Below are 101,356 nucleotides of genomic sequence, written 5' to 3'. Positions count from 1 at the left end.
GGCTTGCTCTTGTTCAGGTTGCATGGCTTTGTCTGCGAAGTAGATAGCTCTGATTTTCGCTGATACAACCTAACTTTTCCAGCACTTCAGTTCCTCTTAGGCATTTCTACTCATCGCAAAGGTGACATGCTCCCATCGCCCTGTACCTCAATTTCTCCGCCGTGAGATTTCACATCAATCACGAAACCTTTCCCCTTGGGAGAAAGGCCAATAATATCAGCATCGCCTAATCCTTTACCTAGCATCAAGCCATATTCAAATTGCCAGCCTTCCTGAGCTAATGGGAGAAGGGTTTGGGCGATCGCTTCTTCTCCCTCGGCTCCCTGTTCAGCATGTTGAGCCCGTTTCCATAAAAATAGCCCCTGGGATACGAAGCCAGTAGCAACCAGGAAACCTACTATATAGAACAAATAGGAAAAATCAGGTTGTTGAACCGTGGTCGCCGTTGAAGTGGAGGTAATCGTTAAAAGCTGGGTTGTTAGCCCTTTGAGGGCATTGCTTAAATAAATCGAGCCAACCAAGGAAAAAATAGCAGCAGAAAAAGCAATCACAGCCTTGAGCTTACGTTTAGCAGCGAGCTTGCGAATGTTTTCTCCAGCCTTCCGATGAGATTTCGCCATAGCGTTGGTTTCAGTCTGCCTATGCGCCTGGTCACAGGCTATACCTCTAGCATTCCGAAAAACCATTGACGCTTTAACAGGGAGTGTTATTCATTCAGCAATAACTACACCCGTAGCCATCCGTTGCTAAATAGAGCTATAAAACGGGCCGTGAAACTGCAGTTTCACGGCCCGTTTTATCCCATTAATGACTTCTCTTAGACCGCTTTTGGGTGGGTGGATACAACCAGGTATTTAATAGTTTGGTTAGCCATGGCATAACTGGATACGTTAATAAGGTAGAGACAAATATTACTGAAATGAGCAGCCCCAGGAGTGGATGTAAACCGTTCAACCATGGGCCGAGCACTGCGTTGGCTAGCAGAATTAAGGGATAGACCGCTAGAACACCAACAATAACTTGTTTGTAAAAGGGAGGCTGCGATCGCTGTTGCGTCGGTTGCGGTAATGTAAACCACAGCTCCAAGCCGTTGGGAAGTTCTTGTTGCGATCGCACGGAAATAAATTTATGGGCCTCTGCCATCCAGGCTTGGTAGGTAGATGACGTCAGCCACTGGCGCAGATGTTGGTAATGATCAAATTTGACAATGACAACATACTCTGGGTAATCGTGGTCACGAGGCCGAATTACGTCAACCCCTAGAAACCCCTCAGCTTGTTGAACCGCCTGATTAATTCCTTTTGCCCAGACTTCATATTCCTGAAGGCGATCGGGTTCAACGACCTCTGAAATCACCAGCGTAATTGCATCAGTGCGTTGTTGAATCTCTTTCATGCTAAAACCATCCCAAGCGATCGCCCCGTTTAGGAATTATAGGCAAGGAAACTCGAAACCCAGATTCGGAATTTTTTAACTAACTTTATTAGAGGTTCCACGCCCGATTCGCCCTACACAATCTCAGCCGTATTGTTATAAGACAGGTTCTAAGTAACCTCAGTTCGGGTTAAGGGCCTTTTCGAGTGCCGCGCTTCGCGCGGCACTCGAAAAGGCCCATTATTGCGTGCGCGTCGCGCACGCAATAATGGGCGGTTCGGCTTATCCCGAGCTGACGTTAAGTACGTAGTTCGATGTATCTGGTTAATGGATTGCGATCGCCATTTCATTTGTACAAATAAAGAGCAGGTAAGGTCAGACCTCACCTGCTCTTTAACTCTTTCGTGCGCTATGCCGACGAAAAAGTAGTTTTTTAGATGGATACTCAGGAACCTTCCCGCAGTTTGTCAAGAACGGAACGATCCTCCAGGGTGGAGGTGTCACCCGAGATCTCCTGACCGGCCGCTAGATTGCGCAGGAGACGACGCATGATCTTGCCCGACCGAGTCTTAGGTAAGGCATCGCTAAAACGGATATCACCAGGGCGAGCCAGCGCCCCGATTTCCTGAACAACGTGTTTCTTTAGCTCCTTGCTGAGGTCTTCGCTGGGTTCATAGCCACCTTCGAGCATCACGAAGGCAACAATGTCTTCCCCCTTAATCTCATCAGGCTTACCGACTACAGCGGCCTCTGCAACTGCAGGGTGCGACACCAGAGCCGACTCAATTTCCATCGTGCCCAGACGGTGACCCGACACGCTGATAACGTCATCGACCCGGCCCATCACCCAGTAGTAACCATCGTTATCACGGCGGGCACCATCCCCCGCGAAGTAGAGGTATTGTCCATCACGGGGCGCGATGTGCTCCCAGTAGGTGCGGCGGAAGCGATCGGGGTCGCCGTAAACCGTTCGCATCATACCGGGCCAGGGATGCCGCATAACCAGATAACCACCTTCGTTATCAGGGACGGGGTTACCATCCAGGTCCACGACATCGGCCAGAACGCCGGGGAAGGGCAGGGTGGCAGAGCCGGGTTTGGCAGGAATCGCCCCCGGTAGCGGCGTGATCATAATTCCGCCCGTCTCTGTTTGCCACCAGGTATCCACAATGGGGCAACGCTCCTGGCCGATAACCCGGTAGTACCACATCCAGGCTTCCGGGTTGATGGGCTCGCCCACTGTACCCAGCAAGCGCAAGGAGGAGAGGTTACGAGCTTTGGGCAGCTGCTCGCCCATCTTGATAAAGGCACGGATGGCGGTGGGAGCGGTATAGAAAATAGTGACGCCATATTTTTCAATTACATCCCAGAAGCAACCGGGGTTAGAAGGGCGAGGCGCGCCTTCATACATGACGGTGGTGGCACCATTGGAAAGGGGCCCGTAGACAATGTAGCTGTGGCCCGTAATCCAACCCACATCAGCAGTACACCAATACACATCGGTGTCTTGCAGGTCAAAGATCCACTTGGTGGTGATGTGGGTGTAAAGATTGTAGCCAGCGGTCGTATGGACAACTCCTTTAGGTTTGCCCGTGCTGCCAGAGGTGTAAAGAATGAACAGCATATCTTCGCTGTTCATGGGTTCGGCGGGACAATCCGCAGAAACAGTTTTGCGGAGATCGTGCCACCAGTGATCTCGGCCCGGCTCCATGTGAATTTGCTGCTTGGTACGCTCGACCACCAGCACGTTGTCTACGGTGGTGACCCCTTCGCTCAGGGCTTTATCCACCTGATCTTTGAGGGGCACGATAGAATCTTTGCGCCAGCCGCCATCGGCTGTAATCACCAATTTGGCTTTACCGTCGGCGAGGCGATCGCGCAATGCCTCTGCACTAAAGCCACCGAACACCACCGTATGAGCAGCTCCAATGCGAGCACAGGCCAGCATGGCGATCGCGGCCTCAGGAATCATCGGCATGTAGATCCCGACGACATCTCCTTTCTGAATACCCAGGCCTTTTAGCGCATTGGCAAACTGACAGACTTCCCGGTGCAGCTGGCCATAGGTAAGAGTGCGCGAATCACCCGGTTCTCCTTCCCAGATGAGAGCGGCTTTGTTTTTGCGCCAGGTGCTGACATGGCGATCAAGGCAGTTGTAGGAGATGTTGGTTTTGCCGCCGTCGAACCATTTCACGAAAGGAGGCTGCCAGTCGAGGGCGGTATGCCATTTTTCAAACCAGTGCAGTTCTTTTTGGGCTAGCTCTTCCCAAAACTTGACGGGGTCAGCTTTGGCTCGTTCGTAAATCTGCTCGTAGTCTTCCAGGCTTTTGATATAGGCTTGCTGGGCGAACGCAGCAGGAGGTGCAAAAGAGCGATTTTCTTGAAGGATAGATTCAATGGTGGGTTGCGACATAGCCAAAATGTGGTGATGGAATCAAGCCCGAATGGCAGATTACTTATCATTCAAAACCATACGGTTTTTTGGGATGTTGTGGGCTAGACGTAAAGGTTCCTTAATAGGTATTGGAAAGCAGAATGCGCTCCCGGCAATACATTCCGGAAACGTCATATAAACGTTTCCCACCCAAAAACTATACTAAAAACCCATGACAATAGAGGGTCTGATACAGCATGCTAGACGATTTATAAGAGTCCTTATTTTCATAGGGGGAGAGGCCGTGCTATGCACGGCCTCTCCCCCTATGAAACGAGTACAACGATGGGTTTTACGAATATGAATTACCCCTGATAAGCCATCTGCCAAAAATCTTTCTCCAGTCGAGAAACTTCCAAAAAAACAGTTTCAGCACGGGGATAGAGGGAGGGATCCGCACTGGCTAATGCTTCGTCTGCCTGTCGGCCCAGTTCGGTGACATAAGCACTGAAGCCTGCATTGCCCCAGCGATCGCCAAACTCGGTATAGGGCTCAGGCATAGGACTGTGCCCTTGCCAGGCCTGGTTGTAAGCGGCTTCGATGGCCCAGAAACCGACCGCTTGCAGGGCATAGGGTTGGGAACCCAAGTCATGCATGTACTGGCAGTATTCTGCACAGATCGCCTGTGGGGAGGCCGAGAGGTCAAGCTGGCGCTTGGTGGCATTGTCCTGGAACCAAACGATCTCAGTTTTCAATGCCCCCAGCCCTCCCAAAATCACATCAAAATGCACGGGAGGAGCGGCACTGAGGAGACGCGCTGCCATGCGGGTGCATTCCAGCACAAAGATATAGTCTTGCACCAACCAGGTGTTGAATTGAGCGGGCTGAATGGTGCCCTGTTGGCAATCTTGAAGGAAGGGATGCACCGTGGCATCGTGCCAGAGTTGCGGATGTTTATCAAGAAGACTTTGACAGGTGAGTCTCATACAAAGTTCAGTGGGGTGATATGGAGCGTGAAGTGCCTCACACCACCGTACTAATCAACGTCACATTGCGCTATACCTAGGCCACCCACCTGAATGAATAACCCCCATGTGTTCTCATGCCAAGTGCATATTCCTAGCTGGAAGCACTGGTGTAAAACCGTAGAGCAAAGCGCCAGAAAAGCCGGGAGGCAATGAAGAGGGCGATCGCTAACCCCCCTGCTGCAAAAATCCACCCGCCGCTACCGCGACCTAAGATGGCCTCCGCCGGAACGGTCGTTAGGAAGGCGACTGGGATCACGAAGGTAAAAAAGAAACGGTAAGCCACGGGGTAAGCCACCATCGGGTAACGCCCCGCCTCCAGCAATCCCCGCAGTACTTCCGTTACGTTATAGATTTTGACAAACCAGATGCTTGTAGCTCCTAAGATAAACCACAGGCTATAGAGGCTAAACAGCCCAAAAGCCAGAGGAAGCAGGCCCCACAAATAACCCTGAAGCGGAAGATACAAGCGGTTTCCCGCATAACCCAGAATTATCAGGCCAAACAGAATGTCGGGCATTCCCCACGGAGATACCGTTCGTAGAGAGAGCCAGAATTGAGAATCAATCGGCTTGAGCAGGACGAAGTCCAGAGTGCCGCTCTGCACTTGTTCCACAATCTTGCTGAGGTTAGGACTTAGTAGGGTTCCAGCAAATCCCTGCAAGATTGTGAATATGCCCAGAATAATCAGAGCTTCGTCCCAACTCCATCCCTCAAAGGTGTAATTGTTTCGGTAGAACAAGAAGAGCCCGAATAGGCTACCCGAGAGACTGCCCAAGCTACTGAGGCTGGCGATCGCAAAGTTAGCTCGATATTCCAGTTCGGCAGCGATCGCTGTTTCCCAGAAGCGCTTTAGCAGAGAGACGTAGCGTTGCATGGGAAGCCTCGAGATGAAGTGTAAAGATTTCGCCACATAACCGCATTTTTCTAGGTCAATATATCCGTATTTACCGTATTGCAGCTAGAAGCATCAACCCGTGCTCTAGTTGTAATCCGTAATAAAACAATGGTAGAACGTAAAAAATCTATTCCTTCAGATAGGGCGAAATCGTGTTCATGAAGGCTTTACTGAAAGAATTATGCTGTTGCATTCAGATCTCTCCCCTTCGGTCCATGATTTCCTCAGGAAACTTTGACTTATTCCAGGAACCTGGAGTGTTGATTGGGAGTCTGCTATCTCGAAATTAGGGGCATTAAGGAAGTTCGCTCTTATGGCAGATGTCTGAATGAAATGTTCGTCTTGATCACGCTATTTATCAAGGCAAATTAATTGTTTGAATAGGGTTTTTGAAGGAATTCAGGAAATTTATGGAAAACCTGAAACCTTTACAGGAAAAAGATTCTGAATTTTGCACCTCTGAAGTTTATGTTGACTTCATACGAACTTTAAGAGCTTTATTCAAGCTTCATTGGAAGATCCGTAAAATCCGAATATCTTGAGGATGTTCTCCGGGTATTCCGGGTTCTAGTAGGGTTCGGTTCGGATACAAACCATTTGTAGACGCATGTCAGTCTGAGGCATTGTTATGGAAGCGAAGCAATACTATCCCGACGAACTGGACTTACAGAAGTTCTGGTCACTTATCCGGCGGCGGTGGCTGCCTGCAACGGCCGTCTTTGGCTTGGTGGTTGCCCTGTCAGCGTTTGCGGCAACCCGCAAAGATCCGGAGTACGAAGCAGTCGGACGATTGCTGCTTAAAGTGGACCGTCAGACCGCGTTAGTTGGTCTCTTGCAAGCAGAAGATAACCGCAACCAATCGGTCGACCGGGAAAGTAGCGTTCTGACAACCCAGGCCGAAGTATTGCGTTCTGCCCCCGTGGCCCAGAAGGTGATCGATGAGTTGCAACTGAAAGATGACGAGGGCCAGCCTTTACAGCCCGGCGCATTGCTCAGTTCACTCACCGCGAAGCCTATCGGCGGTACTGACATTCTACAAATCACGTATAAGTCTGATGATCCGGAAGAGGCAGCGGCGATCGTCAATGCCGTTGCAACAGCCTACTCCCAACAAAGCATTGATATTAAGCGGCAAGATGCAGCGGAAGCCCGTAAGTTTATCGCTGAGCAACTGCCTAAGACAGAAGCAGCCGTAAGAGAAGCTGAAGCAACTCTACGGGAGTTTAAAGAAAGCAATGGCGTCGTTGCCCTGGAGCAAGAGGCGACCTCAGCCGTTGACGTAATCTCGAACTTGCAGCAACAGCTCACCACGGCTCAGGCTCAGTTGACGGATGCATCTGCTCGGGCATCGATTTTACAGGGACAGTTGGGCCTCACTCCAGAACAAGCTTTGGTGGTTGCATCGGTTAGCCAGGCCCCTGGTATTCAGGAAGTTTTTACCCAGCTACAAACGGCCCAGAGCAACCTGGAGGTGCAGCGCACACGGTACCGGGATAACCACCCGGCGATCGCCAGTGCCCAGCGCGAGGTAGACGCTCTGACCAGCGAGCTCAACCGCCGGGTCGGTGAAGTGGCGGGTAGCACCCAGGGCATCTCGCAGGGTGATCTGCAAGCGGGCAGCGTTGAACAGGATCTCATTGCCAATCTGATCCAGGCCGAAGCACAACGAGCCGGGTTAGAAAATCAGGTGCGTACCCTGAGCAGCGCACAGCAAAGCTACCGGGAACGGATGGGTGTCTTGCCTCGTCTGGAGCAGACCCAGCGGGAGTTGGAGCGACGGCTTCAGGCCGCACAGGCGACCTATGAAACTCTGCTGACTCGTCTTCAAGAAATTCAAGTTTCAGAAAACCAGAACACTGGAAACGCCCGTCTAATTTCTCCGGCAGAGCCGCCTGCTTCACCCAGTAGCCCTGGCAAAGGCGTCTATCTATTGCTTGGGGGTGTCGTGGGTCTCCTGGCAGGTCTGGCAACAGCCCTCATGCTCGATCTGGTCGATCGTTCGCTGAAAACGGTCAAAGAAGCTCGGGAGCTATTTGGCTACACCCTGCTAGGGATCATTCCCTCCTTTAGCCGAGATGGACGCTTGCGCTCCAACGGTGACATGGAGCGCTCCATTCCTCGTATCATCGCTCAAGATTGCCCGCATTCTCCTGTGGCAGAAGCCTATCAGATGCTTCAGGCGAATCTGAAATTCCTCAGCTCCGATCGCGAAATTAAGTCTCTGGTCATTACGAGTTCGGCTCCCCGGGAAGGGAAATCAGAGGTATCGGCAAACCTGGCGGTGGCGATCGCCCAGGTAGGGCACCGAGTCCTGCTGGTGGATGCCGATATGCGCCATCCCTCTCAACACCATGCCTGGGATTTAACGAACGGTATGGGTCTGAGCAACGCCCTGGTTGATCAACTCGACTTCCGTACGCTGGTGCAGCGAGTCATGCCCAATCTGGATGTACTGACTGCTGGGGTTATTCCACCAAACCCTGTAGCACTGCTTGACTCAAACCGGATGTCGGCCCTCATTCGAGAATTCTCGGACGAGTACGACTACGTGCTGTTTGACACACCACCCCTGTCAGGAACCGCTGATGCTTCAGTGCTCGGGAAGATGGTCGATGGCATGCTGCTGATGGTACGGCCTGGTGTGGTCAATTCTCGCAGCGCCAAAGCCACCAAGGACTTCCTGGAGCAATCGGGTCAAGACGTGCTGGGGATTGTGGTCAATGGCGTCGATGTGCGCAACGAGCCCGACAGCTACTTCTACTACTCCCGCGAGTATCAGGGCCAACGCAGTCTGCCTGCTTCGCTAGGCCAGTCTATTGAGCGGACTTTGACGGCAGCGCGCGATCGCTCCGGTGACTTCCGAGGTTAATGGGCAACCGAAACCCTGGATTCAGGGTTTCGGCCCGCTCTCCCAATAGCACTCACAACTCTTACGAAATAACCAGATTGGGCAACCGTTCCTTCGGGCGTGGTTCCCCAGTCTCCCTTACCCTTCAGAATTTATCGATACACGGTGGCTGAACATGGCACAAACAACCTGGCTCTGGCGGTTTTCGAGTTCGTTGCTGGCCCCATCGCTCGTGAGCTTGATGCTGGCAGTTCCAGCTCTAGCACAGACGGCACCGGAATCCCCAAGCATCACTCAGACCATACAAGGAACCCGCTCCGGTGGGCAGGTAGTGGCTCCCAATTACATTCTGGGGCCAGGTGATGAGATTGGGATTACCGTCTACGGCTACGACGAAATGACGGTCCAGAAAGTAGTTTTGTCAGATGGCACCATTCTGTTGCCGCTGCTCAACTCTGTTCAGGTAGCCGGAATGACGCCTGACCAGTTAGCGCTGCAACTGGAACGTGACCTGAACAACTATCTGGTAGAACCCGATGTTGCCGTCACCTTAGTAACGCTCCGTCCAGTAGAAGTAAACGTAACAGGGGAAGTGCAACGACCCGGTCCTGTGCGGCTGCGTGGTCTGATTAACACCCAGGGCGGGAACCAGGCAGAAGAAGTTACCCCCAGCCTTTCAACCGCACTGGTGCGGGCAGGCGGGATTACCCGATATGCCGACCTTCGTGGTATTGAGCTCCGCCGCTTTGACAATAGCGGTAGCTCTGAACCGACTGTCATTAACCTGTGGGATGCTATTTCGTCGGGCACACTCGCTCCCGATCTGATCCTGCAGGATGGAGATTCTATCTACGTGCCCCGACTTGCCAGTGGCGAGGTTGATCAGCGGCTCATTTCCCGGTCTAGCCTGGCTCCAGAAACGGTGCGGGTCCGGGTCGTGGGTGAGGTGGTTAACCCTGGTGAAGTGGCGGTTCCTCCAAACAGTTCAGTTTCCAGTGCAGTGGCGATCGCCGGAGGCCCCACAACCGATGCCGAGTTGGATGACGTCGTCTTCGTGCGGATGAACGAGCAGGGCCAGGTTGAACGCCATGATATGGATCTGAGAAATTTGATGGACGATTTCCAGGTACAGGAAGGAGATGTGGTCATCGTGCCGAAAGACGAGAACCTGAATTTCCTTGATGTCGCCCTTCGGGCCTTGACACCCTTCGGTCGGGCTGTGGACATCATTGATAGCATCTTCGGAAACTAAGGCTTGCTTGAGAAGTTTTTTCGTACCCTTTGTGTAAAAAAACCTCTCCAACGAGCTCTAAAGCGTGCCCTAGCAAGCAGAGAGCAAAAGACAGCCGGACTTGCGCATTTTTCAAAGCTCTCGCCCGTCTTGATACACCTCGACTTAGCGCCCGAATATACAGCCATAAACGCTGTATATTCGGGTTTTGTGCTGATTGGGAAGGGTAGATATGGCCCCTGAGGGTAATGATGAAGCCGAGCACCAGGAAGGAAAAGCCCGGTTTCGCATAGGAGGTGCCTTCTACCGTCACCCAAGCTACCGGGCCCGAGATCTGGGAGTGTTGGCGGCTGCAGTTTATCGCGCCGAAGTCGGACGGCTGAGGGTGTTGGACAGCATGGCAGCCTGTGGAGTGCGATCGCTCCGTTACGCCCTGGAAAGTGAGGCTGATTGGGTCTGGGCCAATGATGGCAATCCCGAGGTCGGCTCCATTCTCAGGAGAAACTTAGAGCAGGCGCTTCCTACAACGCGCTACCAAGTGACCGATCTGGATGCCAATCAAGTCTTTTTTGAATGCTATCGCCAGCGAGATTTTTACGATCTGGTAGATGTAGATGGCTTTGGCAGCGCTGCCCCTCATCTAAGTTCTGCTCTATGGGCGGTGGCGCTAGGAGGGCTACTTTATATTACGAGCACCGATGGACGAGCCATAGGAGGGCGATCGCCCCACTCCTCCCTCGCTGCCTACGGAGCCTATGCCCGCTCTCACCCCGCTGTGCATGAGCAGGGGTTGCGGTTGCTCATCGGTAGCGCCGCACAACTTGCCGCCTCCCGAGGGTTGGGTATCGTCCCCATTTTCTCCTGGTTTTGCGGTCAAACCTGGCGGGTAATGCTGCGACTGCAATCCCAAACAACCCTTTCAGAGACCACTTACGGCTTTCTTGGTTACTGCCATACCTGCGGCAATTACCAGACAATTTCCTGGCAGAAGTTAGGAAAGGCACGCTGTCCCAACGACAGCCACCCCTTTAGCCTCAGCGGGCCCATGTGGTTAGGGGCGCTGCATAGCGATCGTTACCTCACCGCCATGCAAACCCAGGCAGATACCTGGAACTGGACAACCACCCGCGAATTGCTCACAGTCATGCAGGATGAATCCGAGATGCCTCCCTACTTTTTTCCCCTGGGGGAAATCGGACGCCGGGGGAAATGTGATGTGGGAGAGCGATCGCACCTGATTCAAACCCTACAATCCTGGGGTTATCGCGCCTGCCGCACCCACCTCAACCCCCAAGCCATCAAAACAGACGCCCCCCTAGAAGTTTGCATCAAAGCAAACAACACCACCCAAACCTGATCAAAAACCCCACAGATGCGAAGCGGCCTAACACCACCCCTGCAAAACCTCCTTGTCTAACGTCAGTTCGGGATAAGCCGAACCGCCCATTATTGCGTGCGCGACGCGCACGCAATAATGGGCTTTTTCGAGTGCCGCGCGAAGCGCGGCACTCGAAAAAGCCCTTAACCCGAACTGAGGTTGTAGGGGGTCTGGGGGACGGGCTGTCCCTCCCCCAGTCGGGAGGTTTGGAGGGCGACGCGCCTCCAAGCAGGGTCCTTGCAACTTCTCCACTGAATAGTCAGGACATGAGAAGGGAGTGAGTGCTTCGCACTCACTCCCTTCTCATGTCCTGACTAAAATTCTCACGCTTTTATTGCATCCATGCCCCGCTCATACAAAGCCCGCGCATAATCCGTCCAGACACCCTGGCCCCAATAGCGGAAGCAACTCGTTTGCAACAAAAGGTTATAGAGCAGAGCTCTCTGATATTCGGGAGTTTGGGCAACGCCAGCATCCGCTGCTAACGGCTCGTCAAATCGTTGATGAAAAGCAGCACTGAGCTGATTCATAGGTTCCAAAACGTTTTCGTAACCACGCACCCAGCTCAAATTATCCGTCCACGATGCCCCATCCATATGAAAATGAGGATCGCTTTGCTGAAGGTCTTGAATAGTTCGGGCGATCGCCTCCGGACTCGCCTGCTCCGGTTCCACTCGCTGCCAGATCTTATGCTGCTGCACCGCCTGACAGACCGGATAATCCTCAGGCTTCGCCCCAGCCGCTTCAATTAACTCCAGATACTCTGTACCATTCATCGGCACCGTACCGTGAAGGCCGCCCCCCTGCTCGCGAATCTCATAGTGGATACGGAAAAAGTCGCGGGGAAACTCATTCATCATGACGCCGCCGTTTTCTCCATCCGCAATCTGGCTCACCAATGAGGGAACTTCCACAGATCCAACCGTCTGCCGCCCCCGGCCCTTCGCCTCAAAGTAGGGCTGCATCTGCGCCACCAGCTTAGTATCCGAGCCCTGAGTTTTAATGAGAGCCGTAATACTGATAACTTCCCCGTGAGAATTGCGGGCAACCAGGCGATTGGGAATGTACTTCTGGTCATGGGGCAAACCATGCCCCTCCAGCGTCTCAACCGAATGCTCCTGCACCAGAAGCCACTGATAGCCACATTCCTTCAGAGCTTTGATGTACTCGTAAAGCGTGTCGGGGTGGTTGGGAAGATGCATCTCTGGCGGAGAGAAACCACGAACTCGGGCTAAAGCCTCGTAACCGAAGAGTGCCGCGAAGTAATGCTGCCACGCCTGAATATGTAGCTTGAGATCGGGGATCGGGGTGGAAGGAACGACGGCATGGCTCCACATCGTGCCCAGCCACTCCACATAGGGCTGGTATTGGCGATCGCACGTAATCCGCCTCAATTTTCCCAAAATGTCGTCCCGGTTCATCTGCCGTAGCCCCCACAGCAGGTTACCCGAATAGTCCAGCATGATGCGTGGATTGCAGCCCTCATGCACCATCTGAGGAATAAAATCCCCCATGCGACCATAGCACTCGGCAAATACCCCCGCGTTGTGGTTATCCCCCTCGCCGGAATGCTCAAACATATACTGCAAATGACTGATCAGACTGCCCTCCCAACCCGCGGGGATCGTGGGTTGGTGCATGTGCAGAGCGCAGGCAAACCCAGCGGTGACGTTCTCCAATCGCTGATTCGTTATGGAGAGGAAGACGGGATCACAGGAATGGGTGACGGAGCGAATCCGCGCTTCCTCCCCGCAGATATTGGGCAGGCCGAATCGAGTGTCCTCAAGAGGGGGAAGCGTAGTGGCAATCATGGTAGCTCTGACATAAAGGGGCTGAAGAAGCGCCGCCCCCATTGAGGATGCTTGTTACGGCTATTTGTATGGGCAAACCCAGAAAATAAGCGTTTCAAATGCACCCGCAGGGAGAGTAGTTGAGGGGGCGATCGCAGGGGATCGGCAACACCGACCTCCTAGCTGTGACTGTACCTGCAAGATCCTCAGATTGGGGAAGAGCTTAAGAATTTTTCCCGTTCGTTCCTCTGGAATTTTTGATTTTGCGTATGCTTCGTGCATGCAAAATCAAAAAATGTAGGATTTATGTGTTGTGGGTGGGGTGCTTCGCACCCCACCCACAACACGCTAGTGCTGAAATGCTTATGGATGAGATTGGCTGTCAAGAAAGCAACAGCCTGACAAAATAGAAAGCAGTCTTGCTCATTTCCGCTGGTTGCCATGACCGTGTTTCCGAACTCCGGCCCCGCATTTCAACGCTTACGCACTGTTCGCCTGGCGCTCCTTGATCTCCACAAGGCGCTGCTTAACTCTGAGCGCGCTACCTATGAGCAGTACTATGGCCGCATCCAAAACAACGCCCAATTCTTCAATCTCGTCATTGAGCATGAGTGGTTCGAGTGGCTGCGGCCCATGTCCCAATTCATCGTGCAGATGGACGACGTGCTGATGTCAAAAGAAGTGGTGCCTGCCGAGCAGGCAATCTCCCTCCTGGAACAGGCCCGTATGATGTTCCGCCCTGCGGAATTTGGCACGCCCCTCGAAAAAGGATATTTTCAAGCTATTCAGCGAGATCCTAATATCGCCTTGAAACACGCCTCTATTACTGAATTGCTGGCAGCGGGATCGGAACCATTACCCGAAGCTTAAGCCGCGACACTCTTGTCAGTAATTCCGTAAACCTATAGTTTTTGTAAAGATAACAAAATGTTGCACCATCGCTAGGTAGGGAATCGCAATGTATATCGTGCAAATTGCTTCCGAATGCGCCCCCGTCATTAAAGCGGGTGGACTAGGCGATGTCGTGTATGGCTTGAGCCGAGAACTCGAAGTGCGGGGCCATTGTGTCGAACTGATCCTGCCCATGTACGACAATATGCGCTACGACCACATCTGGGGGCTGCACGAAGCCTACCGGGATTTGTGGGTGCCCTGGTACGGTAGCACAGTGCACTGCTCTGTCTTCTGTGGCTGGGTGCACGGTCGCTTGTGCTTCTTCATCCGGCCTCACTCTGCCGACAATTACTTCGATCGCGGTTGCTACTACGGCTGCAAAGACGACAACATGCGCTTTGCCTTCTTCAGCAAAGCTGCTCTGGAATTTTTACAACAAGCTAATAAAAAACCTGACGTTATCCATTGCCATGACTGGCAGACGGGTCTTGTTCCCGTGATGCTGTTTGAGATCTACAAGTGGAATGGCATGTGGCATCAGCGCGTGTGCTACACCATCCACAACTTTAAGCATCAAGGCTTTGGCGGCGTTGAGGTACTTTGGGCCACAGGCCTGAACCAGGAAGGCTATTACTTCCAGCCCGATCGCCTACAAGACAACTTCAACCCCTTCATTATCAACTACATGAAGGGCGGCATCGTTTACTCCAACCACGTCAACACCGTGTCGCCTCACCATGCCTGGGAAGCTCGTTTCTCGGAAGAGGGATGCGGCTTGCAAAGCACTCTGGAGCAACACCACTATAAGTTTGGCGGCATCCTGAACGGAATTGATTACAACATCTGGAATCCCGAACTCGATACCTATATCCCCTATCCTTACGGCCCTGAAACGTTTGAGGTCAAACAACTCAACAAGAAGGCGCTACGAGAACGGTTGGGGCTGCCTGATGACCCCAGCAAGCCAATCGTTTGCTACATCGGCCGCCTGGATGGGCAAAAAGGGGTGCATCTGGTGCATCACTCTATGTACTATGCCCTGAGTCGAGGGGCACAATTTGTGCTTCTGGGCTCGGGAACGGAAGCCAGTATTAATGACTGGTTCGGCCATGAAAAAGAATTTCTCAGCACCAACCCCAATATTCATTTAGAACTGGGCTTCAACGAAGAGCTGTCGCATTTAATCTATGCGGGAGCTGACATGATTGTCGTTCCTAGCAATTACGAGCCCTGCGGCTTAACCCAAATTATCAGCCTAAAATATGGCACTGTACCCGTTGTTCGGGGTGTGGGCGGTTTAGTCAACACCGTGTTTGACTGGGATTACGACCAGCAACACTCACCCGAGGAACGCAATGGTTTTGTGTTCTATCAATCGGATAATGTAGCGTTGGAATCGGCTCTGGGTCGTGCTATTGACCTCTGGTACAATGCCCCCGACTACTTCCAGAAGTTAGCGTTGCAAGGCATGGCCTACGACTACTCCTGGCGGGATCCCGGTGAGAAATATGTGGGGATCTACGAATTTATTCGCGATAAGTTTGAATTCCCGGCTCCCGAACCCGAACCTGAAGCGACTGACGCGGATGGGGCGATCGCTGACCCAGATGCTACAACTTCCAGCGCAGAACTCCCGATTGCTGAGTTAGATGCAACAGATTCTGACGCAGAACCGGCGATCGCTGAAGAGTAACAGATTCAATCTGTGTAGACACAATCACACCCTGGAAGCCCGTTTCCTTCAAGAAAATGGGTCTCCAGGGTGTGTCCGATCCAGTAGTAAAATATATCGGTTGTTTTCAGTGACTGAGCCTTGATTGAGCGCTATACTCTGCCCGAAATGGGCGACTTGTGGACAGACGAATACAAATTTAAGACATGGCTCCAGGTGGAGATTGCAGTCTGCGAGGCGCAGGCAGAGTTAGGCTACATCCCCCAGGAAGCTGTCGACATTATCAAAGAAAAAGCAGCCTTTGATGTCAAACGCATTTTGGAAATCGAGGCCGAAGTGCGCCATGACGTGATCGCGTTCCTCACCAATGTGAACGAGTACGTGGGCGAACCCGGACGCTACATCCACCTGGGCATGACCAGCTCCGATGTGCTGGATACGGCTCTCTCGCTGCAAATGGTGGCCAGCCTGGATGTGATTGTAAATCATGTGGAAGCCCTAATTCAGGCCATCCGTTACCAGGCTCAACAGCACCGCGACACCGTAATGGTGGGGCGTTCCCATGGGATTCATGCAGAGCCGATCACCTTTGGCTTCAAGCTGGCGGGTTGGTTGGCAGAAATGCTGCGGCATCGCGATCGCCTCTGCCGCCTCCACAAAGAAATTGCAGTGGGCCAGATCTCCGGTGCTGTGGGCACCTACGCCAACATTGACCCCAAAATCGAAGCATTGACCTGCCAGAAGCTTGGGCTAGAGCCCGATCCTGCTTCAACTCAGGTGATTTCGCGCGATCGCCACGCCGAATTCCTGCAAACCCTGGCTCTAGTAGGCGCATCCATCGAGCGTTTCGCCGTTGAGATCCGCAACCTCCAACGCACCGACGTGCTGGAAGTAGAAGAGTTCTTCTCTAAAGGTCAGAAGGGCTCCTCCGCCATGCCCCACAAGCGCAACCCTATTCGCTCTGAGCGATTGACAGGAATGGCGCGGATTCTGCGAGGCCATGCCATGGCCTCGTTGGAAAACGTTGCCCTCTGGCACGAGCGGGATATTTCCCACAGCTCGGTTGAGCGTGTTGCTCTGCCCGACTGCTGCATTCTGCTGCACTTCATGTTGGTGGAAACTACCGACCTGATCAAGAATCTGCTGGTCTACCCCGAAAACATGCAGCGCAATATGTACGTGTATGGCGGAGTAATCTTTAGCCAGAAAGTGCTGTTGGCTCTTGTGGGCAAAGGGCTCAGCCGAGAGGAAGCCTACAGCATCGTGCAATCCAACGCCCATGCGGCATGGAACCGCCCCGAAGGCGACTTCCGCGCCCTGATCTCGAAGGATGAGCGAGTTACGGCCAACCTCTCCCCCGAAGAGATCGCCCATTGCTTCGATCCTGCCGAGCAACTGAAAAACCTGGATGTCATCTATCAACGACTCAACATCTAAGTTTTTGGGGTCTACAAGTCATTACCTCTGGTTGAGTCCGGTAGCTTATCGCCCTGCCTCTTCCCCATGAGCCCCCCAGACCTGTTACGCTGGTAACCTATCTGCCCTATGGCATAGGGTCAAGGCAAACAATCGTGTTATGACTCTCCACCTTTCCGCGGCTCAGTTTCAGCAAATTCGGCGCCACGCTGAGGGAACGTATCCAGAGGAATGCTGTGGACTGCTACTCGGCACATTGCAGCCCGACCTAAAAACGATGGTGTCTGAGGTTTGGCCGGTGCAAAATGCCTGGGATGCCAGTTTGGTCAGTGAGTATGGGTTGCCTGATCCCTCTACGGCACCTCATAGTCGGGGCGATCGCTATTGGGTTGACCCCAAAGACTTGCTAAAGGCTCAACGCTATGGTCGTGAACAGCAGATCGATGTCGTTGGGATATATCACTCCCACCCCGATCATCCGCCTAAGCCGTCGGAATGCGATCGCCAAATGGCCTGGCCCCGGTATAGCTATTTAATCCTTTCTGTACAGAAGGGCGATGTTTGTGATTTTTCATCCTGGACCCTTGACGAGCAGCATCAATTTCAACTAGATCCGCTTATTATCCAGGATGGAATTGACATACCAGAGCCTTTCGAAATACCCCTGGCTTAATCCGTCTCCTTCCCTGTTCTCTTGCCCCCGAATGTCCCTATCGTTTTCCTCAACGGTTCTATGCTGAATCCAAATTTAGACGAGATCCAGCTTACAAAAGACGATTACGAACGCTATTCGCGTCACCTCATTCTGCCCGAGGTCGGCGTTGATGGGCAAAAGCGTCTTAAAGCTGCTAGCGTACTGTGCATTGGTACAGGCGGTTTAGGTTCTCCCTTGCTGCTGTATTTGGCGGCTGCAGGGATTGGTCGTATTGGAATTGTGGACTTTGATGTAGTCGATAATTCCAACCTGCAACGTCAGGTCATCCACGCCACCTCCTGGGTCGGCAAACCCAAGATTGCCTCCGCGAAAAACCGCATTCTAGAGATCAATCCCCATTGTCAGGTTGATCTCTACGAAACGATGCTCAGCTCTGAGAATGCACTGGATATTGTCGAACCTTACGATATCGTCGTTGATGGCACCGACAACTTTCCCACCCGCTATCTGGTAAACGATGCCTGTGTTCTGCTAAACAAGCCTAACGTTTACGGTTCGATCTTCCGCTTCGAAGGGCAGGCCAGCGTCTTCAACTACCAGGATGGCCCGAACTATCGCGACCTTTACCCCGAACCCCCGCCACCCGGAATGGTTCCCTCCTGCGCCGAAGGTGGCGTGTTAGGAGTGCTGCCCGGTGTAATTGGCACCATTCAGGCAACGGAAACGGTAAAGATCATTCTGGGAACAGGCAGTACTCTGAGCGGTCGCCTGTTGCTATACGATGCCTTGAACATGAAGTTCCGTGAGTTGAAGCTGCGGCCCAACCCGGTCCGTCCCGTGATCGAAAAGCTGATCGATTACCAGGAGTTCTGTGGTATTCCTCAAGCGAAAGCAGCGGAAGAGGCCGCAGCGGCTGAGACCTCCGAAATGAGCGTCACGGAACTGAAGCAACTGCTCGACAGTGGTGTTGATGACTTCCTGCTGCTGGACGTACGGAACCCTAACGAGTACGAGATTGCTCAAATTCCTGGTGCTGTGCTGGTGCCCCTGCCCGACATTGAAAACGGCGATGGGGTTGCTAAGGTTCAGGAAATGCTCAACGGCCATCGACTTGTCGTTCACTGCAAGAGTGGTATGCGATCGGCGAAGGCGTTGTCCATCCTGAAGGAAAAGGCCAACATCGAAGGCACCAACGTCAAAGGCGGTATCCTGGCCTGGAGCCGTGAAGTTGATTCTTCAGTTCCCGAATATTAAGTCTGTTAATAGCTGAATAATTCAGCTTTATCTTTGGGCTACTCCATGGAGTAGCCTTTTTTTGTGGGTGAGGGCGATCGCCTCCCTCACTGCTTCGCGTATCGTGCAAGCACTGGTCGGTAAGGCAAGTTTTACCAACTGCTTATAAGCCTATAGGAAGCTAAAAAGCCCAGTGTTTTCAGAAACACTGGGTTTCTTGAATGCAAATCAAGGTGATCCAAATAGACAAGAAGTGGTGGGCTCAGTCAATAGCTCAACCTGAAGGAGACATAACAAGACACCATGCTGATACACATCCTTGGCAAACTCCCTCTGATGGGTACGTTAACATATTGCTATAGAACATAAGAACTAATTTCTAAACCTATCGTTTCCATATTTAGTGTTCTCCATAAACAAAGAGAAGCTTACTCAAAATTCTCAGGAATGCTGTCCATAGCGTTTTAGTAGTGCTAAACTTCCTACCTATGGTGTTAAGTATTAATCTCGCTCAAAATAGCAAACGCTCTATATTTACGATTTCCTACCTTCCCTTCACCCGCTGTCGCTGAGAGTGTTGTATGGTTCAAAACATCGATCGCCCAAGTCAAACCAGTCCGTTTCCGGCCTCTGCCCCAGCGGCCAACCCGGTGTTCTATCGCACGTATAGCCGTTTAGGAGAAGTCGCCGCAAACCGTCGTGAAACCTGGGACGATGTGTGCGATCGCACCCTCAGCGGCATCATCAAGCTGGGCAAACTCACCGAAAGCGAAGCCGATCTGCTCAAGCGGATGCAGCGCAACCTCTACAGCCTGCCATCCGGTCGCTGGCTTTGGGTGGGTGGTACCGAGTGGGCCGAGCGCCCCGAAAACTTTTCGGGAGCCTATAACTGTACCAGTACCAACGTGGTGGACTGGCGCGCCTTCGGCTTGATGATGGATCTCGCCATGATGGGCTGTGGCACGGGGGCTGTTCTGGAGCCGAAGTACATCAACCAGTTGCCTGCCATTCGGAACCCTCTCGTTGTAAAGATTGTGGGTGAGATCGGAACTGTTCCTCCCGATCAGCGGCAAGACCGCACAGAAGTTATCTTTGAGGGTAACCGTGTTCTTATCAAGGTCGGTGACAGTCGCCAGGGTTGGGTGACCTCTTACCAAACGCTGTTGGAACTTTCCACCGATGAGCGTTTCTCGGGTGAAGTTGGCGTCGAAGTCGATTTAGGTTCCGTGCGTCCTGCCGGAGAGCGGTTGAAGGGCTTTGGAGGGATGGCAAATCCCATCCGCCTACCCGGTCTGTATGAGCGATGCGCGCGGATTTTGAATAAGGCGATCGGGCGTCAGTTGAATTCCGTGGAATGCTGCCTGTTGATTGACGAAGCCGCTGCTTGCGTCGTCGCCGGAAACATCCGGAGGAGCGCGGGGATGCGTCAGTTCGACAGCGAAGATACCCTCGCCGCCGCCGCCAAAGACAACCTGTGGATGCAGGATGCCAACGGCAACTGGCGCATTGATCCTGAACGGGATTCCCTACGGATGGCGAACCACACCCGCGTCTTCCATCGCAAACCGACTCTAGAAGAATGCGTTGATGCAGTTCGCAAGCAATTCTACTCAGGAGAAGGCGCGATCCAGTGGGCTGGGGAAGCTGAGCGTCGTGCCCAGGGCGAAGGTCGCTATGGGTTAAATCCTTGTGTAACCGCCGATACCTGGGTTCATACCGAGCATGGACCACGACAAGTAAAAGATTTGCTAGGCAAACAGCACAGCACCTATATCAACGGGGAATTGTTTAGCACAACTCCAGAAGGGTTCTTCTATTCTGGCACAAAGCCTGTATTGAAGCTGACGACCCGTGAAGGATACGAGCTTCGCCTCACAGGCAATCATAAGGTCTTAAAGGTAACAGCCCAGACTCAGAAGGCCCAGTACACCGATTGGGTCGCAACAGAAGAGTTGCAACCGGGCGATCGCATTCTTCTTCATAACCATCGCGACATTACTCCCTGGGATGGGGACGGTACTCAAGAAGAAGGATGGCTTTTGGGCAATCTACTAGGTGACGGTAGCCTTGCAAAAACTCCGTGGAATGATACGGCAGTTTTACGGTACTGGGAGGAATCTCAAAATGAGATGAGCCATCATGCAGTCAGCTTATTGCAGTTAGCTGTAGGGTATGAGCCGACGACTGCTGAAGCGTGTTACCACACGCAACTTAAGCATCGCGTCATTGCCTCGACTGGATTAGCTAAATTGGCTGCACAATTTGGTATAGTGCCTGGCCAAAAGCGCATTACTTCTGTCATAGAAGAAGCCAGCTACGGCTTCTATCAAGGCTTTCTACAGGGATTCTTCGATGCCGATGGAAGCGTTCAAGGCACCCAGAATAAAGGTATAAGTGTCAGGCTGGCCCAAAGTAATTTAGATTCTCTAAAGGCTGTGCAACGGATGCTTGCCCGTATGGGAATTGTTTCAACGATTTACCAAGGGCGGCGTCCTGCGGGGTATCGACTGATGCCGGATAGCGATCGCAAATTGGCTCCTTACTATTGCCAAGCACAGCATGAGCTTGTGATCGCGAATGACAATCTTTACTGGTTCCAGCAAATCATTGGGTTCCGTGAGCCCCATAAGGCCGAGAAGCTAAACAGAGTGTTAGAGGGCTACAAACGCAAACTGAATCGTGAACGTTTTGCGGTGACCGTGGCGTCTATTGACGCAGATGGGATTGAAGCCGTTTACGATTGTACGGTGCCTGGCCCTGCTTGTTTTGATGCAAACGGTCTTGTCGCTCATAACTGCGGCGAAATTTTGGGGCAAAACTTCCACTGCAACCTGGCGGAGGTTCACCTTAACCAGATTGATCCAAAGGATCTGAAGGCCCAGGAAGAAGCCTTTACAGCGGCAGCCTTGTCCGTGGCTTCACTCCTGAACCACCAATTTATGGAGCCGCGTTACCAACAATCACGGTTGGAAGACCCGATTGTGGGAGTTTCCTTCACCGGCCTGTTCGACTTCTTTGTGAAAGCCTTTGGCGTCGAATGGCTGCACTGGTGGGCGGAAGGGCGGCCTGACACCATGAAGGGGCTGGAATTCAAACAGAAGGAGCAGCAATACCTGAGCCGCTGGAAAGAGATCGTGCATCAGGCGGTGTGGGAGTATTGCGATCGCCATCAACTCAATCGCCCCAACCGTTGCACGACCGTCCAGCCTGCGGGTACCAAATCTCTGCTGACCAACGCCAGCCCCGGTTGGCATCCACCCAAGGCGCAGCGCTTCATCCGTCGCATTACCTTCCGCAAGAATGATCCCGTCGCTTTGGCCTGTATGGAGTATGGCTACAACATTGTGCCATCTCAATCTGACAAGGACGAAGAGGGCAACCTGCTGAATGATCCCTTCGATCCCCGTTGTACCGAGTGGTTGGTGGAAATTCCGGTGCGGGTACCCTGGGCAGATATGCCGGGGGCTGATGAAATCATCATTGAGAATTTCTCGGCTCTGGCCCAGTTTGACTTCTACATGCAGGTGCAGAAGTATTACACGGCCCACAACACCAGCGCCACCATCGAGCTCAATGAGCATGAGGTGGAGCCATTGGCCCAGGCAATTTATGGGGCGATCGCCAACGATGAAGGCTATATTAGCGCCGCACTCCTGGCCCGCTTCAACGCTCCTTTCCCACGCCTGCCGTTCGAGAAGATCGACAGAGAAACGTTTGATCGACTGGAAGCCGAGGTGAAGCAACGGCAACGCACCACGGATTTCTATGCGGCATTGTCTCGCTATGATTCCGGTGATCTGTTTGAGGCTGGCCCTGCGGGATGTGATAGCGACAAATGTATGTTCCCTGAGCAGAAATAACGGCTCGCTACAACTGATTTGACTACCCTCTGCTAATGGGCGAAAAACTTGAGTTTTCGCCCATTTTTTTGCATGGACAGAACTTACGCGAGTTTATTATCTGTAGTGTATTTGTGTTGTGGGTAGGGTGCGAAGCACCCCACCCACAACACAAATGCGTACGTCCTGATGAAACTGTAGAGGCAGGTTTTGCCGAGAGATTGAATAGGGGAGCCAGGGTTGTCTGCTAAACCTGCCCCTACTTTTGAGCGGGTTTTGATCAATTAGATGCCAAATAAAAAGAGAGTGGGCTTTGCTCCACTCTCTCTTCGGATGTGATGGGCGATCGCCCATAACCAGTAGTCAAATAAGCTCTTCGCTTATTCCTCAGGGCTTTCCACTTCAGTGCTTGCTCCTTCAATGGCGCTCTCTTCCTCTTCGGCTCCTTCTGCCACAGGAGGAACCAGAGCTACAGCGGCGATCGCATCCTCTTCATCCAGCCGTTGCAATTTCACCCCAGTAGCCGAACGTGACTGTTTGGAGATAGCATCTGTGGCCTGACGAATAATGATGCCTCGGCTCGTTACCAGCATCATTTCATCCCCTTCATTCACGATCAGCAGCGCGGCCAGTCGATCGTTAGGGCGACGGAACTTAATGGCTCGAAGTCCCATACCTGCCCGGTTTTGCAGACGGAATTGGGAAATCGGTACCCGCTTACCCAGGCCTCCCGTAGTAACAATCAACACCCAGGGACCCTGGCTCACTTCCGTCGTTTCTTCGGCATCTTCTGCCACATCTTCTACATCCTCCGCTTCTGCTTCTGCCGCACTGGCAAGCAGGTTTGCGTACTGGCTGGAGATGATGTCAATGCTGATCAACTCATCTCCCTTACGCAGGCTCATGGCCTTCACCCCACGGGTGGGACGCCCTAGAGGACGTAGCTGCTCATGACTTGCCTGAAAGTGGATGGTCATTCCCTGGCGGCTGCCGATGATAATGCTATCTTCCACCCGAGCCAGCCGAACCCAACGCAGTTGGTCACCTTCCTCCAGGGAAATGGCGATCAGGCCGTTGGTACGGATGTTGCTGAAGGCGGAGAGAGCCGTTTTCTTAATGAAACCTTTGGTGGTCAGCATCACCAAGTAATCCTCTTCCGTGAACTCCACAACGGGAATAATGGAAGTGATTTTTTCCTCATGGGAGATAGGAAGGAGCTGCACGATGGGCACGCCTCGGGCCGTGCGGGAGCTGGTGGGAATTTGATAAGCCCGCAGGGAGTAGGAGATGCCGCGATCGCTAAAGAACAGAATATTGTCGTGATCATTGCAGGTGAGGAAGTGGTTCACCCCATCCTCTTCCTTCATCCGAGCACCCGCTTTGCCCCGGGTAGCGCGACTCTGTACCTCAAAGGCACTGACGGGCATCCGCTTAATGTAGCCCTGCTCGGTAATCAGGATTACCGCCTGTTCATTGGCAATCAGGTCAATGTCGCCCAGATCGCCATCCATGTGTTCAATGACGGTGCGGCGAGGGGTAACATGAGCTTCCCGTAGTGCGACCGCTTCATCCTGGATGATGGTGAGAATCCGCTCACGGCGAGCCAGAATGTCTTGCAGGTCAGCAATTTTCTCCTGCAACTGATCATGTTCCTGGTTGATCTTTTCCGCTTCTAGAGCGGTTAGACGACGCAGTTGCATTTGCAGAATGGCGTCGGCCTGAACTTCTGAAAGGGAGTACGTTTCCATCAACTCCTGCTTGGCCGTGGGAGTATCTGCAGAATGACGAATCAGCGCAATGATCGCATCCAGGTTTGCCAGGGCAATTAACAAACCCTGCAACAAGTGATCCCGCTCCTCTGCCTTCCGCAGTTCGTAGCGAGTCCGGCGGGTGATGGTTTCAATCCGGAAATCTAAGAATACCTGGAGCGACTGCTTCAGGCTGAGGATTTGCGGTTCCCCATTCACCAGAGCCAGCATATTCACCCCAAAGTTGGCTTGCAGTGGGGTAGCTTTGTAAAGGTTATTCAGCACCACCCGGGGATAGGCGTCGCGTCGCAGTTCAATGACGATACGCATCCCGTCGCGATCGCTCTCATCCCGAATATCAGAAATACCCTCCAGCCGGCGATCGTTCACCATCTCGGCAATTTTTTCAATTAGAGCCGCTTTGTTGGTCTGGAAGGGCAACTCGGTGATGATGATGGCTTCCCGTTCCGGTGCCCCCCGGCGCTCAATCGTTTCGATATTGGCCACGCCACGCATGGTGATGCTGCCGCGCCCGCTCATGTAGGCTTCCCGGATCCCACTGGTGCCCAGGATTTGTCCCCCCGTTGGGAAGTCTGGGCCGGGGATGTAGCGCATCAATTCCGTGTCCGTCAGGTCAGGATTCTCGATCAGCGCTACGACCCCACTCAGCAACTCGCCCAGATTGTGGGGGGGAATATTAGTCGCCATTCCCACAGCGATCCCCGAGGAGCCATTTAACAGCAGCTGGGGAATGCGGGCGGGCATCACCAGGGGTTCTTGCTGCGACCCATCATAGTTAGGGGCGAAATCGACAGTTTCCGATTCGATGTCTTGCAGCATCCCGTAGGTGGTGATGGGGCGCAGGCGACATTCGGTGTATCGCATCGCCGCTGGAGGATCGTTATCGACGGAACCGAAGTTACCGTGACCATCCACCAGAGGCGATCGCATGGAAAAGTCTTGAGCCATCCGCACCAGGGCATCGTAAACCGACTGGTCCCCATGCGGGTGGTATTTACCGATTACGTCCCCCACCACACGGGCGCATTTCCGGAACGGGCGATCGGGGGCTAACCCCAATTCGTGCATGGCGTAGAGAATGCGGCGGTGTACAGGCTTAAGCCCATCTCGCGCATCGGGAAGCGCCCGTCCCACAATCACGCTCATGGCGTATTCCAGGTAGGACCGGGACATCTCCATGCGTAAATCGGTGGGGATAATCCGATCCTGAGACGGCGGTTCCTGGGAAAAGGTCATAGGATGATTTACTCCAACAGTCGGGTGAGAGAAGTCTGATTACGAGAGCCCTGTGGGGCGTAGCAGCCAAGTTGTGCGCTCAACAAAAACATGCTCAAAACGGAGCGCCGACAGTATCGAAAATGCACCGGGTTCTGGCTGAAAGCTCCGGTGGTAAAGGGGTTCTGCATCAACCGGGGTGAATGGGCTGAAAATGCTGCCCTGTAAGGATTTCAGCCTTTGAAATTATAGCACAGAATGGATAGGTTCGGGGGGATCAGGAATGGGGTGGGAGAAGGGGTACTTTGGAACTCTGTCTCCACACCTTCTCCAAATTTTTTACCCTCAAAACCACCCTTTCAAAAATTCATTAAAATCGGAGCAATTCCCCACACAGAGGCTAACGCGCCTATGTTGCCTGTTTTTTACTCGGACCTGTTTTTGGAGCATGACACCGGACGCTATCACCCTGAGAATTCGGGGCGGTTAAAGGCAGTAACCACGCTCCTACGCTCGGTGGGCTGGGCTGAACAGTTGGATTGGCGATCGCCTACTCCTCCCGAAGCCCAGGGTCGTCTCACCGATGCTCTCTACGCGATTCACCCCGAGAAATATGTGGCAGCGGTTGAATACCTGGCCAAGCAAGGGGGGGGCCACGTCGATCCGGATACGGTGCTATCGAAGCATAGCTATGAAGCGGCAATTCTAGCGGTGAGTGCCTGGCTCGATGGAGTGGATGTGGTGCTGGACACAGGGAAGCCGGCCTTTGTATTGGCCCGACCACCGGGGCACCATGCCTTACCGACTCAGGGGATGGGGTTTTGTATTTTCTCAAATGTGGCGATCGCCGCTCACTACGCCCTCAAGCAACCCGGCATTCAGCGGGTCGCCATTCTTGATTGGGATGTGCATCACGGGAATGGAACACAGGCGATCGTCGAGAGCAATCCTCAGATTGCTTTTTGTTCCCTGCATGAGTCACCTCAATACCCTGGTACGGGAGCATCGGGTGAAACGGGTGTGCACAATAATGTGCTGAATCTTCCCATGCGGGCAGGTAGCACAGTGGCAGATTACAAGACCCGTTTTGAAGAGCGTATTATTCCCTTCTTCCAGGCGTTTCAGCCTGACCTGTTGCTGGTGAGTGCGGGCTATGACGCCAACGCTGCGGATCCCCTGGCTAACATTTCGTTGCAACCGGGTGACTACGGCATCTTCACCGACTACTGTTTGCAACTCACATCTAAAGTTTTGTTTGGATTAGAGGGCGGATACGACTACGATGCGTTGGCAAAATCCGTTGCCGCCACCATCGAACGATGCCTTGTCCTAAGCTGAAGATTGGGCCATCAAACCCCCAAATCTGTGGTGTTCTGAAGAGGCCGCCGGTGATGCACTCCAACATAAAACCGTGAGAAAGTCCGATGCTTGAAAAGATTCGAACCGTAGTTAACGTCATGATTACGTTCATTCTGGTGGCATTTATTGCCACCAGCGTGTATCGACTGGCAGTGTATTTTCTGCAATCCTATGGGTTGTCCTCGTAAATAACCGAACTCAGCTATTCATTTCATGGAGCACTATGGCCGATCCCTTAACCCCTGAAATTAGCGATCGCATCTGCAAACACATGAACGATGATCATGCAGATGCCGTACTCCTCTATGCCAAAGCCTATGGAGCGGTATCCGATGCGATCGCCGCCCAAATGCTCAGCATTGACTCCGAAGGGATGAACTTGCAGATACAGCGTGAAAGTGGCCCTGACTCCGTGCGAGTCACCTTTGACCACAACCTGCAGGATTCTGAGGATGCGCATCAAACCCTGATCGCGATGGTACGTCAAGCCCGTACCCCCTCGTAATTTCTAATACCTGACTCCTGATTTCAAGCCAAATAACTCATTTTATGTCGGGTTAAATGCTGACGATAAAAAGTGGCGCGGCGCAAAGCACCGCGCCACTTTTTATCGTCAGCATCTAACTTTACTTGTTATCAGGATGTGAAAGGGCCTTTGTAGGTGTCTCACTCTCTTTTTGATTGCGCTTAACAGCTACTACTTTTTTTAGATTTGTAAGCGGCTTTTACAAACTGAATAATACCTTCATAGGTCAGGTTCTCCTTAAGGGGGAACCTTTTTTATTCACGCGGTGAGACGCATCCTCCTCGCGGAGTCCCTCTCTTGGGTGAAGGAATTTCCTTTAAGACATGGCAATTTAATGAGTAGTTAAAGATGGCCAGGCAGCGATCGCGCCCACCCGGTAATAGGGATCTGCCAGCTAGTCAGTTTTAGCTCGATGGTTCTGAGGCGAGCGGTTTCATAACCGTCTCTGGTTTCTTAACGTTGATTAGTCCTGCCTGTCCTCCTAGGTTCTAAGAGCACATTACACAATGAAACGACGTCAGCTTTTTTCTGTTGCTTTTGTGGGTACGATTGCGGCAATTGGTCTGCTGAACGCCTGTACTTCGTCTGGTGGTGACAGCAACACTGCTGCGCAAAGCAAAACACTCACCATGGCGACCTCCGCAGATTACCCTCCCTACGAATTTATCCAAACATCTGGGGGGCGAGAGGAGATTGTTGGGTTTGACGTAGATATTGCAAAGGCGATCGCGGAAGAATTAGGCTACGAAGTCCAGATTCAAAACATTGACTTTAATGGTCTGATCCCTGCGCTACAAGCAGATCGGGCTGACTTCGTAATGGCTGGTATGACCCCTACCGAAGAACGGAAACAAAACGCTGATTTCTCCATTGTCTATTACGAAGCGAAGAACACTATTGTGTCTCGTAAAGATAGCGGCTTAACCGATGCCGCTAGCCTGAATGGCAAGAAGGTCGGTGTTCAACTTGGATCCATTCAAGAAGGAGCGGCGAAGGAAATTCAGGGAGCCAATGTGGTTCAGCTGAACCGTATCAATGAAATTATTCAAGAATTAAAAGCGGGCCGCATTGACGCTGCCATTGTAGAAGATACCGTGGCAAAAGGCTTTATCGACGCCAATCCTGACCTGGAATTTAATGTCATTCCAAATGAAGGAGAATCGGGTTCAGCGATCGCTTTTCCCAAAGGTTCTCCTTTAAAAGCAGAATTTGACCCTGTGCTTCAAAGAATGGTTGATAGCGGAAAGATTACCGAATTGGTTAATAAGTGGTTTGGTGATCAGCAACCGGCTAAATAGGCATTGCTGAAAGTTTATCTGTTGATGGGATAAATCATCAAGCCAGGGTCACTCTACCCTGGCTTTTTTTCAACCCATGGCGTCTTTAAACTGCAAGCTTATGCCATCAGAGTAAGGGTTACCACAATATTCTTATAGCTTTTGGTTGTTTTTAGCGCTAACACAAAATTCCGAGTAAGCTAAACCACAAAAAGCCAGTCATAAAACCGAAATAATCAATTGACTCCCTGTTCACCTGTACGACGTTCATCCGATGGCAACTCATTGTTTACCTGTTACCCAACTTGGCTTCATGCCCGAAGTATGGAGCCTCATCAGCACTGCGTCAGCCACGACGGACTTTGCTCTAGATTTCAGTAAAATTTCTGAAAATATTCCGTTTATCCTTTGGGGCATTCCCATTACCCTTGCATTCAGTGTTACTTCTGCCTTATTGGGGTTTACCTGGGGTACGGTTCTGTCTATTTTCAAAATTAGCAATATCAAACCACTGAAGTGGTTTGCAGATGCTTATACCTCTGTTTTTAGAGGTACGCCGCTGATTTTGCAACTGGCCATTATTTACTTTGCAACTCCTCAGTTACTTGGATTCACCCCCACAGGTTTCCAGGCCGGGGTTGCAACCTTTGCCCTTAACTCAGCCGCCTATAGTTCCGAAACCATTCGGGGTGGCATTATGGCTGTAGATAAAGGGCAGCGAGAAGCTGCAATGACGTTGGGGGTCAAGTATCCCCAAATGATGTGGGATATTATCCTACCTCAGGCATTCAAAAATATTCTTCCGGCTCTGGTTAATGAAACGATTGCTCTACTTAAAGACTCTGCTCTGGTATCCACGGTAGGCGCTTTAGACCTGATGCGACGAGGGCAGGTAGTAGCTGCTGAGAAATTCATTTATTTCGAACCGCTGATTTTTGTTGCTGCGATTTATTACGTAATGGTGATGGGGCTAACACTACTGGCACGACGTTTAGAAAGAAGGATGCGGAAAAGTGATTAAGACTGAATACCTATGTAAATCGTTTGGGCCGCTTCAGGTTTTGAAGGATGTTTCAACAGAGATTAGAAGAGGTGAAGTAGTCGCCATATTAGGACCATCGGGCTGTGGGAAGTCCACCTTTTTACGCTGCTTAAATCTTTTGGAAATTCCTACAAAAGGGCGAATTTATATCAATGACATTGAAGTGACCAGCCCCAAAGCAGACATCAACAAAGTTCGCCAAAACATGGGGATGGTATTCCAGCACTTCAACCTGTTTCCCCATATGACGGTGATGCAAAACGTTACCTACGGCCCTATCAAGGTGAAGGGGATGACGCGGGGCCAAGCTGAAGAGCTGGCAATGTCTAAGTTACAGATGGTGGGCTTAGCCGAAAAGGCCCAGGTGTACCCATCGCGGTTGTCAGGGGGGCAAAAACAACGGGTGGCGATCGCCCGCTCCCTCGCCATGCAACCCGAGGTGATGCTGTTTGACGAACCCACCTCTGCCCTTGACCCCGAAATGGTGAAAGAGGTACTGGATGTCATCAAATCTCTGGCCAAGACCGGGATTACGATGGCGATCGTGACTCACGAAATGGGCTTCGCGCGCGAAGTGGCCGATCGCATCATCTTTCTGGATGCCGGTATCGTTGCAGAGGATGCGCCACCCGATATTTTCTTCTCCAGCCCCAAGAGTGAACGGGCCAACCAGTTCCTACAGAAGGTACTGTAGCCTTCATCGACCCAACAAAAGAGGGGCGCGACGCGCCCCTCTTTTGTTCTGGTCTGCGAATCTAATCTTCAGAACCGCCCCATTTTTCCTCGGTCAAATGATCCGAAAAGTCAGGCCTTGGGTTCTGGTGAATGGCCTCAATAATTTGCACATTCGCAGCCGGAAAGGGATATTGCTCCAGATCTTCTGGGCGCACCCAGCGAACTTCGTCACACTCCAAGGGCTGCGGCTCCCCGGAAAGATAGTGACAATGGTGGACGTTCAGGGTCACTCGGAAATGGGAGTAGGCATGGTCAATCGTAATTAACGAATCTCCCACAACCACTTCAATGCCCAACTCCTCACGGATTTCACGGCGAATACAGTCTTGAATGGTTTCACCCGGCTCAATTTTGCCACCGGGGAACTCCCACAGCCCCCCCAGCAATCCTTCCTGGCGCCGGCGATCGATCAAAATCTGTCCATCTGCATCCCAGATCACTGCAACACCGATGGCCTTGTGGGGGACGGGCGCTTTCTCTTCACGTACAGGCAGTTCGTTTTGCATGGCTCGTTCATAAGCGCGACAGTGCATGGCCCACGGGCAGCTTCCACAACTGGGTTGACGAGGTGTACACACCGTCGCCCCTAGATCCATCAACGCCTGATTAAAATCTCGGGGATGGACGGGATCCAGCAATTGATCAGAACACTGCCACAACAGCCGCAGAACGCGGTTCGGCGGGCGCTCTAATGCTAACAGGCGTGTCAACACACGCTTCACATTACCATCCAGGATAGAGACTGGTTGGTTAAATGCGGCACTGAGAATTCCTCCGGCAGTACTCTGTCCAATTCCGGGTAAAGCTAAGGCTGCCTCTAAATTTTTTGGAAATTGCCCATTGTGCTGAGTATGGATCACCTGGGCAGCTTTGTGCAGGTTACGGGCGCGGGCGTAGTAGCCCAACCCTTGCCAGAGCTTTAGCACCTGCTCCTGAGGGGCGATCGCCAACGCTTCCACCGTCGGAAACACTGCCAACCACCGCTCGTAGTAAGGCAACACCGTCTTCACCTGGGTCTGTTGCAGCATGATCTCTGAGATCCAAATCGCATAGGGATCTCGGGTCTCGCGCCAGGGGAGGGATCGCCCCGTTTGCCCATACCAATCCAGCAATCGCTGCCGCAGGTCAGCTACAACAAAACTCGGCAGATCTAAATGATCTACCGAGTAGGAGGAGTTAGCTGTATCGCTTCCCGCAACGGGTGACCGTCTTCCACCCATTACGAATCTTGATCAGAGCTAGAGTCGGCAGTTTGGAGCGATCGCTCAAAGGCCAAACGCTGCTCTGCATTCCGCAGGAAGTATCCGCTGATGATGGCAGACGCCAACAATCGACCCAAATGTTCCCGGTTGGTGGTGACCGTGACGTCAAACTGCTCAGAGGGCAACCCACCTAACAAGCCAATAATGTTGCGCTCCATCACCTGAAACACTTCCATCGAATCGGGACGGGAGAGCTGAGCAATGGTTTCAGGGCTCATGGACTGAACGTATTGAAACAAGGGGCTACCATTCTCGCCATGGCCACCAAAGAATCCTGAAATCTGTTTAGATGCGTCGTTCACGATGGGAACCTCTCTCACGCAGGACTTACTAATTAACTGACTGACTTGTTTACTAATGTATCAATCCCTAACTCGGCTGTCGGTGGGAGAAGCCGAACCTATCCGAGAGGGGTTTACCGTCCTACCCAACACCACCTCTGCAGGTAACCAGCGTTGTCCATATAACATTAGTTCGGACAGTTTTTCTGAAACCCTTGATTTTGCGTGCGCGAAGCGCACGCAAAATCAAGGGTTTCAGAAAAACTGTCCAGAGTATTGATATAAATGACCTGGACTTAGACCTTTCAGCAAACGCCAGAACCCCTGATTTCACTGCAAATCAATGAAATCAGAGGTTCTGGCGTTTGGAAGGGTAAAAGATGTGAGTAGAACTCTTGTGAAGTAGGCATTCTGTCCGCCTGAGGTTGGACAGGCAAGATTATCCCACCCGGAGCCCTGGGGCCATGCTAGGAGTTCACCACAGCAATACAGTCGATTTCAACTCGAACATCCTTGGGCAGGCGAGCGACTTCCACGGTGGCTCGGGCAGGAGCCGTTTCTTCGTTGAAAGCTGTGGCATAAACGGCATTCATCGCCGCAAAATCATTCATGTCTGCCAGGAATACGGTAGTTTTGACCACATCCGCAAAGCTGGCTCCGGCGGCCTTTAAAACGGCATCCAGGTTGGCGAGCACCTGTTGGGTTTGGGCCGCGACATCATCACCACCCATCAGAGAGCCTGTCTTTGGGTCCAGGGGGATCTGACCCGAGACGAAAACCATCCGGCCTTGAGCGGCGATCGCCTGACTATAAGGCCCTACAGGAGCCGGGGCCGATGTTGTTTGAATCACCTCGCGCATGAAACCTTACCTTGAATGAGGAATATCTTGAATGAGGAAATGGGGATATAAGGTATAGAGAATTGCCATTAAACCCATCAGAGCAGTTTGGGCCGCAACCCGTGCTCTCGATAATAGCGATAGTCCCGAATAATCCGCTCGTGGTCGAAGCAGAGGTTGGTGGGAATGTTCCAGAGTTCGAAGAAGCTCAGGTTTTTGGCATCATCCCCAGCAGAAGGTTCGCCTCGAGCCATTGCCAGAAACACAATGCTGATGGTGTGCTGTCGTGGGTCACGGCTGGGATCTGAATAGACCTGAAATTGCTCCGTCAGCTTAACGTGCAGCCCCGTCTCTTCAGCAGCCTCTCGAACGGCGGCGCTCTCTACCGACTCGCCATAGTCCACAAAGCCCCCCGGCAAAGCCCAGCCATAGGGAGGGTTGAGGCGTTCGATCAGCACGACAGGCCGATAGGGCCTATCCATCAGCTCAATGATGATATCGACAGTAGGGACAGGATTGCGATAGTTCACCGTGGCTCTGGCAGATGACGATTAAGCTGATAGCAGCATAACCTCATCTGTTACATCTATCGCGATTAAATTGGGCGCATTCAAAGAAAATATCTAACGTGATTGAAACCGGGTGCATCCCACTTTTGCAAATTTGGAAACCCACTTTTGTCAGTGAAGCGGGCTTCGCCCGCTTCACTGACAAAAGTGGGATGCACCCCTTGAAACCCTTGTAATAAAAGCTTTGCATACAAAGCTTTTATTACAAGGGTTTCAAGCACGTTAGGGCCGTAAGACAAAAAGTTGGAGTACTGCGATCGCTCAAACCAGACTATGGGATGAACGTTCTGCAACTCCTATAGTCCAGCTTTTGCGATCGCCTTCAATCATCCCCTGAGTAAACGCTTTACAGTTTTTAGCAATTCGGGCGGATGAAACGGCTTCGTAATATAAGCATCTGCTCCCTGCTTCATACCCCAATAGCGGTCAAATTCCTCGCTCTTGGTTGAGCAGATCATGACCGGAATTGTCTTGGTAGTCGGGTCGTTCTTAATCCAGCGACACAATTCGTAACCATTCATCTCAGGCATAATCAGATCCGTAATCACGAGGTCTGGAGTATGCTCCCGGATCTTATTTTTTGCCTCAACCCCATTGGTGGCTTCTACAACGTCTATACCCGTTGCCTCGAGCAGCTCGGATAGCATTTGTCTAAGCGTTTGGCTATCATCCACGATTAAAACTTTTGTCATACTCCCCATCCTTCCATGGATCCTAGCTTCCGGTACTGCCGGGTCCTTCCTGCCCACTATTAAGTGGCAAGTTTCAAAAGCACTCTTGTAAACATAGAGACGACTTTATCGAAATCGCCCTGGCGATCGCCCTGTCTCTTATCATTTCACAAACCCCTATCTCCTTAGAGTATGCCCATATCCACGATAGTATCGGGCAGCGGTTCGGTGATCTTTGAGGTATCTGGATAGGCAGAGCCTCAATCCTTCACCTTTCACCCAAACGTCACGTTCAAGTCTTTACTCTCATTTCCCCTCCCCTCTCTCGTTTCCGGATCGCCTGACCACGCATTTGCTCAGGCCAGGGCAAATTTTGCCCATTCCCCCTTTGGCACTAGCGTCCATTACATTTGCCTAACTCAACTGCTGAAATTGGCGTAGTTGAACGTTTGGGATGCCCCCGTTCGATGGCATGATATTCAGATGAGAAGCTTTTCGGTTTCTCGGAGGCCGCGTCCTCACTGATCCCAGTATTTCTGCTCAGGATCATGCGTGGTCATAGTCACGGGGGATGGGGTAGGGGTAGAGTTTGCCGCTGGGCTGGTTAGTCCGTCGATGACTCTACGGCTACGGGCAAAGCCAGTGCGTTGCCGTCCACACGTGTGACCCATGCCGAATCATGTCGTTCTTTTGTGCTGTGTTGAACGGCTGTTCGCAAGTCCTTATATTTTTGATGTCTTTAAGGAAGGAGAACCATTTCAGTGCTTAAGAGATACGTCTGGTTGGTTGCGATCGCCCTGTTGATGGTCGTTCAATTTGTCGCTGGGCCAGCGATCGCCCTCGAATTGGATGCTGCAACCCGCACGGTACCGTTAGACGCTTCGGGAAAAACCTATACCCTGTCCCTTAAAGAAGTGGCACTCGGTAAGCAGCAGTTTAACTACGCCTGTGGGCAATGCCACGTGGGTGGCATCACCAAGACCGATCCTAACGTCGGTCTCGATCCCGAAACCCTCGCCCTCGCCACCCCTCCCCGCGACAACATTGAAGCTCTGGTGGATTACATGAACGACCCCACCACCTATGACGGTCTGGAGGATATTTCCGAGCGTCACCCCAGCACCAAGAGTACCGACATCTTCCCCAAGATGCGGAACCTCACCAAGGATGACCTCAAGGTTATTGCAGGCCACATTCTGCTTCAGCCCAAGGTTGTGGGTGCCAAGTGGGGCGGCGGCAAGATCTACTACTAAACCCATGTTTCGGGCGCTGGCCGCCTCAAACATAGACAGTTCTTCTGGTCTGTCGTGAGACCCTCTTGTGTTCTCCTTTCGGGACAGGCCAGATCAGCCCATCAAATAAACTGGGAATCAGAGACGTCGTTATGATCAGGCTCTGGTTCCTATTTTTTTGCAATTTTAGGATTGGATATGCTTAATTCCCGGATGTGCCGAATCCTGCTGGGGGCGCTGGGCGGGGTGTTAGTGGGAGCGATCGCCCTCTTTCCCAATGCAGCCTGGGCTGCAGGCATTGACCCTTATGTAGCCCGTTACTTTGATGCGAGAGAACCTGTCGCCCTACCTTATACCGCCAACGAAACCCGCAGCTACACAGCTCAGGATCTATCCCAGGGAAAACAGTTATTCGAAGCTAACTGCCTCAATTGCCACGTCGGCGGCATTACTCTGCCCGATCCGACCGTTACCCTCTCGCTCGAATCCTTACAACAAGCCACCCCATCCCGCGACACGGTACAAAGCCTTGTCAACTTCTCGCGCCAACCAATGACGTATGACGGTTCCGAGGAAAGTATTTGGTGCCGCCAGGTTAGCTCCGATTGGATGGACGACAAGACCCTCGAAAATCTTGCAGCATTCCTACTACGAGCAGCAGAAAAAGCACCGGGATGGGGAAGCCGCGATCCCTTCCAATAGCTCAAATTCTGTAAGTAACCTCAGTTCGGGTTAAGGGCTTTTTCGAGTGCCGCGCTTCGCGCGGCACTCGAAAAAGCCCATTATTGCGTGCGCGTCGCACACGCAATAATGGGCAGTTCGGCTTCTCCCGAACTGACGTTAAGTAAATCAGCTTAGTCAACCATATAGCGCTGTGTTGATTAGATATGGCGGTGTGGGGCACGAAGTACCCTACACCACCGCTGTTGTACTTAACGCGCTTGCACATTGCTATCAACCGTTCCGCTCGTTAAACGGGTGGAACGCTTTATGGTTGGTTATGCCCGCCTACTAGAAGTTCTCCTGGAGCGAGTAAACTGCCGAAAACAGCACTAAAATCTTGGCGATCGCCTCTGAAGGGGAAACTTTCAAGATAAAATGCTACGTGGGTTCAATAAGCTAACTTAAACCTTCCGAGGTAATCATGAAATTGATCGCACGTGTTTCACGGAGTTTAAGTCTGGCCCTATTTACAGTTGTGTTGGTGGTTGCTAGCTTCGTTGCAGTGGTTTCTCCCGCTGCCGCAGAAACCATCACCATCAAGATGGGGTCTGACAGCGGTCTGCTCGCCTTCGATCCGGCTAACGTTACCGTCAAGGCTGGCGACACCGTTAAATTCGTTAATAACAAACTCCCTCCCCACAACGTCGTATTTAGCAGCGGCGCTGTGACCTCTCACAAAGCTCTGATGCTGGCTCCTGGTGAGTCCTTCGATGTTTCCTTCGACGGCGTAGACCCCGGCACCTATGACTACTACTGCGAACCCCACCGGGGCGCAGGCATGGTTGGCAAAATCACCGTTGAATAATTCTCATCGTTAAGTTTGTCCCCATCGCTAGTCGATGTTTTTGGGCCATTCTTCTCCCATAAGTAAGGTAAGGAATTCCACTGGATAGAGCGTAATCGTTCTCCAGGATGTATTCCTTACCTTTATTTTTTGCTATTGTCCTGTTGTGCTTAGCCGGGGGAGAACACCGTGGTTCCAATTCGTGATGACAACCCGACCCAGACAACGCCTTATGTTACTTACGTTCTAATTCTGATCAATATTCTGGTTTTTATCTATGAACTCTCGCTTTCCGGTCCAACGCTAGAAAGCTTCTTCCGTACGTGGGCCGTGGTTCCCCGTGAACTAACAGCCAGTTTTGAAGGGGGCGGCGCTGCTACGGTTGGGGGCTACCCTGAGTGGATTACCCTCATTACCTCTCAATTTCTCCATGGGGGTTTTCTTCATGTCGCCGGGAATATGCTCTACCTCTGGATCTTTGGCAACAATGTCGAAGACAAAATGGGCCATTCCCGCTTCCTCATCTTCTATTTACTGTGTGGCATGCTCGCGGCTTTGGCCCAGTGGTTCTTCTCGTCAGGGTCTTCCATTCCATCCCTGGGAGCGAGTGGAGCGATCGCCGGGGTCATGGGCGCTTACATTCTCCGCTTCCCCAACGCCAAGGTACTAACTCTCGTTCCTTTGGGCTTTATTCTCTTTCCCTTCCGCATCCCAGCTCTCTTCTTCCTGGGCTTCTGGTTTGTCATGCAAGCCCTCTATGGCGTTGCCAGCCTCAATGCCCCTGCCAACATCGGCATGGAATCGGGCGGTGTGGCCTACTGGGCTCATGCGGGAGGCTTCGCCTTCGGAGCCCTGCTCGGCCCCGTATTCGGCTTATTCAGTGACAAACGCCGGGTTTAGAAGCCGTAACCAACGGGAGGGGCGGGTTTTGGCCTTATCTCAATAACCCAACCGGGGGTATCGTTCAAACCTGCCCTAAGGAGATTTCTGAGAAACAATATCCCCATTATTTGGAAAAAAGGCGCGGCTTCGCCGCGCCTTTTTTCCAAATAATGGGGAAGTTCTTATCTGGAAATCTCCTAACATCAGGTAGCGATCGCTACTGAGGGCCAGTTTTGCCCTTAATCTTAATGCCCCACCATATTTATTAAACCCGCCCTCGCCATAAGCAGCGAGGGCGGGTTTTGGCGTTATAGTGCTTTTCAAGCGCTTAAAATCGGGTTGTTTTTGTGAGAGCCGCGCGAAGCGTGGCTCTCACAAAAACAACCGTGGCTGATTCAAGCACAAAGCGTTGTAAGTTGAAGACACAGATTAGGGTTACCTGCTAAACCCACCCCTACAATTCTCTGCAAATCATTCTTCCTTAATTTGCTACGGCATTCGCTCAAAGTCTTGAATTTAAAGGGGAAAAACTCCTTCAATTCATTATTTAAACTTGCCTAAGTACAACTCGTAGCCCTATCATAAAAGACTGTGTCTATTTTCGTTTTTGGCCAGTCCCATGCCCAAACTCAAAACTCGTAAAGCGGCCGCGAAGCGATTTCGCAAAAGTGGTAGCGGTAAGCTCATCCGCCGCAAAGCCTTCAAGAATCACATGTTGGAGCACAAGACCACAAATCGCAAGAGCCGTCTGTCCAAACTCTCCCTCGTGCATGAGCGCGATGCTGAGAACGTAGAGCTGATGCTGCCCTATCTCTAGGGTCAACATTCGCTGATATGGGATGTCCGGTGTGAAGCTCCCATGGATTCATCTAACCGATTAGCGTAGATAACGAAGGAAACTTGACCAATGGCACGGGTAAAGCGCGGCAACGTAGCTCGTAAGCGCCGCAATAAAATTCTCAAACTGGCAAAGGGGTTCCGCGGATCCCACTCCAAATTGTTCCGAACTGCTAACCAGCAGGTTATGAAGGCATTGCGGAATGCTTACCGCGATCGCCGCAAGAAGAAGCGTGACTTCCGTCGTCTGTGGATCACTCGTATCAATGCGGCCTCTCGCCAGCATGGTATGAGCTACAGCCAACTGATCGGCAACCTCAACAAAGCCAACATTCTGATCAACCGCAAGATGCTGGCACAAATGGCTGTATTAGACCCCAACAGCTTTGGCAAAGTCGTCGAAGCGGCGTCTCAAGCAAAAGGCTAAAGCGGGAGCATGGTGCGATTGCTGACGGTACGGGCGTTCGGTGTTTCCGTTGCGACAGCACTAGCACTCCTTGGCATGGGTTTCGTGCTTTCTAACTCAGTGACCTCAGCGGCCGATCTGGAAACAGTTCAAAGCCGGGGTCACTTTGTCATAGCCGTTAAAGAAAATATTCCACCCCTGGGTTTTCGTACCGATTCCGGCGAATTAGAGGGGTTCGAAATCGACATTGCTCGGCGGCTGGCACAGGAAATCCTGGGGAGTTCCGATGCCGTTGTTCTCCAACCCGTCGCCAATCAAGACCGCATTTCCGCTCTCACTTCAGGCGATGTGGATCTGGTGGTGGCTCGGATGACCCTGACAGCAGGACGATCGCGACTCGTCGACTTCAGCATCCCCTATTACCTGGACGGCACCACGTTTATCACTCGAGATCCAAGCATTCTCTCCAGTCGAGACATCCGACGGCGACGGATAGCGGTACTGGAAGGAGCCAATACAGCGGTTGTGGTGCGATCGCGCTTTCCCTATGCCCGCCTTATCGATGTTCCCTCCTATGAAGCCGCCCGTGAGGCAATGGAAAGAGACGAGGCGGATGTTTTCGCGGCGGATGCCAGTGTTCTGACGGGCTGGGTGCAACAGTATCCGGAGTATCGCTTACTGCCCGGTTTCTGGTCTGGGGAGGCATTGGCAATCGCCATGCCCCGAGGCCAGGAATATCAAGAATTGCGTGAGGCGGTAAATGGAGCGATCGCCCGCTGGCGCGAAGAAGGTTGGCTGGAGGAGCGGGCTCGTCATTGGGGCTTGCCGATCCAGGTGCCTGCGACAGAGAGCCCCAACCTTCCTCAGAATACGCCCTAGAAATTATCGCCAAAGCAGAAGAGATTGGGAGCCCCCAATCTCTTTTGCTCTTATCAGCCCTTTTTGCTTACACCAAGCTGACCTCACCGGTGTCGAGATCGTAATAGGCACCAACGACCTTCAATTTGCCCTCCTGAACAGCGGCAGCAATCACAGAGGAGTGTTGCAACCGCTCAACTTGTAGGCGCACATTGGCTTTGATGGCGTTGGTGAGGCGATCGCCTGCTTGCCCTTCTGAGGCTTTAACGGCAGGCTGGAGTGCAAGAACAAGGGACTCAATAACTCCCGGAAATTCACCTCCCTTTACAGCAGCATCCACAGCACCACACCGCTCATGCCCCAAAACCACAAGCAATGGTGTTTTCAAGACGGCAACGGCATACTCTTCACTAGCAATTTCTTCGGTGATGGCAACATTGCCAGCAACCCGGACAACGAAAAGATCGCCAAGTCCTTGGTCAAAGGCAATTTCAGGCACAACCCGTGAGTCGGCACAGCTCAAAATCGCGGCAAAGGGAGCCTGTCCAGCAGCAACCTCAACCACACGCGCTCCATTCTGGTTGGGGTTGAGCTGCTGGCTGGAAACAAATCGCTGGTTTCCTTCCATCAGCTTTGCCAATGCTTGATCGGGAGTCAAACTACCTTCGGTAGATCCAGCCTGGGTTGCGACCACAACTTGGTTCTGGCTATTCTGAGCCGTCCGGCTTTCAACTGTTCTCGCAAGGGCACCCGTTCCTAACCACGCCGTTAGGGAGCTTGCACCAACAATACCGGCACCGTATTGCAGAACATTTCTACGGGAAAGTTTTTGCTGGCGTGAAGTTTTATTCATGTTCCTCTGACCCAGAAAGATAACAACGATTCCAATGATTCAGCCCTACAATTTCTGATTAAGTACGTAGATGCGATGAGAAATACCCGCCACAACCTATCAATTTGGTACTTAGAACAGATGTAGATATTTGATGACCTGACATTTTTCTCCCAATGCTATTGAAGCCAATGCCATAGAAAACATCGTCCTCTGTTATTCACAAAGAACGTTCAGCAAAATTTACTCCTTAGCTTGTTTAAAGGCCAAAGAAATCAGCTATTTTTTCGTATAGCCAAAGCTTCTTTTTGACAGCTTGCCACCAGTAAAACAGCAATTAGATAAGACAGTTGCTGCCGTCGGAGCGACAGGAAAGATCAAGGACAAAAACTTATCCTAACCCTCAGTTATCAATTGCATCTTTGTTCTGGCATAGGGTTCTTGTCAGCCCATCGGAAAATACACAAGAGAAGGTTTTCTTTTCTCTTAATATAGATTCTCCGCTGAAAAGCATCATAAAAATCAATTGTTAAGAAAGTTCTTAAAGATTGCAGCCTATAGCTTCAAGAAGTAAGACAAAATTCAATAGTAATCATTCAAAAGCCTTTTATCACAATAGGTTCAACTAAGCAAGAAAATATTTTTATTATCACAAAGTTACTTTTTTCAACATCGTTTCGATCGCCTTTACCCCTCACAATCTCAATCTTTTCCATAGGACTTATTGATGATGTCGTTAGGAATAGACCCCTTTGCTTTCGCTGAGCATACATATTAATGCCTTAGCTCGAGTCGTTAGGATCAAAAACAAAATAACCTGTAATTCTTTTTGTGGGAGGGGCGGCTTCGCCGCCCCTCCCACAAAAAGAATTACAGGTTATCTAATACACAATCTTTAGTATCAACTGTGCAACGGCGCAATACAGGGGAACCATACCGCAATACTGACGTGGTTGCAGTTGAAATTGAACAAGGGTAATTTTTTCTACTTGCGAATATAACAATCTCCTGGTCTTTGAAGAAACTCTTAAGATTCCTTTAAAGGACACTGCCAACCGTTTCACAACCCAAATTTAAGGGTTCATAATAGAGAGGGAAGTAGTACTTCGTGCTACCGTCTCTCTGTTTTTGAACTAAGCGAATGTATTGATTTTGTAGTTCCTCTGTTCCTTAAAGATCAATGCATTGCGAGAACGGATTCGATCGTGAGCCTTATGCAATACATGCAATAACCTATGAATCTTTTGAATGAATAATGCTCAGCGAAGTGAGCAGTTTAAAAGACTCAAATATTGGTTGCATTTTGTTCGCAATCCTTAAGCCCCAATTGGGCAATAAAACAGAACAATGGAAAGAGGAGCCAATGAATTGCCTCCTCACATTTTTGACGCTATCAACTTTTTTTGGAGTAAGAACCTGTGGTTAGCCAGATTGCGAACTCGCCCTACGAGGCGGATACTCAGGCGATCGCCCGCGAACTGCTGAGCGCAACGCGCGAGAATCGCTCATTCTTCGCCCAGATGCGAGACCAGATGCGGTGGGATGACAAAATGCTGGGCTGGGCCATGAGCAATCCGGGGTTGCGGGTACAGTTGTTTCGCTTTATTGACTGCTTACCTTCTCTGCAAAGCAAAGCTGAGATTGCTCGCCATTTACAGGAATACTTAGGCCAGGAAGAGGTGGAATTGCCTGCAGCTCTGAAAGGCATGCTGGGGTTTGCCAATACCGACTCTATGCCAGGCCAGGTGGCGGCTACAACCGTTTCCACGGCTGTGGAAACCCTGGCCCATAAGTACATTTCTGGCGAAACCCTGAGACAGGTCATTAAAACTCTAGAAGGGCTCCGGAAAGACAAAATGGCCTTCACCGTAGACCTGCTGGGGGAAGCGGTGATCACCGAAGAGGAAGCCCAATCCTATCTGGATCGCTATATCGAACTGCTGGAAGAACTTTCTGCCGCCGCCAAATCCTGGCCGAAAGTTCCACAGATTGATGAGGCTGATGGGGAAACCCTGCCGAAGGTACAGGTTTCTGTGAAGCTGACAGCCTTCTACTCGCAGTTTGACCCACTCGATGCGAAAGGCAGCCAGGAAAAGGTATGCGATCGCGCCCGTACTCTCCTCCGTCGTGCCAAGGAACTGGGTGCTGCCATCCACTTTGACATGGAGCAGTACGCCTATAAAGACCTCACCATCGCCATCCTGAAGGAAGTGCTGATGGAGGAGGAATTCCGCACCCGCAGCGACATTGGAGTGACTCTCCAAGCCTATTTGAAGGAAACCGAAGAAGACCTGAAAGGACTGATTGCCTGGGCAAAAGAGCGGGGCACTCCTATCACGATTCGACTCGTGAAGGGGGCCTATTGGGATCAGGAAACCATCAAGTCTCAGCAGCACAACTGGGATCTACCTGTCTTCCAGCGGAAGGAATCCACGGATGCCAATTTTGAGACACTAACCCGGTTGCTGCTGGAAAATCACCCATATTTGTATGCAGCGATTGGCAGCCACAACGTGCGATCGCAAGCCTACGCGATCGCCATTGCTCGCCAGCTCAACATCCCCCGTCGCCGCTTTGAACTCCAAGTGCTCTATGGCATGGCAGACAAGCTTGCCAAAGCTCTTGTGCAACAAGGCTATCGGGTACGGGTCTACTGTCCCTACGGAGAACTGATTCCGGGGATGTCTTACCTGATCCGTCGCTTATTAGAGAACACCGCCAACACGTCCTTCTTGCGGCAAAACCTGGAGGAGCGACCTATTGAAGAATTACTGGCTCCACCGCAGCATCAGGAAAATGGACACAAAGCAGCTCAGAATGGAGCTTTTCACAACGCGCCAGATTCAGATTATTCGCAGCAGGAGAAGCGCGATCGCGGCCTCACTGCCATTGAAGCTGTGCGCCAACAGATGGGCCAATCCTATCAGCCGTTGGTGAATGGTCAGCGGGTGAATACCCTGGATAGCTTTGAGTCGCTGAACCCATCTAATCCCGATGAAGTGGTGGGTCGTGTGGGTCTGTTGAGTGTTCAGCAGGCGGATGAGGCGATCGCTGCGGCAAAAGCTGCTTTCCCGCAATGGAAAGCGACCCCAGCGAAGGAGCGAGCGGCGATTCTACGTCGTGCCGCTGACATTATGGAAGAACGTCGGGCTGAACTGGCTGCCTGGATGGTGTTGGAAACAGGCAAAGTGCTGGGTCAGGCTGACCCTGAGATTTCTGAGGCGATCGACTTCTGTCGTTACTATGCTGACGAGATGGAGCAGCTAGACCAGGGCCATAACTACGACGTTGCTGGGGAAACCAACCATTATCACTATCAGCCGCGTGGCGTTTCGCTGATTATCTCTCCCTGGAACTTCCCTCTGGCAATTCCTACAGGGATGACGGTGGCTTCCCTGGTAACAGGCAACTGTACTCTGTTGAAGCCCGCAGAAACCTCTTCTGTCATTGCGGCCAAGCTGGCAGAAATCCTGGTAGAAGCAGGCATTCCCGATGGAGTATTCCAGTACGTACCCTGTAAGGGTTCTACGGTGGGCTCTCACATGGTGAAGCACCCAGACGTGCACATGATTACGTTCACCGGATCTCAGGAAGTCGGCTGTCGGATTTATGCTGATGCCGCCATTCTGCAACCGGGGCAGCGACACCTGAAGCGAGTGATCGCGGAGATGGGTGGCAAGAATGCCATCATCGTGGACGAAAGCGCTGACCTCGATCAGGCTGTCGCTGGCGTGGTCTACTCTGCCTTTGGCTACAGCGGACAGAAATGCTCCGCCTGCTCTCGCGTGATTGTGTTGGAGCCGATCTACGATGCATTCCTGCATCGCCTGGTAGAAGCGACCAAATCGCTCAATGTAGGTCTGGCAGAACAGCCCAGTACAAAGGTTGGCCCAGTGATTGACGCCGCCGCCCAGAATCGCATCAAAGCCTACATCGAAAAAGGCAAAGAGGAAGCCACCCTGGCGCTGGAGCTACCGGCTCCCGATCAAGGCTACTTTGTTGGCCCCACCATCTTTGTAGATGTGCCGCCCACCGCTAAGATTGCCCAGGAGGAAATCTTTGGTCCCGTATTAGCCGTTATCCGGGTGAAAACCTTTGAGGAGGCACTGGACATCGCCAACGGCACACTCTATGCCTTGACCGGAGGAATCTATTCTCGGACGCCTTCCCATATCGAGCGTGCTCGGGCTGATTTTGAAGTAGGCAACCTCTATATCAATCGGCACATCACCGGGGCAATTGTCGCCCGGCACCCCTTCGGTGGATTCAAGCTATCTGGTGTCGGTTCTAAAGCGGGTGGCCCCGACTACTTGCTGCAATTCTTGGAACCCCGCCATATCAGCGAAAATATCCAGCGGCAGGGCTTTGCTCCCATTGAAGGGGCAGAACAGTAGATAAAATGGGATGTTTCGTGGGTTTAACTCACGAAACATCCCACTCAAAAACAAACGCACGGATGACCGAACGTTTACAAAAAATTCTTTCACAATGGGGCATTGCGTCCCGCCGACAGGCGGAACAGATGATTGTGGATGGACGAGTGCAGGTGAATGGCGATCGCGCGACCTTAGGCCAAAAGGTTGATCCGGAGCGCGATCACATTGAAGTCGATGGTCAACCCCTCCAGACTGAAGCCCGTCCTGAACCGCTATACTTGCTGCTGAATAAACCTGCTGGGATTGTTACGACCTGCCGCGACTCCCATCAGCGACGCACCGTGTTGGATTTAATACCCGAGCAATGGCGATCGCACAGCGGCCTCCATCCGGTCGGCCGTCTCGATGCAGAGTCAACCGGAGCCTTACTTCTAACCAATGATGGAGAGTTAACCTTTGCCCTCACCCATCCCTCTCATGAGGTGGCTAAAACCTACCTGGTGTGGGTCAAAGGGCACCCCTCGGAACGGATACTGGAGCAATGGCGGCGGGGCATTCTATTGGATGGCCGAAAAACTCTTCCAGCTCAAGTCAAACGGTTACGTACAAGCCCTCAAAGTACACAATTGGAAATAGTGTTGAGGGAAGGAAGAAACCGTCAAATCCGTAGAGTCGCAGAGCAGCTGGGGTATCCCGTGCAGAAGTTGCATCGAGTTGCCATTGGCTCTATTCAAATTGGTGATTTAGCTAAGGGAAACGTGCGATCGCTACATCCCTCCGAGGTTAGGTATTTGCAGGATCAGGCAAAAGTTTTAGTAACAAAATCATCGGATCTGACTGGTTGAGTACCCAGTATTACGGTAATGTAAGTGCTGAGGGCCGTACTGTTGCATCTCGATACAGGCTCAACAGACAGGAAGCGGTTTCATTTCCAAGGAGTGTATGGTGACGAAGGCCATGAGTGAGGCAACTTCCCCTTTAGAACAGCAGCAAGCCGAAAAGCTCGCCCAAATCGGCAACTATCTGCAACAAGTCCGGGAAGAGCAATCGCTTTCCATCGAACAGATTGCCACCACTACTATGGTTCAAGCCCGCTTACTGCGGGCCATTGAGAATGGCAATCTCAAACAGTTACCTGAACCTGTTTACATTCGAGGTTTCTTAAAGCGCTATGCAATGACCCTGGGTCTAGATGGTGATACTGTTGCCGAAGCCTTTCCTATCAAGACTGATTCCAGCTTCCAAACCAACACGAAGGGTTGGCAGCAATCCTCTGCCGCACAACTGCGCCCCATGCACCTGTATGCAGCTTACTTGGCGTTGATTGTGGCGGCGATCGCCGGGCTTTCCTATGTATTGACTCGCGGCCCTGTTCGCACAGCTACCCCCATTCCTTCCCCTGTCACCCCCTCCCCCGAGCTGCTCAGCCCATCTCCCAGCCCGAGTGCTACCCCGGTTAGCTCTCCAAGAGCCCTTAGCAAGCCAGTTGAGGTAGATGTCACGCTAAAGGAGCAATCCTGGATGCGGGTTCAGATAGATGGCAAGACAGAGTTTGAAGGAATGCTGAATGCAGATACTCAGCGCACCTTTACCGCTGAGCGAGAAATCAAGATTCGGGCAGGCAATGCAGGTGGCGTTGTTGTGGCTTACAACAATCAACCCGCAAAACCGTTGGGAGCTCGGGGTACCGTTGAAGAAGTCACGTTTACTCCTAAAGGTAATAACGCCAGTACTGCTACGAACGCAGGCACGAATACCAGTGCCAGCACTGATGCCGACGCTAGCGACACTTCACCCAGTAACACTTCACCCATCAACCAGTAAGGCAATTTCCAGTAACGAAATTACCTCCGTAATCTAGGCGGTTTGCCCGCAAAGCAGGCAAACCGCCTAGATTATGGGAAGTTCTACGTAAGTTTTGTTGAAGAGGGGGTCAGGAGTTTCGCTCCTACCCCCCTCTTCAAAATAGGTTGTGCCCATAAATGTTAGCCATGATGATGCCCACTATGCTGCTCAGCTTCCTGGCGATGGTGACGTTGGCTTGGTTGTTGGGGGAGACGGCCATAGATTTGTGTCATGAAGCGAAGGCGATCGCTCACCTCCCGCGTTAATGCTTCCTGAGGGTAACGCCATTGCCAGTTACCTTCCGCCTTACCTGGAAAGTTCATACGAGCTTCGGTCCCCAATCCCAGAGTGTCTTGTAAGGGAAAAACAGCCTGGTTTGCCACTGATCCCATTGCCAACCGGATCAAATCCCAATGAATACCAGAATCGCTGGTACAGCCCAGGTAATTACGGAAAGCCTCACGCTCCCAATCAGGTAGGGTCTGAAACCATCCCTGGGTCGTGTCATTGTCGTGAGTGCCCGTGTAAACCACAAAGTTGCGATCGTGGTTGAACGGCAGGAAATGGTTATCCGGCCCACTGCCAAAGGCAAATTGCAGAATTTTCATTCCCGGAAACTGGAATTGCTCCCGTAGGGCCACCACGTCTGGGGTAATAACCCCCAAATCCTCAGCAATGATGGGTAGCGTTCCCATTTTTTCCTGTAAAGTCTTAAAAAAGATTTCGCCTGGAGCTTCTAACCATTCCCCATTAATGGCAGTCTCCTCACCCTGAGCTACAGCCCAGAAGGCACAGAATCCCCGAAAATGGTCAATCCGCACCATATCGACTAATTGAAAAGTTGCCCGGAAACGCTCAACCCACCACTCAAAGTCCGTTTCCTGAAGGCGATCCCAACGATAGATAGGGTTGCCCCAGAGTTGCCCGGTGGCACTAAAGTAATCGGGCGGAACCCCGGCCATTAGCTTGGGTGCTCCCGTCTCAGGGTCTAGATGGAACAGCTCTGGAAAAGCCCACACATCAACACTGTCATGGGCAACATAGATCGGAATATCTCCCATAATTTGAATGCCTGCATCATTGGCATAGGCTCGCAGATCACCCCATTGTTGGAAGAATTCAAACTGCAAAAACTTCTGGAAGAAGGTGTCATTCAATAACTCCACCCGCCAATGTTCCAAAGCTTCGGGGTGACGTTGGGCGATCGCCTCATCCCACTGGTGCCAGCTTTTGCCGCCAAACACCCCCTTGAGCGCCATAAACAGGGCATAGTCATTCAGCCAGAAGTGGTTATGGGCACAAAATTTGTCAAACTCACGCCGCTGGCCTAACTCTGCATGATCGTGAAACCGCTGCGATGCCTGCTTCAGCAGAGGTAACTTGCTCTGAATGACGTGATCATAGTCCACCCAATGAGCGGCATATTCCGGCAGGCTATTCAGCTCATCCTCTGTCAGCAATCCCTTCTCCTGTAAGCGCTCTAGACTAATAAGCGAAGGGTTTCCCGCCATAGCGCTGTAGCACATGTAGGGGGAGTTGCCATGACCTGTTGGCCCCAAGGGCAAAACTTGCCAGATTTGCTGACCATTCTCAAATAAAAAATCAACAAATTGGTAAGCGGCAGGCCCAAGATCGCCAATACCAAAGCGACTGGGAAGCGAGGTGGGATGGAGAAGAATACCACTGGAGCGAGGAAATGCCATGGGGATATTTTCGCGACGAACAAGGCTATTCTCCTTCACAGAAGCGGGAGCTGGCAGTATCGCTCATAATAAATTCGCTATTGGGTAACTTCTTCCTATAGCTGAAGGGAGCTATGAAATGAGTTCTGGAACTGCGGTTCCACATCCCATTGCAAGCCCTATTCCGCAACACTGCTTTTCTAACAGGACTATCCAAACTCATACCTGTAGAAGCCTTCAGGTTTCACATACCCCTCGATAGGCTTAGGGAGTTTATTAATTTGCTAGTGCTTAAGATGCGATCGCCCTGTTCATGTTACGATCTGCTTCAATTATGAAAACTGTGTTGGAGAGGTCAATTTACTGATGGAAGCGGCACTTTTGCTGGCCAAGCTGCCTGAAGCTTACGCCATTTTCGATCCTCTGGTAGACGTTCTGCCTTTGATCCCCGTGTTCTTCTTCCTGCTCGCCTTTGTGTGGCAGGCCGCCGTGGGTTTTCGCTAAATTCCGGCCTCAACGGTTCCAAACGCTAACTAAGACAAAGGGGTGCTCCAAAAGAGTGCCCCTTTGTCTTATAGCAATATGTAAATGCGTTAAGTACAGTTAACGGTGGTGTAGGGAACTTCGTGCCCTACACCACCGTACTTAATCGACGTGCACAGCGCTACAAATGATGCACAGCTTAGGCTGGAATAGGAATGGCAATTCCCTTCTGATAGGCCGGACGCTCAGATAAGCGCTTTACATAAGCAGCAACATTGGGATAACCACTAAACTCCATCTTCAGCATCAGGGTCATGTAAGCTACCATGGAGCCTACAGCCACATCTGCTGCACTGAACAAGTCTCCCAGCAGAAATGTTCGGCCTTCTAGCGCCTGGTTTAATCCGCCCAGCAGTCGTGGAGCTTCTTTTTCACGGGTTGCTTCTATAAATAACCCAGGACCTAAGGTCGCGTTTGCGAATAGAACCCATTGGGCGACAGTCCCCCGTTGTTCCGGAGTCAACGGCTCGCCGTACTTCTCTTGCAAGTAAAGCAGAATTGCCCCTGACTCCCATATCGAAAAGCCATCCACTTCGATAGCCGGAACCTTACCCATGGGATTAATGGCCAGGAAGGGCGGTTGTAAATGTTCGCCGGATTGCATATCCAACCGGACAAACTCATAGGGAACGTTCAGTTCTTCCAGATACCACTTCACGATCGATGCTCGAGAGCGATCGCCACCATAAAGCTTTAGCATTGCGTCTTACCTAGAAGGTGTCAAAAAACCATCATATAGCGACTGTTAGCCTCGCTAAGACAGCAAGAGAGGGCAAGACGAATTCCTGCCCTCTCTTACCCCACCTTAATGAAAGGCATGCCACAACTGATATCATGTCGGGTTAAAAGTGGTGCGGCGCAAAGCGCCGCACCACTTTCTATACTTGTTATGACAGGCCCATTTCTGTTGAAATTACAACGTTTGATGGGTATATGCGTGTTGTTTGACGTTATCCTCGATTTTCACCAGACGCTCTGAGTTGAGCACCCGCTTCCGCTCAAGAGAGACATTAAAATCTTGGCGTACAGTCCCTGCTGGGATGAGAGCTTGGGCCATGGGGCGAGCCTTATAGGTGCGGGCCGCTGCGATCGCCCGCGATGCGAACTCATCACAAAATTGTGCTGTTTCAGAGATGGCTTCGGGATGCCGAGGCTCACCATTTGCCAGAACGGCTTCTACAGTCAACGCCCAAGCCGCTTCGTAGGACGTCGGAATACCTCGGACCAGAGCCTCCAGGGCGGCAGAAGGGATGGGTTCTAAAATTTTGACCGGATGCACCTCACCATCCTCACGGATGAAGCAGGTTGCCAGCCCAATCACAACATAATCGCTGGCAACGATATCAGACGCATTCGAATCCGGTATTACAGAGGTCATAAATGTATCTTCCAATCCTGGTTTTCAAAATTTCTAAACCCGTTCTGTAGCTTGGCTCATCAATACTAAGCAGGGTTCATGACTCGCTCTAGCATTCTATCGTGCCCACCTGAAGGTTCTGGCCGATGTTACATCATGTATCGCTAAACTCTGGCTATGCTTCAAATTAGAGTGTGAAGGAATGACTACATAGGTTTATTTATATCTCTTTCAGCAGAGCGTAAAACTGTAACTCCGTCCTCGTTTTGCAGCAACAGGGTTATGGTTCCAAACCCCAAATTTGAACAAGTACGAGATACGAGTTTACATATGAAGAGATCGTAATTTAAGACGCCCTGTTTACATTTTTTCGATGAACAGTCAGAAATTTCACGGATATACCTTGTAGAGGACTAAGAGAGGCTTCTGACAACGTATTCAGCCATTTGTACGGGCTGTTTCTACGGAGTTCCGGCCGTCACACGATTACCCCTTTCCGTAGTTTCAACCTAATGTTTTTTTCTCATTTGCGACACAGTAACTAGTAGATAGAAATCGGTCATGTGGAAACGGGGTGCGTCGAGCTAGAGCCAAGGGAAACCAAACGATTACAGACTGATCGGCTCAGATAATCAAAACTTACGGTGAGGATGTCCATGAATACGCGCTCTTCCGAAGGTCGCCACCCAGAATCCCAAAATCTCGTACGCTCCTCTGAGCAGAAGAAGTCAGCGTTAAACGGTCACGCTCAGAAAAAATGGCAACCGAAGCGCAGATTAACTCAAGCTTTCGTCTCCCCCGAGCGAGAATTATTAGGGCTTGATCCCGAAGCCAATGCCAATGTTGTACGCCAACGTGCCCTGTCAGAAGCCCGATGCGGCAACTTCCAGGCGGCGATCGCGCTCTTCAACGAATTGTTGACCGCAAATCCTTACAGCGCCCGCGATTACAATAACCGGGGTCTGGTTTACTTCCAAAGCGGCCATCTCGAAGCGGCCCTGGCAGATTACAACCAGGCTCTTCTACTGAATCCCTATTTGGATGGGGCTTATAACAACCGGGCCAATTACTACGCCGCTCTTGGTCTGTATCTGGAAGCCATTCTGGATTACGATGCTGCGCTGGATTTGAACCCCGACAACACCCGCGCCTGGATCAACCAGGGCATCACCTTCCGAGATTTGCAGATGTTTGACCGGGCAATTGAAAGCCTGGATACTGCTCTTACCCTGGGTTACCTCGAAAGCCACATTTATGCTGAGCGAGGCCGCACTTATCACCTGCGCGGTGATTGGAACTGTGCGATCGCTGATTACCAGCGTGCCCTCGGCTGTATCGATGACCCTTGCGCCACCGCCCTTGGTAACGACACCCGCCTGCGGCACCAAATTCATACGTGGATGAACGAGTTGCTGGCTCCCCTGCAGGACTAGCGGTCTTTTTCACGCTAATTGGTTATCCTCCCGATCAATGTCACCGAAAGAGGAGAGTGGGCGCAATCTGCTCACTCTCCTCTCTTTGTATTGCCTGACGCCATCTGGTAGCCCGTTTATTTTTCAATAATAAACTTCCTGGTTCTGAGCACGTAACGCTATAAAAATATCTTTCCAAACCCAGAAAGCTAGTTTTGCTGCCACTTAGCGGCAGCAAAACTAGCTTTCTGGGTTTGAGTTAGAAACTTAGCGCTACATAGGAATGGGCGATCGCCTATTCAATTGAAATGGATTGCGGTCCACGCGAACTTCCATTCTGATGCCCATTGGAGGATGCTGTCGTCCCCGTACTGGGAGCCGTCCCAACCTGCTGATCCAGCCATGACTTGACCGGATCATCCCCCAAGTTCAAGCGAAATAAACCCGACACGAATCCGCCAAAGAAGGCGACCGGGTGAGAAGCCAACTGTTGCACAACTGGGGACAATTCATCAAAAAACACCGTTGTCATCCTCCCATTAACGATGAATCACGTTTCCGATACTAGCGTGAAAGCACAAGGGTCATGTTTCAAACGTGTGAACGGGGTGTGATGAAGTAGGTTTTATGGGCAGCAATACCCCTGGTAAAGTCAGTAAAGTCTGCAATACATGAAAACTACTGATGGCATCAGGAGAGGCGCCATGCTAGAAACGCCCATTGGGTGGGGGTTATTGTTGCTAGTCGGATGTGTAACGGGCACCCTGGCTGGAGTTTTGGGTATTGGCGGGGGGCTCTTAATGGTGCCTGTGCTGACACTGTTTGGCATTCCTCTCGTAGAAGCGACTGCGACCAGTTTGGTGGGGGTGCTCCTCAGTTCCATATCGGGTAGCGTGCAGAACCTACGCATGGGTGATTTGAATTGGCGTACTTCACTACTGCTAGCCCTGTTCGGCATGCTAACCGCTCAAGTAGGGGCTTGGATTGGCGATCGCGTTTCAGATGCCGTCCTTTCTCTGGCCTTCGCAGGGCTGCTTGTGTTAACCATCTGGCTGATGGATCTGAAACGCAAGCTCCAGCAGAAACAAAATGCAATGCGTACAGATGCAACCGAAATGGGAGCCTCTGAAAGCCAACAGGTTACTGGGGTTAATGCGCTCCTTCCCATTGCCTTTATCGGCTTACTGGCAGGGTTATTGTCGGGTCTGTTTGGCGTGGGGGGTGGCGTGGTCATGGTGCCGTTACAGATGCTGATGCTGTCGGAGCCCATTAAGTCAGCAGTGCGTACCAGTTTGGGAGCGATTGTTCCTATCTCCGTTTCTGGGCTGGCACAACACACCCTCAACAACAACGTACTCTGGATTCCCGGTATCGCCCTTGGCTTAGGTGGGATTTTGGGAGCCCAGGCAGGTACTCGCATGTTGCCGAAGCTGAGCGATCACGCCGTCAATCGTCTTTTTCGGCTTTTCCTGATCGGCCTGGCGGTCTATATGGCCATTCGTGGGATACGAGGGCTGTAGAATTTTGTAGAAAAATGGACAATCAACTTCTTAGGAGATTTCCAGTAATGAAATTACACCCAGAATGTTGGTGCTTTGCCCGCTTCGCGGGCAAAGCACCAACATTCTGGGTAAATTCTTATGCAGAAACCTCCGTAAGCCGCTTAGAGTGTGGCGATAAAAAAAGTGATGCATTTATTTCTTGTTCGCTAAGATGAATGGCCAAAGTCGCGGTTTAAAACCTCCTCCAGTCGACATTTGAAATTGGAAATAGGTTTTTCTATGTCAACAAACCGCTCGTTTTTATGCTTCTTTAGAACACAGAGTGTGAGTGCTATGGGTGACTTCTCTTCGTCTTGTGGATATGCACAGCGTTTGGGGTGGCAGCACATAGCTCTAACCGTCACCCTGATGAGTTTGGCAGGAATAGCTCCGGCCTGGGGACAAGCGTCAGCCCCACTAGGCCTGGACCAGGCAACATCAACGTCGCTGTTGTTGGCCCAGGCATCGTCTCAACAGTTCAACCGGGTGTTATTTGTAAATCCGTTGACCGGGAATGACCAGCAGGGGGAAGGTAGCTTGCGATCGCCCTTCCGTTCTATTACCCATGCGGTGCAGCTTGCCGAGCCCGATACGGTTATCTTCCTCAGCACGGGCAGTTATACCGAGCAAAGCGGGGAACAGTTTCCCATTGTGTTGCCCCCGGGGGTGAGTTTAATGGAAGACCCGGCGGCTGAGCGGGGCAGTATTGCGATCGCCGGAGCTGTAACTCATGGAACTGTTGCTGCCACGTCACGTTCTGCAGCTGGAGCCACACAGGTATCCCCCACTCCGGCCCGACGACCTGCTACGGCAAGAGGCGTGCAATCGCAACCCACCCGCCGTTCTTCCGAACTGCCGTCGGTGGATGTTACTGCAACCATTCCGGCTACACCAACGTCCCGGCGCTCAGCACCACCGGCCGCTGCCGTAGCGCGTCCAGATGCTGAGCAGGCACTCCAGGGCATCCCCATTCCCGTGCCACCCCCTGATAGACAAGCCAGACCTGCGGTCTCCGCAGAAGCATCATTGGGACAGGGGCGATCGTCCCAATCCATTCCAATTCCTGTACCACCGCCCGAGTCTCGCCGCTCAAGGGCGCGCGCTCAGACAACCGCTGTCGCTCCCAGCCGTCTGCCTACATCATCAGCCCCAATTGAAATCCCCGTGCCACCTCCTGACAACCCAATGCCTGCACGACCGTCTCGTTCGGCAGCGGCTCCGGTCTCTAGTGTGGCCTATGGAGTGCGATCTTCTGAAGGCTCGGCTGGCCCTTATGATTTGTTGCCCGTCCCGGACCCTAACGTTCCCATGGGCTACACCGGAGATATGCCTCGGGTTTCAGTGGCGAGCTTGACGGGCTCTACCAGAGCGACCCAGGCCGTTGGCGGAACAATCAGTCGGGGAGTCGGGACTCTGCAGTATCGCGTCCTGGTGCCGGCCGAAGATGAAGACGTGCGTGATTGGGTGCGGTCAGTCGTCCCCGATGCTTTCGAAACCGTCGCCGACGGGCAAACGCTGATGCAGATTGGTGCATTTGAGAGCCGCGAAAATGCCGAAGAAGCGGCTGATCAACTCAGTCGTAATGGCATTCGGGCCATCATTGAAGAATGGCGCTAGACGTTGCTTAAAGGGTTGATTTTTCAAGGGCGATGTCCCTGAAAAATCAACCCTTTAAACGGCAGAATCCATACGGCAGACGTGGTCCCTTCTGGTTGATGAGGGTAAGCTAAGGGAAGCACATCAATTCAGAGCAGCCATGGGTGGCGAAGGTTCAATTGCGCGTAGCTTTATGATGATGAGCTTCCTGACGGCAGCTCTTCTCATGGGTGTGCAGGGAGTTCAGGAGCTAGCTTTTACCCCCCCACAGCAGGGAACAACGACAACTTCTGCAAATTCCCCCGGATGGGGTCAGCGTATCCAATCAGCCCTGGGCCCAGCGTCTGTGCCTGCCTCCACCGAAGGATCTCAAAATTTCCCTCAAGGGACTCAGCCAGTCATGGCCCAGGCAGGAGGAGCAGGGGGCACAGCTTCGAGTTCTGCGGGGCCAGCTCCCAGTCAGATCCAACCACCGCTACCCTCGCCACCCCGGCCGGGATTAGCCGCACACTTAACAGGTGAGTTTGTACCTGCAGCCGCCCAACTTTCTACCCTCCTCAATCCATTACCCGAGCGGATTGTGCAAGTCATTGTGGATTTAAGCGATCGCCACGTCTACCTTTACAAAGGCACCGAACAAATCGGCAGCTATCCGGTCGCTATCGGCAAAGATGGCTGGGAAACTCCCACGGGACGCTTTCAGGTGATTGATATGCAGGTCGATCCCCACTGGCAGCACCCGATCACCCGTACAGATGTCCCCCCCGGCCCCGGAAATCCCTTGGGCTCCCGCTGGGTTGCCTTTCTGCCGATGCAGGACGGCGTGATTGGTTTCCATGGCACCTATCAGACTGACTTAATTGGGCAAGCCGTTTCCCACGGCTGTATTCGGATGCAGAATGCAGATATTGAGGCCATGTATCAACACCTGGCACCCGGTGTACCCGTGATTGTGCGCCAATAACCTCATCGGCTGGGCAGCAATTCTCATCTTGAAATTGAAGCCTGAAAATAGCCCGCCTTCGGCGGGCCATTTTCAGGCTTCAAAGGCGAGAGGCCGCGCCCGACGGGCGCGGCCTCTCGCCTTTGAAGCTCATAATGGAAATTGCTGTCGTCTGGGTACTATAGCTGCATTGTGAGCAAGGTAGCCACACACTTCTCATTTCTGCGCGGCGAAGTGACGACAGTGTTGTAAGAAGCGCTCAGGCAGTTCGAGCCGATCGCCCCAATGCATGTGTAAGTACGAGGCATGAAGGGTAGGCGATCGCCATCCCTCCCCACCCAATGCTTTTCCATCAAACCGTTGCATCTGGTAAAGCGGTGCTTCAGGCAATCCAGTTAGAGACGAGCGATGAAACTCATGGCCCCAAACTTCAGTTTCAGCTTGAACAAGGGGGCTATCCTGCTGGGCGATCGCTCGTCGATAACCCAGTGTCAGGCGTGTGCCCATTCGTGTCTCCGTGGGTAACGCTCCTACCATGGGCCAGCGTTTTCCTTCAAAATCCGTAATTGCCTGGCTCAGATACATCAGGCCACCGCATTCACCATAGACGGGCATTCCATGGGCGATCGCTGATTTCACGGATTGCTGAGCCGTCCGATTCTCTGCGAGGGCCTCTGCAAACACCTCTGGGAATCCTCCACCAAAATATAAACCGCTGATATGGGGTGGTAGCTCCATATCTTGCAGAGGGCTCCAAAAATGTAACTCCGCTCCAAGAGATGCCAAACATTCAAGGTTGTCGGGATAGTAAAAGTTAAAGGCAGCATCACGGGCGATGGCGATCGCAACTGATCCAACCGCCGCTTTAGGGGTTTGTGGAGATGACTCCCTACTCCTGCCAGAAGTATTGGACAGAAGCGGAAGTAATTGCTCCCAATCAAAACTTTCGTGGGCGATCGCGGCCAAATTCTCACACAGCTCCCCCATCTGCTCCAGCTCACCAGTTGGGACTAGGCCCAAGTGACGATCAGGAATGGTGATTTGATTATGGCGATGGAGCACACCAAGGATGGGAAGTTGCAGCCCTTCTAATGCTTCTTTGAGAAGAGTGAGGTGGCGATCGCTACCTACACGATTCAAAATTACGCCAGCAATTTGAATGCGGGAATCAAAGCTACGGTAGCCGTGGGCGATCGCGGCCACTGAGCGAGAAAGACGGGCACAATCCAATACAAGTAAGACAGGCACGTGCAGTAAGCGGGCAATATGTGCCGTACTGGCGACATCGTCTGTTCCCGAGGCTCCATCAAACAGCCCCATTACCCCTTCAACAAGAGTGGCTTCTGCGGTAGTGGAATGTTGAGCAAAGGAGCCTTGCACATAGGATTCCGAAGCCAGCACTGGATCCAGGTTGTAGCAGGGACGGCCTGTGATCCAACGGTGAAACATGGGGTCAATATAATCTGGCCCTACTTTAAAGGACTGGACATTCACTCCCTTTTGGCGCAGGTAGGCCAGCATTGCCAAGGTAATCGTTGTTTTGCCAACCCCACTGCGTTCCCCTGCAATAATCAGCGCCATAATTTCAAGTTCAATGCCGTCTTTATGACCCTATCTTGAAATCAACATTAAAGGTTTCATGGACCTCCTGCATGAGTCGTTGTGCGGCGAGACCACGCAACGATTCATGCAGGAGCTCTATGCACAAGGCTATGTTTTCGAGAGCAACACAAAGCACTATCCTGGAAATACCGTAATCCCGACTCCAGGTTAGAAGCCAGCCTTAGATTAAAAGAAAGTGCGTGGTGCTTTGCACCACGCACTCTAGATTTCGGTTCCTTGAAGCAGACTACATATTGGTATCGCCCCAGCTATCCTTCATGCGTTCAGAGTTGAGGGGTAAGTAATCATCCAGAGGCTCCTGATTCTCACCGGTTTGGATAGCAGGCGCAGGCATGCCAATCGCAGCTGCAATTTCGGCAGGTGGCTTGCGGTAGCTAGGAAGCCGCACATAGTCCCCCGTATGGCTCAGAGCACCACGGTTCACCTTCATCTTGTGGGATGTAGTGTAGTAGCGGTGAGTAGGTTGCTGAATGCCCCGCTCCTGCAAGGTCTGTGCCGATATTTTCTTCCGCAGTTTGATAATGGCGTCCATGATGGCTTCTGGGCGAGGAGGGCAGCCAGGAATATAGACGTCAATCGGCAGAATCTTATCCGCCCCCCGCACAGCCGTAGGAGAGTCAGCACTGAACATTCCCCCCGTAATCATGCAGGCCCCCATCGCAATCACGTACTTGGGGTCGGGCATTTGCTCATAGAGGCGCACCGTAGCCGGGGCCATCTTCATGTTGAGGGTGCCTGCCAGGATGATCAGATCTGCCTGACGTGGGGCCGCCCGAGGCAGCAAACCAAAGCGGTCAAAATCAAATCGAGAGCCAATCAGCGCGGCAAATTCAATAAAGCAGCAGGCCGTGCCATAGAGCAACGGCCACAGGCTGGAGAGCCGCGCCCAGTTATACAAATCATCAACCGTCGTCAGAATGACGTTTTCGGATAATTGTTGCGTTACTTGAGGCGCGCCAATAGGGCTGATGACAGAATTTTCAGAACCTTCGAACGAACCTGTTGCAGAGAGGTTCGACATTCCATCTGAATAGGTCATGGTGTTGGCTCAGTAAGTCAAGCTCGTTCAACAAGCATGGGTGACGGGGCACCCAGCCGTTGCCCTGTATTGAGACTGTAAAGAAGAGAAGGGGTTTTCGCCTCTGTCTTTTGGGGGGTTACAAGCTTTTAGGAAAGTTTAACGCCCTTAAAGCCAAATTTGGTGTGGGAAGCACGGCGGCCGTACTTCCCACACCAAATTTGGCTTTATCGGGTACGAGACTCTAGAGGCTTATATTTTCTATCTCTCCAGGGTTGCCTCAGGCTCATGGATACCAATTACATAACCATTGCGATCGCCCAACAACAGCGCCTTATCTCCCCGTTGCAACAACTTGGCGATGATTTCCAGAGCTTGTTCGGCAGGAAGCTCAGCTTTAAAGATGCTGTAGAAATTTTGGTCAACGGCGATCGCATCCACTGATTGCGGCAAATCGGGAACTTGAATGCGACAACGCCGATGGGGATACTGGTTCACCAGCACCAAGCAGGATGCGGGTTTACGTACAACGGTGGAGGATGGTGTGCCAACACGCATGGCATCCGGTTCTTCAACCCATACGCCATAGCCCCGGGGCATCTTGGTTAGCACCGTCGATTCATTGCGATAAACCAGCTTGGTGAGGAGGGCGATTGCCTTGCGAGCTTCAGGGGCTACCTGAAAAAAGCTGTAGAATTGGTCCCCCAGTTGGATAGCCGACAGACGCTGCTCCAGATCAGGGACTTTGACGTGGCAAGTTCTATATTGCTGACGATCAAGCAGGATGTATGACGGAGAAGGGGCTTTCAATTGGCTCACGGTAGGATGCCCCAGAAGGGCAGAGGGACAGGCTTTACATTTCTTCAGGATAAAGCGATTGCGATCAGGATGTCACTGTCATAAAGCCTCAGATGGTATGCCTGACGCACTTAAGTTCTCGTGAAATCTACGTTTTAGACTCACGTACAGTTTTCCCCTTCCCATCAAACCTACGTACGAGTGGCAGGTGCGTGAGTAAAACCCGCCACATCTGGCCATTAACACTCCACAGCAAGCTTGCGTCAGCCGGTGCTGTTTTAGACCTTTCGTTATCGGTTGTAGAAGGGGTACTGAGTGCCCCTTCTACAACCGATAACTACACATTCCAAAGACGGTCTTGACTTTCCAGCCGACTGGAAGCTTTAGCATGAGTTCTATAGTCCAATATCCCTACATCCGTGTTCTGTCAGACTTGACAGATGCCGGTGGGATAAATTCTTTAGAGCGTCGGGATAAGCCTCCATGAAACTTGAATTGACCGTTCCCAGCATGGCCTGTTCTGCTTGTGTTGACACGATCTCCAAAGCGATCGCCGGAATCGATCCTGCCGCCAAGGTAGAAGCCGACACTAAAACCAAGCGGGTCGCCGTCGAGACCGATGCGACTGAAGCCTCGGTTAAGCAGGCCGTTGAAAGCGCAGGGTATCCCGTTAGCTAAGCACCTGCTTCCGTTGCAGCTCGCGAACGAAAGCGGCAATACCCTTTTGCTCCGTTTGATACCCTTCTGAGAAAGTTGTTTTTTCGTGCGCTTATGCATGAAAAAACAACTTTTACCAGATCTTTCACCCCCCTTCAAGGCGCAGGAGGTACGATGCATTCCCCTGCACGATTGGAGCCGGGAGACATTTTTAACAGGGAAAACGTCATGACAACCGACCGCCTCCAACTCCAGGGCATGAGTTGTGCTGCCTGCGCTCGCAACGTCGAAACGGCTATTCAGAGTGTGCCCGGCGTTCAGGAAGCTAGCGTTAACTTTGGGGCAGAGCAGGCAACGATCACCTTCGATGATCGGGTGACTGACCTGGACGCCATTCAGCGGGCGATCGCCGATGCTGGTTATGGCGCTTCCCCCCTGGTGGAATTTGGTGCGGGGGAACCTGACACCCAGCAGGACACAACTCATCAGGCAGAGCAGCAACTCCTATTTCGCAAGGTGATCTTCGGGGGCATTATCAGCGCCATTCTGGTAGTGGGCTCCCTGCCAGCCATGACCGGGCTAAGTATCCCCGGTTTCCCGATGTGGCTGCACAATTCTTGGGTGCAATGGGTGCTGTCTACCCCCGTGATGGTGTGGTGTGGGCAGAGCTTTTTTACAGGGGCATGGAAAGCCTTTAAGCGCCATGCAGCCGACATGAACACCCTGGTGGCTCTGGGTACTGGAACCGCCTATCTGTATTCCCTTTTTGTCACCTTGTTCCCTCAGGTCATTCGCGCCCAGGGTTTGGAACCGGCTGTATATTACGAAGCCGCGGTGGTCATCATCACGCTGATTTTGCTGGGCCGCTTTTTAGAGAGCCGTGCCCGTAGCCAAACCTCCAACGCCATTCGGCAATTGATGGGGTTGCAGGCAAAAACAGCACGGGTCATTCGTCAGGGGCAGGAGCAGGACATCCCGCTTCAAGAGGTGGCGGTGGGAGATGTGATTGTAGTGCGACCTGGGGAGAAAATTCCTGTGGATGGGGTGGTACTGGAAGGGCGATCGGCGGTAGATGAGTCGATGGTAACCGGGGAACCCATACCGACAACCAAGGAAATGGGCGACGAAGTCATCGGAGCCACCATTAACAAAACTGGCAGCTTCCGCTTCCGGGCCTCGCGAGTTGGGCGGGATACGGTGCTGGCACAGATTGTAAAGCTGGTGCAGGAAGCACAAGGTTCTAAAGCGCCGATTCAAAAATTGGCGGATCAGGTCACGGGTTGGTTTGTACCAGTTGTGATGGCGATCGCCATTCTCACCTTCCTGATCTGGTTCAACCTGATGGGCAACACCACGCTAGCCCTGATTACCACAGTGGGCGTGCTGATTATCGCCTGCCCCTGCGCCCTGGGTTTGGCAACTCCTACCTCCATCATGGTAGGTACCGGAAAAGGAGCTGAAAACGGCATCCTCATCAAGGGGGCGGAAAGCCTGGAGCTGGCTCATAAACTCAAAACCATTGTGCTGGATAAAACGGGTACCCTGACCCAGGGAAAACCCGTCGTCACCGACTATACAACTGTGACAGGCACAGCTCACCAGAACGAAATCCGCTTGCTACGAATGGCGGCGGCTGTCGAACGCAGCTCTGAGCATCCATTAGCGGAGGCCATCGTGCAGTACGCTGCACGGCAGGGAGTTGACCTGACGGATTTACCCAAGGTGGAAGGATTTGAGGCGATCGCTGGCATGGGCGTCCAGGGCGACGTCAACGACCACCGGGTGCAGATCGGCACCCGACACTGGATGGAAAGCCTGAAAATCCCCACCCAATCCCTCGCTGCTTTACAACAAACCTGGGAAAATCAGGCCAAAACCACCGCCTGGATTGCCGTTGATGGACAGGTGGAAGCACTGGTTGGTATTGCCGATGCCTTGAAAGAATCCTCGGCAGCAACCGTGCGATCGCTGCAACGCATGGGTCTTGAGGTGGTGATGCTGACTGGAGATAACCGACAGACGGCAGAGGCGATCGCCCATGACGTTGGTATTACCCGCGTCTTGGCCAATGTGCGCCCTGATCAGAAGGCCAATCAGATCAAAGCTCTGCAAGCCGAAGGCAAAGTGGTGGCGATGGTGGGGGACGGAATTAATGATGCTCCTGCTTTGGCCCAAGCTGATGTGGGTATTGCCATTGGTACCGGGACGGATGTAGCGATCGCTGCCAGTGACATTACCCTCATTTCCGGCGACCTCCAGGGGATTGTAACTGCCATTCAACTGAGCCACGCTACCCTCCGCAACATCCGCCAAAATCTCTTCTTCGCCTTTATCTACAACGTCGTCGGGATTCCAATTGCGGCAGGAATTCTCTATCCGGCTCTGGGTTGGCTGCTAAACCCTATCATTGCGGGGGCGGCGATGGCGTTCAGTTCCGTCTCGGTGGTCACTAACGCGCTACGGCTCCGCAACTTTCGCCCTAAACCCATCCATGCTTTTGGAGGTTCCCGTGGTCGATAAGCTGAAATCTATAACCGCAAGTTTGCTGGTACTCGGTACCTGGGGGGCGATCGCTTTGACCTCACCCAGCCTTGCCATGCACCCATCCCCTTCCCATGAAACCACCCCAAAGGCAGAACCTCAGTTCCGAGCTATTGAACAGCCCCTAGCGGTAAAAATTGGTGTCAATTTAGCCGGGCTTGGGCTGATTGGTGCAGAGCTATGGTGGTTTTTGCTCAGTAAAAAGCGCTCAACCAACTCCAATTCTTAAAAATTACAGTGGATGGTAGATGTGGCGGACCTCGCTTATCCTATCTGATGTGCCTGCTCTACATGTGGTGGGCTTGCGTAAGTTGTAGGCGTTGCGGGATACTGGCAATCACTATTTCACCCCGAATAGGTGATGCGCAGAGGTTATTCAAGGGGTTTATAGTTGATCAATCGAATTTGAAAACAAGGCATCCTAAGAGACAGGATGCAGGAGTTTGTATGGATGCTACGTTCTTGCTTATTGCTGGAATGACTCTCATCTCCAGCTACCTCAGTCTCCGCAGTCCTGAGGTTTTTGCTCTACTGTTTTTTGTTACGTCTGTGTTTGGGCTTATCGTCAGTTTCGTTATCGCCCCTACCCTTTTGCAGACCTTCGTTCTGCTCTTTGGCTTGTACTGGATCTACAAGCTGTGGCGCACCAGCCCAACCCTGATTTAGGCACTCGACCGCCTAAAGTCGTGCTGAAGCTAGACGCATTTGAGGCGCTTTGCATGAAGCTACCCAAGTATCGGTTGTTCCATTTCAGTTTTTCCTGCTTGTCCGGATGGCTGTCAGCAGTTCCTGATGGACCTCAGCAGAAGCGGCAATCACCAAACCCGGACGGCCATAGTCCGTGCAGGTATGCAATGGAGGAGGAACTTCTCCATCATGCGTAGTGACAATACAACCTAATTCCTGAGCCATAAAGGCTAATAACGCCCCATCAATAAATTTGCCGGCCCGAATTACCACTCCCGTCAGTTCGCCACTCAAAATACCGTTGACATTGGGAATGTTGACGTCCTTTGAGTAATCGGTCTCCGTACATAACACCTGGTAGTGGTGGGGTAGAATCGCGGCCAGGTGAGTCATGCCCAGCCCAAGCAACAAGGTAGGTTTATAGGTCATTACCTGTAGGGGTTGGGCTTGCTCCAAGCCTTCATCCAGGGAACCTTCCCAGATTCCCTCACCTTGAAGTGCGTAGGTGAAGGTGTTCAGGGCCGGGGTGAGAGCGATCGCTCCTGCAAACTCATCCCGATTCAAAATTCCTAACAGGATTTGATAATTGGGATGTCCATCCAGGTAATAGCGGGTGCCATCAATGGGGTCGAGGGTGACCAGATAATCGTCCTGCGGCCCCAGAGTAATGGCCCGAAAATACTTCGTGTTATAGGTCTGCTCATACTCCTCCCCATAGAAGCGGATGTTCGGAAAGGTTCCTAACAGTGCTACCTCAACCAGGGTTTGAATCGACAGATCCGCATCACTCAACGCCGCACCAAAGGTACTATCAAAGCCATCTTTGGCAGGGCGATCGCGAATAAACGGTTGAATCTGCTTTGCGTAGGAGGCGGCGACCTTCAGATAGGGAAAGAGCGCTTCTAGAATCTGACGAGGGGTCGGAGAGTTCATACAGGATAGTGAATGCTGAAGGGATGAAAGAGCCAATTGTCTGGGAAAAGGGTACAAGGTCAGGCTTGATGAGATTAGCCCTCACCTAGACGGCAGCGATCGCCCTCTCCACAAGCGAGTCGGGCTTGTCGTTGCGCCACCAGGGTTGCCAGGTCAGGACGCCCTGTTAACCGTAAGCGCCAATCCGCCCAAACGCTATAGGCCCAGTCTGCCAATGGCCCCACTATCGGCCAGCGGGTGGGAGCATACACCCAGCCCAAGCCCAATACGGTATAGACCTGACGAAATACCTCCACATTTTTGATCACGGTGCCGTCGCGGCGCACCGCATGGATATGTCCCATCGCCGCCTCAAAGGTGACGCCGCCATTCTCTTGGGGGGTGTAGCGATCGCTCATAACATCCACAAACGCGATCAGCCCCCGGCCGTCGTCCTTCTTGCGCAAAAAGTTTACTTCTCGAACACAGAGCGGGCATTGCCCGTCATAGAGCAACTTGATTTGCCAGGTATCTGGCAGGGCTTCAGAAGCAGAGGTCGCGGCAGAATCGGAAGAAACCGGAGAACGGGTCATGGATAGGTTGGGTAAATGGGATTACTGCTATTTTAAGAAATTTGAAGGCAGGGCTCCAAATCCTTTGGGCTACTTGCGCGCACTGCACTACACGAGGCTCTGTAGCGGGATGCGAATAGGTCTAGTACAAATTGGGGTTGAAACATCCTCAACCCACCCCTTTTGTCCTGAATGGACTTTCATACTTTTGCGAACATTCAGAGCCCATTTTGTGAAACACTCTGAATACTCTAAATAATTGATGCATCTGATATAACGCGAGAGAAACCTATGTGGCGAGTTATTGTTCAATGCCCTGCTGAAAGTTGGCGCCAATACGCAACCGAGTTTAAAGCGATCGCTGAAAAATACTCCAGCACACCGTTAGCCTCCAAAAAAATGAAGGATGACGAACGTCGCATTATGGAATATCAAATTGAGAACGTTAATGAAGCCGAAGAATTTATAGAAGAATGCGTGGCTTTAGAGGGTTTTACAGCAACCTTTGAAGCACTGTAGTAATTCAGTGAGGCTGGAAATTAATAGCCAGAAAACTTTGAGATTAAAAGAACAAACACAACACAGAGTTCTTGCATGACGCATGAACTATTTTTGAGAACAGTGAAGTAGACAGAACTAGCCGAAACAATTTACATCAAAAACACTAAGAATGCGTACGTCTGGAGTAGCCCTATTTTTTAGTTACAGGAAGCTTTAGAAGTCCGGTATTTTCTCAAGGTGCCTATGCCAACAGATGCCGATCTCAATTCGCAATTTATTCGGCTAGATGGTCGTAGCTACAAAGCTTACAAAGACCTTCAAGGTCGCTATCAATTTAAGGACTTCACGTTGTTTATCGACTACGTGCAGGGGGATCCCTTTGCTGCACCCAGTCGTTTGCGTGTTCAAGTGCCGCAAACCCAAGCCCAATTTCCACAAGACCTGTACGCTACCCCAAGCCGGGTGATCGCCCTGTGTGACTTCCTGCACCGCCAGTTTGCTTACCAGGCAAACCGATTGCAAACCAACCGGGGTAGTGGAAAAAGTGGCCTGGTTGCGATCGCCCCTATAGGCCAGCAGGTTCTAGAACGTTCCTCACTCTGGGTATCTGACCTCTGTGTAGAAGCTCGCTTTGTTGTCGGTCTACCTGCTCAGGGTCGCACCATTCTGGGTCGGCAAGCCGCAGAACTGCTTTGTGAAGATTTGCCTGAGATCGTGATGCGATCGCTCATCTACTCCGCGTTAGATGCATCAATTCTGCGCCGCCATATTGATGTCGTCGAAGACGCTGACTGGCTGCGGCAGCAATTGCCCAGCCGCAACCTAGTCGCGTTCATCCCAAACGGTGCCATTCTTCCCCGCCAAAGTGGTGTAGACGATCGCCCCTTACAAGAATCGGCTCAACCCTTTCGGGCTCCGCGAGAACTAGAAGTCGAGTTTGAACGACCTAACCAGGGCCCCATCCGTGGCATGGGCATTCCCGAGGGCATCACATTAATTGTGGGGGGCGGCTACCACGGCAAATCGACCTTGTTGCAGGCGATCGCCCTCGGCATTTACAACCACATCCCCGGTGATGGTCGTGAACAGGTGGTAACGGTGGCAGAAGCCACCAAAATTCGCGCTGAGGATGGCCGCAGCATTACAGGGGTCGATATTTCCCCCTTCATCAACCACTTACCCCAGGGTCGTTCGACCACCCATTTTTCCACTGAAAACGCCAGTGGCAGCACGTCACAGGCTGCCAGCATCATGGAAGCCCTGGAAGCGGGAGCCACAGCTCTTTTAGTGGATGAAGATACCTCAGCCACCAACTTTATGATTCGCGATCGCCGTATGCAAGCGTTGATTGCCAAGGATCGCGAACCCATCACCCCATTTATCGACAAAATCCAACAGCTTTATCAGGAGTATGGCGTCTCCACCGTGCTCGTGATGGGCGGCAGTGGCGACTATTTTGATGTGGCTGACACAGTGATTGCCATGACGAACTACGAGCCAGAGGCCGTAACCGAGCAGGCCCGGGCGATCGCAGCCGAATACACGATTCACCGAACGATGGAAGGGGGCGATCGCTTCGGCTCCCTCCCCAGCCGCATCCCTGTCCCACTGACTCAGAATTGGGATGATTCTCGTCCACCCAAACTGAAGGTACACGAAGTGGACGAACTGGTGATTGGACGCGAATCCATTGACCTTAGCGCCCTCGATCAATTAGTCGATGGAGGCCAGCTACGAGCGATGGGAGCGGCGATCGCCCTGCTGCGTCAGGATTATTTTGATGGTCAGCAAACGTTGATAGAGGCAATCGACCAACTCCTGAACACGGCTCAGGGCAATCTGGACGCTCTTGCCCCAAACCTTCAGGGTGATCTGACCACGTTTCGCAAATTGGATTTAGTGGCGGCAGTCAGCCGCATGCGATCGTTCACCCTCACCCATTCTTAGGGCTGTACTAGATCCCCACATGCTAACTGACCAGGCGATCGCCATATCAGAAGTGCCATTACCCATTCCTCACTTTTCTATGGCAAAACCTTAAATCTAGGGTGAACCTGAAAGCGTCTCGTAGAAAAGCTGCCAGAATAATCCTCAGCGCTTGTACAAGGTCAGAATTATGAGCCAGGGTTTATCTTCCACACCATCCATGGCGATCGCCACCGCCCTTCACCTGCATCAACACCTTCGCGATCAGGTGCAACGCACCCAGGAGCGAGAGCGATCGTGGCAGGGAGGCATTGTGGCACTGGCGGCGATCGGCACCTGCTTTGCCCTGCTTCCCTGCCTGCTTCAAGACATCCCGGCTGACCTGGCACAGTGGTCTCAAGTCAGCCGGGTGGTCTTGGCGCTTGTGGGCTTAGGGTTGTTGGGTCTGGTGTTTCTATCCAATCGGTTTAGCCACAACAGCACCACGCTCAACGCGGCAATGGCCGCAACTGAGCGAGCCATCTACTTTTATCAGACATTATTGCAATATCGAGCCGATCGCGATTTTTGGCTCCAGCAAGAGCTGCGACGCATTCAGCAGGAATTGCAGGAGCTGATGATTCCGTTTCCCGACAGCAGCGGAACTCCCTCCTTAAAACAGGCTCCAAACCTCACAGCCCATGAGTATTTGCAGCAGCGGTTGGTGGCCCAACTCCAACAGTTAACGCAGCAAACTCACGGGTTGACTCGTCAGCGCCATCGCACCCAAACCGCCCTGGGTATTTGCATTGGAGCAGTCGTGTTGGTGCCCATTGTGGCTCCCAACGTGTTGGTCTGGGGAGCGATCGCCCTGTGTCTGAGTATTGCATTGGTGCTGTGGCTGCGAGTCTCTGCGCTCCGACCCGCCATTGAAACAGCTAGCCAACTGAGTCTGGGGTTAACCCTGTTACGGGATTACTGGAACAGCCTTCCAAACTTGGCACGTACCAGTTTGGAATTTTTTCGGTTAGTGGTCGCCACTGAAACTTTATTGGAGAGCCCCTACCGTCAAATTACCGACCAGATTCGAGACTCGATGGAAATACTGCAAGATCAACAGTTTGATCTGATTCAGGAAGTCTTGAACCAGCCCCTTCCTGCATCGCTAGTAGAGGAACTCCAAACCCGCTCTCTGGAAAAAGAGGGAACGGCCCAGTCTCTTACCGCCGGAACAGCCCTTACCCAAGTTGCCGTTACCGAAGAATTACCCGCTCTCACCATCACCACCGCCGAAGTAGTTTCCAACGGTTCCCAGAGTGGTAAAGCGTTAACTGCGGCCCCAATAAATCAGCCCCCATCCCACATCAACAAGCGGAGCCGACCCCATGCCTTTGTGATCATGCCCTTTGGCCGTAAACAGGGGCCCGACGGTCACTGGATCGACTTCAACAGTATCTACCAAAACTTGATTCGTCCCGCTCTGGAAGAAGCCGGCTTTGAGTCCTTCCGAGCCGATGAGGAAGAGGCCAGCGGTGACATCCTCACCGACATGTTTCAGGAGTTGCTGTTGGCAGATTTAGCGATCGCCGACCTCAGCATCGACAACGCCAATGTTTTCTACGAGTTAGGGATTCGCCATGCTTTCCGCAAACGAGGCGTAGTCCACATCCAGGCAGGCCGGGCTTACATGCCCTTCGACATTTTCAATGTACGAACCCTGCCCTACCACTGTGACGAGAACGGTTGCCCCGACCCGGCCTACCTCGAAAAAGATAAAGCAGCCCTGATCAAGATGGTTGGGGCAACCTGGAAAGCTGAGCGCAACATGGTTCATAGCCCAGTCTTTAACCTGCTAAATGGATTGATCGAACCCGATCGCCGTACCCTGCGTACCCCCCTGGCAACCGGCTACTGGCAGGAATACACCTCCTTGCAGTCGAGGATTGCGATCGCCCAACGGCAAAAGCGCATTGGCGATGTGGTGCTGCTGGCCGAAGAAGTCAGCAACCCTCTGGTGAAGGAAGATGTGCTGGCAGACGCAGGTAAAGCACTGAAAGATATGGGGAACTCTGCTCTGGCATTGAAAGAATATCGTCAGGGTTTAAAGCTCAATCCTGATAATGTCGACTTTCGTTGTGAGGAAGCCTATCACCTGAGCCGCCTGGGGCAATCGGATGAGGCGATCGTCAAGCTGGAAAAAGTACTGGGCGACGTGCCTACCTGCGTCAAAGCAGCCACTTACCTGGCCCGGATTTACAAAGATCTGTGGAAGCATGCCTGGTCAAATATTACCGATGCCAAGAAGCGTCTGCAAACAGCCTACGAAGCCTCCTTTTTGTTGCAACGAGCGATCGATAATTACCTGCGGGGTTACCGGCTGGATCAGAACCAGTACTATCCCGGCATTAATGCTCTGATGCTGACCGCGCTGCTCGATCACCTGGCCACTAGTGCTGAGGTGGAAAGCGGTGATATTGATGAGCTAGCCTATCGCAGCAAGCTGCCAACTCTCTGTGGCTCCGTGCAGTTCTGCCTGGAAAGTACTCTACACTGCACACCAAACGACTACTGGGCAGCGATGTCGTTAGGAGATTTAGCGGTCTGTGTAGCGGAGACTCCGCAACAGGTCGCTACGGCCTATCGCAAAGGGTTGGCGGTGCTGTGGAATTACAAATTTGGGCTGCAGGCTACGCTGGAGCAGCTCTATCTGTTGCAGTCTCTTAACTTTCGTCCGGCTTTTGTAGAGATCGGGCTTAGCGTTCTGCAACCCGAGCTGAATCGCCTTGTACAAGCAGAGTCCCTGGTTTCTCCCAACCGAGAGGAGGAGGAATGGTCGAAGCCATCCCAGGTACTTCTCTTCAGTGGCCACATGTTGGATAATCCCTCACGAGCTAAGCCCCGCTTTCCTGCTTCTATCGAACCGGAGGCAACGCGTCGCCTGGAGGAAGCGCTGGATAAGTTTTCCGTTCAAGCCAACTGTATTGCGATCGTCCCTGGCCTGGCTTGTGGAGGTGACATCCTGTTTGCAGAGGCATGCTTGCGGCGCAATATGCGGATTGAAGTGTATCTCCCCTTCGAATCCTCAGCGTTTATCTGCGATTCGGTTAGCTTTGCTGGAGATAGCTGGGTAGAACGGTATTACACCATCATCAACAGCCCCAATATCACAGTGCATCTGCAGCCCGATCGCCTGGGCCCCGTCCCCGGGTACGACAACCCCTATGAACGCAACAATCGCTGGGCTCTCTACTCAACGCTGATGTACGACATCAACCGCGTTCGTCTGATTGCCCTGTGGAATGGGCAGGGTGGCGATGGCCTGGGAGGTACCGCCGATATGGTGCAACAGGTGCGGCAACTGGGTGGCATGGTCGAGCATATCGACATCACCAAGTTCGATTACTGGAAAGAGCAGCAGGGGCAGGGGCAGGCGATCGCCACCAGCATGTCCTAATCTCCGAACAGAGTACAGCACTAAAAAATTAGGGCAGGGACTTCATACCTGCCCTATCTCTATCATCTTAGGAGATTTCCAGCAATGAAATTACCCCCCAGGATGTTGGTGTTTTGCCCGCTTCGCGGGCAAAACACCAACATCCTGGGTAAATTCTTATGCAGAAACCTTCTTCGGGAATTTGGTTAACCTGAGGCCGGGATAAGCTGAAGTGTCCATTTTGAAGTGCTGCGCGTTGCGCGGCACTCCAAGATTCCCTTAACCCGACCTCAGGTTGATTAACTCGACTTTGGACTAAATTGGGTTTCGCTTCACTGAAAAGCTTGCTACGCAAGCTTTTCAGTGAAGCGAAACCCGAAAACCCGCTGCGCGGTAGGCAGAATTAGTCCAAACTATGAGTTCAGTTGTTTGATCAGGTGTTGTAATTCCGGGAGAATCAAGTTTTCCATGGCCAACACCACCGCTCCCCGGGCACCAGGAAGAGAAAAGATCAAGGTATTTTGGCGAATTCCAGCTACGGCACGGGAGGCGATCGCTCGTGACCCAATTTCTCGATAACTCAGCCAGCGGAAAATTTCGCCAAAGCCTGGTAGGGTCTTCTCCAGTAAACGCTCGACCGCATCATAGGTGGTATCCCGAGGGGCAATACCCGTGCCGCCATTGAGGATGATGGCGGCAATAGCCGAGTCATCACAGAGGGATTGCACATGGGTTGCGATCGCCGCTGGGTCATCCTTCAGGATCTCATAGCTCCCCACCTGATGCCCGGCACTCACCAGCGCCATTTCAATGGCTTGTCCACTGGTGTCCGTTTCGCGGGTGCGGGTATCACTGACGGTGACAATGGCGCAGACGACTGGACGAAAATCTTGATCAGGGTGGGGGGTAGAAGTCATGGATAGGATATATAAACTACCTGAAAGATTAATTTTTCGTGCGCTTGGCGCACGAAAAATTAACGAGGACAGGCTCTATTCGTTGTCAGATTTGCTGAAGCCCAGGCCATTTTCTTCGGCATAGCGCTGCATGAAGCGCATAAACCGATCCCATTCTTCGGAGCTTTTCATAATGTACAGAGCTTCCAATGCTTCCGGTTGACCGTTGATGAATTTGGCCTTTACCTCGCGCGTCATCAACTCACCCTCCTCATCGATCAAGTACATACCGGTGATGTCTTCGGTGCTTTCGTTACTGAGGGCGACGGGCTTTTCAAAATAAAAGGTGGCGGTGCCGTTACTACCGTCCCGAGCACGAGTCAGCCGCACATCAGGAATAACACTTTCGGTAATGCCACGGGAAAATTGAATTTCTGCCATAAAGATTCTGTCCATCTCGTTACAAAAGGATTGGGAGAACCGATCTCCCTGTAACATTGCGTTACCTTTATGGGATCTATCATCTCAGATCTTGCACCAAAACCCAGATCTGTCCTTTAGCCTCCAATGGCTCACCTTTTTTAACAGGTAACCAGGGCTTCAAAATATAGCAATGTGCAAGGGGTGCATCCCACTTTTGGAGGTGAAGCGGGCTTCGCCCGCTTCACCTCCAAAAGTGGGTTTCCAAATTTGCAAAAGTGGGATGCACCCATGTGCAAGTGCGTTAAGTACAGCAACGGTGATTCTGATACACATTCCAAAGCCATTGTTCCATGCGATCGCCCATCGCTTCTCGGGAATATAGGGCTTCCACTTGCTGCCGACAGGTTTGGCGATTGATGTGTGGAAGACGGGCGATCGCCTTCACTAAGCCATCGACACTATCGGGCTCCACTAAGTATCCCGTCACTCCATCTTGCACAATCTCTGCCGGGCCACCCCGACGATAAGAAATGACCGGTACACCGCAAGCCAGCGCTTCAATCGCGACGTTGCCAAACGCTTCCACCCAGCGAGGAGTCATCAACAATCCCTGACATTTTCCCAACTCCCGTTGCAGTTCCGCCGTCGACAAAAACCCCACGTATTCAAAGGGAGCATCGGGGAAGCGATCGCCCATGCTTTGCCAATAGGCCTCGTCAGTTTTCGCTCCCCAAATTCGCAGCGGTAAGCCAACCTGTTGAGAGGCAGCGATCGCATCCTCCAACGCCTTTTCTGGAGCAATGCGGCCTACCCATCCCAATACGCTGTCAGGCTGAGGTTGAAAGGTATATTCCGACAAATCCAGGCCATTACTGAGAATGCGGCATTGGTCAGCGAAGGGAAAGGTGTCGGCTTGAGCCTTTGTATGCATTGCGATGGTTCCCGGAAAACGAGCCGCGACTTCGCCGATCACGACATCCATAGCATCCGTCAGGGAACCCATACTCACAAAGTGGGCAATCGGCTTCTCAAAAAACGGGGTGAGGTAGAAGGGTAGCCAATCGTAGGCCATGTTCACCAACACATCGACCTGGGGCTGCTGCTGCCGCGCATACTCCCACATCTCCGCCAGCACAGCCCCTTTAGGCATGACAATTGGGTCTGAGCGCTCCTGCCTTTGGGCCGTATCCTGCCAGGTTCCGGAAATTTGGGCAACATCAAAGCCATCCAAAACAGAACCTGCGGGGGCAGCAATAGTAACGGTATGTCCTCGATGTCGCAGCTCTGCTGCCAGGTTTTTCAAGGTCAGTTCTACGCCACCACCCTGGCCCGACCCCAGCGGTCCCACTGTAGTGGACAAAAACAAGATCCGTAATGCGTCAGACATGATGCGACCCTATCACTCACCAATACCCATCATGCGTGGACGTGACAGTTGCACGACTACTCCCACTCAAAATCTACAGAATGCTGGATAGACTCAGATGCGATCGCGCCGCTTCACAGTCCCGTTGAATCTGAGCCATCAGCTCATCCAGGGAGGAAAACTTCTGCTCGGGTCGCAAAAATGATTCCAAACGCACATGCAATACCTGACCGTACAGATCCCCCTGCCAATCTAAGAGGTGTACCTCTACTCGCTGGGTCTGCCCGTTCACCGTGGGACGCATTCCCAGGTTCATCACCCCAGGAAGGACTGCGGGTGGCACTGGATCGTTGGCTGAAGCCACAGCAACCCGCACCGCATAAACCCCCAGCCGGGGTATAAATTTCTCCGCAGGCACGTCCAGATTCGCGGTAGGAAATCCGAGTTGACGGCCCAGGGCATCGCCATGCACCACCTCGCCCCAGAGCTGATAAGGCCGCCCTAAAAGCTGAGCAGCTCGTTCGGGAGCGCCTCCTAACAAAGCGGCACGAATCGCAGAGCTACTGATACGCTCGTCGCCATCTCGGTGCAGGTCGACAACCGTAACATCAATACCAAAGGAGGCTGCGATCGCCTTCAGATCCACTGCCGTTCCGGAGCGATTGCGACCAAAACAAAAATCCTGACCAATGCTCACCCGCTGCGCCCGGAGCCGCTGCACCAGAATAGCCTCCACAAACTCAGGCGGCGTCATCTGAGCCAGGGCTTCGTTGAACGGCAAACGCACCAGTTGCCGAATCCCCATCTGCTGCAGGGAAGCCGCTTTTTCACTCAGGGGCGTGAGGAGCGATCGCCGCTGATTCGTAAAAAATTCTTGTGGATGCGGATGGAAGGTTACCACCGTTGGCACACCGACTTCTGGAGAAGCAGGAATCGAGGCTTCTCCCTCCGCTCCAGAAGTCACCAGGGAGGGCGAAGCCGACAATATTGGCTCGATGACGCGTTGGTGCCCACGATGAATCCCATCGAAGTTACCCAGGGCAACAACGGTCGGCGTTTGAATTAGATCGGGCGAAGAGGTAATCCACACGCTTTACATTCTGACATACTCTGTTGCCACACAACACAACCGGATTATTTTTGAAGGTTAGTATTAATGCAAAATCGTGTTTTTATATTAATACTGACCTTCAAAAAACTCCGGACTTACTGCGCGGCACTTTCAAGTCGATGTAGACAGCAGCGCCGGCTGATCTCCCTGAATTGTCATCACATCAATTTCCAGGCCTTCCCAAGCCACCACACTGTTGGGAAACACCCTCGCCGTATCCTCCTTAACCTGATCCATGAAGTCATCCGTATGAAGGGGATCGTGGTGAAAGATAACGAGCTGCTTTACGTTTGCGGCCTTTGCGGCCTTGACCGCCTCCTGCCAGGTAGAGTGTCCCCAGCCAATCTTGCTCGACTTCTCCGAATAATACTCGTCATCCGTATACATGGAGTCGTAGATCATCAGGTCTGCATTGTGCGCTAACCATAGAACATTCTCATCAAGGCGGTTGCGATAATGCTCCGTGTCCGTCACGTAAGCCACCGAGCGATTGCCGTAGGTCACGCGATAGCCAACCGCTTCACCAGGATGGTTGAGCAGAGCATTCTGGATCTTTACGTCACCTACAGTGACCGTTTCACCCACCCCAATGTCGTAGAAGGTGAGATCCGCACCCATAATTTGCAGCGGTACCGGGAAGTTGGGGTGCAGCATCTGATCGTTGAGGCGCTGCTCGATGGTGGAACCATTGGGTGCGATCGCCCCATAAATCTTGAACGTATTGCCTTTGATAAAAGCAGGAACGAAAAAGGGAAAACCTTGAATGTGATCCCAATGGGAATGGGTAAAGAACATGTGCGCGTTCAAAGGCATTTCCCGCAAGAGGGTTTGCCCAAGAACCCGCAGGCCGGTACCTCCGTCGAAAATGAACAGGTGCCCATCTATGCGCATTTCGATACAAGACGTATTGCCACCGTAGCGGACCGTCTCGGCCCCCGGACAGGCAATACTTCCCCTGACACCCCAAAAGCGAACCTTGAACTGGCTTTCCGTACTTGACATGAATCTTCTCTATTGGATTCCACTGAGCTTTGCCATCGCCTAAACCCAGCCCATGTCCTGACTCCAGGTTTAGCCTTTTCTAGCCCATTGACCTTAATATGCGAGATTTTTCTCGACCCTGCTGTGATCTGAAGTGCGTCTCCAGCCTGTATCCAAAGATGTTCTATGGGACAGGAGAAATCGCAATATCGCGATTCGGACTGATCACCCGTCGTCAGAATAGCCTCAGCAAGTGAAACTTAGCCTCTGACTCTATAATCTGTCCAGTTTAATCTGCCCACACGGAAGATACCCCAGTTCTGCTAAAAATTATCGCAAAAATCTACGAATGGCATAGCCCTCTTTACGAATTCTCTGCACCCAGCTAGAGGACGGCCACCCATCTTTGCGATCGCGTGGGTAGATTGGACTCACCTTACTACCACTCTAACTTCAAATCCCGCAGACTTGCCAATCCAGATGCACAAGTTAGGTTGTACTGCAATGGCGTAACAGTTATATATTTCTTGCGAATCGCCTGCACATCTGTCGCAACCCCTGCCATCCAATTTAGGTCATCCGACTGTAATCCTGTCTCCGCAAGGGCTAGAAACTCTAGGGGAGGCTGTGGCACATCTTCCAACAACTCCCCTGCCAACCAGTAATAGGTTTTGCCGCGGGGGTCTACTCGTTTTTCAAACTGGTCTACATAGCGTCGTAAGCCCTGACGCGTGACCATCACTCCGACAATCTCATCAGCAGGAACGGGCGGAATGTTAACGTTCAATAACATGGGGCGAGGCAACGGCTGGTCTTCTAAGCGCTTCACCAGGGTTCGGGCAAATTCTGCCGCAGGCTTAAAATCTTGCGAGGTAAAACTGCACAAACTAAAAGCAATTCCCCCAATGCCCTCAATAACCCCTTCCATGGCCGCTGACACCGTTCCGGAATACAAAACGTCCGTCCCCAGGTTAGAGCCATGATTAATGCCAGACAGCACCAGATCCGGAAACTCATCTAGCAGAGCGCCCAGGGCTAGCTTTACACAATCGGAGGGTGTGCCTGAGCAGGCCCAGGCCTTAATTCCTGAAGCAAAGCCAGATGTAACAGGCTGTGCCCGGATAGGCTCATGAAGAGTCAGTCCGTGACCTGTCGCTGAGCGTTCGCGATCGGGACAAACAACAGTAATCTCATGCCCGGCATCGGCCAGGGTATTCGCCAGGGTCTGTACACCCAGGGAATGGATACCGTCGTCGTTACTGATAAGCAATTTCATGGTGGTGAGCAGGCGCTGTGGGTGAGCAGTCAAAGGGGGCAAGCATCGTAGAGCATGACAAAACCCCCAAGGCCAGTCTAAAAGATGTTTGAGAGGTCGATGGCTACCCAGAGAGCGTTGGGGGATATTGTGTGCAAAGCACGCAATATCCCCCGTTCCAACAAAACTCTCCCCATAGCGACCGCCAACCTCGTACACTGGTTAGGAAAGGCGGTGTTAAGTACCGTTACGCGAAGAAGTCTTTTAAGAACCCATGAGTACCCCGACCCAGTCCACCGATCTTGCGACACAATTGGCTAGCCTGCGTCAGGAAGCCCAGGCGGCGATCGCCCACAGCACCACCCTGGATGAGCTGGAGCAGCTCCGCATTAAGTATCTGGGCAAGAAAGGTAGCCTTTCCCAGGTGCTGGGGGCCATGGGTAAACTGAGCGCCGAAGAACGGCCCCGCATCGGCTCTCTGGCGAACGAGGTCAAGGAAGCCGTACAGAACGCATTAACCGAGAAGAAGGAGGGGTTGCAGCAGGCGGCGATCGCGGCCCAACTTGAATCGGAAACCCTGGACGTGACCATGCCGGGTGTCTTCCGTCCCCAGGGACAGGGGCACCCTCTGACCAACACCATCGATCGCATGATCGACATCTTCGTGGGTCTGGGCTACACCGTAGCAACAGGTCCAGAGATGGAAACTGACTACTACAACTTCGAAGCCCTTAACTTCCAGCCCGACCACCCAGCGCGGGACATGCAGGACACCCTCTTCCTGCCCAACGGCAACCTGATGCGGACGCACACCTCCTCCGTGCAAATCCGCTACATGGAAGAGAACGATCCCCCCATTCGGATTGCCATTCCAGGCCGTTGCTACCGCCGCGACACGGTGGATGCCACTCACTCTGCTGTGTTCCATCAGCTCGAAATTCTCGCTGTGGATGAGGGGCTAACCTTCAGCGATCTGCGGGGCACCCTGAAGGTATTTTTGGAAGCCATGTTTGGCGATATTGAAATTCGCTTCCGTCCCAGCTACTTCCCCTTCACGGAACCCTCCGCCGAAGTCGATGTGCGCTGGAAGGGGCGCTGGCTCGAAGTGATGGGCTGCGGTATGGTCGATCCCAATGTGCTGAAAGCCGTCGGCTACGACCCCGAAGTGTACACTGGCTTCGCTGCTGGCTTAGGTGTTGAGCGAATTGCCATGGTACTCCACCAAATTGACGACATCCGCCGCATTTACAACAGCGACCTGCGCTTCTTACGCCAGTTTTAAACTACACAAAAAGGGGGGGCTTGCTGTTAGCAAGCCCCCCCTTTTGGCCTCATCATTTGTGGTGTGTGGGGTGCTTAGCACCCCACACACCACAAATGATGAGGCCTGTTTTACCTCAAAAAACGGGCTGGCCCGTTACAGGCCAGCCCGTCGATTGGGAACGCTCTCGTAGAACTACTTTTGCAGTACCAGCTTAACGTTGGCGTTCTGCAGACCAGGGCGCTTAACTTCAGCCAAGGTCTTGTTCACAGCGTATTTTTGGTTGATCGAGTTGATCAGCTCGGTTTGGTTGTGCTTCTTAGCAACACCCCACAGGTCAGCGATCAGGTCGAAAGACCCATCAGCGTTGCGGGACCAGCCCAGGTCATACTCGCCTTCCAGAACAGCTACGATGTCAGAGCGAACGCGCTGACCATTGTAGCCGCGCACATCGGCTTCGGTCTTAACCGAGATACCCAGGTCACGCAGAGACGCTTTCAGGATTTCGGCATCGGTGATCTTGGTACGCAGAGTGCTAAAGTGAGACATTTGGGATTTCCTCCTGTTGAGAAACTGAGAGAAACGACAACGTTTAGAGTTTGGGAGCGCCGCCTGTCAAACCTTTGGAGGGCAAACCGCAACGGCGTATTTTCTTAAACTGCTAGCGGCATCGCTAGCCTTTCCTTCCTGTTGGGAGCAGGATGGGAAAGTCTGTTAGAACTCCATGCGCTGATATTCAGCGACGGAGGCGGCGGCAGGTCTAGCGCGCTGTCTCGCCCAGTCGCGCAGAGCAGTAACCTGCTCGCTCATGGTCTTGGAAAGTGGCAAGGTGGACTTGATGGCGGCAATAATGTCCAGTTGGGTAAACTCCCGATCCTGGGCAAATGCTTCATACATTGCGGCAATCAACGCTTGCTCAATTTCCGCGCCCGAAAAACCTTCACAAATACCGACTAACTGATCCAGGTCAAAGCGGGTAATGTCACGCCGCCGCTTTGATAGGTGAATCTGGAAAATCTCCTTGCGTTCTTGATTATTAGGAAGATCCACAAAGAAGATTTCATCAAAGCGACCTTTCCGCAGGAACTCACTGGGCAGACGCTCCACCCGGTTAGCGGTGGCCATCACGAATACAGGGGAAGCCTTCTCTTGCATCCAGGTCAGGAAGGAACCGAAGATACGGCTGGAAGTACCGCCATCGGAATCGGCTGAACCTGTACTACCGGCAAAAGCCTTGTCGATTTCATCGATGAAGAGGATAGCAGGGGAAATGGATTCAGCCGTCTTGAGAGCATTCCGCAGGTTTGCTTCAGAACGACCCACCATTGAGCCGTCATACACCCGGCCCATATCCAACCGAATCAAGGGCAGACCCCACAGTCGGGAAGTAGTCTTTGCAATCAAGGACTTTCCACAACCGGGAACCCCTAGAATTAACATCCCTTTGGGTTGGGGTAAACCATATTCCCGTGCCCGCTCAGTGAAGGCGTTGGAACGCTGACGCAACCAGTGCTTCAGTTCTTCCAGACCACCCACAGAGTCGAGGGTTTCATCTTCTTCGATGTATTCGAGAATGCCGTTGCGACGAATCAGTTGTTTCTTTTCAGAAAGAACAATGTCTACTTCAGTTTCCGTCAGCTTGCTCGCTGTTACATGGGCCTTTCGATAGACTTTTTCGGCCTCATCGCGGGTCAAACCAAGCGCCGCTTTCAAAAGTTTCTCACGGGTTTCCGTGGTAATACGGCGAGAGCGCGTTTGCTCTAACTGCTGTGTCAAGACTTCGTTCAACTCACCCATATCAGGGAGAGGGAAATCAAGTACGACGACTTCTTTTTCCAGCTCAATGGGTACGTTTTGTACCGGAGACATAAGCAGGATAGTCTTTTGAGTATCCTTGAAGCTAGCGATCGCATCTCGCAACCATCGAGTCACCGCAGGAGAATCGATGAAGGGGTGCAAGTCCTTGAAGATAAAGATACCGGGTTCTCTTTGGCGAATGACCCACTCAACCGCGGCTTCTGGAGATACGGTATTGTGCTGGGTAACATTGCGAGGCTGGCCAAACTCAACGATGCCGTGGGTAACCGTCCAAATGTAGACTCGACGCTGGGGCTTCATTTGAGCGATCGTGGCGATCGCCTGTTCCGATCTTTCCTCCTCCGAAGTCACGAGGTAGATCAGGGGATATTGAGCTTGAATGAGTACATTGAGCTCTTCTTTCATAATCAACTGACCTACCACCTACTGGCGAGACGACGCAAACACTAACTACCAGGAAACCAAAGAAACCGAATAACTTTCGACCCCCTGGAGAAGGAGTTTTCTAGCAGGGGACTAACTCTTCTTCACCCTGCCAATCGGCATGGGAGACACTAACGGAAACTTCTTCCTCGTCTTCCAAGACAGCAACCTTCTCAGCTAAGGGCACTAATGCACCATCCCGAATAACATAAGAGTGACTGCAATCGGGGCAGGCATAGACACGATGTACATGCCCATGAGCGGTTTCGTATTCATCCACCACCTCGGAGTGAGTGAGATAAAACACAATGGCACGCTCAGCGAGGGCGGACATCGGTTCTGAATCAACCGCGGCTTTGATCTTGAGCTGGCGGTGCAATTCAGCGGGGAGATAGAGAGTAACCTTTTGCTTGTCTTGCATGATAGCGATTACACGTAATTGATACCCGGGTATGTTCGATCAGGATAGTAGCCCTCTCCAAGAGCTGTCAAGCCAGCATGACGGTTTACCGTCAATGTCGTTACATTTGTTCATAAAAGCAGCGTCAGGAAAGGGGTGGGGCGATCGCCTCTCTAGCGCTATTCGAAGCATAGGGTGCAAGGCTTCTAGCCGATTTGGATGGGTAGGTTTGATGCTGTTACTGGGAGCTTGCCAACCACTGTCCAACCTTGAGCGAGCTCAGTGGGAGACTTACCAGAATGAGCGTTATGACTTCGCCTTTCCCCACCCTGATAATTGGATTCCAAAACCGATTTTGGGCAACCGGGAGGGGCGGGAATTTCAAGCTCCTCAGCAGAACCAGGTCACCATCCAAGGATGGGCCAGCCAGGTTTCCGAGGTGCCATCCGTCTCTTCTCCGCAACCGGAGCATGGCATGTTTCCGAACTTCACCACCGAGCAGGGGTTGCAGGGACAGCTAGAGGTAAAGATTGGGAAAGACATGAGCAATATGCGGCTGACCCTGACCCAGAATGGCGTGATTTATTACTGGGAGGGGCGATCGCCCAGCGATGATTTTGATGACTACTTCAAATTTTTCTTCTATGTCGCCAAGCAGTATCAGGTGGGTGAATCCAACCGAACTCCTTAGCCTGCATTCTTGAAGCCCTTTCCACAAAGAGAGAAGCTCCAGTTACCTCAAAAACAAAATCATGCGTGGAATACATTTGCCTCTGAGTCTTTTTGTCTATGATGAGGCGAGAAACCGTTGGTTGTCCTGTCGGTAATTGGGGCGTGCTCCCGCTCCAGGCTCCGTTCTCCGGTCATTTCAGAGTGCTTGTCTCCCTATGCTGTTGGAATCCGCCCCTACTCCTCACTCACCTACCCCGGCGTCTGTGGTATCGGCCTTTGACCCCTATCACCGCTTCGTTCGCCCCATCGGAGCGCGCGCCCTGTATGGGTTGTGCATTTTGGCAGGGGATCTGTTGGCCGTAGACCCGGTTCAGGGCTATTTACTAAAGATCAATCCAAAGACAGATCAGGTCACTATTCTGAATTCGCACCACGGCGATCGCTTCCTCGACGTAGCGAGCCTGGCAGTTTCTGACGATACCCTCTGGTTCACTCAGGACAATGTCATTTACCGCTGCGCACTCAGTACCTTAGAGCCAGAAGAATTTGCTTCACTGCCTTACCCGGCAGATGGAATAGCCGTATGGCAATCAACCATCTATGTCAGCTGCCAGAAGTGCGGTTACATCTTGATTTTTGACGCGCGTTCCGGGGAGGAAATTACTCGTTTCCCGGCACCCGGTGTGGGTGAGGAGCGGTTAACCATCCGAGGGGAAGAATTGTGGGTATGCGATCGCACAGAGCAAAGTGTGTATTGCATGGATCGTGCCACTGGGGAAGTGCAGTTCAGCATCCTTACGCCATTTGTCGAGCCGACCGGGCTGGCCTTTCACCCAGAAGGCAACGTTCTCTACGTTTCCTACTCCAGCGAAGAACCGTATGTGCGGGATAACCCCAACAATCCGGATTATCCCTATGAGTTATCGGTGCGCGATCGCACCTTTATTCATCCACTGCACTATCACTACGACGCCGAGAAGCGCTGCACTCTCTCCAATGGGTTTCTCATCGAAATGACCTATGTGGAAGAGATTGCGCCATTGGAAGAAGTCGATATTCGAGGGCTGGAATGGCGGATTGCGCTACCCGCAGAAACAGATCGGCAGAAAGTACGATCGGTAGAACCGATTGGTTTGCCCTTTACTGAAGAAATTCACGAAGGACAGCGGGTTGCGGTGTTCTCATTTGAGACCTTGAAGACCGGCGATCGCTATCTATTTGGATGGAAGGCGTTACTGGAAGTGCGGGGTATCAAATACCAGTACACCTTCGACGACGTGTATGACGTACCAGCCTTGCCGCTGGAATTTCAGGGCCGTTATCTGGTGGATGATGATGAGCTGTCTATGGATAACCCGTTGATTCAGCAGGCCGCGCGGGAAGCGATTGGAACGGAGACGAATATTCTTCGTAAGATGCTGAAGATTCGTAATACCGTTTACGATCGCCTGTCCTACGGTCTGACCGTTCACATTGCGTCGCCGGATGTAGTGTGGCAACGGGGAATTGGCTCCTGTGGTGAGTATGTGGGCGTCTTGCTGGCGCTGGCGCGCCTGAATGGAATTGCCTGTCGGACGGTGGGGCGGTATAAGTGCCCTCCGTTTGGCGATCGCCATCACACACCCCTCGAACCCGACTACAACCACGTTTGGATTGAGTTTTACATTCCCGGTGTTGGTTGGTTGCCCATGGAATCGAATGTGGATGATGTCGTTGAGGGGGGCCCGTATCCTACGCGCTTCTTCATGGGCCTACCATGGTGGCATGCTGAGATGGCAAAGGGCATTAGCTTTGAGGCCCTTTCCACGCCCGATGATTCCCTGGAAGTTTCCATTGGAGATCTGTCAATCAATCACATTCGTTTTAACATTTTGGGAGAACTGCCACCCCTTGCTTAAACACTGCTTTTCCGAGAACCAGGCCTCCGGAAAAGCAGTCAATCTCGTAGGGCTTACGCATTCCTGTTGTGCATGATGTGCGAGGTACGCCACACACAGCAAGAATGCCTTACAGATGGGGGCCTCGCATACGGCGCTTTTCAAGCGCTTCAAACCTGGTTGTTTTTGTGGGAGCCACGCTCCGCGTGGCTCCCACAAAAACAACCGTGGCTGATTCAAGCGCAAAGCGCTGTAAGTCCTATCTGGATTAGAAAAGGGAGGGTCGCAGGTCCCAGGCGCGATCGTGAAAGAGGTAAACTCTTCCCCTCCCTAAAAGCACAGTCAGGAATTGCACCTGAATCTCCTCAAAAGAGGCGTGTTACGGTTACACCACAGGGCCAGGAAAAGGCATTGGAACGGGGGGCAATTCGTCGGAGTAGCGGCGATCGCTCCAATGCCACATTTTTGAAAGAACTACGGGTTGCTATGGATGATGTTGCTCATCCCAATTACAGCGCGAGAACCAACGATATCCAGAGTTGAGGAAAGGTGCTAGCTTGTAGACATAACCCAAGCAAGCTAACCGTTCCAGCACGTCTCAACCCTTTCTCGTAGTATTACCGTGCCTCGTTCAGTGTGGGCGTATTCAACGTTGATGTTCCGTTAGGTGATGGCGAAGAGGGAACCGTCACCCACAAAACGATCAGGGTCGCCACAATAATCAGAACTGTTGTTGCACCAGCAGACTCATCAGATCTACGAGGTTTTGAAGATTCAAAAACATTGCGCCGGAAACCACAGTTCAGGCACACATACGTGCCGCCATGTTGTACAACGGAGTTAATGCTGCACTTTGGGCAAGCGAGGTGGGGGTGATGTTGGCCTTCTGGGGGGGTTTGAACGCTAAAGGTCATGGAAAAGGCTCCTGATAGGGTTGAATGAATTCAGGGCAGGCAACCTCAAAGGTGTTTAACGAAAGCGCCCGGAATAACTCACGAGCATTTAACCGAGCGATCGCCTTGTGAGGGGCAGGTGTTACGGGTGAGCACCCCGATCTCAGCAGTAAGAGGACGGGAGTGGAATTCGCTTGATATATCCGTTCTACAAAGCCACTGTGGACGGAGTATGTTGCAGGTGTTGCTGCAACAAAAATTGACACACTTCTTAACAAGGTCTGCCTTATTTGGGGCTGGTTTAGTACGAGAGGGATTGGGTGTTTCACATCCGATCCCTCTCGTACTAAATGAACGAGTATAGGGCGATAGATTTAGCAGCATAGCTGAGTTTTATTACCTGCAATTTTTTAGAGGGTGAAATTCAGTAAACTAAGGGCTACAGCGTGCATCTTGACTAACGCCTATGCGTTTGCGTTTATCAGCTTCTGGGCTACAGCGGGCTCAAGAAGCCTACCGAAAGATATTCATTAGCCAAGTAGAACTAGCGAAAGAAGCACAAGTTGATAGAACTTCCGTTTACCGTTTTTTTAAGCAAGACATTCAAAACCTCGATACCTTTGACAAAATCTGTATCGCTTTAGGTTTGACTTGGCATGATGTAGGCGAAGAAGCGCTCTCTTCAAGCGGTTTTCATAACCCGTCCGGCCTAGAAATCACCGATGGCCTGGTGCAGCAAGTGCGAGAGAAAATCTGCGAGAAGATTCAGCACGACTGCGGGACGGTGCCATTGTGGGGTTACAATCCGGGCCGGCCGATGGCAGATATGTTTATCGACATTAATCTGACACCAAGCCCCCACGCGGTGGATGAGCATATTCTGGATGAGCATGCGATCGCCTTTGACGAGGACCCCGACACCTTTGGCCGCATCAGTTACCAAACTTCGGTGCAACCCATTTCTGGGCGAGCGGCCGTTCAAACGTTTAATCGCATGCTGGTGTATGGCAAACCCGGCTCTGGCAAAACTACCTATCTGCATTGGGTTGCCCTGCAATGTATTAATGGCAATTTATTTCCAGAATTAGTTCCCATCTTCATCCCCTTTGGTGAGTTCTTAGAGGAGGACTATAAGGTCAATCTGAAAGCGCATATTATCAAATACTTTGCGATAGCTCAGATTGAGCAAGCAGAAACCCGAACCGAGCGTTTGCTAGCGGAGGGGAGGCTACTTATTTTGTTCGACGGCTTTGATGAACTACCCGAGAATACCCGTCGCACCATCCAGGCTCAACTCCGGGAACTCATTTCTCAGTTTCGCCATTGCCATTTCATCATCAGTTGCCGCCCACCCTTACGCATTCACAATTTGATTGGCTTTGAAACATTAGAAATTGCAGAGTTTCGACAACCTCAGATTAAAGCTTTTGCCAAACGGTGGTTTGAATTGATTGCAAGCTATGACCAGAGCGATCGCTTTATGGAACGGCTCAAACGCCACCGCGCGATTTCTGAACTAGCCAAGACACCGTTGCTGTTACCCATGCTTTGCAATGTGTTTAACCGGGAGGGAGAATTTCCCATGAACCGGATCACACTGTATCGAAAAGGTTTCGATATTCTGTTTGAGGAATGGAATGAAGCGAGGTTTCGCCAATCGGATGCTCCCAATCCTTACAGCCAGCTTCCTACAAAAGCGAAAAAAGCACTGCTGAGCGTTATTGCAACAAACTTTTTTAAGCAGGGTAAAACATTGTTTTACCGCAACGAACTTGAACATACTGTGGAAAACTTTTTCCAGGATGTTCTTAGCATGGATACGTTGTCACTAGATCCAACGGATATCCTGGAAGCCATTGAGTTTCAACACGGCCTGGTTGTCCGCCGTGCTGCCAACTACTTTTCGTTTTCCCACCTTACTTTTCAGGAATACCTAACAGCGGTTTATCTCGTTTCAAAACAGGAACAAGCCACTGTTTATCCCTATATTTTGGATGATCGATGGAGATTCGTGATTGAAATTATTTCTGAATTGTTGCATGGGGATAGAGTCGATGATTTTTTAATGAACATGAAATACGAATTAGATAATTTACTGAAACCCTATGGAAAGCTTCAGGAATTTGTGGATTGGCTAAATCAGTTTGTTGGCCAGACATCCGAAGAATTTACCTCAAGCCAACCCTATAAAAACACGTTACTCAGAGCAATATATTTTGTTTTTTGTATTGAAGATGTAGGACGGATTTCAGGATTTACAAGCTTAAACCGACGTAAGGAATTAGAATTCCCGGACTATTATTCAGCTCCGAGCATGATTTCTAATCAACTGCTTGACATGCATAGCCTGCTATTTAGAATCTTCCATGCCAAAGCAACAGATCCTACACTCTTCTTCACTGCAATCAAAAAGATTCCTCGTCTCGTCAATTCTGTGGAGAGTTTGAAGCTGAAAGCCTCTGTAGAAGCCTGGTCTTTTCAAGTAGAGCAGCAACTGAGCAACTACCCCAACCAAACCGAATGGTGGCATGCTCGTCATGCGATGTGGAAAGATCGCGTGCGTCAGTTTTTAAGCCAACACTTTCAGGTGAAATGTGATTGGAATTTTTCGGACGATGAGAAGAACTTACTACGCCAATATTATGGTGGGACAAAATTGTTGGCAGAGTGCTTAAACCTATCTCACTCATCCAAAAGTACCTATCACCAAATTGCCAATAGCCTGTTAAGAAATGGGCTGTAAGTCATCTCGTTCCTCATGAAAAGCGTGCGGCACAAAGTGCCGCACGCTTTTCATGAAGGAGTATACCGAGTAATTAGACCTTTGCTTCCAACGATTTTAAGTATTCGGTATTGACACCCGACTCACGCACCAGGGCAATTTTACCGGTGCGGGCAATTTCACGGATGCCAAAGCGGCCAAGCTGTTGAACGATCGCCACCATCTTCCCTGGATCACCCACAACCTCCAGGGTGAGAGAATCATCTCCCACATCCACCACGCGAGCCCGGAAAATTTGGGACAGCTCAATGATCTCAGAGCGGGTAGAGCTGGTGGCATTGACCTTCAGCAGCATCAGTTCCCGCTCAACACAGGGTACTTCGGTAATGTCTTGTACCTTGAGAACATTGATCAATTTGTAGAGTTGCTTCGTTAATTGCTCAATGATGGCGTCGTCCCCAGGAACGACCATCGTGATGCGGGCAACCCCAGACTGTTCCGCAGGGCCAACAGCCAGGCTTTCGATATTGAAACCTCGACGAGCAAACAGACCGGCAATGCGCGTTAACACTCCGGCTTCATCTTCCACAAGGACTGAGATGGTATGTTTCATGGCATAGCAAGGGGAAAAATTTAAGCCGATGGACTATCAGCGCTCCACTCCGGCTTGAAGAGAATGGACTATTGATTTTATCTTGATTGGGGACACCGCTTCTAGATACACAAAATTGCTTTAGAAGCAGGAGCACCAGGCTTCGCCCATACCCTTGCTTACTGGGTAAGACGCAGGAAGGGAATCGGTTTGTCCCACACACCCCTTCTCTATGTCTTACCTAAATACAGCGCTTTGCGCTTGAATAAAATGCAGCTATTTTTGTGAGAGCCTCGCGGAGCGAGGCTCTCACAAAAATAACTTGTACCTCATAGGCTTGAAAAGTGCTGTAACCTGAGTTCGGGTTAAGGGCGTTTTCGAGTGCCGCGCAACACGCGGCACTCGAAAACGCTCATTTTGGCGTGCGCTTTGCGCACGCCAAAATGAGCACTTCAGCTTATCCCGAACTGAGGTTAAATAAATAAGAAATGCTGTAAGTTAGGCTACCCGCTCGAGGTAGCGCGACGCGCCCATCTATCCTGCACCTATTCAAAACAAGACCCAACTATTTTTATTGAGGAACAGCTCTTGTGCCACCTCTCAATAAAAATGAAAGGTACCTACTATAGGCGGGGCTTTACGGCTCCGGTATGCTTATCCCAGGGCTGTTTTAAGGATGCTGAGGATTTTGGATTAAATTGTGGCATGGCCGTCCTGATCTGTTTAGACGGATAAGATAGTTATCCCAAGAGTTGCAGTTTATTCATTTCATGTTTTTGCGATCGCTTTTCATAAAACCAGTCTGAAATACCCATAGCCCCTACTATTCGTTGATCCGCTCGCACCAGGGTTCCAGGATGGAGATGTCAGTCGAAATTTCAAAGTCATTTCGCTGGCTTGATCAGGTGCAGCCATCGGAACGCTTGTTGGTGGGAGATAAGGCCTATCACCTCAGCGTGTTGTTACAGCAGGGCTATCCTGTCATTCCTGGGCTTGTGGTTACGACTCCCGTCATGCGACGTTTCCTGGAAACGTTTAACTCGGTGGAGCCGATGTTGTCTGACCTCCCCAACTCGTCACTGCACCTGAATGTAGACAACCCCTACCAGTTGCAGGCGATCGCCCGCCGCATGCGCCATGCCATCCAGTCAACCACCCTATCGTCAGACTGGACAGCTCAACTCCTGGCCGCTGTGCAACCGTGGGGAGCCTCGGCCCTTATCGTGCGCCCTTCCCTTGCCCTTAATTTGCGCGGTGACCCAGGTCTGAGCCAGCGGGTACGGGGGCTATTGGCAAGTCAGGCCTGCTGGGTTACAGAGGCCGAACTCGCTCGTGCCTTGCAGGCCGTGTGGGCTGAGCTGTTCCACGCCCGCAGCTTATTTTATTGGGCGCGATCGCGCATTCCTCTGCAGCATCTGCATCTGGGCGTCCTGATTCAACCTCTGTGGTCAGCGGATATAGCCGGGGAAATGCATGTTGATGAAACGACTGTTCAAATTCAGTCAGTCCAGGGATTGGGCCACGGGTTAGTCAGGGGGGATGTGCTTCCAGATCAATACACTCTGGATTTACAGTCTGAGATGAAAACAACGGTCGAGATCCGCCCCAAAACCTATGCCTACTACTTGCACCCCGTAGGAAGCTCGGGCATAGAGCCATCTCCGCTGAAGTTAGAGCTGATGCCTTCCCCCTCGGTACAGCCGACCCTTAACACGGATCAGCTTCGGCAGCTTCAGGAGTTAGGGTTTCGCGCCAAGCAGACCCTGGGTTACGCCCTGGATATGGAATGGTGCCATAGCACTTCACCCCAGGGAACTCCAGGTTTCTGGCTAACCCAGGTCAACCTGCGCCAGGGTAGAACCCTGGTTTCTCAAGAAGAACCTACCCCACTCGAAGAATCGGTGCTCATTGCGCTGCGCAAGCAAACCCTACAGCACTGGGTTGGAGTCGGAGCAGCAACCGGGCGAGTTCTCAAGCCTGTGCTGGTGATGCAGGGGTTGCCTCCACAGCCCGACATGATGCGTGATCATATTCTGGTAGTACGTGCTATTAATCCCGAGTGGTTACCCGCCCTGCAACGGGCTGCTGGTCTGATTACCGAACAGGGCGGTGTCACGAGCCATGGGGCCATTCTGGCCCGAGAATTAGGAATTCCGGCTGTGGTCGGGGCTGTGGGGATCATGGAAGATCTGAGATCAGGAGACATGGTGCTCCTGGACGGCGATCGCGGCACTATTGCACGGCTCGCGGCGACTGCTTCTCAGTTCCTCTCAACGTCGTTACCTTCAGGGCCTGTCAAATCTCAGTCGACCACCACTCAACTCATGGTGAGCCTGAGTCAGTCAGAGCGGCTAGCGGCGATCGCTCAACTTCCCCTGGATGGACTGGGACTGCTGCGCTCTGAACATTTGATGATGCGCTTGCTGGAGGGCCAAACCCTGGAACAAGCCCTGGCCAATCCAGACGCATTCGTAGAACGGCTCGCGCAGGAAATTCGCCCCTTTCTGGAAGCCTTCGCCCTGCGGCCAGTGTTTTACCGTTCAGCCGATTTGCGATCGCACGAGTATCCTTCCGTGCACCCGCCATCCTCCCAACAAAACTCTCTCCTGGGATGGCATGGTCCCCTGGGTTATTTGCAAAACCCGACCCTCTTTCAGGCCGAGTTACGCGCACTTCAACAGCTCCAACAGGAGGGCTACACCAATGTGCGATTGCTACTGCCCTTCGTCCGTACGGTAGAGGAGTTCCGTACCTGCTTCACCTGGATCAAGGAGACACGCCTCTGTCATAATCCAGCCTTTCAGGTCTGGATCATGGCAGAGGTGCCAGCGGTCCTGTTCCAACTACCAGAATTCGTACGGGCCGGAGTTCAGGGCATCTCTATTGGAACTAACGATCTGACTCAACTTTTGCTGGCGATCGATCGCGACCAGGCCGATCTAGCCGACACCTATACCGCTGCCCATCCCTCAGTCATGCGAGCGATGCATTATCTTGTGGATACGGCAAAATCCCTAGGGATTCCCTGCATGGTCTGCGGCGAAGCTCCTGCCCACTACCCTGAAATCATTCCAGAACTGGTGCAGTGGGGCATTACAGGGCTGTCAGTATCGCCGGATGCTGTGGAGTGGGTGGGACGGGCGATCGCCCAGGCCGAACAACAGCTGATCCTGGATGCCACCTGAAGATGTGCGCACTCAATCACATCTAATAGCCTTTGTCGGGTTAGCTAGAACATTAGAGGCTATTGGCAATACCTTCAATAGCCTCTAGTGTTCCAGCTAACCGAGCGATAGCAATAACATTAGGGTGTCCTGCAAAGCAAAATCCCCCTCTAATTGCAGAAAACAGGACACCAACCCTTTCGATACATTGATGAGATACTTTCGCCAGGATATTTGTCCCGACGCTGCCTCAAGGAGATTTATGAAGACAGTGACGCTTAACGATGGGAACACGATGCCTGCACTCGGCCTCGGCACCTGGAAGTCACGGGAAGGAGACGCCTATCGAGCGGTCAAAGAAGCTCTCCGGGTTGGCTACCGCCACATCGATGGAGCCTGGATTTACCAGAACGAGGAAGAGGTCGGACGCGGCATCCGAGAGTCGATCCAGGAGGGAGTGGTAGAACGGGGCGACATCTTCCTGACCTCGAAACTATGGAATAGTTTTCATGCACCTGAGTCTGTGGAGGCCGGCTGCCGGGAAACATTAAATGCGCTGGGATTAGAGTATTTGGATCTGTATCTGATGCATTGGCCTGTAGCTTTTCGGTCTGGGAAGAAAATGCCGCAAGGCCCCGACGATTTTTGGCCGCTGTCTGAAATGCCCGTCGCAAAAACCTTTGAAGCCATGGTCAAGCTTCGGGACCAGGGCCTTGTGAAAAGTGTTGGCGTTTCTAACTTTGGCGTCAGCCGGTTGGAGCAACTGATCTCCGAAAGTGGCCATACTCCAGCCGTGAACCAGGTGGAACTGCACCCCTACAATCCCCAAAATGAATTGCTGGCTTATTGTCAGGAAAAGGGTATCTACCTCACTGCCTACTCGCCTCTGGGTTCATCCGATCGCCCCGCTAGCATGAAGGCCAGTGACGAACCCCCACTGCTCGACAACCCTATCGTGAAAGACATCGCGGCTGAAGAGGGGATTACACCCGGCCAGTTGCTCATTGCCTGGGCCATCGATCGAGGCACCAGTGTGATTCCCAAATCTGTCAACCCAAGCCGGATTGCCGAAAACTTTGCGATCGCCTCCCACACCCTCTCTTCCAAAGCTCGAGCGGCTCTAGACGGCATTGACACACGCTTCCGCTACGTTGAGCCGAAGGACTGGTTTTTCCCCGGCATCACCTATACCGGCGAAAGTTTCTGGGCCTGACCTGTTGGAGGGGTACAACGTGCCCCTTCCAACAAACAACCTCAACGCATAGCAAACTGAAAGCATTTTCCCCAGGTACGTCATGGCAGACCTCACTGGAAGCTGGCTTGGAACCTACTGGCAGGATGGCGAACCGACACGCTTTGAAATGACGCTGGTTCAGGCCCAAAACACGCTCAGCGGTAGCATCCTGGATGACAGTTATTTGGGAGAAGCGATGCTGAATGGAGAGGCGATCGGGCGCAGTGTTTCTTTTACGAAGACCTATGTCACCAGTTCGCCCTACGCCATTGCTTATAGGGGCACCGTCTCTGAGGATGAGAACCTGATACAGGGCACCTGGCTTATCACAACCAGGTTGAGTGGCAAATGGGAAGCCCGCCGGAGCGGGGATGACCTGATGGCCGAACTCAAACGCCTGCAAACGCAGCAACTTCCCGTAGAAATGGGATTTCGCTAAACAGATGGTTCTGCTTCAAAGCTCTGTGATGAGGACGTTTGATCGAACGTCCTCATCACAGAGCTTTGAAGCAGATCAAGATAACATTACCTGATCGGGTGTTGACACTCTCAGAGGACGTGTAGTATCAATGTAGTATAAGCCTTGAAATTAAGGAGGATCTATGGCTGAGTCGGTTCTACCTTGCGAATTCAATCCGCTCACATCTGTGAGTTTGCAGAGGAACTGATTGCCGTCATCCGGCTCCTTTCCTCTGCGAACCCCGACTTAACTTATTCGCAGAGGATACATTTCAATGTCTCTAAAGTCTTTAGGTTGGGATGAGTTTTTCTCCCAGCGTTACGTTGCCTTTCAATCAGAGGGGTGGCGACCTGCCCGTGTGATGCAGGCCCATCGAGGTCTTTATCAGGTGCAGGGGGAACAGCATAGCCTCATGGCTGAGATCTCGGGCCGCTTTCGGCATCAAACCGTTGATGCCCAGGATTTCCCTGCAGTAGGGGATTGGGTGCTGATCGAGGGTGAGGCTGAAGCACTGATTCATCACGTCCTGCCACGGAAAAGCACTTTTTCTCGGATGGCAGCAGGCTCCCGGCTTGAGGAACAGGTCGTAGCGGCCAATGTGGACACGGTTTTCCTCGTCTCGGGTCTGGATCACGACTTCAATCCCCGACGGATTGAGCGCTACTTGCTCCTCGCCTGGGAAAGTGGAGCCAATCCTGTCATTGTGCTGAATAAGGCGGATCAGTGCGATCGCCTCTCCTCTTGCATTGCCGAAGCAGAAGCCGTTGCCCCTGGGGTGCCCATTCACCCCATTAGCGCCCAATGGAATGAAGGATTGGATGCCCTCCATTCCTACCTGCAACCGGGAAAAACCGTTGCTCTGTTAGGCTCGTCGGGCGTCGGAAAATCCACCCTGACAAACCAGTTGTTAGGGGAAGCCATGCAGGCCACCCAAGCCGTACGTTCAGGCGACAGCCGGGGACGGCATACGACAACAGGGCGATCGCTCTTCCAACTCTCCTCGGGTGCACTTCTATTAGACACACCGGGGATGCGCGAGCTGCAACTCTGGGGCAGCGAGGACAGCCTCAGCCACACCTTCGAAGATGTCGAAGCGTTGGCAGAAGATTGTCGCTTTCGAGACTGCACCCATCAGGGAGAACCGGGATGTGCCGTGGAAACAGCGATCGCAGAGGGGACTCTCGATCCAGAACGTTTCGCCAGTTACCAGAAGCTCCAACGCGAGCTGCAACACTTGGCTCGCAAACAGGATATGTCGGCGCAACTGGCGGAAAAGAAACGTTGGAAGCAAATTCACAAAAATATGCGGAGCCAGTTGAAGGCACGCGATCGTTAACCCCTGATGGGCTTCCCTTCTTCAAGCGGGTGGGGGGTGAAAGTGAGGGGCGATCGCTGAATCCCTCATCGGAAATCCCCCTTCCCCTTTCTCAAAAGGAAGGGCCAGTTATAGCCAATTGACCCTTGGCAAAAGCAGGTTTTCTACCCTCGCAGTCCTTTTAGGAGGTTGAGGGGGATCTCCAGCCTCTATCCATTCATTCTTCTAATTCAAGGAAAAGTCTTATGCCCTACGATAAGCTGCCGCTAAAGACTCAGGCACCCGTACTCTCCTGGGCTAACCACGACCTCGGGCCTGACGAGACTAAAATGGCCAAGAATGTGGCCTCTCTTCCCTTCGTATTTAAGCACGTAGCCTTGATGCCCGACGTCCATCTAGGCAAGGGTGCTCTGGTGGGTTCTGTAGTGGCCACCAAAGATGCCATTATCCCCGCTGCCGTTGGGGTCGACATCGGGTGCGGCATGTGCGCTGTACAAACTCCTTTCACCGCTAACCAGTTAGACGGCAAGCTGAAGCAGATTCGTCTGGATATTGAAGCAGCCATTCCCACAGGTTTCAACGAAAACAAGGAGGTGAGCAAGCAGGTTTACAACTGGCAGGGTTGGAACCAGTTCAAAAATCTGCACGCCGGGGTGCAACACCTGGAAACGAAGGCTCTCCGGCAAATGGGCTCTCTAGGGGGCGGCAACCATTTCATTGAAGTATGCCTGGACGCCCAGGAGCAGGTATGGCTGATGCTACATTCTGGCTCCCGCAACATCGGCAACATGCTGGCCCAGCGGCACATGAATACGGCTAAGGAGCTGGCTAAGTTGACCGACACCAAGCTGCCCGACCCAGACCTGGCTCATTTTGTGAAGGGTACTCCTGAGTTCGCCGCCTACTGGCGCGACTTACAGTGGGCGCAGAACTATGCCCGCTATAACCGGGATGTGATGATGGAGCGGTTCCGCCGCATTATCGAGAAGCACCTGGCTGGAGGCAAGCCTACCCAATCTAAGTTGCAGGTAAACTGCCACCACAACTATGCCGAGCAGGAAATCCATTACGGCGAGGAGGTATACGTCACCCGCAAGGGGGCTGTGCGCGCCCGCCAGGAAGACTATGGCATTATCCCTGGTTCCATGGGAGCGAAGTCCTTTATTGTGAAGGGTAAGGGGTCGGCTGAGAGCTACTGTTCTTGCTCTCACGGTGCAGGGCGGTTGATGTCTCGCAACAAGGCAAAGAATGCTTTTACCCTGGATGACCTGATTCAACAAACCCAGGGCGTTGAGTGCCGTAAAGACCCTGGTGTGCTGGATGAAATTCCTGCAGCCTATAAGCCTATCGATCAGGTTATGACGAACCAGTCTGACCTGGTTGAAGTAGTAGCAACCTTAAAGCAAGTTGTCTGTGTCAAGGGCTAGCACTCCATCCGGTTGAATAATCATGATCGGGTTATTCAACCGGAATTAACAGGCTAAGCCATTCAACTCAACAGCTCACCCTTATCGTTAGGCACTTCGTTGAGAAACACCGTCTTTAACCATGTGTGATGCGCTCATTACCAAAATTAAACAGGCTTTCGCCAACGTGAACTATCCTGGCGATGAGAATCTTACACATAGTACCTACGGCGATGAACCCGCAGCTCTCGTAACCGAGTTCTGTGGAAAAACCGATTGGCAGAAGCTGGATGCTAAATTTCTTGACCAAGCTCCTGATGGTTGGGGAAGTGCTCTGTCCTTCTTCTCTAATGATGCACTTCGGTTTTATCTTCCCGCTTACATGATTGCTGATATTCGCGGTCAATTGATGTGCTCCGATCCATCAATTCGCTTGTGTTTGAGCTTGACACCGATGGTGGAGAAAAAGAAGATTGCCAAGATCTGGGGCGGTGGCACGATGGGAGAACGCGCCCGCGAAGAATTTGACCGCTATGATGCTCAACAAGTATCCGCTATTGTTGAGTATCTTTGGTGGAAGCTCGAATCTGGTGACGACTATGACCTCGTGATTGAGCAAGCCATGGAGAATTATTGGTTGAACCGTGAGATGGGTAGTTACTGACGAGGATATCGTTTTTTATGGATAAGTACATTCTTAAAAAAGAGGAAATCGAGAACTACGCAGGGATTGAGAAAACACATTTTCTCAATGAAAATGCCCGTCGGCTTAATAAGTCATTGGGGGATTTGACCGGCTTAACGGGCATTGGTTTTCATATCATTGAGGTTCAGCCAGGTTGCGAATCGACAGAGTTGCATCGGCATTATCACGAAGATGAATGTGTTTATATTCTTGAAGGTGAAGCAGAAGCCACTATTGGCGATCAAAAATACGCTGTAAAAGCAGGAGATTTTATTGGCTACCGTGCTGGCGGAGAGGCTCACTGTCTCAGAAATAACGGTGACACTGTCCTCAAATGCATTGTTGTAGGGCAACGCCTGGAACACGATGTCGGAGATTATCCAAACCAGAAAAAACGTATTTATCGCAACAAAGGGCTAACGTGGAACCTGGTAGATATTGAGAACATCAGCGAACCTGCGGCTGGTAAAAAGATTTAGTATTACTCCCAAGGAACTCACAATCTCTTTTGTATAGGAACGAGTGGAGGGCGATCGCCCTCCACTCGCTCCTAAAAAACACCTATTTCTTTCACTTCTCCCAGGGTGAAACCGTTTCACGGTTTCACCCTGGGAGAAGTGTGTATCTTGCACCGCTCTAAAACCAAGGTTGAGTCAAGCGCAAAGGGCTGCATAAGAACGGGGCATGAGGAGCGATCGCAACACCCAACAATTCACAGCCTTCAAATGAAACTATGCCAGAGCATGTTACTGATACATTGCTTTGCAGAAAATTGGGATAGTAGTTTTCGCGTATATCTCCCGATATGTCAGCCGCAAAAATACGCATAAACCACAGGCCAGAGATAATAATCTCTCATGAATCTATATCAACTGATTTAGTCGTTCTATATTCATCAGAACTTCACAGGCTCAGCGAACTGGACTATCGACGACCTAATGGGTAAGGGATAGCTTAGACGCATCCGTCTCTTGGCTGAATTCATCATGGTAATTACGCACCAGGCTGAATCCCACATCGGGAAGGTGGCAAAACTTGCCACTAAGGTTGTGAACACCGTCCGAGAAAACCAGGTTTGCCTGACTGAAGATCCAAGTTTTTACTGGATGAGGACTCTAGCTCGATTTCAGCGAGTCCGAGAGTGGGCGACCTCAACTCCGGAGAGTAATGCTCAGGCCTCTACGCTGCTCCCCTCCGATTGCCTTTTCATCAAAAATTCCTTTGACCGCGTTAGCCAAATTTTGGAGCAGGATGGCTACTACCAGGGTTTGCAACTCTCCTCTAAAACTCTTGCTGCCTTTTTGAAGTTTGCAGAAACAACGCCCTGCTACGCCAACCGAAATCCTGACTTAAAGTTTCTCTTGCATGAACGCTCTGCTCTAGAAGCGAAGTTAGGACGGCCCATTTTATTGGGTAGTTACTTCGATGCCCATGAAGCCTTCCAGCCGTTTCAGGCATTGAAGACAGACCCCTTGTTGTTGGCGATCGCATCTACCTACCTGGGTCGAGAACCCCAATACCATCGAGGCGAGATCGCCTGGAGTTTCCCAGCACCCGCCAGTGAAGCTGAAAAGCTAGCTGCAGCCCAAGTTTTGCACTGCGACATTAACGATTACAAAACCATCAAATTCTTCTTCTACCTGACGGATGTGGATGCCGAGAGCGGCCCCCATGTCTATCTCAGAGGCACCCATCGAAATCGCAAGTTGCATCACCAGTTCATGGGTCAACGGTGCGCTAGTATCCCCGACGAAACGTTGATCGAAACCTACGGTGCAGACTCTGTTGAAACGGTGTGTGGTCCTGCCGGGTTTGGGTTTGCCGGCGATCCTTACACTTTCCACAAAGGGACAACCCCAACTCGCCATCCCCGGCTCTTGCTGCAGATGGAATTTGGGATCAATCAGTATAAGATGTGGCATTTTGACACCAACCACACCAAGCAGAATTGAGTAGGCGTCCTGCATAAATCAGTTTTTGAGGACGTAATTGTTGCTCGGCTTTGCCGAGCAACAATTTATGCAGGAAGTCTAATCTCGCTAGGTGGCCTGAGAGACTAGACCGTCCGTGATACGGGCGGTCCAGCTCAGGTCTTATGTTGAATTGAGTTGAGCAACCGACCAGGGTTCTTATTTAAAATAAATCAACAAGTTCACGCCTGGAATGGTACGCGAAAGCGTCCACAACAGTAATGCAATATAGAGCAATCCTAATGTCCACTGGTACCACATCAGTGTTGTGATAATCCCCGGCAGATGCTCATCCCGCAGACGAATATCATTGAAGCCAAAGCGGAGCAAATTATTCAAACTGAGATCAAGATAGTTGAGCCAATTCCAACGACGATCCCACAGGATTGGAGCGAAGCGTTCACGAAACATCGGGTAGCGAGGAATAATTGGCAGGCGATTAATCAGAATACGCAGTTGGCGGAGACTGGCATCCTCCACAAAGTAGCTGGTGTCGAGTAGATCATGATAGCGGCCCTGCTGGTAAAGCCGCGCTATTAACAACACCGGGACGGGCACTGAAAACAGACCTAAACAGAGCAGCGTCAGCCACGGATACTCGGCATTGCGGAAAATGGCATAGAGGCCGAACAGAGTGAGTACGCCGCTACTTCCCAACATCCAGGCTGCCTCTTCCCAGGTAGGCGCGATCGCTTTAGGGCGCAGGCGACGAAACCGATCAATCAACCAGAACACCAGACTGTAGAAGGCGATCGCCACCACTCCCACGCCAAACACCAGTTGCCCGTTCGTTCCAAAGGCTGTGAGCAGCAGCACACTACTCAGCAACAACCAGCGAAAGGCCATGCCCAACCAGGCAGGACCTGCACGGTGAACCGTGGCAACAATGCGATCGCGCACCTTCACATAGGTTGCCAGGTCAAACCCCTCTAGCTTTAGCACGTCTGTCGTGCTGCGAAATCGTTGCTGAAGGCGATATTCGACAATCCGGGTAGCCTGATCTGCGGTAAAGCCCACTCGTTGCAATTCCGATTCAGATGCCGTGTTCAGATTGACACCCGACAACTCCCGCTGAATTTGCTGGAGCCTTAACTTCTGGGATAAATAACTAATTCGATTCGCATCCGGAATCTGTTCTAAAGAACGAAAGTTGCGAACTAAATTCCGCAGCAACGTCTCATTACCCAAAAGCGTTGGCACTGAAATGACGTTTCCAATCTGGCCACTATTACCCAAAATGGTTCCCGTGTCGGGGCTGAATTGCATTCCGGCTACATTCAGATAAGCTCCTGGGGCAAAGCTGGCATCTCCAAAATCTGCCTGGCTTAATATCGCAGCCCCCCGCAAGTTCACGGGTTGCCCAAACTGCACCTCGCGAAAACTGACAGGCTGATTAAAATTAGCCTCCGACAAAAAGAGTGCCTTGCTAAATTGGCTGCGATCGAAGTCGGCCATGCCCTGCCAGGTCGTCTGAGCAAAATCTGCATTACCCTCCCACTGGATACGGGTCAGATTCACATTGCGCTGAAACAACGCTTTATTGAAGTTGGTCGTATCCTGAAACTCGCTGCCCTGGAATGTTACGTCCTCCTGAAAGCGGGCCTGACTAAAGCTGGTGCGTTCAAAGAAAATAGCGTTGCGAAACCGGGCAGTTTGGCGGAACAATGCCCCTGACAGAACAGCCGGTTGACTAAAGCGGGTTTCAGACCAATCCACCCCCTGCACAAAATCGACTCCGATCGCCTCTAACCCCTGTAAGAAAAAGGTGTTAGCAAAGTTAGCAGCCCCCTCAAAGCGAGCCTGGGTAAGACGCACAATCCCCCGTAACACCGTGATCTGAAGTTGGGGTGCCTGCGTTTGTGTCAGGAGCGATCGCGACAACTGACTGAGTTGAGCAATTCGACGGCGATCGCGCTTCAACTGCGCCTGCTCAGCATCGGTATAAGTAGCCGACAAATCCTCCCCCAATAAGGATTTAAGCCCCAACTTGCTGATACTAAAATCCCCTTGAATGAGCGAGTAACTGAGATCGATACCGAGGGGATCTGGGGAACGGGCGAGGCGATCGCGCAATAACCGATAAAAGTCATCCCGAAACGCTCCATTCTCAGACCGCAAATCAATGACGGTACGACGTAAGTCCACCACCGATTGCCCTTCCACCTGGAGTGGTTTCCGCAACCGTTGCTGCAGCACCTCCAGGGTGAGGGGGACACGATCGGGTTGGGCGATCGCCCCCCACGCCGGAGTTGGCAACCCTAACAAACTCAACACCAACAGGAAAACAAGAACCAGCCGTCGCGCCATACTATTCCATGACCAAAGCCAACTTGCCCAAAAATCCCCCCTGCTCTAAAAGTTTATGGGCTTCTGCTGCCTGCTCTAAGGGAAAGGTCTGAGCCAGGTGAATTTTCAAATCACCGCTATCAATGCGGCGAGCACATTGTCGCAGAATTTCGGTTTGCGCTTCTTGAGCCGACTTCAAACCTTGCAACAGAGGTGTCAGCATGAGTTCAAAGCTGAAACGGAGGTTGCGATCGCGCGCCACTTTCCAGGTCGTCTCCGCATCTGGAGCCAGAATTGTCACCACGTCACCATAAATCTTAGTAGCCGCAAAGCACTGGGAGAGTACCGTCCCCCCGACTGTATCAAGGGCCAAGTCTACCCCCTTGCCTTCCGTCCAATCCAGTACCGTCTGCACAGGATCTACCTCGGCGTAGCGAATGACCAGGTCGGCTCCCAGGTTGTGTGCCATCGTTGCCTTTTCAAGGCTGCTCACTGTTGCGCACACCCGAGCCCCATGCTGCTTCGCCAGTTGGATTGCCACATGGCCCACACCACCCGCTCCGGCCTGTACCAATACCGTTTGCCCAGACTGTAAACGGCCTCGATCAAACAACGCTTCCCAGGCTGTAATCGCCACCAAAGGCACCGCCGCGGCTTCCGCAAAACTCAGAGTAGCAGGCTTAGGGGCCAGAAATGCCTCATCTACCACGGCATACTCAGCGTAGGTGCCGGGATGCGCGCCCAAGCCCCCATTGCAGAAGTACACCTCATCACCAACGTGAAACTGTCGGACATCTGGCCCAACGGCCTCCACAACTCCGGCCCCATCCAGCCCTAATACAGCAGGCATTCGATCAGGAAAGAAGGTACCTCGCTGGCGCAACTTTGTATCAATGGGATTGATGCCAGCAGCCTTTAACTTGACGAGCACATCAGTACTGGACTGAAGCTCAGGTTCAGGGTACTCCTGATAGACCAGAACAGAAGGATCACCTGCGGCAGTCATGACGGTTGCTTTCATGGTAGATGAAGGGGCGATCGCCCTCAGCAATAAATCCACCCGCCCATTCTATACGCATCACCCTGGGTGTCAGGAACGAGAAGAACAAATGCAAAGCCCTCATTCTCTTTCGGCATCTGCTTCTATTTCAACCCGAATTCGGGATCAGCCAAAGTCCCCTTTTTGCGTTCGCGTTGTGCACGCAAAAAGGGGACTTCGGTTGAACTGAGGTTATTTCAAATTAACGATTCTCAATCATGCTCTCTCTTACGTTAGTTCGGACAGTTTTTCTGAAACCCTTGATTTTGCGTGCGCTAAGCGCACGCAAAATCAAGGGTTTCAGAAAAACTGTTCAGAGTATTGTCCAGCCCTCTAAAGGTCATTTGAGAGCTTCTTAATATTTTCTATCATCCCTGTTATCACTGGCTTTCAGGCTTCTATTCTAAAAGCTGAACGTTTAACACCCACGTTTGAGCCA

The 101,356-nt window shown here is 52.0% G+C and carries 85 protein-coding genes and 1 pseudogene; 49 read left to right on the top strand and 37 right to left on the bottom strand.

Features of this window, described 5'->3' with window-relative positions:
• Window positions 1-110: 110 nt before the first annotated feature.
• From NDI52_RS19440 to NDI52_RS19420, 5 genes are all read right to left on the bottom strand, one after another.
• On the bottom strand, window positions 111-620 hold the full coding sequence (locus NDI52_RS19440; protein WP_190770254.1) for a nuclease-related domain-containing protein: 510 nt from the start codon (window positions 618-620) through the stop codon (window positions 111-113).
• A 184-nt stretch (window positions 621-804) separates the two neighbouring features.
• Complete coding sequence (locus NDI52_RS19435; protein ID WP_190770253.1) at window positions 805-1,395, bottom strand: antibiotic biosynthesis monooxygenase; 591 nt, start codon at window positions 1,393-1,395, stop codon at window positions 805-807.
• Window positions 1,396-1,819: 424 nt separating this feature from the next.
• On the bottom strand, window positions 1,820-3,787 hold the full coding sequence (gene acs / locus NDI52_RS19430) for an acetate--CoA ligase (protein ID WP_190770252.1): 1,968 nt from the start codon (window positions 3,785-3,787) through the stop codon (window positions 1,820-1,822).
• A gap of 326 nt (window positions 3,788-4,113) precedes the next feature.
• Complete coding sequence (locus NDI52_RS19425) at window positions 4,114-4,734, bottom strand: TenA family transcriptional regulator (RefSeq protein WP_190770251.1); 621 nt, start codon at window positions 4,732-4,734, stop codon at window positions 4,114-4,116.
• Window positions 4,735-4,867: 133 nt separating this feature from the next.
• A complete protein-coding gene (locus tag NDI52_RS19420) occupies window positions 4,868-5,650 on the bottom strand; it encodes an ABC transporter permease (RefSeq protein ID WP_190770250.1) in 783 nt (260 codons plus the stop codon).
• A 649-nt stretch (window positions 5,651-6,299) separates the two neighbouring features.
• Here NDI52_RS19420 and NDI52_RS19415 point away from each other — a divergent pair.
• The 3 genes from NDI52_RS19415 (at window position 6,300) to NDI52_RS19405 (ending at window position 11,107) form a co-directional block, all read left to right on the top strand.
• Window positions 6,300-8,540 carry a polysaccharide biosynthesis tyrosine autokinase gene (locus NDI52_RS19415; RefSeq protein ID WP_190770249.1) on the top strand — a complete coding sequence of 747 codons (2,241 nt, stop codon included), beginning with the start codon at window positions 6,300-6,302 and terminating at the stop codon, window positions 8,538-8,540.
• Window positions 8,541-8,694: 154 nt separating this feature from the next.
• Window positions 8,695-9,771, top strand: a complete 1,077-nt coding sequence (locus NDI52_RS19410; protein WP_190770248.1) for a polysaccharide biosynthesis/export family protein — start codon at window positions 8,695-8,697, stop codon at window positions 9,769-9,771.
• 211 nt (window positions 9,772-9,982) lie between these two features.
• Window positions 9,983-11,107 carry a tRNA (guanine-N1)-methyltransferase gene (locus tag NDI52_RS19405; protein ID WP_190770247.1) on the top strand — a complete coding sequence of 375 codons (1,125 nt, stop codon included), beginning with the start codon at window positions 9,983-9,985 and terminating at the stop codon, window positions 11,105-11,107.
• A 344-nt stretch (window positions 11,108-11,451) separates the two neighbouring features.
• Here the strand turns inward: NDI52_RS19405 and NDI52_RS19400 are convergent, their stop codons facing one another.
• Window positions 11,452-12,939, bottom strand: coding sequence for a glycosyl hydrolase family 57 (locus NDI52_RS19400; protein ID WP_190771235.1), 1,488 nt, complete (start codon window positions 12,937-12,939; stop codon window positions 11,452-11,454).
• 420 nt (window positions 12,940-13,359) lie between these two features.
• Between NDI52_RS19400 and NDI52_RS19395 the strand changes: the two genes are divergently transcribed.
• The 6 genes and pseudogenes from NDI52_RS19395 to nrdJ all read left to right on the top strand — a co-directional run bounded on the left by NDI52_RS19395 (window position 13,360) and on the right by nrdJ (window position 22,648).
• A complete protein-coding gene (locus NDI52_RS19395) occupies window positions 13,360-13,788 on the top strand; it encodes a hypothetical protein (protein WP_190771236.1) in 429 nt (142 codons plus the stop codon).
• Between the two features lie 88 nt (window positions 13,789-13,876).
• Window positions 13,877-15,355: pseudogene (glgA, locus tag NDI52_RS19390) on the top strand (glycogen synthase GlgA); the annotation flags it as partial.
• Between the two features lie 270 nt (window positions 15,356-15,625).
• Window positions 15,626-16,921 carry an adenylosuccinate lyase gene (purB, locus tag NDI52_RS19385; RefSeq protein WP_190771238.1) on the top strand — a complete coding sequence of 432 codons (1,296 nt, stop codon included), beginning with the start codon at window positions 15,626-15,628 and terminating at the stop codon, window positions 16,919-16,921.
• A 139-nt stretch (window positions 16,922-17,060) separates the two neighbouring features.
• Window positions 17,061-17,573, top strand: a complete 513-nt coding sequence (locus NDI52_RS19380; protein ID WP_190771239.1) for a M67 family metallopeptidase — start codon at window positions 17,061-17,063, stop codon at window positions 17,571-17,573.
• Window positions 17,574-17,633: 60 nt separating this feature from the next.
• Window positions 17,634-18,809: a molybdopterin-synthase adenylyltransferase MoeB gene (gene moeB, locus NDI52_RS19375; protein WP_190771240.1), complete on the top strand. Its 1,176-nt coding sequence runs from the start codon at window positions 17,634-17,636 to the stop codon at window positions 18,807-18,809.
• Window positions 18,810-19,369: 560 nt separating this feature from the next.
• Window positions 19,370-22,648: a ribonucleoside-triphosphate reductase, adenosylcobalamin-dependent gene (gene nrdJ / locus NDI52_RS19370; RefSeq protein WP_190771241.1), complete on the top strand. Its 3,279-nt coding sequence runs from the start codon at window positions 19,370-19,372 to the stop codon at window positions 22,646-22,648.
• 359 nt (window positions 22,649-23,007) lie between these two features.
• Here the strand turns inward: nrdJ and gyrA are convergent, their stop codons facing one another.
• Window positions 23,008-25,632 (bottom strand): DNA gyrase subunit A, encoded by a 2,625-nt coding sequence (gyrA, locus tag NDI52_RS19365; RefSeq protein WP_190771242.1) that lies wholly within the window; start codon window positions 25,630-25,632, stop codon window positions 23,008-23,010.
• A 390-nt stretch (window positions 25,633-26,022) separates the two neighbouring features.
• On the opposite strand from gyrA, the gene NDI52_RS19360 reads away from it, so the two are divergent.
• From NDI52_RS19360 to NDI52_RS19340, 5 genes are all read left to right on the top strand, one after another.
• Window positions 26,023-26,949, top strand: a complete 927-nt coding sequence (locus NDI52_RS19360) for a histone deacetylase (protein WP_190771243.1) — start codon at window positions 26,023-26,025, stop codon at window positions 26,947-26,949.
• A 244-nt stretch (window positions 26,950-27,193) separates the two neighbouring features.
• On the top strand, window positions 27,194-27,475 hold the full coding sequence (locus NDI52_RS19355) for a DUF2470 domain-containing protein (RefSeq protein WP_190771244.1): 282 nt from the start codon (window positions 27,194-27,196) through the stop codon (window positions 27,473-27,475).
• A gap of 527 nt (window positions 27,476-28,002) precedes the next feature.
• Window positions 28,003-28,794 (top strand): transporter substrate-binding domain-containing protein, encoded by a 792-nt coding sequence (locus NDI52_RS19350; RefSeq protein ID WP_190771245.1) that lies wholly within the window; start codon window positions 28,003-28,005, stop codon window positions 28,792-28,794.
• 253 nt (window positions 28,795-29,047) lie between these two features.
• Window positions 29,048-29,794 (top strand): amino acid ABC transporter permease, encoded by a 747-nt coding sequence (locus NDI52_RS19345; protein ID WP_242035928.1) that lies wholly within the window; start codon window positions 29,048-29,050, stop codon window positions 29,792-29,794.
• A complete protein-coding gene (locus NDI52_RS19340) occupies window positions 29,787-30,509 on the top strand; it encodes an ATP-binding cassette domain-containing protein (RefSeq protein ID WP_190771246.1) in 723 nt (240 codons plus the stop codon). The genes NDI52_RS19345 and NDI52_RS19340 overlap by 8 nt, the downstream gene beginning before the upstream one ends.
• 61 nt (window positions 30,510-30,570) lie before the next feature.
• On the opposite strand, the gene mutY is transcribed toward NDI52_RS19340, so the two are convergent.
• The 6 genes from mutY to NDI52_RS19310 form a co-directional block, all read right to left on the bottom strand.
• On the bottom strand, window positions 30,571-31,770 hold the full coding sequence (mutY, locus tag NDI52_RS19335; protein WP_190771247.1) for an A/G-specific adenine glycosylase: 1,200 nt from the start codon (window positions 31,768-31,770) through the stop codon (window positions 30,571-30,573).
• Window positions 31,770-32,114 carry a DUF760 domain-containing protein gene (locus NDI52_RS19330; RefSeq protein ID WP_190771248.1) on the bottom strand — a complete coding sequence of 115 codons (345 nt, stop codon included), beginning with the start codon at window positions 32,112-32,114 and terminating at the stop codon, window positions 31,770-31,772. The genes mutY and NDI52_RS19330 overlap by 1 nt, the downstream gene beginning before the upstream one ends.
• A 446-nt stretch (window positions 32,115-32,560) precedes the next feature.
• On the bottom strand, window positions 32,561-32,953 hold the full coding sequence (locus NDI52_RS19325; protein ID WP_190771249.1) for a RidA family protein: 393 nt from the start codon (window positions 32,951-32,953) through the stop codon (window positions 32,561-32,563).
• A 77-nt stretch (window positions 32,954-33,030) separates the two neighbouring features.
• Complete coding sequence (locus tag NDI52_RS19320) at window positions 33,031-33,462, bottom strand: NUDIX domain-containing protein (protein WP_190771250.1); 432 nt, start codon at window positions 33,460-33,462, stop codon at window positions 33,031-33,033.
• Between the two features lie 365 nt (window positions 33,463-33,827).
• The gene (locus NDI52_RS19315) at window positions 33,828-34,193 is read right to left on the bottom strand and encodes a response regulator (protein ID WP_190771251.1); all 366 of its coding nucleotides are present in this window, start codon (window positions 34,191-34,193) and stop codon (window positions 33,828-33,830) included.
• Window positions 34,194-34,690: 497 nt separating this feature from the next.
• Entirely contained in the window at window positions 34,691-34,843 is a 153-nt protein-coding gene (locus NDI52_RS19310; RefSeq protein WP_190771252.1) for a hypothetical protein, read from the bottom strand.
• A gap of 90 nt (window positions 34,844-34,933) precedes the next feature.
• Here NDI52_RS19310 and psbV point away from each other — a divergent pair, with 90 nt between their 5' ends.
• The 7 genes from psbV to NDI52_RS19275 all read left to right on the top strand — a co-directional run bounded on the left by psbV (window position 34,934) and on the right by NDI52_RS19275 (window position 39,915).
• Window positions 34,934-35,425, top strand: a complete 492-nt coding sequence (gene psbV / locus NDI52_RS19305) for a photosystem II cytochrome c-550 (RefSeq protein ID WP_190771253.1) — start codon at window positions 34,934-34,936, stop codon at window positions 35,423-35,425.
• Window positions 35,426-35,602: 177 nt separating this feature from the next.
• Window positions 35,603-36,106 (top strand): photosystem II cytochrome PsbV2, encoded by a 504-nt coding sequence (psbV2, locus tag NDI52_RS19300; RefSeq protein WP_190771254.1) that lies wholly within the window; start codon window positions 35,603-35,605, stop codon window positions 36,104-36,106.
• A gap of 442 nt (window positions 36,107-36,548) precedes the next feature.
• Window positions 36,549-36,932, top strand: coding sequence for a plastocyanin (petE, locus tag NDI52_RS19295; RefSeq protein ID WP_190771255.1), 384 nt, complete (start codon window positions 36,549-36,551; stop codon window positions 36,930-36,932).
• Between the two features lie 168 nt (window positions 36,933-37,100).
• Window positions 37,101-37,811: a rhomboid family intramembrane serine protease gene (locus tag NDI52_RS19290; protein WP_190771256.1), complete on the top strand. Its 711-nt coding sequence runs from the start codon at window positions 37,101-37,103 to the stop codon at window positions 37,809-37,811.
• 601 nt (window positions 37,812-38,412) lie between these two features.
• On the top strand, window positions 38,413-38,610 hold the full coding sequence (gene rpmI, locus NDI52_RS19285; protein ID WP_190771257.1) for a 50S ribosomal protein L35: 198 nt from the start codon (window positions 38,413-38,415) through the stop codon (window positions 38,608-38,610).
• Window positions 38,611-38,700: 90 nt separating this feature from the next.
• The gene (gene rplT, locus NDI52_RS19280; protein ID WP_190771258.1) at window positions 38,701-39,057 is read left to right on the top strand and encodes a 50S ribosomal protein L20; all 357 of its coding nucleotides are present in this window, start codon (window positions 38,701-38,703) and stop codon (window positions 39,055-39,057) included.
• A 9-nt stretch (window positions 39,058-39,066) separates the two neighbouring features.
• Window positions 39,067-39,915, top strand: a complete 849-nt coding sequence (locus NDI52_RS19275; RefSeq protein ID WP_190771259.1) for a transporter substrate-binding domain-containing protein — start codon at window positions 39,067-39,069, stop codon at window positions 39,913-39,915.
• 67 nt (window positions 39,916-39,982) lie between these two features.
• Here the strand turns inward: NDI52_RS19275 and NDI52_RS19270 are convergent, their stop codons facing one another.
• A complete protein-coding gene (locus NDI52_RS19270; RefSeq protein ID WP_190771260.1) occupies window positions 39,983-40,747 on the bottom strand; it encodes a carbonic anhydrase in 765 nt (254 codons plus the stop codon).
• Window positions 40,748-42,144: 1,397 nt separating this feature from the next.
• Here NDI52_RS19270 and pruA point away from each other — a divergent pair.
• From pruA to NDI52_RS19255, 3 genes are all read left to right on the top strand, one after another.
• Complete coding sequence (gene pruA, locus NDI52_RS19265) at window positions 42,145-45,120, top strand: L-glutamate gamma-semialdehyde dehydrogenase (protein ID WP_190772209.1); 2,976 nt, start codon at window positions 42,145-42,147, stop codon at window positions 45,118-45,120.
• Window positions 45,121-45,182: 62 nt separating this feature from the next.
• Window positions 45,183-45,947, top strand: a complete 765-nt coding sequence (locus tag NDI52_RS19260) for a pseudouridine synthase (RefSeq protein ID WP_190772208.1) — start codon at window positions 45,183-45,185, stop codon at window positions 45,945-45,947.
• Window positions 45,948-46,044: 97 nt separating this feature from the next.
• On the top strand, window positions 46,045-46,926 hold the full coding sequence (locus NDI52_RS19255; RefSeq protein ID WP_190772207.1) for a RodZ domain-containing protein: 882 nt from the start codon (window positions 46,045-46,047) through the stop codon (window positions 46,924-46,926).
• A gap of 161 nt (window positions 46,927-47,087) precedes the next feature.
• Here NDI52_RS19255 and malQ read toward each other — a convergent pair whose 3' ends face one another.
• Complete coding sequence (gene malQ / locus NDI52_RS19250; protein ID WP_190789499.1) at window positions 47,088-48,650, bottom strand: 4-alpha-glucanotransferase; 1,563 nt, start codon at window positions 48,648-48,650, stop codon at window positions 47,088-47,090.
• A 345-nt stretch (window positions 48,651-48,995) separates the two neighbouring features.
• Between malQ and NDI52_RS19245 the strand changes: the two genes are divergently transcribed.
• Window positions 48,996-49,133: a photosystem II reaction center protein K gene (locus tag NDI52_RS19245; protein ID WP_190772205.1), complete on the top strand. Its 138-nt coding sequence runs from the start codon at window positions 48,996-48,998 to the stop codon at window positions 49,131-49,133.
• 178 nt (window positions 49,134-49,311) lie between these two features.
• Here NDI52_RS19245 and NDI52_RS19240 read toward each other — a convergent pair whose 3' ends face one another.
• Both NDI52_RS19240 and NDI52_RS19235 read right to left on the bottom strand, forming a co-directional pair.
• Entirely contained in the window at window positions 49,312-49,872 is a 561-nt protein-coding gene (locus NDI52_RS19240) for a glutathione S-transferase family protein (RefSeq protein WP_190772204.1), read from the bottom strand.
• Between the two features lie 213 nt (window positions 49,873-50,085).
• Window positions 50,086-50,550, bottom strand: coding sequence for a hypothetical protein (locus tag NDI52_RS19235; protein WP_190772203.1), 465 nt, complete (start codon window positions 50,548-50,550; stop codon window positions 50,086-50,088).
• A gap of 635 nt (window positions 50,551-51,185) precedes the next feature.
• Here NDI52_RS19235 and NDI52_RS19230 point away from each other — a divergent pair.
• The gene (locus NDI52_RS19230; protein ID WP_190772202.1) at window positions 51,186-51,962 is read left to right on the top strand and encodes a tetratricopeptide repeat protein; all 777 of its coding nucleotides are present in this window, start codon (window positions 51,186-51,188) and stop codon (window positions 51,960-51,962) included.
• A 274-nt stretch (window positions 51,963-52,236) separates the two neighbouring features.
• On the opposite strand, the gene NDI52_RS19225 is transcribed toward NDI52_RS19230, so the two are convergent.
• Complete coding sequence (locus NDI52_RS19225; RefSeq protein ID WP_190772211.1) at window positions 52,237-52,464, bottom strand: hypothetical protein; 228 nt, start codon at window positions 52,462-52,464, stop codon at window positions 52,237-52,239.
• A gap of 181 nt (window positions 52,465-52,645) precedes the next feature.
• Between NDI52_RS19225 and NDI52_RS19220 the strand changes: the two genes are divergently transcribed.
• From NDI52_RS19220 to NDI52_RS19210, 3 genes are all read left to right on the top strand, one after another.
• A complete protein-coding gene (locus NDI52_RS19220; protein WP_190772201.1) occupies window positions 52,646-53,461 on the top strand; it encodes a sulfite exporter TauE/SafE family protein in 816 nt (271 codons plus the stop codon).
• A gap of 315 nt (window positions 53,462-53,776) precedes the next feature.
• A complete protein-coding gene (locus tag NDI52_RS19215) occupies window positions 53,777-55,099 on the top strand; it encodes a DUF1565 domain-containing protein (protein ID WP_190772199.1) in 1,323 nt (440 codons plus the stop codon).
• A 139-nt stretch (window positions 55,100-55,238) separates the two neighbouring features.
• On the top strand, window positions 55,239-56,042 hold the full coding sequence (locus tag NDI52_RS19210; protein ID WP_190772198.1) for a L,D-transpeptidase: 804 nt from the start codon (window positions 55,239-55,241) through the stop codon (window positions 56,040-56,042).
• 195 nt (window positions 56,043-56,237) lie between these two features.
• On the opposite strand, the gene NDI52_RS19205 is transcribed toward NDI52_RS19210, so the two are convergent.
• The 3 genes from NDI52_RS19205 to NDI52_RS19195 form a co-directional block, all read right to left on the bottom strand.
• A complete protein-coding gene (locus tag NDI52_RS19205; RefSeq protein ID WP_190772197.1) occupies window positions 56,238-57,602 on the bottom strand; it encodes a cobyrinate a,c-diamide synthase in 1,365 nt (454 codons plus the stop codon).
• Window positions 57,603-57,870: 268 nt separating this feature from the next.
• Entirely contained in the window at window positions 57,871-58,665 is a 795-nt protein-coding gene (gene nuoB, locus NDI52_RS19200; RefSeq protein WP_190772210.1) for an NADH-quinone oxidoreductase subunit NuoB, read from the bottom strand.
• Window positions 58,666-58,923: 258 nt separating this feature from the next.
• On the bottom strand, window positions 58,924-59,481 hold the full coding sequence (locus NDI52_RS19195) for a hypothetical protein (protein ID WP_190772196.1): 558 nt from the start codon (window positions 59,479-59,481) through the stop codon (window positions 58,924-58,926).
• A gap of 462 nt (window positions 59,482-59,943) precedes the next feature.
• Here NDI52_RS19195 and NDI52_RS19190 point away from each other — a divergent pair, with 462 nt between their 5' ends.
• The 4 genes from NDI52_RS19190 (at window position 59,944) to NDI52_RS19175 (ending at window position 63,324) form a co-directional block, all read left to right on the top strand.
• On the top strand, window positions 59,944-60,138 hold the full coding sequence (locus NDI52_RS19190; protein ID WP_190772195.1) for a heavy-metal-associated domain-containing protein: 195 nt from the start codon (window positions 59,944-59,946) through the stop codon (window positions 60,136-60,138).
• Window positions 60,139-60,345: 207 nt separating this feature from the next.
• Window positions 60,346-62,637, top strand: coding sequence for a heavy metal translocating P-type ATPase (locus NDI52_RS19185; RefSeq protein ID WP_190789501.1), 2,292 nt, complete (start codon window positions 60,346-60,348; stop codon window positions 62,635-62,637).
• Window positions 62,627-62,887, top strand: coding sequence for a hypothetical protein (locus NDI52_RS19180; protein ID WP_190772193.1), 261 nt, complete (start codon window positions 62,627-62,629; stop codon window positions 62,885-62,887). The genes NDI52_RS19185 and NDI52_RS19180 overlap by 11 nt, the downstream gene beginning before the upstream one ends.
• Window positions 62,888-63,105: 218 nt before the next feature.
• Window positions 63,106-63,324, top strand: a complete 219-nt coding sequence (locus tag NDI52_RS19175) for a hypothetical protein (protein ID WP_190772192.1) — start codon at window positions 63,106-63,108, stop codon at window positions 63,322-63,324.
• Window positions 63,325-63,408: 84 nt separating this feature from the next.
• Here NDI52_RS19175 and NDI52_RS19170 read toward each other — a convergent pair whose 3' ends face one another.
• A complete protein-coding gene (locus NDI52_RS19170; RefSeq protein WP_190772191.1) occupies window positions 63,409-64,278 on the bottom strand; it encodes an inositol monophosphatase family protein in 870 nt (289 codons plus the stop codon).
• A gap of 74 nt (window positions 64,279-64,352) precedes the next feature.
• Window positions 64,353-64,850 (bottom strand): DUF393 domain-containing protein, encoded by a 498-nt coding sequence (locus NDI52_RS19165; RefSeq protein WP_190772190.1) that lies wholly within the window; start codon window positions 64,848-64,850, stop codon window positions 64,353-64,355.
• 270 nt (window positions 64,851-65,120) lie between these two features.
• On the opposite strand from NDI52_RS19165, the gene NDI52_RS19160 reads away from it, so the two are divergent.
• The 3 genes from NDI52_RS19160 to NDI52_RS19150 all read left to right on the top strand — a co-directional run bounded on the left by NDI52_RS19160 (window position 65,121) and on the right by NDI52_RS19150 (window position 70,689).
• Window positions 65,121-65,348 (top strand): hypothetical protein, encoded by a 228-nt coding sequence (locus NDI52_RS19160; protein ID WP_190772189.1) that lies wholly within the window; start codon window positions 65,121-65,123, stop codon window positions 65,346-65,348.
• Window positions 65,349-65,573: 225 nt separating this feature from the next.
• Window positions 65,574-67,277: an ABC-ATPase domain-containing protein gene (locus NDI52_RS19155; protein WP_190772188.1), complete on the top strand. Its 1,704-nt coding sequence runs from the start codon at window positions 65,574-65,576 to the stop codon at window positions 67,275-67,277.
• 169 nt (window positions 67,278-67,446) lie between these two features.
• Entirely contained in the window at window positions 67,447-70,689 is a 3,243-nt protein-coding gene (locus NDI52_RS19150) for a tetratricopeptide repeat-containing protein (RefSeq protein WP_190772187.1), read from the top strand.
• Window positions 70,690-71,081: 392 nt separating this feature from the next.
• Here the strand turns inward: NDI52_RS19150 and NDI52_RS19145 are convergent, their stop codons facing one another.
• From NDI52_RS19145 to surE, 6 genes are all read right to left on the bottom strand, one after another.
• Window positions 71,082-71,585: a MogA/MoaB family molybdenum cofactor biosynthesis protein gene (locus NDI52_RS19145; RefSeq protein WP_190771352.1), complete on the bottom strand. Its 504-nt coding sequence runs from the start codon at window positions 71,583-71,585 to the stop codon at window positions 71,082-71,084.
• Between the two features lie 75 nt (window positions 71,586-71,660).
• Window positions 71,661-72,005 carry a photosystem II reaction center protein Psb28 gene (gene psb28 / locus NDI52_RS19140; protein ID WP_190771353.1) on the bottom strand — a complete coding sequence of 115 codons (345 nt, stop codon included), beginning with the start codon at window positions 72,003-72,005 and terminating at the stop codon, window positions 71,661-71,663.
• A 283-nt stretch (window positions 72,006-72,288) separates the two neighbouring features.
• Window positions 72,289-73,374, bottom strand: coding sequence for a glycosyltransferase family 4 protein (locus NDI52_RS19135; protein WP_190771354.1), 1,086 nt, complete (start codon window positions 73,372-73,374; stop codon window positions 72,289-72,291).
• A 73-nt stretch (window positions 73,375-73,447) separates the two neighbouring features.
• The gene (locus NDI52_RS19130; RefSeq protein WP_190771355.1) at window positions 73,448-74,443 is read right to left on the bottom strand and encodes a bifunctional riboflavin kinase/FAD synthetase; all 996 of its coding nucleotides are present in this window, start codon (window positions 74,441-74,443) and stop codon (window positions 73,448-73,450) included.
• A gap of 132 nt (window positions 74,444-74,575) precedes the next feature.
• Window positions 74,576-75,466, bottom strand: a complete 891-nt coding sequence (locus NDI52_RS19125; protein ID WP_190771356.1) for an MBL fold metallo-hydrolase — start codon at window positions 75,464-75,466, stop codon at window positions 74,576-74,578.
• Window positions 75,467-75,884: 418 nt separating this feature from the next.
• Window positions 75,885-76,721, bottom strand: a complete 837-nt coding sequence (surE, locus tag NDI52_RS19120; protein WP_190771357.1) for a 5'/3'-nucleotidase SurE — start codon at window positions 76,719-76,721, stop codon at window positions 75,885-75,887.
• A gap of 253 nt (window positions 76,722-76,974) precedes the next feature.
• On the opposite strand from surE, the gene pheS reads away from it, so the two are divergent.
• Entirely contained in the window at window positions 76,975-77,982 is a 1,008-nt protein-coding gene (pheS, locus tag NDI52_RS19115) for a phenylalanine--tRNA ligase subunit alpha (protein WP_190771358.1), read from the top strand.
• 174 nt (window positions 77,983-78,156) lie between these two features.
• On the opposite strand, the gene NDI52_RS19110 is transcribed toward pheS, so the two are convergent.
• From NDI52_RS19110 to NDI52_RS19100, 3 genes are all read right to left on the bottom strand, one after another.
• On the bottom strand, window positions 78,157-78,510 hold the full coding sequence (locus tag NDI52_RS19110; RefSeq protein WP_190646429.1) for a DUF1257 domain-containing protein: 354 nt from the start codon (window positions 78,508-78,510) through the stop codon (window positions 78,157-78,159).
• A gap of 165 nt (window positions 78,511-78,675) precedes the next feature.
• The gene (locus NDI52_RS19105) at window positions 78,676-80,184 is read right to left on the bottom strand and encodes an AAA family ATPase (protein WP_190771359.1); all 1,509 of its coding nucleotides are present in this window, start codon (window positions 80,182-80,184) and stop codon (window positions 78,676-78,678) included.
• A gap of 100 nt (window positions 80,185-80,284) precedes the next feature.
• Window positions 80,285-80,623, bottom strand: a complete 339-nt coding sequence (locus NDI52_RS19100) for a hypothetical protein (protein ID WP_190771360.1) — start codon at window positions 80,621-80,623, stop codon at window positions 80,285-80,287.
• 31 nt (window positions 80,624-80,654) lie between these two features.
• Here NDI52_RS19100 and NDI52_RS19095 point away from each other — a divergent pair, with 31 nt between their 5' ends.
• The 3 genes from NDI52_RS19095 (at window position 80,655) to NDI52_RS19085 (ending at window position 83,694) form a co-directional block, all read left to right on the top strand.
• On the top strand, window positions 80,655-81,293 hold the full coding sequence (locus NDI52_RS19095; RefSeq protein WP_190771361.1) for a hypothetical protein: 639 nt from the start codon (window positions 80,655-80,657) through the stop codon (window positions 81,291-81,293).
• Between the two features lie 196 nt (window positions 81,294-81,489).
• The gene (locus tag NDI52_RS19090; protein WP_190771362.1) at window positions 81,490-83,172 is read left to right on the top strand and encodes a transglutaminase domain-containing protein; all 1,683 of its coding nucleotides are present in this window, start codon (window positions 81,490-81,492) and stop codon (window positions 83,170-83,172) included.
• Between the two features lie 390 nt (window positions 83,173-83,562).
• Complete coding sequence (locus NDI52_RS19085; RefSeq protein WP_277874448.1) at window positions 83,563-83,694, top strand: hypothetical protein; 132 nt, start codon at window positions 83,563-83,565, stop codon at window positions 83,692-83,694.
• Window positions 83,695-83,768: 74 nt separating this feature from the next.
• On the opposite strand, the gene NDI52_RS19080 is transcribed toward NDI52_RS19085, so the two are convergent.
• Window positions 83,769-84,065, bottom strand: a complete 297-nt coding sequence (locus NDI52_RS19080) for a hypothetical protein (protein ID WP_190771363.1) — start codon at window positions 84,063-84,065, stop codon at window positions 83,769-83,771.
• Window positions 84,062-84,310: a hypothetical protein gene (locus NDI52_RS19075; protein WP_190789502.1), complete on the bottom strand. Its 249-nt coding sequence runs from the start codon at window positions 84,308-84,310 to the stop codon at window positions 84,062-84,064. Before NDI52_RS19075 ends, NDI52_RS19080 begins: the two co-directional genes overlap by 4 nt.
• A gap of 200 nt (window positions 84,311-84,510) precedes the next feature.
• On the opposite strand from NDI52_RS19075, the gene NDI52_RS19070 reads away from it, so the two are divergent.
• The gene (locus NDI52_RS19070) at window positions 84,511-86,787 is read left to right on the top strand and encodes an NACHT domain-containing protein (RefSeq protein WP_190771364.1); all 2,277 of its coding nucleotides are present in this window, start codon (window positions 84,511-84,513) and stop codon (window positions 86,785-86,787) included.
• 73 nt (window positions 86,788-86,860) lie between these two features.
• On the opposite strand, the gene ilvN is transcribed toward NDI52_RS19070, so the two are convergent.
• On the bottom strand, window positions 86,861-87,379 hold the full coding sequence (gene ilvN / locus NDI52_RS19065) for an acetolactate synthase small subunit (protein WP_190771365.1): 519 nt from the start codon (window positions 87,377-87,379) through the stop codon (window positions 86,861-86,863).
• An 842-nt stretch (window positions 87,380-88,221) separates the two neighbouring features.
• Here ilvN and NDI52_RS19060 point away from each other — a divergent pair.
• From NDI52_RS19060 to NDI52_RS19025, 8 genes are all read left to right on the top strand, one after another.
• Window positions 88,222-90,543, top strand: coding sequence for a putative PEP-binding protein (locus NDI52_RS19060; protein ID WP_190771366.1), 2,322 nt, complete (start codon window positions 88,222-88,224; stop codon window positions 90,541-90,543).
• Window positions 90,544-90,784: 241 nt separating this feature from the next.
• On the top strand, window positions 90,785-91,735 hold the full coding sequence (locus NDI52_RS19055; protein WP_242035929.1) for an aldo/keto reductase: 951 nt from the start codon (window positions 90,785-90,787) through the stop codon (window positions 91,733-91,735).
• 82 nt (window positions 91,736-91,817) lie between these two features.
• On the top strand, window positions 91,818-92,195 hold the full coding sequence (locus NDI52_RS19050) for a hypothetical protein (RefSeq protein WP_190771367.1): 378 nt from the start codon (window positions 91,818-91,820) through the stop codon (window positions 92,193-92,195).
• Between the two features lie 295 nt (window positions 92,196-92,490).
• A complete protein-coding gene (gene rsgA / locus NDI52_RS19045; protein ID WP_190771368.1) occupies window positions 92,491-93,552 on the top strand; it encodes a ribosome small subunit-dependent GTPase A in 1,062 nt (353 codons plus the stop codon).
• 224 nt (window positions 93,553-93,776) lie between these two features.
• The gene (locus tag NDI52_RS19040) at window positions 93,777-94,958 is read left to right on the top strand and encodes an RtcB family protein (RefSeq protein WP_190771369.1); all 1,182 of its coding nucleotides are present in this window, start codon (window positions 93,777-93,779) and stop codon (window positions 94,956-94,958) included.
• 121 nt (window positions 94,959-95,079) lie between these two features.
• Window positions 95,080-95,601: a DUF6714 family protein gene (locus NDI52_RS19035; RefSeq protein ID WP_190771370.1), complete on the top strand. Its 522-nt coding sequence runs from the start codon at window positions 95,080-95,082 to the stop codon at window positions 95,599-95,601.
• Between the two features lie 17 nt (window positions 95,602-95,618).
• Window positions 95,619-96,101 carry a cupin domain-containing protein gene (locus NDI52_RS19030; protein ID WP_190771371.1) on the top strand — a complete coding sequence of 161 codons (483 nt, stop codon included), beginning with the start codon at window positions 95,619-95,621 and terminating at the stop codon, window positions 96,099-96,101.
• A 507-nt stretch (window positions 96,102-96,608) separates the two neighbouring features.
• Window positions 96,609-97,574 (top strand): hypothetical protein, encoded by a 966-nt coding sequence (locus NDI52_RS19025; protein WP_190771372.1) that lies wholly within the window; start codon window positions 96,609-96,611, stop codon window positions 97,572-97,574.
• A 177-nt stretch (window positions 97,575-97,751) separates the two neighbouring features.
• Here NDI52_RS19025 and NDI52_RS19020 read toward each other — a convergent pair whose 3' ends face one another.
• Window positions 97,752-99,899 (bottom strand): pentapeptide repeat-containing protein, encoded by a 2,148-nt coding sequence (locus tag NDI52_RS19020; protein WP_190771373.1) that lies wholly within the window; start codon window positions 99,897-99,899, stop codon window positions 97,752-97,754.
• Window position 99,900: 1 nt separating this feature from the next.
• Complete coding sequence (locus NDI52_RS19015) at window positions 99,901-100,899, bottom strand: zinc-dependent alcohol dehydrogenase family protein (RefSeq protein WP_190771375.1); 999 nt, start codon at window positions 100,897-100,899, stop codon at window positions 99,901-99,903.
• Between the last annotated feature and the right edge of the window lie 457 nt (window positions 100,900-101,356).

The sequence above is a fragment of the Leptolyngbya sp. PL-A3 genome (assembly GCF_039962325.1).
Lineage (GTDB): Bacteria > Cyanobacteriota > Cyanobacteriia > Elainellales > Elainellaceae > Vacuolonema.
The sequence above is the reverse complement of the archived record's forward strand: the minus strand, read 5'-3'. Positions and strand labels throughout refer to the sequence as shown.

Coding starts and splice junctions, on each gene's coding strand:
- psb28 (WP_190771353.1), bottom strand. CDS start 72,005: ATGGCAGAAATTCAATTTTCCCGTGGCATTACCGAAAGTGTTATTCCT.
- NDI52_RS19215 (WP_190772199.1), top strand. CDS start 53,777: ATGGGTGACTTCTCTTCGTCTTGTGGATATGCACAGCGTTTGGGGTGG.
- NDI52_RS19315 (WP_190771251.1), bottom strand. CDS start 34,193: ATGACAAAAGTTTTAATCGTGGATGATAGCCAAACGCTTAGACAAATG.
- NDI52_RS19360 (WP_190771243.1), top strand. CDS start 26,023: ATGTTGCCTGTTTTTTACTCGGACCTGTTTTTGGAGCATGACACCGGA.
- NDI52_RS19105 (WP_190771359.1), bottom strand. CDS start 80,184: ATGAAAGAAGAGCTCAATGTACTCATTCAAGCTCAATATCCCCTGATC.
- petE (WP_190771255.1), top strand. CDS start 36,549: ATGAAATTGATCGCACGTGTTTCACGGAGTTTAAGTCTGGCCCTATTT.
- malQ (WP_190789499.1), bottom strand. CDS start 48,650: ATGGCATTTCCTCGCTCCAGTGGTATTCTTCTCCATCCCACCTCGCTT.
- NDI52_RS19270 (WP_190771260.1), bottom strand. CDS start 40,747: ATGAATAAAACTTCACGCCAGCAAAAACTTTCCCGTAGAAATGTTCTG.
- NDI52_RS19060 (WP_190771366.1), top strand. CDS start 88,222: ATGTCAGTCGAAATTTCAAAGTCATTTCGCTGGCTTGATCAGGTGCAG.
- NDI52_RS19235 (WP_190772203.1), bottom strand. CDS start 50,550: ATGACCTCTGTAATACCGGATTCGAATGCGTCTGATATCGTTGCCAGC.
- NDI52_RS19420 (WP_190770250.1), bottom strand. CDS start 5,650: ATGCAACGCTACGTCTCTCTGCTAAAGCGCTTCTGGGAAACAGCGATC.
- NDI52_RS19185 (WP_190789501.1), top strand. CDS start 60,346: ATGACAACCGACCGCCTCCAACTCCAGGGCATGAGTTGTGCTGCCTGC.
- rplT (WP_190771258.1), top strand. CDS start 38,701: ATGGCACGGGTAAAGCGCGGCAACGTAGCTCGTAAGCGCCGCAATAAA.
- NDI52_RS19190 (WP_190772195.1), top strand. CDS start 59,944: ATGAAACTTGAATTGACCGTTCCCAGCATGGCCTGTTCTGCTTGTGTT.
- NDI52_RS19425 (WP_190770251.1), bottom strand. CDS start 4,734: ATGAGACTCACCTGTCAAAGTCTTCTTGATAAACATCCGCAACTCTGG.
- NDI52_RS19325 (WP_190771249.1), bottom strand. CDS start 32,953: ATGCGCGAGGTGATTCAAACAACATCGGCCCCGGCTCCTGTAGGGCCT.
- NDI52_RS19355 (WP_190771244.1), top strand. CDS start 27,194: ATGGCCGATCCCTTAACCCCTGAAATTAGCGATCGCATCTGCAAACAC.
- NDI52_RS19240 (WP_190772204.1), bottom strand. CDS start 49,872: ATGCTAAAGCTTTATGGTGGCGATCGCTCTCGAGCATCGATCGTGAAG.
- NDI52_RS19070 (WP_190771364.1), top strand. CDS start 84,511: ATGCGTTTGCGTTTATCAGCTTCTGGGCTACAGCGGGCTCAAGAAGCC.
- NDI52_RS19415 (WP_190770249.1), top strand. CDS start 6,300: ATGGAAGCGAAGCAATACTATCCCGACGAACTGGACTTACAGAAGTTC.
- NDI52_RS19110 (WP_190646429.1), bottom strand. CDS start 78,510: ATGTCTCACTTTAGCACTCTGCGTACCAAGATCACCGATGCCGAAATC.
- psbV2 (WP_190771254.1), top strand. CDS start 35,603: ATGCTTAATTCCCGGATGTGCCGAATCCTGCTGGGGGCGCTGGGCGGG.
- NDI52_RS19160 (WP_190772189.1), top strand. CDS start 65,121: ATGTGGCGAGTTATTGTTCAATGCCCTGCTGAAAGTTGGCGCCAATAC.
- NDI52_RS19205 (WP_190772197.1), bottom strand. CDS start 57,602: ATGGCGCTGATTATTGCAGGGGAACGCAGTGGGGTTGGCAAAACAACG.
- NDI52_RS19030 (WP_190771371.1), top strand. CDS start 95,619: ATGGATAAGTACATTCTTAAAAAAGAGGAAATCGAGAACTACGCAGGG.
- NDI52_RS19345 (WP_242035928.1), top strand. CDS start 29,048: ATGGCAACTCATTGTTTACCTGTTACCCAACTTGGCTTCATGCCCGAA.
- NDI52_RS19275 (WP_190771259.1), top strand. CDS start 39,067: ATGGTGCGATTGCTGACGGTACGGGCGTTCGGTGTTTCCGTTGCGACA.
- NDI52_RS19155 (WP_190772188.1), top strand. CDS start 65,574: ATGCCAACAGATGCCGATCTCAATTCGCAATTTATTCGGCTAGATGGT.
- NDI52_RS19435 (WP_190770253.1), bottom strand. CDS start 1,395: ATGAAAGAGATTCAACAACGCACTGATGCAATTACGCTGGTGATTTCA.
- NDI52_RS19255 (WP_190772207.1), top strand. CDS start 46,045: ATGGTGACGAAGGCCATGAGTGAGGCAACTTCCCCTTTAGAACAGCAG.
- NDI52_RS19020 (WP_190771373.1), bottom strand. CDS start 99,899: ATGGCGCGACGGCTGGTTCTTGTTTTCCTGTTGGTGTTGAGTTTGTTA.
- rsgA (WP_190771368.1), top strand. CDS start 92,491: ATGTCTCTAAAGTCTTTAGGTTGGGATGAGTTTTTCTCCCAGCGTTAC.
- NDI52_RS19170 (WP_190772191.1), bottom strand. CDS start 64,278: ATGAACTCTCCGACCCCTCGTCAGATTCTAGAAGCGCTCTTTCCCTAT.
- NDI52_RS19165 (WP_190772190.1), bottom strand. CDS start 64,850: ATGACCCGTTCTCCGGTTTCTTCCGATTCTGCCGCGACCTCTGCTTCT.
- NDI52_RS19410 (WP_190770248.1), top strand. CDS start 8,695: ATGGCACAAACAACCTGGCTCTGGCGGTTTTCGAGTTCGTTGCTGGCC.
- nuoB (WP_190772210.1), bottom strand. CDS start 58,665: ATGTCGAACCTCTCTGCAACAGGTTCGTTCGAAGGTTCTGAAAATTCT.
- pheS (WP_190771358.1), top strand. CDS start 76,975: ATGAGTACCCCGACCCAGTCCACCGATCTTGCGACACAATTGGCTAGC.
- NDI52_RS19210 (WP_190772198.1), top strand. CDS start 55,239: ATGGGTGGCGAAGGTTCAATTGCGCGTAGCTTTATGATGATGAGCTTC.
- NDI52_RS19260 (WP_190772208.1), top strand. CDS start 45,183: ATGACCGAACGTTTACAAAAAATTCTTTCACAATGGGGCATTGCGTCC.
- mutY (WP_190771247.1), bottom strand. CDS start 31,770: ATGGGTGGAAGACGGTCACCCGTTGCGGGAAGCGATACAGCTAACTCC.
- NDI52_RS19145 (WP_190771352.1), bottom strand. CDS start 71,585: ATGACTTCTACCCCCCACCCTGATCAAGATTTTCGTCCAGTCGTCTGC.
- NDI52_RS19395 (WP_190771236.1), top strand. CDS start 13,360: ATGACCGTGTTTCCGAACTCCGGCCCCGCATTTCAACGCTTACGCACT.
- rpmI (WP_190771257.1), top strand. CDS start 38,413: ATGCCCAAACTCAAAACTCGTAAAGCGGCCGCGAAGCGATTTCGCAAA.
- NDI52_RS19405 (WP_190770247.1), top strand. CDS start 9,983: ATGGCCCCTGAGGGTAATGATGAAGCCGAGCACCAGGAAGGAAAAGCC.
- NDI52_RS19230 (WP_190772202.1), top strand. CDS start 51,186: ATGAATACGCGCTCTTCCGAAGGTCGCCACCCAGAATCCCAAAATCTC.
- NDI52_RS19135 (WP_190771354.1), bottom strand. CDS start 73,374: ATGTCTGACGCATTACGGATCTTGTTTTTGTCCACTACAGTGGGACCG.
- NDI52_RS19220 (WP_190772201.1), top strand. CDS start 52,646: ATGCTAGAAACGCCCATTGGGTGGGGGTTATTGTTGCTAGTCGGATGT.
- surE (WP_190771357.1), bottom strand. CDS start 76,721: ATGAAATTGCTTATCAGTAACGACGACGGTATCCATTCCCTGGGTGTA.
- NDI52_RS19175 (WP_190772192.1), top strand. CDS start 63,106: ATGGATGCTACGTTCTTGCTTATTGCTGGAATGACTCTCATCTCCAGC.
- NDI52_RS19380 (WP_190771239.1), top strand. CDS start 17,061: ATGACTCTCCACCTTTCCGCGGCTCAGTTTCAGCAAATTCGGCGCCAC.
- NDI52_RS19095 (WP_190771361.1), top strand. CDS start 80,655: ATGTTCGATCAGGATAGTAGCCCTCTCCAAGAGCTGTCAAGCCAGCAT.
- NDI52_RS19150 (WP_190772187.1), top strand. CDS start 67,447: ATGAGCCAGGGTTTATCTTCCACACCATCCATGGCGATCGCCACCGCC.
- moeB (WP_190771240.1), top strand. CDS start 17,634: ATGCTGAATCCAAATTTAGACGAGATCCAGCTTACAAAAGACGATTAC.
- nrdJ (WP_190771241.1), top strand. CDS start 19,370: ATGGTTCAAAACATCGATCGCCCAAGTCAAACCAGTCCGTTTCCGGCC.
- NDI52_RS19055 (WP_242035929.1), top strand. CDS start 90,785: ATGAAGACAGTGACGCTTAACGATGGGAACACGATGCCTGCACTCGGC.
- NDI52_RS19015 (WP_190771375.1), bottom strand. CDS start 100,899: ATGAAAGCAACCGTCATGACTGCCGCAGGTGATCCTTCTGTTCTGGTC.
- NDI52_RS19310 (WP_190771252.1), bottom strand. CDS start 34,843: ATGGGTCACACGTGTGGACGGCAACGCACTGGCTTTGCCCGTAGCCGT.
- gyrA (WP_190771242.1), bottom strand. CDS start 25,632: ATGACCTTTTCCCAGGAACCGCCGTCTCAGGATCGGATTATCCCCACC.
- NDI52_RS19400 (WP_190771235.1), bottom strand. CDS start 12,939: ATGATTGCCACTACGCTTCCCCCTCTTGAGGACACTCGATTCGGCCTG.
- NDI52_RS19440 (WP_190770254.1), bottom strand. CDS start 620: ATGGCGAAATCTCATCGGAAGGCTGGAGAAAACATTCGCAAGCTCGCT.
- acs (WP_190770252.1), bottom strand. CDS start 3,787: ATGTCGCAACCCACCATTGAATCTATCCTTCAAGAAAATCGCTCTTTT.
- NDI52_RS19090 (WP_190771362.1), top strand. CDS start 81,490: ATGCTGTTGGAATCCGCCCCTACTCCTCACTCACCTACCCCGGCGTCT.
- NDI52_RS19035 (WP_190771370.1), top strand. CDS start 95,080: ATGTGTGATGCGCTCATTACCAAAATTAAACAGGCTTTCGCCAACGTG.
- NDI52_RS19080 (WP_190771363.1), bottom strand. CDS start 84,065: ATGACCTTTAGCGTTCAAACCCCCCCAGAAGGCCAACATCACCCCCAC.
- NDI52_RS19125 (WP_190771356.1), bottom strand. CDS start 75,466: ATGTCAAGTACGGAAAGCCAGTTCAAGGTTCGCTTTTGGGGTGTCAGG.
- ilvN (WP_190771365.1), bottom strand. CDS start 87,379: ATGAAACATACCATCTCAGTCCTTGTGGAAGATGAAGCCGGAGTGTTA.
- NDI52_RS19245 (WP_190772205.1), top strand. CDS start 48,996: ATGGAAGCGGCACTTTTGCTGGCCAAGCTGCCTGAAGCTTACGCCATT.
- NDI52_RS19050 (WP_190771367.1), top strand. CDS start 91,818: ATGGCAGACCTCACTGGAAGCTGGCTTGGAACCTACTGGCAGGATGGC.
- NDI52_RS19350 (WP_190771245.1), top strand. CDS start 28,003: ATGAAACGACGTCAGCTTTTTTCTGTTGCTTTTGTGGGTACGATTGCG.
- NDI52_RS19100 (WP_190771360.1), bottom strand. CDS start 80,623: ATGCAAGACAAGCAAAAGGTTACTCTCTATCTCCCCGCTGAATTGCAC.
- NDI52_RS19040 (WP_190771369.1), top strand. CDS start 93,777: ATGCCCTACGATAAGCTGCCGCTAAAGACTCAGGCACCCGTACTCTCC.
- NDI52_RS19025 (WP_190771372.1), top strand. CDS start 96,609: ATGGTAATTACGCACCAGGCTGAATCCCACATCGGGAAGGTGGCAAAA.